Genomic DNA, 115,343 nt, shown 5'->3' on the forward strand with positions numbered 1-115,343 from the left:
CGGATTTGATGTCCCAAAAACTGAAGTTGGCTTTGATTATGGAAAACTGAACAGCCTGGCAAACGACAATAAATTTGCACTTGTTCAAAATTTCGATTTCCCAACCGTTTATGGAAAGCAAACAGCTGTACATCAAATCAATGCTCAAATTAGTGAGGTGCAGTTGACCGGTAGAACCTTGTCGCTTAAAACTGAAGTCAAATCGGTGTACTTCGACATTGTTTTACTAAGAGAAAAACGTAAACTTTTAGTGTGGGCCGATAGTGTTTACAGTGCCTTTCTGGATAAATCATCACAACGGTTTAAATCAGGGGATATTGATGTCCTGGAACTCCGAACGGCCGAAAACCAGAAACAGCAGATTGCCAATCAGCTCGAAATGCTGGCCATTGATTATGGGCAGCGCCTGAAAGAGTTCAGGTTTTTATTAAACAGTAACCAGGATTTGGAACCCGCAGCCTCCGATTTAATCTATGCCTTCAATCGGGTTCAAGATCAGGAAACAGGTAATAACCCAACCTTAAAATTAAGTGCGGCGCAACTGGAACTGGCCAAAAGAAACAGATCGCTCGAAAGCAGCAAACTGCTTCCGTCTTTAAGTTTTGGATACAATAACTCGAGCATCATTGGCTGGCAAACCAACAGTTTCGGGACAGAACAATATTTCGATAAAAGCAAAAGATTTTCATCGGTAAGTGTTGGCCTGGGCATCCCTATATTTTTTGGTGCGCAGCAATCAAGAATTAAAGCCGCTAAAATTGCTATCCAGCAAAAAGAGCAGGAATTGGAGGTAACAAAAAAAGCAATTGATCACGAACTCGAAAACGCTGTTCAAAAGCATTTACAATTGGACAAAGTAATCAGGTCGTACCAAAAAATCAGCTTAAGCAATGCCGGTGATATTATCAGGACCGCATCCGATAAACTTAGCGCCGGAGAAATCGCTTATCTCGACTGGGTAATATTAATTAATCAATCTATACAGCTTAAGGCCGAATATTTCGATAAAGTGCAACAGCTAAACAATGCTGCATTTGAAATAGAAAGACTAACAGCAACAGGTAAATAACACAAAATGAAGAATATATTTAAAGTCGGAGTGCTTTGCATGGCTGTATTCACAGCATGTGGCAATCGCGAGAAAACTGAAACGGCGGTTTCTGCCGATACCGTGATCAAATTAGGTGATGACGAAGTAAAACTGACCGCCGCTCAGGTTAAAAATGCGGGAATTGAATCGGGCAGACTCGAAACAAAAGGCATGCACAATACCATTAATGTAAACGGAGTGGCCGATGTTCCGCCCGAAAATACCTATTCGGTTAGTGTACCCATGGGTGGATACATCAAAAAAATGATGCTGATTCCCGGTATGCTGGTGAAAAAAGGTGCTGTTCTCGCCACTGCTGAAGACCAGCAGTACATTCAGTTACAACAGGATTATCTTACCGCTAAAAACAAGCTCAAATTCGCTTCGGCCGATTACACCAGGCAAAAGGGTTTGAACCAAACCAAGGCGGCAAGCGATAAGATTTTTCAACAGACTGAAAGTGAATTTAATAACCAAAGGGTATTGATGAAATCGCTTGCAGAAAAGTTACGGCTCGTAGGCATAAACCCGATAACATTAACCGAAGATAATATCACCAGAAGCATTAAAATTGTGGCGCCCATTAGCGGTTATGTTACGAAGGTAAATACCAATGCCGGAAAATATGTGAATGCTACGGATGTCCTTTTTGAGTTGATCAGTCCGGGTGCATTGCATGCAAGCCTGACTGTTTTTGAGGCCGATGCGGCGAATTTAAAAATCGGTCAGGAGATTATTTGTAGCACGTCGGCCAATCCCGACAAAAAGTATATCGCTAAAATACATTTGATTACCCCAAGCATTGAAGGCGACAGAACCACAAGTGTACATTGCGACATTGAAAATGCTGATGCGAAGTTATTACCGGGTACATTTTTGAATGCCTCAATTTCTGTTTCCAATGCTGTTGTAGAAGCAGCACCAGAAGATGCGATTGTAAAATGGGAAAACAAATATTATGTTTTTGAGGATATGGGCAGTTATCGTTATAAGATGGTCCCAGTTGAAACCGGCGCCAGTTTGGATGGATTTACACAGATCAAAACCAAAAATAAACCGGCAAATATTGTAACCAAAAATGCCTATGCCATTTTAATGAAAATGAAAAACGGTGGAGAAGAAGGTTAATACACCATTTAAATATTGAAAATTTAATTTAGAAAATATGAGAGAAAAACGGTTTAACCTGGCCAGCCGATTAATACATTGGGCAATGGCAATAGCGATACTTTTTTTGCTGCTGACTATTTTTTTAAGAATGGGTTGGATGAACAAAGATCATTTCGGAGAAATATTATCCGAAAGCCTGGCAAAAAAAGGCCTACATATCTCTGCAGCCGATGCGGCTTCCATCGGCAAGGATCTTCGGAAACCCATGTGGAATTACCATGTGCTTACCGGATATGTTTTGATCGGACTCTATCTTATCCGAATGGCCATTACCTGGTATCAGGGTATTGCATTTACCAATCCATCTTCTAAACAGGCAAGCCTTAAAGAAAAATTCAAATCCTGGGTGTATATTGTTTTTTATGTCCTGCTTCTTGTATCATTAACTACAGGTTTCATGATTGTAAATGGACCTAAAAGTGTTAAAGAGCTGATAGAATTTATACACGTCAAATCACTTTATTATGTCGTGCTGTTTATCATCATTCATGTTGTTGGGGTATTTTTGGCTGATCGGGGAACAGACAAAGGCATTATATCAAAAATAATCAGTGGCGACAGAAAATAAATGAGCCGTATTTTTCTGCATAGCACTTAAAACGGAGAGGCTGTAGCGCTATGATACAATCTACAGCCTCTTTGGTTAAGCATGTGATCTAATTCCCCAGCCTAATGATCATTGAAAGAAATTCATCACCTGGGAAAATGATCCTGTTGCTACCACAGCAATAATTTTCGAACTGGATCATCTTATGTCAGATGATCCATTGCATTAAAGCAATCTGTATTGTTGTCACCCGGTCTAGCTATGGTGATTGATCCAGATTTGCATCTGAACGTGGGCCCAATAAAGAGAATCTTCCTGCCCCCATCCGTGCGACATAGCGTATTGATATCCTTCTGACCATGCCGCAAGTGCGTTGGTTGGTGGTAAGGGTTTTAGAAAACTTTTGGCATTGGCCGGAGAAGACATTGAGAATACGGCAAACAAAGCTACAATCCCCGATAAGATAAGTTTTTTCATGATTCGAGTAGATCTTAGATTAATTAAAAATTTATTAATGTAAAACTAGAGATTCATCATCTTAAAAAAACGGCTAATCCATATCCGTAAGTAATGAGCTGACAAATGGGTATTTTGACTTCATTTCCGTAAAACAGGATTGATCAATAAAAAGATAGGCTATTGTATAACACCACTATATTTATGATCCATCCTTTTATTTCATTACAACTGATATGCGCTGAAAACCAATAATTCATTTTTTCCCCCATAGAAGAACATGTGGACTACTGGAGATTTCGCGAATTGTGCCCCTTAATTCAACGTCATATCTAACTAAAGATTATCTTTCGCAATTACACTCCAATCGTCTCCGCCATGTCCTTTAGCGATCCAGTTGTCCATTTCCGAAACCACAGCTGGGATCACGTTGAGTTTCACGCCTGCTCCGTTTGCGGCCTCCATCATTAAACCAGCATCTTTACGCGCCATATCCAGTTCCCATGATGGTTTACTGAAATCACCTGTGAGTATTTTACTGAACCTTGCCGGCACACCCGCTCCAGGGTTCCACGACTCAAACAGTGTGGATATATCGGTAGCCGGAATATCCAATGCTTTAGCCAGTGCAAGCGCGTCTGACAAGCCTGCGTTAACCGAAATCAGAAAAAGATTTCCGACCAGTTTTATGGCGGCGGCTTTCCCTTCTTCCGGACCAAAATTGATCAACTTTCCTGTCATTTTTGATAATTCAGGTGTTAGTTTCTGGATTTCTTCCTGATTGCCTGAAACCAGCATATTCCCGGTACTTTCCAGTGCGTTTGGTGGCCCCATAAATACAGGAGCATGGAGATAGGTAATGCCTTTGGCTTTCCAGGAAGCAGTTCTTTCAATAGCTCCTTTGGCCGAAGTGGTGGTATGGTCGATAATTGTTATGCCTGGCTTAAATCCTGCGCTGGCAGCATCTAAAACTTCATTTACGGTATCATCATCTTTAAGGGTGAGGTGAATGATGTCGACATTTTTCACTGCATCGGTAATACTTTCAAAGGCTTTTGCGCCGTCACTTTCAAGTGCTTTCGCCTTTGATGCAGTTCTGTTCCACACCTGCACCTCCTCTCCTTTGCGGAGCATTGCTTTTACAAAATTCGAGCCCAACAGGCCCATTCCTAAAAATGCTTTCATAGATGTTTTTTTTTGATAAAGGTAGCATCCCTATCCAAAACCTCAATCATATCTATCTTTTTGTTACGCATGATTAGATCAGGATGTAAAAAACTTCACTAATTTGCAGATATATTCAGTAGTTTACAAGGCGATTCGCCTGAATTCAAGCACCAAGCCGTTTGATAAGTGCCTGTTGCAAAACGTGCGCGTTGCTAAGTGCTTCATCCTTTGCAGCAAATACCAGTGTAACTGTTTTAAAGGGCCTTATAAATTCAAGAAAACTTTCCAGACTGTCATCCTCTGAAAGCTCTGCCAGGTATTTTTGTTGAAATTCCCGGTATTTAAGAGGTTCATGGTTATACCATTTCCTTAGCGCTGCTGAAGGCGCAAGCTCCTTCAGCCAATGGTCCAGGTCTGCCTGGGCTTTAGTCAGGCCGCGGGGCCAAAGCCGGTCTATCAGAATCCTTGTGCCGTCACTGGCTGAAGGAGTATCGTATATCCGTTTGATTTTGATCTCCATATTACTAAATTACGACATATTTAGATATACCTGCGTTCCCGCCTGCACTGATATCAATACATTACCGATGTGGATGGATTGCTGATTAGTAACAGACAATAAATGTCAGGATCGAAAAAATTTAACTATAATTTTTTTTGGACTATCCCCAAACCATCTTTTTATATATATGAGCGGTAATAATCCCCAAAAATCAACGATGTATGAGCTTAAAAAATGAATATAGATTTGGCGAAAAGGCAATCCGTTTCGACGAACAGGTAAGGTATACTGGTCTCCCATTACCACCGGGCATCAGGGCAATAAACCCTTACCAGGAAATGCCCCAGACGATGGAAATTGTGAGAACCTTTTACAAAAAATTCTACGATGATCACCAGCAACGGCATCTTATTTTGGGCATCAATCCCAGCAGGCATGGCGCTGGCCTGACCGGAATCCCATTTACAGACCCTAAAAGGCTGATCAGTGCCTGCGGCATTCCCTATACCGGAAGAATGGCGCATGAACTTTCATCAGTCTTTATCTATGAGATGATAACCGCCTATGGTGGGGTAGAAAGATTTTACCGCGACTTCTATATCAACTCTCCCTGCCCGCTGGCTTTCACCTCCATTGATTCACAGGGACGGGAAAAGAATTACAATTACTACGACAGCAAAGCGTTACTGAAGGCTGTAGAAAACTACACTATTGAAAATATCAAAACCTATATATCAATGGGGGTAAATACCCAAACCTGTTTCTGCTTGGGAACAGGAAAAAATAAAGCCTATCTGGACAAGCTGAATGCGGAACATGGTTTCTTTGGAGAAATCGTTGCTCTGGAACACCCACGGTTCATTATGCAATATAAATCTGCAATTAAGTCGGCATATATTGAAAAATATATAAGCGCCCTGTTGAGCGCGAAAGCGGAATCACGGTAAAATCCAGGGCCTATCATCACAATGAGAAAAAAGAGAAACCCCAAGCCATTTATTTACTATGATAGCTTAAAACCGTGGGAGAGCGTTTGCATGCTGTTATACGCTATCGTAATAGCAGGAGTTATTCTAGTGCTTGTTTTTTCTAAATCTGAAACTAGACAGATTAACCGAAAGACTTAATCTATCAATCGGAGAAGACGTACTTGCAATATCCACTATTGTCTCAGTATCAAAAGGTCTGCGAAATGGCATGGATTTACCCACATTATAATTCACAATGCCAGTATGCACCTGCCTAAAAAGGGCCCTTTTTAAAAAGTCCTTTCCTAAAAAATGTTGGAAATTAGAATTTGAATTATCCATATTCTTGCATGCTGTAACCATATCATCAGCATTAAGAACCGTTATCAGCTCTTTCACCTCAGCAATGTCGCTAACCATTTTAATGGAGTCTCCATTCATGATCGCAAGCAAATTGAGGTAAACTAGGGACTTTTTATCACTTAATCTGGTCATCAGCTCTTTCAGTTTTTCAACGAAATATTTAACTGCCTCTTCATGCTCTTTTGCCGAGGTTTGATTTTTCAGCTTTATAGCATATTGAGGACCTTCTAGAAGGGCGAAACCTGGTGGGGAAAGGAGCTTTCCTTCTGCATCGAACGAGAATACAATGGAGGCTTTCGGTGTAGGGGAATTGCGGATTGAGAGAGCATTATCTAACGATTTTTCTATAAAAAAGGGGAGAATTTTTCAATTCTCCCCTAGAGTGGAGCCGAAGGGAGTCGAACCCTTGTCCAGTTGGAGATAAATTATACCTTCTACATTGGCCGACTCTATAAGATCTGGCTCACTGATGAGGACGGCTTACGGTTGACTTTAGAACTAAAAAAAAATGGAGGAAATAGTGCCGATCTAAAATTTGGTCATTGGTCGAGTGCAAAAGAATGTACTAAAAAGGAGCGTGATCCGGATCTTTCTATATTTGATAATCACAACATTCCCGATTTTTTGAAAAACCAATGGATTTCAAATACCAACGCCAATGATTGGTTTATATTAAAGAATCACAATATCTTACATCAATACGGAAAGAAATGGAAAATTTTATGGGGAGGCAGTTATCTCGCCAAGGAATATCGTTTTCTTCTAAAAAACAATAATACATACAGAATTGCCTATTTATACAAGGGCGAGAGCTCATTTACGGTTAGCGACAGGTACGGTAAAGCCACATACATCCCCTATGCTAAATTTCCCATAGTTTATAAATTCCTGGGAAATTGGATTGATGCGGTAAGTAACAAGTGGAAATATGGCTTTTTTGAAAGCTTTGCCATTTTTAACGAAAAGGTCTACCAATATGAGCTGATAAATAAGAAAGGTGGCTATATAAATATTTCACTGCATAACGGATCCGAAAATAAAAGCTTAAAATTTAAGCTTTTGAACGATAGCACAGCAGAATTTTCGGAAGGCGGAAACCTAGTAAACGCTTACCTTTTTAAATCAGCCCTTAAGCCTGATAAACAAACAGATACAACCTCATTCCGCGATACCCATTTTGCCGGACTGGATACTGCCGTGATATCAGGCTATTTGCGAAATTCACCATCAAATCAACCGTTTTCAGTTATGGTCAGTAATGTATTAACTGGGAAAGAGGAAAGATTTTACGCCGACCTTGATTCAAACGGTTTTTTCAGACTTAACCTGCCGCTGCTGAATACCAGCTTTGCTGTATTGGATTGGGGAAGGGCTGGATCTGGAAAATTTGATGCTATTGAACCTGGTGAACATATCTTTTACTTCGAAGATTTTCGCAAGAAACAGGTATTGGTTATGGGTAAAAACGCAACCTTTCATAATCAGATCATTAATTTCAATCTCATACGTCCACTCATTGTTACAGATCAGGTCTGGCGCTCATTGGATACCAGTAGCTACCAAAAATTCCTGGAAATATGTAAAAAGACAAATGAACAGGCGCTTGGGTACCTAGGTGCATATTTATTAACAAATCCAAATGCCAGCAAAAAATTCAAGTATTTTGTATCAGAATATTACCGGTTCGATCTAGGAAAAGAATTACTATCACGACGTTTTCGGGTTACCGGAGAGAGCGGATTTCCCAAACCATATTTCCGCTATATCTCTGATACTCTCTATAAAAACACGCCACCAGTTCCATCTATCTTGATCAGAGAATTTAATTTTTTCAAGAACGAATACTATAATTATATCAGAAGCAAGGAACCGCAAATTAGTGTTAGTTTTGATGAGGTTTTAGGGGAATTGCTCAGCAATAATCTTATTCCCGCAACAAGTGCCGAAAAGGATGCTATAATGGAACAAATCCAAGTAAAGGACATCCCAAGCGTGAGTAAAAACACAATAAGAGCTAAACCATTCCCATCTTTAAATCCGAAAACATTGAAATTGGCGAATGCATTTCGAGAACGGCACCAAGATAAAATCAGTATGGCGGTCAGTGAAAAACTATCGAGACTGTCGAATGAAAAATATAAAATATTTCTTCAGACTTTGCCAAATGAAGATTTTAGAAACCTTTTTTACGTACAGAAACTTTCTGATTACTATTCGGTGAATAATAGTGCTATGCCACAAAAAGAGTTCAACTACTCAATAAACCAAATTTAGAACGAATTTTACCGATCTGAAATTATCAAAAAACAAAATTTTTATGTCAACTTAACCAAGGTTGATATTGAATATTCAGAGAGCCTCAAAAGAACAGAACACCTGAAGTCAGCAAATAACGCCGACTCTATCTTCAAAGAACTTACCGGTATTTATAAGGGAAATATAATTTATATTGACTTCTGGGGTACTTGGTGCGCACCATGTCTAAAGGAAATGAAATATGTGAAATCAGTCAGGGATTCCCTTGTTGGAAAAAAAGTCATTTTCATGTATTTTGTCAATAACTCTTCGGAGGTTTCCTGGAAAAACATGATCAAGGAATTTGGCTTGACAAGTAATAATACAGTTCATTACCGGCTACCTGAACGTCAACAAGTCATATTAGAAGATAGGCTTTCGATTACCAGTTTTCCCACCTACATGATCATAGATAAGGAAGGCAATGTGAATACAATGAAAGCTCCCAGGCCTAGTGATGGCAAAGAAATGGTGGCATACATTAATAAATTGTTGGACAGATGATTTGATCTGTTTGACCATCTAAACATCCGATCCATTTTCTAAAAAGTACAGTTGAGAAAGGTTTTCAAGATTCTTTTATATTTTTATGCTAGGGTAAGTAAAACGTGAATAGATTTTTTACTTAATGATTAAAAAAAAGCCTCCCGTTTTGTTTTTTGGATTATAATTAAAATCGATCATCGTCCTTTTATCCTTGTTCTCTTTCCATGGATCAGTTAATTTGTAAAACAGAATAGGCTGCTCTAAGAAATAGCGTTCTGAATCATAATAGATAGAGCCGATGCTATGGTCACGTAAAAACTTAATAAGTGGCGCTTTTGGAAGAAAATGTCCAGAGTCTTCAATCAGATCCCTTCCCACTTTCACTTTGATAGCAGCAATATTAAGGTTGTTGCTCAGATAAATTTTCCCAATAGTAATGTTATTCAGTAAACCCGCTATAATAAGTACTGCTAAAATCATTTTACCAGTTGTATACCGTAAGTTGATCCTTGAAGCAAGATAAATAGAGAAAATGATATATATCCCCAAATAATATCTCATGGAGTTATTTGTTGTAAACAGAGAAAAAATGCACAGATATGAAATGATCATAACCGCTGGGATCGAAGCTTTCCCTCCGTTTTTGATATCCTGAAAAAGAAAGTAGGTTATCGCGCCCATAACAGTAATTCCGCAGACAATAAAAACAATTTTAATAAACCAAGGATGGGGATAAGAGTAGACATGCGTTAACAGTTTATAATTACTAAACACCTCCAATAATGCCAGTCCATGATAGTGAAGAAAATTCAACAAAAGGCCGAAAACTATCATTCCAAGAATATAGTTTTTAAATCCTGAAGTTATGTTGGCACGGATGGACGGAATTTTGCGCATAAATGATATCTGAACGAGGAGTAACAACGCTATGCCCAAAACAAAAAAATAGGTTGCACTGGACCAAAAACTGCCAACACCATATTTCATCAACAAGAATATCAAGGTTAAATTTACCAGATTAACCGAAAAAATGATGATCAGTTTTATAAAGATGAAATCTCTTTCCAAAAAGGTCCAAGCTAGCAGCCCAACAAAAGCTGATATGGGTATACATAAAAAAATAACGTGGTTATATGTCCCCAATATATTAACCAATAGAAACAGGAACGTCCATCCAGAATTATCCTTTTCTATATTTTCTATTATCTTTAATATACTTATAAGTGCCAGGGATAAAAAAAACAGCGTAAAAGTATTGACCTCCCATGCGATCCTAGGAGAAATTAATAAGAGCGACGACTGTAAAGCTATAACCAAAAACAAAATTACGGTATCCCTTTTCTCAATGCCCCATGCCAAGATAAGTAGCGCAAGAAAATTTAAGGCCGGACCAGCAATCCTCAAACCAAATAAGCCTGTTCCAAAAATTTTAAATGAAAGAGCTGAAGCAGAAGATTGGAGGATCCCCGTATAGCTGTTCATTCCAAGCAGATGAACTTTCCCGTGATGCAGATAGCTATTAGCTTCTATTCCCATCCAGGCCTCATCCCCATGGAGACCCGGAAGATCGACTATCCTAATATTCCAGCATAACAGGATGTAAATAAGAAAAATCAACAAAAAAATGCACCTAAAAAAACTTCTGGAAAAAAAAACAGTCCTCATCGGCTATCGGGATTTTTGATTTTTATAAAAAAGTACTTTATGATTTTAAACCAGTGAGAAAAGGACTTATATTGCAATTACATTCAACCATTACTACAAAAAAACAAAATATCTGAAATGACAGAGGGGAAATTAAAGCTATATATTGGTATATCCATCCTTTTTTTGGTTGTTTTAATAAACCTGGTCCATGCGTGGAATTATTACGATATCGAAACAATTGATCTTCCTGAGTTTTATATCTGGCAGAGCAAATAAAACCGGCTGCGACATTTTTCTGTTGCGGCAGACAGAACATTTGCACATCATTTTTTTTCGCGTTTTTCCTTCTCATCCGGCTGTTTAAGTTCATATAAGAACAATACATTATCATTCAGCTTTGGATCATAAAACATGTTTATTGTTTGGACAAAGCCACTTATATTTTTAAAAACCAATACATAATTCTGCTCTCTTAACATTTCAACCGTTTTAGGCCCGGTAATTTCATCTTTTGAAATTAAAAGCAGGTTTTTATAGCCTTTCTTATTTCTAAGAAACGCTGGCTGCCATATTGTAGCAATTTCAGAAATCTCAACCCTTGGGTGCTCATAAAATCTATCCTTGGGGAACGCCCAGTCTGAATAGGGATTAAGTCCCTCCACACAGTTTAAAATTATATTTTTATTTTTGTATTCCCGGTATATAAATTGGGTGACAGCAATCTTACCATTACCGGCACCCCGTGTTGCAATACTTATAATTCCCATGGCATTACTTACTATCAATATAATCATAACTATACGCCATACTATTTTTTTGAAGCATCCCGTATAATCCCCCAGTTGTTGGAAAGATAACATCAAGACGATGGGTACAAGATTGGCCAATGGGAACAAAAACCTAAGTTCTTTATGAGGGATGATTGCATGAACCACTAAAAATGGTATAATTACCCAAAGTATCGGTTCCCGGGATTTCCGAAAAATAAGTATCGTCAATGCCGCGAAAAGAAAGATACCTAAAGGACCTGGGGAGAAAATAATATAAAAAATGATCTCATACCATGGTGAGATTCCGTATTGAGAGGCAACATCCTGGATCAGGTTCACATGAAAATAATTGTAAAGTGTAAAACAGAATTCCCCATATAACCAGTAATCAATCATAAAGCCTACCGATAGAACAGCTAAAATCACCAGCGCTGTCCTCAAGAGCAAAACAACATCCCGTCCCCGCATAAAAAAAATCCATAAGAACAATCCAAAAACCAAGATTGCGGATTGATACCGGAAAAGAATGGATACACCAGATACTAACCCTAAAAGGTAAGGTAGTTTTGTTGTTTTTACCTGCATGTCCCTCTGGACAACAGCCAAACTAAGCAGGAAGAATAAGCCGGACCAGCTTTCAGATGAGAACCTTACATTGATATATGGCAGAAACCATAGAAGATAAGATGTCAGAACAAAAATATTCCTGTTTTTGGGCTCAACAGCATGTATATAAGCTTTGATAAAAATTCTTATAATCAAAACATATCCAACTGCAGTAAGTACACGTAGAAAAAAAGCGAAACCATAGGGGTCATTGCATCCGAACCATGAAGCCAGTTTCATTAATATCCAGCAGATCATGGGCTGAAGTCCGGGTCTTATCTTCGCGTTAAATTCCCATGCAAGATCAGAAACTGGGGTTCTACCCATTTTATGATTGGCAAATTCAATGATCTGAAAATGTTCATCAGCATTATTATAACCCGAACTGTTATAAGCTACAAACAAATATATTAACGATATTACTATAAGAAACCAAGCAGAGTTTTCAAGGTGGACCTTATTGGAGGAAAAAGGAGGAATGGCAGCCATACTAAAGCAACTGTGGATATTAAAGTGTCAATATATTTATGACCTGGAACAAGCCACTTGAAACTACAAAGGCGAGGATAATTCCACACGAACAAAAGAACAGCACCTTTGATTTCGATAATGAAAATAACATTGAGGTACCAATCAACAACGCAAAAGGCAGAACAGCCGGAAAAATGTACCGAAAGTCATTGGAGCACGAAAAAGGATAGTATATCCGGAACAGGATCATTGAGCCTATCATTGTCCCAATCGCCGTTATAATGGGAAGATAGTCACTCATTCGTTTAAAAGCAGAAACCAACCCCCCTATGGAATAGGTCAGGAGTACAAGAAATAAAAAACTGATTGTTTTCGCTAGTAATATCAGCGCATGGAAGCTATAGGGAAATTCACTAAAAAGACTTGTTTTGAAGAGAAAAAACCAAAAATTTTGCCTGCCCTTCGAATCATCAAGAGCATTGGTAAATGGAATCTCCAGGAATTCGACGGGATTGAAAGTTAGAAAATTTGAAAACGATGTCTCCACATGCATTTCGCTCCCAATGGAATTTGCATTATCTACAAGGATGCGCGCATTGGGGTCATGACCCAGTTTTTCAATTTTATGATGAAATGAAAAAAACAGCGTAATTGCCAAACATACTGTAAAGAGAGCTAACCTGAAAAGATAATGTTCTCTTTGTTTTTCAAATTTTAATCTTCCGAGTAAGCAGATACCGATTATCCCAAAAAGGATAAATCCATTGGATTTTGTCCAAACATCCAGGGCAGCAAATAAAAGCGCAAAAGTCAGGTATCTACCTGTAGGATTGAACCACCATTTAACCAAGAAATAGAACGACATGGAAAATAGCAGATCAAAAAGGATATCGTTCCCGATCCTTACCGAAAACATAGGGTTGGAACTCCATAAGAGAAAGACTCCGACAGTGGCCAGATAGCAAAACTTTATTTTTTTTCCCACTTGGGCATTATTCTTTACCAACTGTTGTCTGAAAATCAAATCAATAGTTTTTAATGAGAAAAAGCAGTATACCATAAAAATGCACATGGAGAAGCTCTGGATAATTTTCAGAAACTCTTCGTAATTGAAGCGGCCGTTAATATCGAGTGCATTATAAAAAAATGCAGCACTCCGATAATAAAGCGAAGGATGATAAAATACCCACCCACCTGACGCCAATGGTGCACGGCCTCTTTCGATAAGATACTGGATATACTGGATGTGGCCCTCAACGTCGTAGGAAAACTGGTCATAAAAAAGGCGATAAAGGTATTTCAAGCAGATTAGAAAGGTCATGATGAACAGGACCGCTGTCATTTTTCCAAACAGAAAATTTCTCTGCACGGAAATCGTAATCGGCACAGCGACAATTAAAACCACCTGAATGACCAGAATCCACCTTAACAGGCCCTGATCTTTAATATACCCTCCCAAGAATATGCTCGCCGACAACGCCAAAACCTGGACAAGAAAAATATAGATTGTCAGTCTTTCTTTCACATAAAATGTATGAAAACTACTTGAAAATAATTCCCATACATATCTGTATCTTATAAATAATAAGGAAAAAGCAGTGATGGACAACAAAAAGTACCCTTCATAAAAAGTTGTATCAATAACATTCAGCCCGTAAAGCCCTTGATTGTTCCTCACCTTCAAGGTGATCCTGTTTATACGAGTGGTCGTAAAGCTGCTAATATCGAGATAACCCCCATTCCGGTTATCACATGCATCATTATTGAAGAGTGGTGACGGCAAATTTTTGCCATTTATTAGAATTTCTTCGATGCAATCATCGGGAATAAGGTGCAGCGTGCCATTAAAAAGATGCGTTTTAAGGAATTTCAGTTCGTAAATATAAATCCCCGGTTCCCCCGCATGGAATGAACTGAACGGTACTTCACCGCTTTCACTTTTACCAAAGGGCCCTGTGATTTTGACCGTTGAAATTTCGGCTCTGTTAGCGTTAATGATTAAAAACGACAGAATGCTGAACAGCGCCAATAAAATATAGAAATATTTCTTTTTAATTAGCAGCATACTCACCTGAAATATTTTTTGTTACCGTTTCATGATATTCCTTTTCAGTATTGATGTTCCAGATGATTGATCTGTCCTGATTTTTGGAAAGTATATGGTCAACAGATACCATCGCAGTCAGCATTGAATGGTCCTGATTATTATATTTATGCATTCCATTCCTTCCGATCATAAACATGTTTTCGAATGAATTAGTGAAATCAATCAGAGTATCTATTTCCTGGTATGTGCCAAAGTATGCGGGATAGGCTTTTGGCACCCTTATGATTGTGCTATCCAGCACATCCTTATCGCATATAATATCGATCTTAACAAGCTCAGCAATCGCAAAACGGACAAATTCTTCATCATCCATATTCCATAATACGTCGCCTTCATTACAAAAATACTCTAGCCCGAGCCATATATTGTTACCGTTAGCAACCATATGCGGGCTCCAGTTGTTGAAAATCTGTAGTCTCCCTATCATGACGTCTTTTTCCTGAATATATATCCAATTATCGGAAATTTTCTCCTTTTTAACACCTCCATTTGTAGAATGGTTTATTTTAAGCTCCTTCACTAGAAGTCCAACAGTGATAAAATCCCGGTAGGGCAGGCCATTTGCGATCCTTTTAATGTTCTCCGGAACTACATTTCCCATTGATTTTATTAGTTCCTTAACGGGCATTGTTGAAAAAAGATAGTTTGCCCTGTATTTATTTATTTCCCGGCCTGGACCTGTCATTACCGAAACTTCCACAAGGTCTTTTTTTAGCCACTCTATTTTGACGACATCACTGTCTTTTATAATACTCCCCCCTTTTTGGGTTACTTTCTCGGCAACCTCTTCCCAGAGCTGTCCCGGTCCGAATTTGGGATATAGGAATTTATCGATCAGGCTGGTTTCAATTCCTTTCTGTGAAATTGAAGTTTTCCCCCTTATTATTAGCCTGATTGCATGAAATACAGCTTTTGAAATCGAAAGCCCTTTAATACGCTGTGCGCCCCATTCGGGCTCGATCTGCGTACAGGGAATCCCCCATACTTTCTCCGTATAGTCTTTAAAGAATGTTTCGTACAATTCCTTCCCAAACCTGTTGATAAAAAAATCCTCGAGATTTCTCTCATGCTTTATCGGTGAAAGCCGTATCCTTAGATAAGCAAAGCTAATCTTGATAATCCTAATTATACCAAGATTCTTGAAGGTATTAAAATTCAGGCTCACAGGATAATCAAAAAAACGGCGTAGGTAGAATATCCTTGATAATCTGTTTCGGACTAGCATGATTTTATCAGGATCCGATTTTTTATTAATTACAAGACCGTCTTCACTTTGGCCGTTTCCATCTTCTACGGGAAGAAAAGACTGCCACCAATCCATAACCCTCTTGGATTTTGAAAAAAAGCGGTGACCTCCTATATCAAGCCTATTTCCCTTGTAACTAACCGTACGGGATATCCCACCAATCTCCCATGATTTTTCCAGTATCAGCGGCGAAATATCTGTCCTCTCCAAAAGTTCATAAGCAGCGGTAAGGCCACCAGGTCCGGCTCCTATTATTATTGCGGTCTCATTGTATTCTTTCATTATTTCTACAAATAGTAATGGCTCAGGTAATACCCAAATAAATATTCTTTTCTCAAAATAGCTTGTTTAAATAAGCATAGGGTAATATTAAGCCTTTGCAGGAACATCGAAATAATCAGGATATTATTGTCATTGCACACCGCTGCTCTGCAAACGAGTCTATTGCCTTGATAGTCGGTTAGACAAGAGCAGACTGATAACTCTAGATTATCGATTATTTACGTTATCAGGAGCAATTATAACGGTGTTAACAAGTAAGTATTGACAGCGTAGCCCGTTAGTTGATGTTTTGCAAAAACAAAAAACTATCTGATATTAGAAGGACACAATTTGTGCCCTTCATAAATTAACTTACATATTTATGGTTTTCATCTAATTTTCTAAGCTTTTTTGCGGCCCTTAAAGTAATTACCCAGACAATCAGAAATGGAAGCAGCAGGATTAAAAATTCCATCCGTAGCAGTAAAAAGCCAATTAGAAAGAACAGGGGGAAATAAAACAGCATTTTACTGAAATACACCCGCTTGAGAAAAAATGGCAGTAATATTATACCCAGATGGGATAAAAGGACAATAGTCCACGAAATAATTTCCCTTATACTTACCGCATATGACCTTAATAACATCGGGAAATCTATAAACTCGTACTGAAACACGAAGCTCCAGTTATGGTTTATAGGTATCCCAACGAATAGGCTCAGGAAAATCATGGCAAAAAGCAATATTAAAATCTTTCTCATACAATATCAATTACATTTTCCTTTTCCCGAAATCCCATAAGCAGTTGTCTTAACAGCGCCTGCCCTACCTCTTAAATCTTGTCCAAAATCGCCGGGCGTATTCCTGAAGACCCCAGAATAGGAACTGTAAGTACTAAAGTTTGCTCCTCCAGCATTCATCCAGCTGATTGCCGCGTCGGTACAGTTATACTCTGATCCATAAAGGTTTGTCAGTTCATATCTTTTATTTGTAAAATCACTTTGAACCTTATCCAGGGCTGCCTGAAACTGGGTGGCCGTAACATTCATCGTGTATTTAACATCATATACGTGGCCGCTATTGTCTTTGATAGCTCCAGGAGAGCTTACACCATTTCCCTTTGGATAAAAACCCAGAGTTTGCCTAACATTGGTCCCGTCAACATTATTTTTCTCAAATGTTACAAAACTGTGGCCAACATCAAAGTTTTCACCGCTAACCTTTTGAAAGGTGATACCGGTTGGGACGCCATACGGATTATTCGTCACTACGCCACCAGTAGGTGCAACAACTCTGTACCAGTCGGTCTGGTTTGCATATGGTTGATCGGCATAAATCGTAAGGGTATACCCTTGAGCAGCTTTCCCATCAGTAAAACACATTATATAATCCTGGATATCTTCTATAGCCGCATTTCCATCCGCTAACAGCGTTGCGAAATCAAGCCCGCTGAATGGAGAACTAGCACCGCCACCATAATCCGGATTTCCTGCAGAGGTGCCGCTTCCCGACCCGCTTCCACTTCCGTTGCCGCTGCCGCCTCCTTGCCCACTGCCCTGCCCTGTAGATACCCCGGCAAGGCAGGTATGGCTGATATAAGTATATGTAACGTGAGTCAAGCAGCCGTCCACGGTTGTTTCTTCCATATATGCCTGAATTAGGCAGTCAGGCGCCAGATTGGGCGGCATGTTGATATATTCCCTGACTGCGGGGGCACATGACCCGGAACTTGCCGTTGCAGATCTTAATTGTGCGTTTGCCTTAGCTGATGTCATCGCTTTAGCCGAAAAGTTCTCTATCTTGACACGTGAAGCCTGCTTCTTACCGTTGAGAAAATGCACACTGGAGATAAACCTGTAATTTATATCATATCTGATAATACCACCATTAAAGCCCTCCAGCCTCTGGCCATCATAATTTTTCAATAATTGGTCAATATGGTCCGAAACATTATAGTTCCTTCCAATAAATTCTATGATATTCCCATCATCGACACTGGATGAAGATGAGTTAAAAACGAAGAACCTGCGGATGGTAAATTCTTTGTTTCCAACATATCTCTCAGGGGCAGGAACGATTAATAACTCCTTTCCGGAAGAAGACCTCAATGAATAAGCATCTGACCATTGCGGTCTTAACAGTCCAGAATTACCTGAGGCTATAAATAGGCGGTTTTCAAGATGCTGTAATCTCCAGATCTTAGCGGATTCTATCTGCTGGGATGGGACATTTTCCCGGTCATGTAAGTAATTATCAATATTTTTTCTGCATGCAAACAGAAACAGACAGGCACCAAAAAGTGCCGTAAGAATGATGAGAGCGTTTTTTTTCATAATTTGGTTAGACTGTTAAATCATTTATGAATCTAAGTTATCAAAAAAAACACAAACGCAAATTTTAGTTGTTATTAATTTCCAAGAAAAAAAAGGATTATATATAGAATAACCACCTAATAGTCAGCATCTATAACTTCTCAATGGTTTGAACTATCCCTAACTGCGTTGTCAAGCATGATCAATTCGATCAAAAATTAGACTACATCAAATCAGTACATCTTTCAGCTCTATTTTCCCATTAGCTGAAGTTCACGGTAATCGGCTCTATTTCTAATTGTTGATTTAAGTTTTTTCTTTAATGTGGAAACATTCCTCCAAACGGATAAATGACTGCCGGAATAGGTTGTCAGGTATCCGAGATATAATATCCATAAACAGACTAAAATCTTACGGGTTTTTACTCTCTTATAAAGGACAACCAACGAGCACGATACCAGATAACAAACGCCAATAGAAGCTATATAAACGTATCTGTCCGCAACAACGGCAAATCTAGCAAGCGAAAATAGGTTGCTTACCAAAGCGATATGGATAAAGAAAAATCCCAGACCGAAAATTATCCATTTCTTCTTAAATGAACGCCAAAAGCAATAAATCAAAATGGGAAATGCAATGGTTTGGAACCACACCCAGTTTGGCACATCATCTGTCACCTGAAACGGAAACGGATATAAGTAAGAAATATTTATAGGGAGAATACATTTGGTAAAGTATTCGCTTACCGTGTAAAAAAACAAAGGTACGCGCTGATATATCGTATAAAATACCTGGATGTCATCAACTTTCTGAGAATCAATGGTCGTCAACCCAAAGATAATAGACAATAAGAAAAAAGGGATTTTCTCCAGCCAAACTGAAGATGACAAGAATTTTCTTCCGTAAATATAATCAAGAAGTAGCATAGTAAGCGGAAATATCACGGCTTGTTCCTTTGCCCCAAATGATACCACAAAAAAGACCAACGTATGGTAAAAAAATTTTTGTTTGCCAGACAAGATATAGCACCTATAAGACCTCATTGCCAAAAGGTAGAACAGCGCATATAGTAATACCTTAGAGGCGGCGACCCATGCAACGGGCTCAAGGTTGACAGGCATGATGGCAAACATTACCGCAGTTAGTAATCCAACTAATACCCCACTCTTTTCTTCAAAATTTGTGGTATCCTGTGCGACATTCTTCACTAAAAAGAAAACTATAGCTGAATTTATGCAATGAAGCAGCACACTTACCAGATGATAATAACCGGCATTGAATTTAAATATGGAGTATAAAAAAGTATAATAGAACTGGTTGACCGGAGCGTATTGTCCATAGTAATAATCTGTCAGAATACTCCAGATGTTATCTAAGGTAAAACCATTCTCAGTGTAATGGTTTGTAACAAACCACTGGTCGTCCCACCCGATCAAAAACTCGAACCCAAAAGTCCTGTAAAACAACCCTAGAATAATTGAAACAATGATTATAACGCAGAAGACTTCTTTTTTCTCAAAAAAGATCTGTCTTAGTTTTGAACTATACAAAATTAATGACCCGCTGTGAAAGGATAAACTGTAAAGTTAGTAAGGAAGAGGTTTTTCGCATAGAGTTGAGATTCAGCATTTTTTTAGACAGGAAATATAATAATTTAATCCCCAACTAAACAAATATCCCAAATAAAGTATCGATTTTCACATACCAAAGGCTTCTGAAACCTCTGGAAAAATATAATATAACAACATGCCAAAAAACAGCTAATTATATAAATTGCAGAAGCTTTATGGACAACTTATTATAATAGCATCCCCAACCATCCGTTGCCTGCAAAAAAGATATTACCTTAAAAGTTAGCCTAACAGGGCTTTACATTGACATTTCTATATGAATCTTAACACATTTAAGTATCAAAAACCAGCACATGATTTTCCTGAAACATGAAATTTGGATTTTAGATTAACTATTCTTACCTTGCTTAGACTACATGTAAATTACATTTCTAACCAACTATGAATAAAAACGCCCTCTTCATTCTCACGGCACTTTTTGGTGCCTGTCTGTTTCTGTTTGCATGCAGAAAAAATATTGATAATTACTTACATGACCGGGAAAATGTCCCATCCCAGCAGATAGAATCCGCTAAGATCTGGAGATTACAGCATCTTGAAAACCGCCTATTTATAGCCTCAGGTAATTCTGGACTGTTAAAACCGCAATGGTCAGATGCTTATTCATTGAGGTCTTCTTCCGGAAAGGAGTTATTAATCGTTCCTGCCCCTGAGAGATATGTTGGAAACAAAGAATTTACCATCCGCAGGTTCTTCGTTTTTAACTCATCTTCATCCAGTGTCGATGATGGGAATATCATAGAATTTATCGGAAGGACCTATAATGTTTCGGACCATATTGACCAATTGTTGAAAAATTATGATGGACAGAGGCTGGAGGGCTTTAATGGTGGTATTATCAGATATGATATAAATTACAGGTTTATCTCCAGTGTGCATTTTCTCAACGGTAAGAAGCAGGCTTCACGTGTCAAGATAGAGAATTTTTCGGCTAAAGCGATGACATCAGCTAAGGCAAACGCACAATTAAGATCTGCAACGGCAAGTTCCGGATCATGCGCCCCCCCGGTCAAAGAATATTTCAACATGCCGCCCAATCTGGCGCCTGACTGCCTAATTCAGGCATATATGGAAGAAACATCTGTAGATGGGTGCGTGACACACGTGACATATACCTATATCAGCCATACCTGCCCTGCCGGGGTATCGACGGGGCAGGGCAGTGGACAGGGCAGCGGCAGCGGTAATGGAAGCGGATCGGGAAGCGGAACCGCTGAAGGGAATCCCGATTATGGGGGACCAGGAGGAATAAGTGAGTTATCAAAAATACTTGGAACAACCTGTTTAAACGGCACTCAACTGGCAAGCTTATCCACTACTGTTGACAGTTATTTGTCTGTGGAAATAAACAGCGAATGGGCCTGCCTGCACAAGAAACAATTTAACCTCTTGGTAACCAATAATGTAAAAATCGCATTCTGTACAGATGCAAACTCTTCCGTAATGCAAAAATATAACCCATCCAATAAAAGTATAATCTTTAAGGATGATTTAGCTATTACATTAACCAATACTTTTGAACATGAATTCTTTCATGCCTTTCAGGATCAGATGATCCCGGGCGGCACAACACAGTATGCACCACACGGACCGAACTCATCAAACATTACGTATCCTGATGGTTTTATAAATACTGAGTTTGAGACTGCGCTATTCCAAGATATAATTAGAGACAGAAGCAGTCAAGATGCTCTGCAAAACAGTAATGTGCCTACAGCCATTAAGCAGGAATACGTAGATTGGTTGAATACCATAACAGCTAACAATACTAAATATCCCAAAACGTTCAACGATCTGGATGGTAAATACTTTTACTTTATGGGAAAATTCCAACAGTATTCTGGATATGCCGGTATGGGAAACATCAAATTAGATATGAACCCGACTACGTTATTAAATTTATTCTCAACCACCAACTGTAAATAAGATGAAAAATATTATAACCACATTTTCAATAATCATCCTTTTATTCTCCGCTTGCGTAGCACAAGAACCAGTTGCAAAGATCTCAAGTAATAAAGTGAGTTTAGGGACAGAAACCTACAACATCTCGAAAAGCGCAGGGCGTTACACTGAAATTAAGAATTCAGCCAATAAATTTGGAAGTGTAAAACAATCTGCACCAAATCTGCCATCCGATTTTAAAGTAAGCTATAATATGACCTTCGACAAGAAGCTTGTTTACAAAATATGCGCAGATGCGATTTCTTCGGGTAAACTAAAAGAAATGCCACAGGGGATGAATGACAGGTTAACAATTTACATGAAGGTCGATGGAAAAGGTATCCCCCTCGAAATGGATTTTGTTGTTCAAAACACTTCCCTTATTTCAGCAAAAGAGCTGCAACAGATTGAAAAAAACATAAAAAAACAAGTCAGGATAACATTCTTGAACGGTATTGACCGTTATTTTAAAGGGGCAAATTATTTCGACATAAACATTCCAGTCCCATATAGTGATATGTTAAAAGCCCAATAAATACGGCCGGTAAATACTCTTGAAAAAAGAGGCAACTATAAACATTTTTTTTAGCCAAACATTGTGAGCCTATGCAAAGGGGGACTGTCTACTTAAATATGAGCCGATAAATTTTGATGGACAGAAAACATATATATAAATATCCGGTTCAAAAATAAAAATCCCGCACCACGCTATATTCATACGGGTAAAATTAAATTAATATTTACAAGCGATTGTATTGGAAATTTTAGTAAAATGCTTATAATTGCGAGGTAAGGGGTGAGAGCCTTACATCCGGCGAAAGCCAGAGAGCATTAATTTAGATAAGGGGGGTAATCATGAACTTGATTGTCCCCTTTTTGCAACCGATCAATATCTGACCTTGCCCGGATCATACCAGCTCTGGAGGGCTTCTTCTTTAGCCCAGGTGCTACCTTTAGGAACAGATTCAATCTTTTTTCCTTTAAATAATCTTGGAATGGTATAGGGCAAGTCCGGAATTTTCATAGAACTCAAAGTTCTATTTCGTGGTGGAATTTTATCGGAGATTGGATTTTTTAAACCATCAAATAACTTATCTGTAGTTATTTGATGGTTTTTTGTGGAGAATGCAATATTATTTGACCTCTCTTTTTTCTGGGGCTGAGTTTTGGCTGAGTAGACGCCATTTAACTCGTTAAAACACTGACTATCAGTAGTATTACGGGTACCCGTGGAGAATATCGGATTCGAACCGATCACCTCTTCACTGCCAGCGAAGCGCTCTAGCCAAATGAGCTAATCCCCCAGATTTTGAATGTTCAATAATCAACTTTAGAATAAGCAGACCAATTATTGAAACAAGCTTTCCGGCTTGTGCAGCAAAAATAGCAAATACTTTCTCGAATGCAAATGATAATTGATCTTTTTAATAAAAATTGCTCTTTAATCTTTAAATTTAAAAGCAAACATCGCCATTAAACAGATAACGGTAAAAGCCGATTGCATGGGATAACTGATGAACAGGAACAGTACAAAAGTGGCAACAAGCAACAGTACAAAAAACATAAAAGCCTTAAACACAGTATCCATATAACACATGGCCATAATGGCTAAAATATAGAACGGAATAATAACGGCAGTGATAAACATCGCCGAAATTAAATTCCTAATATTAACCGAATATTAAATATCCTTTAGCTTTAATTATTTAAAGTGCTAAGCTAAATAATTCTTTTTTGTTCAATAAATCCTGATAGACATCTACAAACTGAGCCACATGGTATCCATCCATTAATGCATGGTTTACATGGATAGAAACCGGCATTATTTTTCTTCCGTCCTCGGTCCTTACCTTTCCAAAGGATATTTTCGGGCAGCTATCCTGATAAGAATAATTACGGGCATGGGATAAGGAAGTGAAATTTAACCAGGGCAGTGCCGAATAATGGATTACGTTTTGTCCGGAGGAAGAAGGGATTAAACCGGTAGTGGCCTGTACCTTTTCGATCTCTTTGTTGGCTTCCGTTCTAAAATCTTCGAAATCTTCGTAGAAATCCATGTAACCAAATCCAAATGTACCGTTTGGCCGATTAATGGTGGCCGCAGCGTTTACGGTATCGTATTTCCAAACTTCTCCATTGATAATCCGGTAACCAAAGGGCTCAATCTGGTTTGCGGCAAGCAGTGATTTGTGAAGATAAAGCAGAAAGAACGAAACATTATGTTCTTTTGTCTCTTCATAGGTAGCAGTACAGTCTACATCTACGGTTACGCCAAAAAAAGGTTCTTCAAAAGCGCTAAAAAATTTAAAATGATCTTTTCTGATCCAGGTGTTGATATCTATTTTTTCTTTCATTCAATTAATTTTGGTAAAACTTCGGAGAGGCTTTCCATCTGATAAAAATTGGGGTGTTCGATGGTATGATCAATGCTCTCATGCACCCAGGTGGTATGATAAGGGATATGGACGGCATGTCCGCCAATATTCAGCACTGGTAATACATCCGATTTTAAGGAATTGCCCAGCATTAAAAATTCTTCAGGCTTACAATCCAGGTGTTTAATCAGTTTCTGATAATCCTTTTCCTGTTTATCACTCATGATTTCGATATGGTGAAAATAATGGTCGAGACCCGATTTGGTCAGCTTACGCTGCTGATCGAGCAGATCGCCTTTGGTGGCCACCACCAATCTGTATTTTCCGTGAAGGGCTTTTAATACTGCTTCCACCCCATCAAGCAGTTCGACCGGTTTATTGAGCATTTCTTGCCCTAACTCAATTGCCTTACTCACCATCAGGGGGTCTATTTTCCCCGAAGTGATCCGTACTGCAGTTTCGATCATGCTCAGCATAAATCCTTTAATCCCATAACCATAAAGCGGTAAATTGGCAATCTCAGTTTGATAAAGTTCGGCCAGGATGCTGTGACGGGGCATAAAATCTTCTAAAAGACCGGCAAACTGCTCCTCTGTTTCGCGGAAATAAGGTTCATTTACCCAAAGGGTGTCATCGGCATCAAAAGCAATTACGGTAATTTGATTTTTCATGGTTATGCTTACTTTAGTGCCACAAAAGTAACCTAACAGGCAGTGTTAAAAAAGGACATTTGTCTCGACTACATCAATATGCTACGGACCAACCTTACCTTCCTATCTTTTATTGAACGTTTTTGTTCAGAAAATGCAACAGAAAAAATCACGCTTAAAAGCTTCAAAGCCGGGTATAGATTTATCGAACAGGGCGAAAAAATCAACAATATTTACATCATTAAAGACGGGATAAGCAAATGTTTTATTTCTGAGGAGAACGGTAAAGATTTTATTATCGAGTTTTTGGGCAAGGGCGAAGTGGTTGGGGAAATCGAGGCAATTAAAAAGATCAACTGTTTATGTAACGTTGCCGCAATAAGCGAGGTTACCGCTTATGTGATCCCTGATCATCTTTTTCTTTCTTTAATCAGCAAGAATAGTGAATTTACGACAATATTACTCCAGGAATTATCTACAAGAATTATACAAACGAGTACACGTGCGTCTTTTCAACAGTTGTATACGCTGGAATATGCACTTTTAAAATTACTCAAACTACAGGCCGATGAGCACATTTCAATCTCAAAAGAAGATATGGCGGCCTACCTGGGTATTTCTGTAAGAAGCTTTAACAGAAGTTTAAAGCAAGTTGTAGATAAGGGAGGTTTTGACACGCCCGAATTTAAAAACATCTTACAGCTGGCAAACATGAAAAAGCTACTGGAAAAATTAAGGCAGTGATGTAGTGCAGTATATAAGCAAGCTTTTAAAGATAAAATCATAAACAGCATATTATCCGGCAAATATCGGGTTGATTTAAAAAGAAAAAAGAAGGTTGCACTTACTGTTAAACACAAGGACAATGATTTGCTTTTTGATCCACACAGCAAATTCGGATCAATTGTAAACAATCCAAAATGAATAGAATATATTCGATAATTAATTGCTCTATAAATGGATACATTTGAAGAAACCGGCGGTGTACGGATAGGTGGCTTTAAAGCAACCTGGCCTTTTGCTACTTTAAAAGTAAGCGAATTTAAACTCGAACTCAACGCATCGATAAAAGGTAATTTTGTTTTTAAACGCTCGGATATCATTTCCATGATACCACACACTTCCATATTAGGTAGTTCAATCCAGATTGTCCACCGGGTTGAGAAATACAATAAAGAAATCCTTTTTACCTTTCTAGGAAATGCAGAAGAGCGGATGAAAGAAATTGAACAGACCGGTTTCCTTAATCATATCGCCCCTAGCCCAAGTTATATTGACTTAGAGATCGATCAGCTTCAGCAACAAAGCGGTTTTCCCATTAAAATTCCGGTTGCCGTTGGCATCGTTGTCATCTGGAATTTACTGTTCCTATCCGACTTTTTCAATGTATTTCACACCAGAAAGGGAACCGAAATATTCGGGATTGGCGTGGGGATGGCACTGGCCTTAGTATTTATAATATGCATATTATTGCTCACATCAGATGCAGTGAGGCAGCTGGTATTAAAGAATGGCAATAATATCGGCAATATAAGACCCTTTTTATATTTTTTAGCCTTTATTACGCTCGTGATGTTTTGTGCGGGTTTTTTACCCCAATATCTGGCTAACCATTAAACATTTAGGTAGCAAGACGTGTTAGATTAAACAAATAACACAAATATGTCCGATATCTTAATTATCAATGGAAGTGCCAGATTGAATGGAAATACCCAAAAGTATATCGCCCAACTTACTCAGGAAATAGCTTTTGATCAGATCAATTTACTCGAGCATTATTTCCTTCCTTATAACTACGAAAACCAATACCCTGCCGAAGATCGTTTTGAAACCTTTGCCAAAGAAATCCTTTACCACAAACACCTTATTTTTGCAACACCCGTATACTGGTATGCCATGAGCGGAAGAATGAAAAACCTTTTCGACCGCTTAACAGATTGGGTAACCTTAAATAAGGAGGTTGGCCGAAACCTGAAAGGCAAAACCTTACATTTAATTGCGGTTGGTACCGATGCCGATTTGCCTGACGGGTTTACCACGCCCTTTTTTATGACGGCAAATTATATGGAGATGGATTACAAAGGTCATGTGTATTTCAATTCGGACGCAAAAATTACTGATGAAGAACTTGCCGAAATCAGAGATTCTTTTTTTAGTTTTATATCCGCATAAACACTATATAGCACAGGTTGCAATTTTATATCCCTAATTCTATTTAAAGTAAAAGCATGAATGTAGCAGAAGTTTTTAAGAACAATGAAAAATGGATCGCCGATAAACTGGCCATCAATCCTGATTATTTCACTGAATTATCTAAAGGGCAGAACCCGGAATTTTTATACATCGGCTGTTCTGATAGCCGTGTTACAGCCGAAGATTTAATGGGCATACAGCCTGGTCAGGCTTTTGTACACCGCAATGTGGCCAATCTGGTAAACAATGTAGATTTAAACGTAATGACGGTTTTAAATTATGCCGTACGCCATTTAAAGGTAAACCATATTGTGGTTTGCGGCCATTACAACTGTGGGGGCGTTAAAGCAGCCATGCAACCAGCGGATCTAGGTATCTTAAATCCCTGGTTAAGAAATATACGGGATGTATACCGCATCCATAAAGATGAGCTAAACGCCATCGAAGATGAAGGTCTTCGTTATAACAGATTGGTAGAGCTGAACGTTCAGGAGCAGTGTGTAAACCTGTTAAAAACCGCAGCCGTTCAGGAAGCCGTTACCTCACGCGGACTAACCGTACATGGCTGGGTATTCGATATCCATACCGGTCGCTTAATTGACCTTAAGATCGATTTCGAAAAGATTTTGAAGGATATTAAGGAGATTTATAATCTTTATTAAACGTTTGGGATTTGGCGGGGAGCGTTTGGAGTCCTAAGCGCATAAAAAGCCAGTATAGTTTTTACAAGCTGGGCGTTTGGAGTTTTGAGTACATACGACTCACCACTCCAAACTCCCAACTCATAACTAACCTAACGCCCCATCCAACCGCCATCAACGGTTAAGATGGTTCCGTGAACATAGTCGCTGGCCGCTGAGGCCAAAAACAATGTCGGTCCTTTAAAATCTTCTGGTGTTCCCCATCTTCCGGCTGGAATACGGGATAATATAGATGTGCTTCTATCCTGATCTTCGCGTAAGGCAGAAGTATTATCTGTTGCAATATAACCTGGTGCAATGGCATTTACATTTACGCCTTTTGATGCCCATTCGTTTGCAAAAGCTTTGGTCAAAGATGCAATTGCGCCCTTACTCGCTGCATAACCCGGAACGGTAATGCCACCCTGGAACGACAATAAGGATGCAGTGAAAATCACTTTTCCACTACCCCTGGCAATCATTTCACGGCCAATTTCGCGGGTTAAAATAAATGGTGCAGTTTGGTTTACCGCAATTACTTCATCCCAATATTCATCCGGATGCTCGGCAATGGGTTTACGTAAAATGGTTCCGGCATTATTCACCAAAATATCGATAACCGGATGATCGGCTTTTACCTGGGCGGCAAATGCCAGGGTATTTTCGCGTTTACCGAAATCGCACTGGTAGGCATAAAATTTTCTGCCTAGTGCTACAATTTCTTTTTCTACAGCGCTACCTTCCAGCTCCAGGCTGGCAGAAACACCGATAACATCGGCACCTGCTTCAGCAAGCACTAAAGCCATGGCTTTTCCAATGCCTCTTTTGCAACCGGTAACTAACGCAGTTTTACCTGCTAAATTAAATATGTTCGACATGTTTTTTTTAAAGTTCTATTCTACAGATCTCTCCATTTCGCTATGCTCCAGTCGAGATGACAATAATTATTTTAGTTCAGTAATGGCACAGTGATCCATATCACCATAATCCAGATTTTCGCCAGCCATGCCCCAAATAAAGGTATAGTTACTTGTACCGGCTCCTGAGTGGATAGACCAGTTCGGTGAGATTACGGCCTGATCGTTTTGCATCCAAATGTGGCGGGTTTCTTGTGGTTGCCCCATAAAGTGACAAACACTCTGTCCTTTAGGCACTTCAAAATAAAAATAAGCTTCCATCCTTCTGTCGTGCGTATGCGCTGGCATCGTATTCCAAACACTGCCTGATTTTAACTCGGTCATACCCATCTGCAACTGGCAGGTAGGCAACACACTGTTCACCAATAATTTATTAATGATCCTGTGGTTAGCCGTTTCCGGAGTGCCCAATTCAACAATTTCTGCTTCAGCTTTGCTTACCTTTTTGTTTGGATAAGTATGGTGCGCAGGGGCAGAATTGATGTACAATTTAGCTGCTTCACCTGGGGTGGCCGACTCAAAAAACACTTCTTTTGCACCTCTACCGATGTACAAAGCTTCTTTATAATCCAATTCATACTTTTCGCCGTCGGCAGTTACGAATGCTTTTCCGCCAACATTGATAATACCCAGTTCCCTGCGTTCTAAAAAGTAGGTCGCTTTTAAATCATCTGGATTTGGAAGTGCTATTTTCTGGTCAACAGGCATTGCACCACCTACAATATACCGGTCAAAATGAGATAAGGTTAAATTTACCTGGTTGGCCTCAAATACATTTTCGATCAGGAAATTATCCCGCAAAGCAGCGGTATCCATTTCTTTAACTTCTTTAGGGCTTTGAGCGTAACGGCTTTCGAATTTATTCATTGGTTAAAAATTGAGTTTTGACGTAAGATCTGAACTCCTATCGGATCCTATTGGCAAATATATTTATACGAGACTGATTATTTGTATTAATACTCAACTTTATAATCCTTTTTTACGCTTTCTCCGCTCCAGGCTTTCAAACTGGTCCATGGTGCCGGGGCATCTGTCCAAAATTTATTATCGGCAGGCAGACCTAAAGTTAAAAAGCCCAAAGTAGCCATATATAAACTTCCGGTAGAAGTATAGGTATCTGCTACTTCTGGTTGGTGGCCGTTAAAGCCCAGCACCAACCAGCCTTTAACATCAAAATTCTGATTACCATCATATAATTTATGCATCACCGCGGTTAGGCCACCACGAACCTGTGCTGGTTTCACGTATTCAGGCAGTTTTTCCATCAGGGCTGTTTGCGCCAATGCCTGAAAAGCAGCTGTACGGTAAGTAATCGAACGACCGTAAGCGGGATAGGTTCCTTCAGGTGAGATAATCCTTTCCAAATACTCTGAATAACGCACCATTCTTTTCAGTGCAAGATCATAATCCGCCTGCTGTGCTCTTTTTTTATCAACCAGCACTTTTAAAAGGTCAACCAGCATGGGATGGATTACGTAAGAATTGTAATAATCCATACTAAATTTTTCGCCGTCACTGTACCAGCTATCGCCCACATACCACTCTTTCATTTTATTGATCGAGAACTGAACACGGGCAGGATCGTACTGCTCACCAATGCTCAACAAAAACCCTTCTGTTAAACCCGAAAACAACAACCAGTTATTATAGGCACCACTTCTAGTGCGCAGGGATTTAAATTCTTCTATAAATCTTTTTTTAGTGATTTCATCGAGGGGCTCCCACAGGGCTTTTGGTGCGCGGAGAAAAGCATGGGCCACATAAGCAGCATCAACAATAGGCTGGCTTTCGGAACGGTAGCTGATATAATCCGGACTTTCAGGGTTGACCGAATTGGCCAAAGCCTTTAAAAGTTCGGTGCGCATGGTTTTTCTGAGCTTGCCCTCAGCAGTATCGTCATCAGGTAAGGCCAGCCAGGGGGCCACGCCGGCAATGGTACGGCCCAAAGCTTCCAGATAAGTAACTTTGGCTACGTTTAAACCATAACCAGGTGCTTTCTCCAAAGGCATGTTCTTTTTTAAAGTTTCGTTGGCCAGGTTGTGGATCACCGGATAGGCAATACGGTTTAAGGTTTTTACCCAGAAAGCACGGTCTTCGGCACCGGTTGTCGGTTTCTTTTGTGCGTTTGCCAATTGCGAAAATACCAGAAGGACAGAAAAAAATATTTTATATTTCATTTTCGTTAAATATGTGAGTTAGTAGCTAACTCAGGTTATTTTAAATTATTTGGAGAGCGGCTTTTGTGCAATTATTCAGGTTTCTTCCCGCTTTCCATTACTCCTCCGATAAAAATCGGGCTCGTGTCCACTCCATCCGATAGCTATCGGGTCTAGGTGGCATGGCATACATCACTATTAAAAATTGGTGTTTAACCAACAATTTTTTTTAACAAGCCCATTTCAATAAACCCGGTAGAAGCGTGCATCCCGATTTTTCCATCGGGATAAAGCGAATAACGGGACTGCTGTTCCCGAAGCACTGCTGCCCCCCTCATTTCCAAATAAAAAACTAAGATTTATTGTAAGTTTTGGCTACTTCTATAAAGCAATTAACCTCACATTTAATAGCTTCTATAAATACCATTTTTTATACCTGGCCAATGCTTCTAAATAATAATAATCGGCATAAATTAAAGGTACATCAATTTCACTGTTTAGCGGGTAAGCACCTGTGCTGTGCATCAGCAAAAAGCCTCCGTTTTCACCTAACTTTGCGTGATATTCGCTACTGGACAGGGAATAGATCATGGTTTCGGCCGCTGATTTAAATTCGGTTTTTTCACTTCCCGAAGTGTACTGTCCAAGTTCCAGCAATGCAGAAGCCATTAGCGCACCCGCAGAAGCATCACGTTTGGCAAAAGGAATTCCCTGTGCGTCGAAATCCCAGAAAGGAATCTTATCTGCAGGAAGGTTTGGATGATTCAGGATAAAATGCGCTATACCTTTTGCTTGTTTCAAATAGACCGGATCTTTGGTAAAACGGTACATCATGGTGTAACCATATAAAGCCCAGCCCTGCCCACGCGACCATGCCGAACAGTTTGCTGCACCCTGCCAGGTTGCTTTTCTGATTACCGCTCCGGTTTCAGGGTTATAATCGACCACATGAAAAGAACTGAAATCAGGACGGAAATGGTTTTTTAAAGCGGTATTGGCATGGATAACCGAAATTTCTTTATACTTTTTATCGCCACCATTGTCACTTACCCAGTTCATCATTTCGAGGTTCATCATGTTATCGATAATTACAGGGCATTCCCATAATTTACTCTTGTTCCACGATTGGATCGATTTTACCACCGGCCGGTAACGGGTGGCCAGCGATTCGGCCGAACGCTGAATCACCGCTTTATATTCAGGCTTGCCTGTTAACCGGTAGGCGTTTCCAAAACTGCAGTACATCATAAAACCTAAATCGTGGTTTCCGGTGTACGTTTGGTTTGGTTCAATTACTTTTAAAGCTTTTTCGGCTTCCTGTTTAATCTCTGCGTTTTTGGTCTGTTCGTATATATACCATAAACTGCCGGAATAAAAGCCGCTGCACCACCATTTGATATCGTAATTTACAGGTTTTCCTTTTTCGAAAGTCTGAGGAGTTTTCCCTTCGGGGATATTTTTACCCAATACTTTATATTGATCAACGGCGAATTTAAATTCATCGTTAATCAGCTGCGCCATCGGTTTCCTTTCAGTTTGGGCAAATGTACCCGGGCCCGCAAGCAATAGTAACGCGGCAACAAAATTGATTTTTTTCATAATTTAAATAGTGTATATTATTCTTTAATTTTAAAATCTGCCGTAGCGCCCGCAAGGGCACCGGTTGGCAAATTACAATCTATATTTTTCGGTTTCGGTAATCCCGGCAACTTTAGCGACACCTTGATCGTATCGGTTCCCTGTGCCGGATCGGCAATATACAACACAGGGCTTTTGCCATTTAGATCTTTGATGTAAACTGTGCAGGGATGATCAACACTGAGCGTTATCCCATCAGCCGATAAAGTACCTGCCTTATAAAAAACAACCTGTAGCATATTCAGACCATGATGTTTGACCGCCTGCAGCTCATCCGTATTTTTTAAGATCTGCACCATCCCCCGGTTATACTTTTTTAGGCCTGCAACATCAATTCCCGGCAAAACGACATACTGATAACTGGCATTTTTGGGGTTTTGACCATGATTTAACCAAATTTTAAATACATCGTGCTTTACCTCGGTTTTACTTTGAAAATGGTTGATCCTGTACCAGCTCCCGCTTTGGGCCTTGTTGCTGATGTTTAAATCCCCACCTTGGGGAAAAATATACCCAATACTGTCGTGGATCGCCCACCTCTCGCTTTTACCATTTTTATGTGCACCATCTGAAGAAAACACATCACCGCGCGACCAAACCTGATTGATTGTGGTGGTGATATTTTCTTTTGCGCTGCTATTGATCCCGGCACCCAAACAAACCACTTCACGATCAAAAAAGAACCATGCTTTTTTTGCCTGCACGCTATCGTAATCTAAATCGTAACACGATACACCATAAACGCCATCACTAACCCCACCCACAAAGCTGGTGGTGCCGGGGATGCCCCATTCTTTTAAAACGGTTGCACCATTGTCATCCGGATAATCCCTGCTGGTGGTTCCCGGGATTTTATCCCATTCCCAAACCGGCATCAGGTTGGCATATTCCGATCCGCTGCGCTGGATATTGGTAGCTCCATCGGGGAGAAATTTCCCCAATATATTTTCGTTGTTGCCACGCTCGGTCCGTAAGGTTCTGGTTGATGCCGTTTGCACGCTAAAAGTATAAGCTGGCCGAAGGTGCAGGGTATAACCGCTCTTCCAAAACTGGTTGTGCGCAGGTGTGATTTTATAACCGGGAGATTCTGCCCCCGAGGTACGCTTAACCGAAGCCTCCCAATAGGCTGCATTTTCAGGATCGAAAAGTTTAATCTTCTTTACCATTCCGCCCATGCCGCTGCTTAAGGAGTCTTTACGGCTGATCCCCCGTCCACGTACATTAAAATCATAGAACGAGCCCCTTACGGTTTTAAGAAAGGTGCTCTTTAAATAACTGACCAAAATCGCCAACTGGTCCTTTGGTAAAGCATAGGCAGTTTCTCTTAAATAAAATGCAGCGTTAACCGAATTACCGGCAAATACCCTCCCGTAACTGGCAATGGCCTGTTGTTTGCCGTGCTGGTAATAACTTCCATCGGCCTGAACACCTTCTTTTCCATCCGCAATGGCAATGGGTTCGAACAGGTATTTCGCGGCAGAATCAAGCGTTGCTTTATTTTCGGTTAAACAGGCCCGGTACAGATAATGTAATGCCTCATCAGAAGTGTTGGCCCCATCTCCGGTTTTTAACCTTCTGATCATTCTATTGATCAGTGCCTTTTCCAGTTCTTGGGGAAGCGGCGTTTTTGCACTACGCATCAACAGGAGTGTTTCCCCAATAGCCTGCGGATAAAAAATATCATTATACCACCAGTTTTTGTTCTTCGGGTTTTTATCCAGCCAGTTCTGTAAAGATTTAACAATTGATGCCTGTAACTCCCGATCATTGTAAAGCTTATTCGATGGACGGATATAAGCCATCGCCATATCCTTGATCCGCTTTAAAGGATCGTACTGGGCGTCGCTATAATTGATATCGGCCCAACTTCCATCTGCGTTTAAAGACACCATATTTTTGTTGATCCTTTTTACCAGTACCCCATCATTTACCCCCGCCTGCAGGTCAAGGTTAATCCGCCCCATAATTACGGCATAAGGTTCTTCCTGCGCGTTGGCCGAAACTGCAGTAAAACACAAAACGTACAGGGAGAGCAGTATTTTAAATCTCTTATAATTTATTTTGACGATCATTTTTCAAGTCAACTATTGCTTATTGGATCACTTTGATAATAAATTCTTTTAGGGTTGATTTACTTTCGTTGGGATTAACATTGTACGCAACAAAGGTTGCTTTGTATTTGCCCACGGCGAGGTATTTATAGGCATAGGCTGTAGTGGCCGATGCCGTAATATTTTTAACCGTAGCAGTAGAAATATCTGGTGAAACCCGGCCCACATACAAGGCTTTACTTACGATCCAGCTGGTATTGGTAGGCGCTGTTGCTGCTCCGCCAACAATGGTTAAGGATGTTGTAGTAGGCACCCACCTTGCATTGGCAGGTGTCCAAACATTGCCATAGCGGGTCCAATAGGCATTATCATTTACCAATGAACCTAAGTTAAAGCTATAATCACCCAATACATTGTTTACCGTATAATTTGTAATCGTCCAGGTTCGCTGAGTAGCGCCGGTTACGCCCGAATATTTGAAGGCAATAAAAAGCGAATCGTTTACACCGCTTACCAGATCAGCTAAATTCACATTACCTGTATTTACGGCAGTGGCACTGGTAGCCAAAGGGGTACGGTCGGTAATGTTTGTCCAGGCGGCGTTTACTACCGTTGCCGAATCTCTCGACGACAATTTATTGGTAGCCAAAACCTGTAAGGTATTGCTTTGCGTACCAAATTGAGCAGTAATGGTAAAAGATAAGGTAGGTATGCCCTGCGCCATTGTCCTATCACGGAATTCGTATTTATTGCCTATGGTACCAGCCCAAAAAGCAATGTTATCGGCATAACCATCAAGCGCAAACCTGCAGGTATCGCCCAATTTAAAAACAAGCGTATCACCAATGGTAGAACGTGCGTTGGTAAGGTTAATACCCGCAGTTGGCGCATCGGTAGTAAGGTCTTTTTTACAGGCCGTAAAAAATAAAGCCGCAAGCAAACATATGTTGAATAGATATTTCATCTTTATTTCCATTTTTGTGGTTAGTTAATATCCCGGGTTTTGAATTAAAGCCTTATTTAAGTTCAACTCGTAGGTTGGTTTTGGAAGCAGCACATGCCTTTGGGTAATTCCGGTAATCCCGCTATAACCAACCGCGTTTCCGGTTGTTGCCGACACCCCATTGGCGACCGCATAATTGGCGAAGCTTTGCATATCGCCCACAAAATTTCCCCAACGGATAAGGTCGGCTTTGCGATATGCCTCGAAGCATAATTCGCGCATACGCTCATCTCTGATCGTCAATTGAAAATCCGCTTTATTTAACCCTGGTGTTAACAGATATTCATTTCCATTAGTGATGGTCGCGGTAGCTGTTGCAGTAACACCTGTTGCTGGTGCGGCAATGCTAACGGTTGGCGCACTGCTAAAATAAGGTCCTGCAGCGGTTAAGTTACCTCTGTTGGTTAATTTAATACCCGTAACCACACCTGCGGTAGAAACCACCGCAACTCCAGTGGCACCCGAGCCACCACCACCGCTAATCGTTACCACCGGAGGATTGGCAGCACTATACCCCGAACCTCCTGTTACCACAGTGATATTTTTTACAATATTGCCGTACATGGTTCCATAAGCTCTTTTCCTCACCTGGTTAATGGCATCATAAGCCGCGGCTGTGGGGCCGTTCACCTGGTTTTCGGCCTCCGCTTTCATCAATAATACATCCGAATAGCGGATTACCGGCCAATTGATATTATAGGTCCCCAGATTCCTTGAAGCCTCCGGACTATATTCACGACGGAATTTCCCACACATCATCTGCCATGGATTGGGCTTTTCTGTTTTACTCCTCACAGCGGTTGTTGTATTTACGGTCCAGATGAAATCAGCACAGTTCCAGTCTCTCCTTGTATCCAGCGATGCTTTGTTTACCAGGGTACTGGTGGGCTCAACCTCATAACTGTCAAATAATTTTTTCGTCGTCTGAACCCATCCAACCGCTGCATAAGAGGCTGGATCGAAAACTCCGTTTACGGTAAGGATGGCAGATTGGATCCCCACAAAGTTTCCAATGTCGTTCCCGGTTTTATTCGTTACTCCTGCTGCAGCACCCGCTGATCCCCATTCTAAAATATCTTCTTTTACATCATATTTATCCTGACACAGATTGATAAAAACCTGCTTGTAATCCGGATTTAGAGCATGAAGCCCTGAATTGATTACTTTATCGGCATATATGATCACATCGGCATATTTTGTGGCGTCATTTGTAGGGTATCCTGCCCAATACAGGTACACACGCGCCAACATGGCCTGTACCGCAGTAATGGTTACCTGATCGTTATAACCTAAACTGGCTGCAGTTCTACCTTGCAGCAAAGTTTCGGCCTCTTTTAAATCGGCAACAATCTGTGCATAAACAGCCGCCTGAGATGAGGCCGGAATATTGGTCTCCGCAATACCCGGACTATGGAGGATGAGCGGAACCTCACCAAAATTAGTGGTGAGAATGAAGTAATTGTAGGCCCTTAAAAACAAAGCCTGACCTTTAATATAACCACGCTGTTTTTCATCCATCGTTGGTTTATTGATATTATCGATCAGTACATTGGCGTTGTTGATACCCAGATATGGCCAGCGCCAAACATCGGCTACGTAAGCATGCCCTGCATCGTACGAATAATAAAGGCCACGAGCCTCCCCGTTTACCGGGCGGTTGGGCAACATTTCGTCGGTTGCACTTACAAAATTAAAGTTCAATACCTGGCCGTACATCCGCTCGTACATCATATTGCTGTATATGCCATTAAGCGCTACCTGCAATTGATCTGCCGTTTCGTAATAGTTTGAGGGGCTGTAGAAATCTGTTGGTTCGGTGTCTAAGAATTTTTTGCATGATGATGATAACCCCATCACAAATAAAAAAGCCAGAATATATTTATTTTTCATTGTCTTATCTTTTAATGGTGATTAAAATGTCGCGTTTAAACCAAAGGTTATCGTGAACGATTGCGGATAGGTTCCATAATCGAATCCCGGGGTAAGGTTGCTCGGTCTTGATGAGGCCTCAGGATCCAGGCCCGAATAACCGGTAAGAGTTAACAGGTTTTGTGCCGATGCATTTAAACGCAGTTTTGACATGCCAATACTTTTAACGATTTTATTAGAGAAATTATAACCCAGCTGAACGGTTTTTAATCGCAGGTACGATCCGTCTTCTACTACCCGGGAAGAGTAATTCGCCGCAGCCATTCCCCCCGCCCTAAATAAATCGTTATTTTGATTAGCTGGCGTCCAACGGTTTTGGAAGGAGGCGTATTGGTTCAGGTTCGGGTTGGTTACGATACCGCCCTCAAAAACATAGCGGTTCGCATTGATGATATTATTGCCGTACGACCATTGTAAGAAAACTCCTAAATCCCAGTTTTTATAGCTGAAGTTATTGCTAAAACCACCCGTGTGAATCGGCAAACCCCTGCCGATTATGGTATAATCGTTATTGTTTACCACTAAATCGCCGTTTAAATCTTTGTATTTGATATCACCTGGCTGAATAGATGCCCGGGTTGAGCCATTGGTGGTAATATTTGGTTTTAACAAAAACGTTCCATTTGGCATTTTATCAAAATCGCCATATTGATAAACCCCATCGAAAATCAGTCCATACATCTCCCCAACCGAACGGCCTTTTACAGAGATATATGGAGATAAACTGGTATAGGTGGTATTAAAAAATGTTCCAGAACCGGCAAGCAATGAATTCTGCCCTTCGGTTAATTCTAAAATTTTGTTTTTGTTAAAACTGATGTTGAAATTACTCGTCCAGCGGAAATTTTTGGTCTGGATATTCGTACTGTTCAAGGTAATCTCTAAACCTCGGTTTTCTAAACTTCCGATGTTTTTAAAACCCGTCCCACTCTGCACCCCGCTTGCATAAGGCAACTGGGCATTCAGCAATAAATCGTTAGTTACCCTTTTATACACATCGGCCGTTAAACCCAAACGGTTTTTAAAGAAACTCAGGTCCAAACCGATATTGGTCTGTGTATTGGTTTCCCACTGCAGATCGTAATTTCCGGATGCGGTAATTACCGAACCAATGGCTACCGGTTTACCGTTAAACGAATACCAATATTGCGTATTGCCCAAGTTTAGCTGTGGCAGGTAGGCAAAATCGCCCACACGGTTGTTTCCCGATTCGCCATAACCGATACGCAGTTTACCATCAGATAACCAGGTAGCATCTTTTAGGAAAGATTCCTGGCTGAAACGCCATCCTGCCGATGCCGAAGGAAAATAGCCCCAACGTTTGCCCGGCGCAAATTTCGACGATCCATCGGCCCTGAAACTGGCGGTCAATAAATATTTGCCTTTAAAATCATAATTCAACCTGCCCAGAAACGATTGCAGCGTCCAAACCGAACTGCGCGAATTTACCACCGTATTGGCCGCAGGCACTAAATCCAGGGCATCGATACCTAAACTTTCGTTGGTAATCTGCGAGGCATAAATCGACCGGTAGGAGTTTTTACTCCGCTGTGCGGAGTAACCTGCCAAAACGGTAAGGTTGTGGTTTTTGTTAAAAGTATTTTTATAGGTTAGCGTATTATCATTTAACCAGTTAAAAGCCGGACTGGTAGCATAGGTTCCGTTTGGTCCTGATGAGTTCCATTTACTGCCCGATTGTGTTAAAGCATTATTAAAAATATTGGTTTCGGTATTGGCATTGGTAAAGCCCGCAGCTACCCTCAGTTTTAATTTGGGTGTAAAAGCATATTCCGCATAACCATTGGCCACCATCGTTGTAGCTTTGTACATGGTTTTCTGGTTTTCCAAACTGATTAAGGGGTTTACCCGGTAATCCTGATTATTCGCGAGCTCATTTGTAGGGTCGTAAAAAGAATAGAGCAGATCGGTATTCTGATCCCTGCCCGAAATCGCCGCGGCCGGGCGGTATCCCCAAACCGAATACAACAGCACCGAAGAAGCATAAAAATTGGTTGCGGATATTGGCGTTCCGAAAGTTTCGCTGTAGGCATAATTTACGTTTATACCCGCTTTTAATTTATCCGTAACCGTTTGGTCGAGTACAAAACGGCCCTGATAACGTTTAAAACCACTGTATTTTACAATCCCTTTCTGGTTATTGTAGTTGCCGGAAATCGAATAGGTGGTTTTATCGTTCCCACCCCTTAAGGCAATATCGTGGTTCTGGTTCTGTCCGTTCTGGAAAATATAATCCTGCATGTCCAGGCTCGATACATTCTGGTAATCGTTTATGGTCACGCCGTTTTTTAAATAAACCGAATCAGCAAAAACAGGATTCAGCTCCTTCACGTATTTCACAAACTCAAAGGCATTCATCACCGGAATTTTATCGGGCGATTTTTGCGTACCGTAATAGGCATTGTAGCTCAGTTGCGGTTTACCCGCCTTACCTCTCTTAGTGGTAATCAATACCACACCGTTCGATCCACGTGCACCATAAATCGCGGTGGCTGAAGCATCTTTTAATACATCTATACTTTCGATATCTGAAGGATTAATGGAGTTGGCATTGGCATCTTCGGATGGGAATCCATCGATTACATACAATGGTGAATTATCCTGAGAGATGGATCCCGCTCCACGGATCACAATATTTGCCGTTGCGCCAGGTTGTCCGTCATTGGTTGATACCTGAACCCCCGCCACACGTCCGGCAAGCGCCTGATCGAACGATTTAACAGGAGCCTGTTCCAGATCTTTCATGTTTACCGAACCAACGGCACCCGTAAGATCAGCCCTTTTGGTGGTGCCATAACCCACTACTACCACATCGCTTAATCCGGTAATAGAAGATTTTAACACCACGTTAACTGTATTACGTGCGCCAACCGTTAGGCTTTGCGTAGCATAACCCACATAGTTGAACACCAGCTGGTCGGTTGCTGATGCCTGGATTTTAAACCTTCCATCCGCATCTGTCTGCGTAGTGGTTTTACTCCCCTTTACAGTGACCGATACACCGGGCACGGTCTGTTTACTTTCGTCGGTAACTACACCGGTAATGGTTTTACTCTGGGCAAAAACATGCAAAGTGGTCAATAGGAAGCAAGTGAGTAATAATAAAAGCTTAGGAAAAAGATATACACGCGGCGGCGTGCCTGTTCTCCCTGGGATGTAGAGTTTACTCATAATTGTTGGTTAAATTGGTTATTAGGTTTGTTCGTGCTGAGGCTTCACTTTTTATAAAGCATTGCCTGCAGAACAAACTTATAGCTTAGCACTTTTTACAGGGGTATAATTTTCTAAATATTTAGGGGTAATTTTCTAAATATTTGGCAAAAATGCTTTTAAACCATAATTTAGATTGCCAGTAACCCATATAACCAATTATCCCATGCCTACAGCCTTCTTGAAATCTTTGCTCAGTGCAATCCTGATTTTAGGAGCTGTAAGGCCAGGCCTATGCCAGCAGCCCATCCTCTTCGATCACCTCGGAATAGAAAAAGGCCTTTCGCAAACTTCCGTACTGGCCATCTGCCAGGATAAAAAAGGATATATGTGGTTCGGTACCCGTAACGGCCTAAACCGCTACGATGGATACAATGTTAAAGTTTATCAATCTTCCAATACCGACCCTCTTTCTATATCGAACAATTACGTGGTGAGTCTTTTATCCGATTCACACCAAAATTTATGGGTAGGCACCAATACGGGTTTAAACAGGTATAATGAAACAACCGACAATTTCGAACGCATTACCGCCCGGCCAAAAGGCCTCAGCAACAATATGGTCAACTGCATTACCGAAGATCAAAAAGGGAATGTCTGGATTGGCACCTTAAATGGCTTGAACCTTCTTGTTAATGGAGATACCTCGAAAATAAAGATTTTCTTTAGTGACAAACTTAAGGATGGAATATACCATAACATCAGAACCGTAAAGCAGGACCGCGAAGGAAATATCTGGGTAGGAACGTCCAATGGCCTATTAAAAATGACCCCGAAAAACGGAGTTTACCAGACAATTGTTTTTAAAAATCAGGGGAAACCGGGCGATATCAGCGAAAATTATATTACCGGGATAATTCAAGATGCACAAAATAAACTCTGGATAAGTACACAGGATAATGGCCTGAACCTTTTTAACCCTACCACAAAAACCTTTAAGAATTTTAAACACTCCGATGGTCAAAAAAATTCGCTTGTAAACAACACCATCCGCACCATGGTATTGGATGATGCAGGCAAATTGTGGATAGGTACATTGGATGGGATCAGTGTAATGGATACCCGGAGTTTCAATTGCGTAAACTTACAGTACGATCCCGACAACAAAAAAAGCCTGAGCCAGAATTCGGTTCACCGGCTGTATAAAGACCAGAACGGCTCCATTTGGGCGGGCACTTATTTTGGTGGCGTAAACATCAACTATCCATACACTACCGCCTTTGGCATTTACAGCACCAACAAAAATACCTCCAGCATTAACAACAACGTGGTAAGTGCTTTTGCCGAAGATGAAAATAAAAACCTCTGGATCGGAACCGAAGGTGGCGGATTAAATTATTTCAACAGATCGGCAAATACCTTTACCGCTTTTAAAAACGACGGCGGGAGCAACTCGATCAAATCGAACCTGATCAAAAAAATTATACTCGATCAGAAGGGAAAACTCTGGATCGGTACACATTCGGGCGGTCTTAACGTTTACGATAGCAAAAACCGTACGTTTAAGAGTTTCAATTTCAGCGCACATCAGGAAGATGTACCCGACGAAATTACCGCCGTAGCCGAAGATCGCTATGCCACGCTGTACGTAGCCACTCAGCGCAATGGCATTAAAATTTCCAATCCTGACAAAACAAAGTTCTACAACTTTAAGCTGCCCGCCATTTTTTTGGGTGCTGCAATAGTGAAAGCTTTAATGGTCACCGACCGCGTTTACTTTGGAACCACGAACGGGTTTTGCATTTATAATATAGAAAAAAAAGAGTTTTATACCTTGTGCGATGCCCAGACCAAAAAACCTGCCGATTATTATGTAAACGGCATTACAGAAACAAAGAATAAAGAAATTTATATCTGCACCAATAACAGAGGGCTCATCCGCTACGATCAAAAAACAAATAAAGTTATTTACTACACCGTAAAAAATGGTTTACCGAACGACAATGTGCTCGGTGTTCTGGAAGATGACAATGGCAACCTTTGGGTCAGTACCGCCAATGGCCTGTCGATGTTTAACCGGAAAAACAAAACCTTTAAAAACTATACCATTGCCGACGGCCTTCCGGGAAACGAATTTAATGCCAATGCTTTTTTTAAAAGCACCGATGGTGAAATGTTTTTTGGCGGTTATAACGGTTTTATTAGCTTTTACCCCAACCGCATACAAACCAATAACAAAGCCGCCACACTTGTCATTACCGGCTTAAAAGTAGATAACAAGCCAGTAAAAATTAATGCAGATGATGGTTTGCTCGATAAGAATATTGGTTTAAAGGATAAACTCGTTTTTGCGAGCGATCAGAATACATTCAGTTTAAGTTTTGCCCTCTTAAATTTTATCAAGCCAGAGAAAAACCGTTACACATATAAACTAGATGGTTTCGAAAAAAACTGGAACGAGGTAAATGTCCCAACCGCTGCTTATACCAGTCTCCCTCCGGGCAACTACACCTTTATGGTTAAAGGCGTTAATAATGATGGCGTTCAGAGCGCCAACATCCGGAAGATCAGCATTACGGTAAATCCGCCATTTTACAGAACCTGGTGGGCCTACCTCTTTTATTTCTGTCTTTTTGCAGGCATATCTTTTGTGTTTGTCCGCTATTTATTAATTAAAGCCGTATTGAAGAAAGAGAAAGAGATTAATGAGCATAAACTCGAATTTTTCACCAATATTTCTCACGAAATCCGTACGCCATTAACGCTCATTGTTGGCCCATTGGATAAGTTGATCGAAAACGCAAAAGACGATCCTGCCCGCAACAGAGATTTACAACCGATTAAAAACAATGCCGACCGTTTAATGAACCTCGTTACCGAACTGCTTGATTTTAGAAAAGCCGAAAGCGGGAAAATGGCGCTGCACGTTAGCCCTGGCGATATCGTAAAATTCTGCAGGGAAATATTTCTGGCTTTCCAGAACATGGCCATTGCAAAAAACATTGATTACGTTTTCGAAACCAGACAGCCAACAATCGAATTGTATTTCGATAAAGTTCAAATGGAAAAGGTATTGTTCAACCTGCTTTCCAATGCTTTTAAGTTTACGCCCGCGAATGGGAAAATCACCTTAAAAATCCTGCAGGAAAATCAGTTGGTTTATATCCAGATCTGCGACAACGGCAAAGGCATCCCATTGGAAAGCCAGGCCAATCTGTTTACCAATTTTTATCAGGGCAATACCGCTACCACCATTGGCACGGGTTTAGGCTTATCCTTCTCTAAAAGCATTGTAGAACTGCACCGTGGCGAGATCACTTTTAAAAGCACACCAAAAAACGATCAGGCTTTTGGTGCAACCTGTTTTACCGTAAGTTTAAAAACAGGAAAAGCACATTTTAATCCATCCGAATTTATAGCCGATTATGTGTATTATGACGATGCTTTAAACTATAACCTCCATACCGCTCCATTGTCTTCAGAGCCTGTTACAGCAGTAAACATTGCAACGGATACCGCTAATGCCGGTAAAAAACATAACATTTTACTGGTAGAGGATAACGAAGATGTAAGAACTTTTATCAAACAGTCTTTACATCAATCCTACAACATATTTGAACAGGAAAATGGTGCTACCGGACTTGAGTGTGCCCTTGATCTGATTCCTGATCTCATTATCAGTGATGTAATGATGCCTGTGATGGATGGCCTCGAATTGTGCAGGAAACTTAAAACCGACGAAAGAACAAGCCATATCCCAGTGGTTTTATTAACGGCGAGGTCGGCTTATGTGCACCAGATCAACGGTTTCGAAAATGGTGCCGATGCTTACATTATGAAACCATTTAACCTAAAAATACTGGAGCTGAACATCCAGAACCTCCTCAATGCACGCGAAACCATTAAACAAAAGTTTGCGCAGGTAATTACGCTCGAGCCTAAAAACATGGTGATCAATACCACAGAGCAAAACTTTTTAAATAAAATTATACAGGTAATCGAAGACCGCATCGCCGATCCTGATTTTGACGTACCTACCCTGGCATCAGAAATTGGCATGAGCCAGCCGGTACTCTATAAAAAAATAAGGGCATTAACCGATCTTTCGGTAAACGACTTTATCAAATCATTACGTATCAAACGGGCAGCGCAATTGCTTAAACAGGGCACCGGAAACATAACTGAAATTGCCTATTCGGTAGGCTTTAGCGACCGGAAATATTTTAGTTCAGAGTTTAAAAAACATTTCGGCAAAACACCGAGTGAGTTTATTGCTAACGATTAACCCACCCGCATTTCAGTAACCTGCTGATCAAAATGATTGTTCATCACCCCCTGATAAACCTGTTCTGCAACGTGGTACAATAAATCTACTTTTCAAACAGTCGTACCACATCGGGTTCACTAATTTTATAATCGTTTTCGTAGCGAACGGCCAGATAGGCTTCATCAAGCAGATGTAAAAGACAAAGCTCTTCTTCATCATTACTAAACAGTTCAGCAAGCGGTTTTACATAGCCTTTAACATACAATTGATGCGCATTAATGCGATGCGTTTTTTTATCCTTCCCCATTACCAGTACTTTGATGGCCCGAAACATCAGATCGAAAACCTGGTGCAGCATAAAAGTGCAGTATTCGAAATTTTGCTGTTTATAATAGAACTTTGCCCCCGTCAAAAATTTATTGGCCTTATTAACTTCGTGCCGATAGTTGGCCCTAACACGCCCGGCAATGGATTTGGGTATCCCACTGTCCAGATAACTTGCAGGTTTACTATACAAGCAATTCCGAAAATTGGTGGCATAGTAAAAAAACAGACTTCCCTCCTGCAGGGCCTGCTCCACCTCATGCACATGGAAAAGCCGGTAAGCAAATTCGGTTTGCCCGTTAAATACAATGTTTAGTACGGGTGTGAGTTCGTTTAAAATACGCACCTGTTTAAACTCAACCATAATCAACATTTCCTTTAGCGCCTTACCTCCAAAAAAAAGTCGGTTTGTAGATAAATATACTGCACAGGCACCACAGCCGTAATGTCTTTTAATAAACGCATCACTTCTTCATCTGTTACCGCATCATGGCTCAGGTTTAAAAATTTATTCCGCATAATAACTCCTTTCCATTTCATCATCATTTATCGAAGGGTTATTGATCATCACAAAAAAAGCTTCCATCATCATCATCAAGGCCTCATATTGCTCAAATAAAAATTCCTTGTCCATCAGCTTAATGCTGCTCTTATTGCTGAAAGCAGCATATAACCACTCTAGCAGACCCAGGCGTAACTGTTTAATTTTTTCAGGAACAAAGAAATGCTCTGCAAAGCGGTAAGGGTTTTCTACATGTTCGGCAGGTAAGGTATTTACTTCATGTAAAGCATGTGGCGGCTCTATATCCTCAACAAAAGGATCGCTGACCAAATCTTCGGGCAGGGTGTGCTGATATTTGAGTTGTTTTTCTGCGATTAAATATCCCGCGTTGAGCAGTTTTGTAAACTGGTTATACAGGAAAAAATAATCGGCAACATCATTTATGCGATTCCCTTCCGAAAGTGCGGTTTTATACCAGTTTTTCAGATAGGCTTTATGTCCCGCAAGGTTATCCAAACTAAAGAAAAATTCAATAACCTTAAACGGATTTTCAAATAATTCCTGATCGAAAGCCAATGGCGATGTACTTTCGAACATGGCCATATGGCAATAGCGATCGCTACTTTTAAAACTGTTTTTAGTGATCAGACGTTCGTGGATCAGCCAGCAGGCCTCCAGCATTTTCATGGTATTTTCGTAAAACGCGGCAACATACTGGTCCCAATCCAGATCGAGCTTATGTTCTAATCCGGCCATTAACCATTCCCTGTAAACAATTTTATAGCTATCCGGTTCAAAGAAGATAAACATATCCGAAAAGGTAAACTTTGGATTTTTAATTTCGCTTTTGCTTAACAATTTCGGGCAATAATCAAGCACAATGCGACTTCAAAACTCCTTACTGCGAATTCAAAAACTTCTTACTACCTCTATCCGCCTATCGACACCTTTCCCCTGAAAGGGAAAGGACTAAGAGAGAAGACTTACTGCAATGTGCATCATGCGATCTGCTATCAATATAGTCCTCGTTTGTAACGAGGATTCGTGAGATTCGCATTTGTAATGCGATCATATATTTTTTTGAGGCAACTTTAAAACATTCCAAACTCAATACTCCAAACTCAAACTAAAAAGCGGGCTGATCATTGATCAGCCCGCTTTGCTTATATTTTTTTTCTAGTTTAGTATCCCGGATTCTGATACATCTTTACCGGATCTAATTTCACCTCATCAAAAGGAATAGGATAATACCTGTCTTTAATGGTTACGTTAGCCAGTTTAGCAATGCCATATGATGATTGTGGTTTAGCCTTTAAATAAGTAACCAGTTCCGCAGCGGTAAAATTCCTGATCAAATCGAACCATCTTTGATGCTCAAAAGCGAATTCCGACCTGCGCTCGTGCAAAATAGCCAGCTTTAAAGTGGGGAATTTAGATGCATAAGTAGCATCTGTTTTGGCTACAGCGTATAATGGCATTCCAGCCCTTGCCCTCACCATATCCAGATATTGGATAGCCACGGCATCGTTGCCCTGCAACATGTTTACCTCAGCAAGCATTAAAATTACATCGGCATAGCGCATCAATATCCAGTCGTTACCTCCATAACCGTTCTTGGTGGCTAATTCACTCGCATCGCGGAATTTGGTGATAAACCAATCTTTTACTGTCTGCTCATTGGCAAACTTAACAGAGAAATCTTTCCTTAAATCATTTGCTTCATACTCATTGATCAGATCTAACTTTACATTACCTCCAATACCGGTAGATACCTTTAATGAATTAATCAATTCGCCTTTTGCCTGGTTGTTTGCCGCAATGCTCGAACTGTAATTTACATCACCTTGCTTATAAGAAATCTGGAAAATCAGCTCTTTGCAGGTCATTTTCTTGGCTACATCAAAAACATCAACATAAGGGATTTCGGATAAATTCCCAAAAGTTTTCATGTTGTAAGCCGCTAATAGGTAAGTGTTCGCATTCGTGAGATTTTCGGCTTTATTAGCTGGTAAAGTTGCCGCCATAGTTAAATAAACCTTACCCAAATAAGCATTAATTGCAGCTTTAGAAGTCCTTCCGATGTTGGCCGAGGTCTGAAAATTCGGCAACGTACTGTTTAAACCGTCCTTTAAATCGGCAACAATCTGGTTGTACACATCAGCCTCGGGTACGCGGAAAGTTGCCGCGGTAACCTCCTCAGTATTATTTAATTGTTTGGTAACCAAAGGTACAGGACCCCATTTTCTTACCAGTTCGAAATACATAATGGCCCTTATAAATTTGGCTTCGGCAATGTAGTTAACCTTATTCGCAGGTGTTGTAAAAGGTACCTTATCAATATTCGATAAAATGACGTTGCTTCGGGTAATGGCATTGAAAAGCGCCAGCCAGTGTGCTTTTAAATAAGAGTTACTTGGCAATAAAAAGAAATCGTTAAACTGGAAAGGTTCACCCGCATTACTTTGGTTATCATTTCTTCCGGCATCGTCAGAGCGTTCATCTGTAAACAGACCGCTATTTTCGCCAAGCGTATTGCTACTTCTTAACGATTGGTAAGCACCATTTACGGCCAGCAACACATCGTTTTCAGTTTTAAAGTAGTCTTCAACGGTAACCGCGTTTGGATTATTCTGATCTAAAAAATCCTTTTTACATGCACCAAGGGTTAAAATTGCGCCCAGGGCTAAAATTGTATAAATATTGTTCTTCATTTTCTTAATTCTAAAAAGTAAGTTTAATACCTAAGTTATATGCTCTTGCCAAAGGATAGTTACCATAATCTACACCTGGAGTTAAATTAGACCCTCCGCTATAATCAACCTCTGGGTTATAACCCTTATAATCGGTAATGGTAAAAGCATTATCAACACTCGCATAAACGCGGATATTACTCACCTTAAGGGTATTGGCGAGTTGTTTAGGAAAACTGTAACCTAAAGTAATATTGGTACACCTGAAATAAGATCCATCCTGAATATAGAAAGATGATAAACGGGTACTGTTACTTTGCGTACCTGCACGCGAGGCACGGTAGTTTAAACCACTGCCCGGATTGGCTTCATTTCTGTAACGGTCGGCAACTTCAACATATTGGTTTCCGGAACCTTCGAAATTATACAGGTAGTAATCCTGTCCATCCAGTACCTGGTTCCCATACGATCCGTTGAACGATGCCCTTAAATCGAAGGTTTTGTAAGAAGTATTTAAAGCAAAACCATAGGTAAACTTAGGGTATGGTGTACCGATCACGGTTTTGTCGGCATCGTTAACTATACCATTCCCGTCAGTATCCTGAAAGTATAAGTCACCAATTTTTGCCGGGTTGGTAGCAGATGCCGATGGGGCAACTTTGCCTAAATTATCGGCAGTAATCCGACCTAAAGCTTTAAATCCGTAGAACATCCCTACTGGCTGTCCTTCTTGTGTAATGTGAGTTAAATACGAACGTTCTGCACCATTGGTTAAGATGGTACTTGCACCACCCATATTTAATACTTTATTGCGGTTAACAGCAATGTTTCCGCTAAGGCCAAGGGTAAAATCCTGGTTTTGGATAATTCGCCCATCCAACTGTAGATCGAAACCTTTATTGCGGATTTTACTGTCAGCAAGGTTGGTCAAGATTGATGACGTACCCGATACTGCTGAAATTGGTTGGTTAAACAACAAATTGTACGAATAACTCAGATAATAATTGGCGATAATACTTAGGCGGTTTTTGAACAGGTTGATATCGGTACCAAAATTATATTGAGAAGTAGATTCCCATCCCAGTTTTGGATCCTGGATGGCATTTGGCCAGATCGCCGTCGAAATCGCATTTCCAAAAACCACACCGCCAGGTGCACTCATTTCCTGCGCAGTTCTGTAATTCGGAATGTTGTTGTTACCACTCAATCCCCAGCTTGCCCTTAACTTAACGGTTGATTGTTCGCCAAGAAAACTGTTGTAGAAATCTTCTTCCGAAAGATTCCATCCTGCGGCTACCGAAGGGAAATTACCATATTTGTTTAACGGACCAAACCTTGATGATCCATCACGGCGGAAGGAACCGGTTAAAAAGTATTTTCCAGCATAATTATAACTGAAGCGCCCGAAATAGGAAAGTAAGGTATTGGTGGCTTTAGCCGTTTTATTTGCTCCATCGGTAATCAAAGTCAGAAAGCCTGCATCAGCACCTTTGTCAGTAATTTCACCAATTTTATCATTCTGGAAACCGCTGGCTGAAATTCTGATTAAATCACTTGTAGTTTTTTGTGCAGAATATCCCCCAAGCACATCAATTTTATGCTTCCCAAAAGTTTTATTGTAGTTTAAGGTAAACTCACCAAGCTGATCAACCTGGCTAAGGGTTTGCGCTATGGCATTCGCCGCCGTTATCGAAGCAGTAGAATAAGGTGGATTATTACCATTACTTAAGCTGGTTGGCAGATAAAAATCATATTTTTCATTATACGTTTGTGTACCCAGATTGGCTTTAAAATCCAATCCATCCAATATGCTATAAGTGGCATTGGCATTATAGGTACTTCTTGCACCCTTTCTGGTAATTTTCACTTGTTCGACTGTAGCCAAAGGATTCTCAGGATTTTGAATACCGTACTGAGAAGCTAAAGCCCCCATTCCAAACTGAATCGGATTTCCGTTAACGTCTCTCGCTGGCAGGTAAGGGAGATAAATCAATGCCGACATCATCGGGCTCAAATCGTAACGACCTTCACGCACTTCGCGGTTATCGTTCTGTGTATACGAAATATTTGCGCCCACACGTAAGCGTTCGCTCACCTTGCCATCAATATTACCCCTAAAGTTGGTTACCTTTTGGTTGGTGTTGGTTACAATACCATCGTTGTTCTGGTAACCGCCGCTTAAAAAGTATTTTACATCTTTGGTACCCCCCGAAAAGGAAAGGTTATGACGCTGAAAAGCTGCATTGCGATAAAGCTCATCCTGCCAATCGGTATTATAGGCAGCAGGGATAGCCTGTTGCGTACTGAAATTATAAAGATCGGCCGGGATACTCACACTACTTCCGTTACCCACATTGGCAATACGGGTAGCATTGTTATCGCCAAACATCGTGTCGTTCCAGGTTTTGCCCGCGTTTACCCATAAATCTTTATAGGCATTGTTACGTCCGTCTATTAACAGCTGGATAAACTGGTTGGCATCCAATAGTTTTACTTTTTTAGCCAACTGAGAAACACCACCCTGAACATCATATTCAAACTTTCCTTTTCCATCAGTACCTCTCTTGGTGGTAATTAACACTACCCCACCCGAGGCTCTTGACCCATAAATGGCAGCAGAAGCCGCATCCTTTAAAATGTCGATGGTTTCGATATCCTCCGGATTGATGGATACGTTGTTTCCTGCAGGATAACCATCAATTACATATAAAGGATCAGAACTGGCGTTAATCGAACCGATACCCCGCACCCTGATTTTGGTACCCGAATATGGCGCGCCACTGGTTTGCGATACCTGTACACCCGCAACCTTACCCACCAATGCCTGACCAACCGTAGGAGAAGTTAAATTCATTTCGCTGGCCTTAACACTGCTGATGGCACCCGTTACGTCCGATTTCCGGATCTTCTGATAACCGATGGCCACAACCTCATTTAGGGTATTGCTGCTTTCTTTTAAAGTAACATTAATATTCTGACGGCCGTTAACCACAACTTCCTGGTTATCGTAACCGATATAAGAGAATACTAAAACTGCCCCCTCCTCAACCGAAATGGAGTATTTACCATTCGGATCAGTTATGGTTGTTTTTTTTGTTTTCTTTTCGAAAACACTCACGCCAGGTAAAGGCTGGTTATTTTGATCGGTAACTGTTCCGCTTACCGTGGCAAATGCTTTATTGTGCAAACCCGAAGCAACTACTTCGTGGTTTATTGCAATTGCACTGGAGTTACAGATGGCCAGTAAGCCTAAAGGCAAAAGCAATTTCCTGCAAGCACTTTTTATACTTGCGGTTAAAAAAAATGATGTCATCTTTTTGTTCTTAGTAATGGTTTTGAAATATAATTGGGATTTTGTTTTAAGTAGAAGCGTAGATTTTCACATTTACATAGGCTTATCCGTTAAGGTTAATGAGTAATTTTTTGAGCGTTCTACAGCCGCAAAATTATAAGTGTACTTTTAACACGATGTATCCCCTGTGTTAACTCTTTACACCAATCGGTACAGGTACTTTAAATTAATATTAAGTGCATTCTAAACCATACTAAATCGGTTTACTAAACATTAAAGCATAACATCCCCTTAATGTTTCTTTAATGGCCTGTCTGTAATTTGCTTCCAAAACCTTGAGATGAAATCCCTCTATCCTTTCCTTTTGCTCTGCCTGTTCTGCCAGGGCTTATCTGCACAGGATGTACCGCAACAGTCTTATCAGCTAATCAAGACCAGAAACGAAGTGCAGTACAAAAATTATTACCTGCTTACGCTTTTCCAGCAATTGCCCGAGCTGCGCAAAATGCTGAACACAGATACGGCGTTAAGCCGTATGTATAGCTCCAAAGCAGTACAGGTAAATGAGGCCGTTAAAACATGTAGAACAGATATTGCCTGTTACGCCAAAGCTTTGAAATTCAGCAATGAGGAAATAGCCCGTATTGGAAACCGTTTGGCCCTGCTTTACACAGAAAATAATCCTTTGGGGAATTTGGTAACAAAGCATCTCATCCCTTCAGGTTGTTATGCCATGTTTACCAAAGAACAGCCCAAAACCCTTTTAATTAAAGCATGGGAACAGGATGCCCATGCCATAAATTATGCCATTGGTGTTTACGTGGAAGGAAATAAGCCCAATTATCCCAAAATAGATTCGATCAGTTTTAGCCTTGAAGATGCAGCGTTTGCAGAACTTACCTCGGCCAGTGCGTTGTTAGCTTTGCAAAGCAATGATAAGCTCTTCTTTGAACCTGCCCTGTTATTTGCACTGGAAGCTTTGGAACTGAACGAACGCAATGATGCCGCCGATTACGAGCCGATGGCCAAAGGTGTAAACCTTGCTGTATTTAACCAGATCAAAAAAACAGACTGGAAGAAATATCCATACAGTGTGATTTTGGTTCCCGGTGCTGGTCCGGAGGAAAAAGAGGTTGCGCTCAGTGCAGGTGGAATGATCCGCTGCCGCTTAGCAGCCATCCAGTATAAAAAAGGCGTAGCACCGTTTATCGTGGTATCGGGCGGTCGCGTTCACCCTTATAAAACCAAGTTCAGCGAAGCCTATGAAATGAAGAAGTTTTTAATGGAAACCCTTCAAATCCCCGAAAGTGCCATTATTATGGAACCGCATGCCCGCCATACAACCACCAACCTGCGCAATTGTGCCCGGCTGATGTTCAGATACGGGATGCCGGTTGACAAACCTGGTTTAGCCTGTACCGTAAAATCGCAGAGCTATAACATCACCGATCTGCTGCCCGAGCGCTGCGAAAAAGAACTCGGTTATTATCCTTATAAAAACGGAAAACGTTTAAGCGATACCGAATCAGAATTCTACTTAAATACCACATCCTTGCAAATTGATTTTGATGAACCTTTAGATCCCTAAATGATGAAAACATTAAACCCTATTTTAGTGCTGATCGTAATGTTTTTTGTAGCCAGATATCATAAAACAGATGGAAAGATTACCAAAACGATTACGGTTGATTCATTAGGCGCCTGCCAGGGCATTTCCTATCAAAATGGACGGTATTTTCTTTACGGCGACAGAGAAGTGGGGGTAATGCGCGAATATCAGCTCCAGAAAGACACTTTGGTTTACCAGCGTAAGGAATACAAGTTTACCATTAAAGGCGAAAACATCATCAAACATCCAACAGGCGTTGCTTACCATAAGGGCTTACCAACTTTTGTGGGTAATTCGGTAAAGCAAAATGCAGAGGGCACTGTCTGGAAAGCGGTGATTAACTGCATCAACTGGCAAGGTTTTTTAAAGACGAAAACATTAGACGGAAATTTGGTTAAAACCATTGAAGATGATGCCTGTATCCAGGGTACACGGCCCGAATATGTAAGTTACAAAGGCAAATGGTTCGTCGCTACTGCTGATTATGGCAATAAAGCCAATGAGGTGCGTTTGTACAATCCAGGAGCTTTATCAAAAGCCAGTAAAACAAGTGAAAAGGGAATTGTCTTTAAAAAATTTACCTGCTCGCCATGGGTACAGAACTTACATTATATTGCTGATAAAAATATTCTGGTTTTAATCCAAAACCAGATTGAAGGCCGCAAATGGAGATTAACCTTCCTTGATCTGGCTAAATCCCTTGCCAGCGGGAAAGAATCAGTCATTAAAGTTATAGACACCGATAAGCTTGACGAACTCGAAGGTTTTACCTTTACAGACAAGGCCGATAAGGGCATCGCCGTAAGCTCTTCGCGCAAAAACAATGTGAGTTTTATGGAGTTTGAGGTTGGCGGTTAGCGATAAGCGTTTAGTGCAAAGGAACAATCCAGCAATAATAATTAGTAAATCGCTAGGCGTCTCGCGTGAAGCGGTAGGCTCAACAATAAATAACATATCATCCTATCGGTTAGTGGCCCACCGACCGAAAAAGAAATTATGTGTATCCTGAAATTAGGAAACGAATGGCTTGTGGTTCTTGGCGGTATGCAGTCCCGCCATTCGCTATAGCTCCGATAGAAAACCTGTGAACAAGCAAGCATACCAAAATATACTATAAACCGGTGCTCAAATCGGAGGCTGTCGCTGCTGTCGGGTTTATAAACTAGGGTTTGTGCGCCCTGCAAGCACAAAAATGAAAAACTGCCTTGGGCAATTAGCTTCGTCTGCAGCTATTATTAGAACAAATTTTTTAGGTATATATTTTTAACGCGTTTTGCTAACTCACGTTAATAAACCACTAACCTTACCGAAGGACGCCGTCAATCCCAAGTGGCTGAAGAATCAAAAAACAGGTATACAGTTACTGCAAATTGCACTACCGAACCTGAAACGCAGTGGTTTTGTGTTCTTTGGCACTCAATTCAAGGTTTAATATAAATTGAACACAAAACGAAATGCCGCTGTTTTTTTGATGAGCTTGGCGCAGTGAAAAGCCACATTGCTGGATTGACAAAGCGTTTTGGGTACTTTGGCGCCCAAAATGCGCCAGCATTCTTGAGCACCACAAAAAACAACATAAACTGCGAAAAACTACCATGCCTCCGCGGCATAGAGCGGAAAAAGCAATATTACCCATTTATGCTAACGGTAATAATCTCTACAATCAATAAAATCATACAACTATACAGCTTCCTTCTTTACTTTCCTTTTACACATCTTCGCCGTATCTTTATGTAATCAAAAAAGGAAAGATATATGAATACTGAAAAAGCCATTCTTGCAGGCGGCTGCTTTTGGGGGGTAGAAGAACTGCTCCGTCATTACCCTGGTGTTACCTCTACCGTGGTAGGTTATACCGGTGGTGATGTTCCCAATGCCACTTACCGGAACCATGGCACACATGCCGAAGCCATTGAAGTTACCTTTGATCCAACTGTTTTAAGCTACCGTAAATTATTAGAATATTTCTTCCAGATCCACGATCCGAGCACACGCAACAGACAAGGAAACGATGTAGGAACTTCTTACCGCTCCGCCATTTTCTTCAATAGCGAAGAACAGGAAAAAACTGCGAAAGCATTAATAACCGAATTGGATGCTTCGGGCAAATGGCCAGGCAAAATTGTAACGGAGGTTGTTCCGGAAACTGATTTCTGGAACGCTGAAGAAGAACACCAGGATTATTTACAGAAAAACCCTTATGGTTATACCTGTCACTTCGAAAGACCAGACTGGAAATTGTAGGCAATAAATCGTCATTATACAAATGGCCTGTGAGGACACAGGCCATGGACCAAATAGCAAGAGGCAATTTTCTAAATGAAAATTGCCTCTTGCTTATAGGGAAATTATGACCGACTACTAATCATCATCATCCTTTTTCTTTTTCTCCAATATCACAAATGCACTCCGCTTTGGTGCCGGCATTACCGATTGCTCGCCCTTAACCGACTTCCATACCACTTCATTTAAATCCAAATCGGGTGCCGAATCTTCTTTGGCAAAATTGAACATTTCAGAGCGTTTACTGCTTTCGTTAACCGCTACATTCCTGGTATCCAGATCAATCAGCGGTTGTGACACGGTATAAGGTGTAAAGTCAGGTATAGCGGTAAAACATTCGTAAAGCGGCATTGCGGCAGCATCATACTGGCTCATTGGTGGCAGGCCCAAAATAAGCTCCATGGTCCGTAGAAAGCCCGAAGTAGAGTACATTGTATGTACAGGTGTATTTCTTTTAACATAAGGACCAACCACATAAGCCGGCGAACGGTGCGCATCCACATGATCGGGTCCATTCTGGGCATCATCTTCCAATATAAAAACCACCGACTCTTTCCAGATCTTACTGTGCGACAGATGTTCCAGAATGCGGCCTACTGCCAAATCGTTATCGGCAACTGCGGCCTGTGGAGAGTATTTTCCTTTCTTTTGCCCGCTGGTATGATCATTCGAAATCCTCAAGGTATTAAACTGTGGTACCACACCGGCCACCAACAGCGAATCGAAATCGTGCTGCCAGGCATCTACCCGCACCTGATCTTTAATATCCATATCAAAGCCCGGCGAAGCGGCACACATATGGCCTTGCAGCGATTTAATATTCGCCTTGCCATAATCGCCAAACTCACCATAACTGCGGTAGCTCACCCCTGCCCTTTGGCAGTAATCCCAGATAAAACCGCCTTTTGGATAGGTAACAGGCCTGCCTCCTTCAAAGGTTGTGCTCCCGCCCCGTGCACCATAGCTTGTTGGCCAGGTTTTTTCTACCACATCGGTGGCGTAAGCCGCCATGCTCCAGTTGTGCCCATCGGCACTCACCTCAGCATCAACATAAAAGTTATCGAGCAACACATAATTATCGGCAAAAGCATGTTGGTTAGGCGTAATCTTTTTACCAAACAGGGTCAAAGTAGAATCGCCGTTTCCTTTTGGCATATCGCCAAGTACCTGATCGTAGGTCCGGTTTTCTTTGATGATATAAAAAACATGTTTAATCGGTGATTTTTCGCCTTGTTTGCGTGGAATAGGATTGCCATTCTCGCCATCGGCAGTAACCGTACGCTTATCGGTAAAAGGTGTATTGGCATACACCTGTTTGGTATATATTTTTAACTGCTCAGGCTTTGGGGAATCAATAAATGATAAGGTACCTTTAAACAAACCGGCAATATACTGTAACCTGCTGTTGGCCGTACTGCCCATGTGGTAACCACTATTATCTACTTTAGAAATGGGTTGTGGACCCTGGGGGTTGGCCATAGAAGTGTTGCCCTTACCATTGGTCACCAAAATTTTAGCGCCCAGCACCTTAACACTTGTTGGGTACCAGCCTACCGGAATAAAACCCTGACTCTGGCTAACCCCAGGCCTGCTTACATCAAAAACAGCCAGACAATTGTTATCTGCATTGGCAATGTATAACGTTTTCTCATTGCTGCTCAAAGCCAAACCGTTGGTCGTCGAACCCGTTAACTGCGTAGCATAAAGTGTGGTGGCAATGGTTTCGATTACTTTATTGTTCAAAGTATTAATTACCGAAACCGTATTATCGTTGGCATTGGCTACAAAGAGGATATTCCCTTTTTTATTGAGTAAAAGCTCGTTCGGGTGATCACCTACCGGAATCAGTTTTGAGATGCTTTCGGCAGCCAGATCGATCACCGCAATAGATTTACCTCCCCAGAGCGATACAAAGAGTTTGCTTTCATCTGTTGACAGAACACAGCTATAAGCGATTGCCGGAAGCTGGATTTTTTTCAGGATCTGCTTTTCAACAGGGTTGATAATGTATAAACTGCTGTCCTCCTTAGTTACAGTATAAAGTTTAGTATTGTTTTTATTGACCACAATACCTGCCGGACTGATTTTTCCCTTTGGCCAGATCGGACCCAGTTTAATCGTATCGCTTTTAACCAGTTTGTCGTTCTGGATATTAAAATCCAAAATCCAGTTATCATTACCCCCTGAAGCATAAAGGTGTTTTTCATCTTTACTAAAAGCAATACCGTACCATGATTTGCTCAGCACTTTCTCATCGATAATCTTTTCTGTTTTAGCATCAATCAATTGCAAAGACTGCGTGCTCTGACCGTTGTTGGTAATCGCAAGGTATTTACCCGAACTGCTTAGTTGCATATTTAAAGGCAGATCGCCCAATTGCAGGGAATGTCCCGCCGGACTCAGTTTCCATCCATTTGGCAATAAAATCTGCTGGGTGCTTTCATTTTTGCCCGGCCATTGTGCAAATCCCTTCTGGATAAAAAGAAAACACAACAGGATTAATATATATGATTTTTTCATGTTCTAAATTGAAGATAAAGATTAACGGTGAAGATTAAAGTTAACCAGGGCCCTGATGGTATAACCGTTACCCGAGGCTACCGAACCGATTTCGCGAATGGCCTCTGATGGGATCACCTGACTGCGCGTGGCATAAAAAACAGGTCCGCCAGAAATGGAGAACGAAAGTTTCGAATGGTTTGGCTCCAGATTAATGGATGGACCGATCATTACCTTTGCTCCGCCTTCAGCTTCATCTTTTTCCCACAGGCCTTCTAAATCCTGCCCCAATGCTTCAAAGCCTAAGTAAAAAACGTTAGAAATACGGTGCTGATAACCAAAACTGGTAATAAAATCAAGCTTGTCCCTTGTTTTATCAAAAGCTTTTTCGAAACGTAGATTGCCCGCCATTCTCCAGTTTGTCCGGTCAAACGCAGCCGTAATACGGCTGATCGCCGAACCCGTGTTCGACCAGTCCCTGCTTAATCCCAAGCCAGCGCCCAACCGAAAACCTGCAATGCCTTTACCACCCACTAAATCCCTGATAACTTCGGCCTGTTCGGCAGAGGTAACCCCACCTGAATTGGCAAAGCCGATCGCAGCTGTTGCGTATAACGTAAACCGACTGCCCAGATATCCTTTAACACCAAACTGCTGTCCTAAACCGTCATACCCGAACTGACCATTGGTTCTTTCGCCATAACTACCGGAATAATGGATATTCCAGCGCGGGTTTTCCGCCGTTAGCGTGTTCAAAGAAAACAAAAAGGGTTGCGCAGCGTCTGTCCCCATCTTAACATCTAATTGACCTTCCGTTATCTTTTGGGCAGAACAATTCAGTGCAATACCTGCAAAAGTGATTGCTAATAGTATCTTTTTCATCTTAGTTTAATATATCAGTTAAAATTTCGTTTCATTCAACAGCGGCGACCCGCTTGCATTCACCTGGAAGGTCTTGATCTTATCATTTTCATCCACTTCTACTATCCGGTAACCTTTATAGGCCGTACCCCAGTTCCCGCCAATGTGGGCATCAAAAAAATGTGGCAGTTTATCGGTATAAAAAACAGCATCCAGACTATGGTCGTGTCCATGGAATACCGCCTTTACATTCGTATAACTGTGCAATAATTTAATCGTATCCGGACATTCTACAAATGGGCTTTCGGGCGCCCAGAAATGAGGCGGGATATGCAGTACCACGAAAACCGTTTTCAGGTCTTTAAACTTATCAAGCTCCTGTTTTAAAAAATCGTTGTTTGGGCACAGGTAAGTCCCTTTGGTATCGGAGGTATTGGCCAATACAAAACCCACCCCGTTTTTTTCAAAAGAGAAATTGTCTTCATAACCGAAAACCGATTTCCAGATCTTCGCATCTGCATGGTCGTGGTTACCCGGAATGGCATAAAAAGGAACTTTAAGTTTATCGTAATAGTCTTTTTTAACCTCTGGCAATAAATCAGGGCGGTCGTGTACCAGATCACCATTGATGATCACAAAATTGAGCGGATTTTTATCATGTGATTCGTTTAGCCACTTTACAATATTTTCGTGGTTTTGCTTGTATTCCGTTCCCGGCTGACCATAGTGCCCATCGGATGCGATAGCGAAACGCAGTTTAGGTGTTTTGCCCGATATGGCAGGTGAGGGGTGCTCTTCGGCAAATGAAGAAAGAACCGGTGACATACTGGCCACTACAGCGGCAGCCAAACTATTTTTCAGGAAAAATCGTCTGTTAGACATAAGGATAAAATATGTTTTGTATCAAAGCCCAATATTAGCTTGGTTAGGCTTCCTAAACATAAATTTAATGTTATGATTAGGTTAACAGAACGCTAATTGTGTATCAATTTTATAACAGAAAACTACTGTAGGCAAAGCTACTCCTGGCTTATTTCCTTTGGCTTTAAAACAATTCAACCTTAACCGTGATTATCTTATTATGAAACTACTCAAATCATTACTCGCGGGTTTTACTGGCGCCATGGCCCTAAATATATTGCATGAAAGTGTTAGGCGGCTAGATCCTGATGCGCCAAGGATTGATCTTTTGGGCGAACAGGCGCTATCGAAATCAATAGAAAGCTTAAATTTGGAAGCGCCCGAGGGCAACAACCTTTACCTCGCTACCCTTGCTGGCGATCTGGTAAGTAATGGACTGTATTATAGCGCCATTGGTTTTGGAGGCAGCAAAAATATCTACTTAAAGGGTGCCCTTGCCGGCCTCACCGCCGGCTTTGGCGCAATAAGTATTCCCGATAAAATAGGACTGGATGATGCTCCCGTTACTAAAACGGACAAAACAAAAATATTAACGGTAACCTGGTATCTCATAGGGGGGCTGGTAACCGCAGCCGTATTCAATCGTTTAAAGAAGACATCATGATATGAAAACATACCGGTCATTACTATGCCTTTTTACTATTGGCCTGGCCATAAGTTTAACCTCCTGCAAAACAGGCTCTGTAAATCTTTTTAAGGCAGCTAGTCCGCACGAGCAATATCAAAAGAAATTAACAAATACTGGATTAGATCAGACGGCGATGGGTTCGGCATGGTTAAATGCTGCTGCGTTAAGTCTTCAAAAAGCATTAACTATCCCTATTCCCTACAAGGAAACTGGTTATTTTGCCGCGGATAAAATTCCGGCGACCGCTTATAAATTCAATGCTATAAAGGGGCAAGAGTTAAATATAAAACTGAATAAAAAGCCTTCGGCAGGCGCAATGATTTACATCGATATTTGGTATAGCAATGATCAAAGTCCAAAATTGATTGCTTCGGCCGATACCTTAAATAGTCCTGTATCTTTCGACATTGATGAAACAGGCAGCTATTTGATCAGACTTCAACCAGAACTGTTACAGAATGTAGCGTACGACCTGGAAATCACCGCTGGTCCCTCTCTTGCTTTCCCTATAAAATCAAAAAATACCAACAGTATAAAAAGTTATTGGGGAGACGGGCGGGATAATGATGCCAGAAAACATGAAGGCGTTGATATTTTTGGGAGCTTCAGAATGCCTGTACTGGCCACCTCCTCAGGAACGATAACACGTGTAAATGAAAATAATCTGGGCGGAAAAGTAGTTTGGATGCGTCCAAAGGGTAAAGATTATACAGTATATTATGCCCATTTAGACGAGCAAATCGCAGTAGAAGGGCAGGAAGTTAACCTTGGCGATACCTTGGGCCTGATGGGAAATACCGGCAACGCGCGTACTACGCCTACACATCTACATTTCGGCATTTATACCAGCAGTGGAGCTGTAAATCCGCTACCTTTTATTGACCCGATAACTAAAATACCTGGCAACATTAACCTTTCCGCGACGAAACTAAATCAAACATTAAGGACCTCATCTGCCACTAAAATGCGCTCATCGCCACAAAGTGATGGGGATGTTTTAATCCAACTAAATGCAGGTACAATTGTGGAGGCTAATGCCGCGACCGGAAATTATTATAAAGCAGAGCTGCCGAACGGGCAAATTGGCTTTATTGCTGGCAACAGCCTGATCAGTGCATCTGAACCAATGAAAAAGATAAAAATAAATGTACTTCAGCAAAAAGTATACAACAAACCTGATAGTTTAGCGGCAATTAAAACAAACTTACAGCCAGGACAAATCGTAAACCTGTTGGGTACTTTTGGAAGGTATCAATTTATCGCCAATCCCGGCAAGGAAACCGGCTGGATTATTAAATAAGAGATTCGCAATAACTATTCCTCGGTCTGTATCCTCACAGAACAAAAAACTATAATCTTGCAAGAAAAATCTGCGGAGAAAAAAACAAAAGGTCTGTGGAGACACAGACCTCGAATAGGATTTATAGAATCACGATCGCCTGCTTGATGACCAGATAAGCTGCCAAAGCAAACAGAAATATCGCGATTGATTTATTGATGATCAAACTGCTGAGTGCAAACTTTTCCTGGATATAAGTCGCAAAATGCGCATACACATAAAGTGCCAGCGAAGACCCTACTCCAGACCCTAAACTAAAAATAACTAAGGACAGGTAATCGGTTTCGATCCATTGGTGTAAAATCACATAGTTGCCAAAAAACAACCAGAACGGAATCTGAACAGGATTTAAAACGCCTAAAATCAGTCCGTACAAAACGCTTCCACTGCGTTTATCTTCTTTTTTATTGCTCGTTTTAGGTGCTTTTTTCCGGTTTCTCCAGGTAATGGTTCCCATCACCAGGAACATCACAATCATAAAACAATCAACCAAAGTGCTTAAGCGCACTTCACTAACCGCTTCGTTCGGGTTGATATCACTCATGGCCCATCTCGCAAAGCGCATCATCCCGAAGGTGAAAAACACTTCTACACAAGAGAAGGAAAGGATAAAATACCAAACCTGCCGCATACCCTTATTAATGGCGAGCTGCGCAACCGTGAGGTTGATGTTGCCCGGAGGGATATAACCCATGGCATTGAGAATGATGCCGATGAAAAACGTTAGAAAAAGCATTGCCGAAATTATGGATTTAAATTTAAATGCGATGCTAAATATTTTCCGGTATACGAATTTTCCACCTTGGCCAGGTCTTCCGGTATACCTTCAAACACTAAATTCCCTCCGCCATCACCACCTTCAGGGCCGATATCGATTACCCAGTCGGCACATTTGATCATGTCCATGTTGTGTTCGATTACCAAAATGGTATTGCCCTGTTCAATTAAGGTATTCAGTGCTTTTAACAGTTTTTTAATATCGTGAAAGTGTAAACCAGTGGTCGGCTCATCAAAAATAAAGAGGGTTTTATTGGCGTTATTGCCCTTAATCAGGAACGAAGCCAATTTAATACGCTGCGCCTCGCCACCTGATAAAGTATTGGAAGATTGGCCTAAATGCACATAACCTAAACCAACATCAACCAAAGGATTTAATTTATTGAGGATCTTTTGCTCATCTTTAAAAAATTCTACCGCTTCCTCAATGGTCATATCCAGAATTTCGGATACGTTCTTTTCTTTATAGGTAACATCTAAAACCTGCTGTTTAAAACGTTTTCCGTTACAGGCTTCACAAGGCAGATAAATATCGGCCATAAACTGCATTTCGATCTTCACCTCGCCTTCACCCTGACAAACATCGCAACGGCCACCCTCTACGTTAAAAGAAAAAGCTGCTGGTTTTAATCCCGCGGCCTTTGCCGAGGCGAGGCCAGAAAACAGGGCACGGATATCGTCCCATGCCTTAACATAGGTAACCGGATTAGAACGGCTCGAGCGGCCAATTGGATTCTGGTCGACCATTTCTACGGCACTTACCAAATCGTAGTTGCCGAAAATGCCATCATAAGCACCCGTCTGCTCGCCAGCATAATTTCCGATTGCTTTTTGTAATGCCGGATACAAGATTTTTTTAACCAAACTGGTTTTACCCGATCCGGACACCCCGCTCACCGCAGTAAAAACACCCAATGGAAATTTCACATCAATATGCTGAAGATTATTTTCCCTGGCCCCTTTGATCAGGATATGGTCTTTCCATTTGCGGCGTTTGTCCGGAATGGCAATTTTTTCTATACCTGCCAGGTAACGGCCGGTTAAACTGTCCTTATCTTTTAAAATCTCTTCGTAATTGCCGCTAAAAACCAGGTTACCACCATGAGTACCGGCTTCAGGACCGATATCGATAATATAATCGGCCGCACGCATCATTTCTTCCTCGTGCTCTACTACGATAACGGTATTGCCCACATTACGGAGGGAAATCAATACTTCTATCAATTTGTTGGTATCGCGTGGGTGCAGACCGATACTCGGTTCGTCCAGCACATAAATAGAGCCCACCAAACTACTCCCCAGCGAAGTAGCGAGGTTAATCCTTTGTGATTCTCCACCCGATAAGGTATTCGATAAACGGTTCAGGGTAAGGTATCCTAAACCCACATTATTTAAATAAAGGAAACGGTTATCAATTTCGGCCAGTAAACGCTTGGCGATTTTGGTATCATTGGCATTTAACTTCAGCTCGTTAAAGAAAACCAAAGCTTTTGATAAAGGCATCAACACTACATCAATGATCGATTTTTCTGCAATCTTTACATAAGAAGCGTCTTTGCGCAAACGCGAACCTTTACAATCGGGGCAGGTGGTTTTTCCACGGTAGCGTGATAGCATTACCCGGTACTGGATTTTATAGGTCTGCTCCTCCAGCTCTTTAAAAAAAGCATCCAAACCTGCAAAATATTTATTGCCCGTCCAAAGTAACTGTTGTTCTTTTTCCGTTAAAGCACTGTACGAACGGTGGATCGGGAAGTCGAATTTCGGTGCAGCTTTAATAAAATTCTGCAGCCACACATTCATTTTTTCGCCACGCCAAGGGGCAATGGCATTATCATAAACACTTTTGCTCTTATCGGGAATAACCAGATCTTCATCAATACCAATAACGTTCCCATAACCTTCACAGCGTTTACAGGCACCATAAGGGTTGTTGAAGGAGAAAAAGTTTGGAGTAGGTTCTTCGAATTTGATGCCATCCAGTTCAAAACGATCGCTAAAATGTTTTGTCGTCCCCTGGGCTTCCACATAACAATCGCCCTTACCTTCGAAAAAAGCAGTCTGCGCCGAATCGGCCAGCCTACTCAAAGTTTCTTCCTCCTGGTTGGTTACAATACGGTCGATCAGGATCTGAACCGTTTTATCATCTGTTAATTCCGCATCTTTAAAATCAGCATCATCTAAAATAGTTTCTATCTTTTCTATTTTATCGTTAATCAACACCCTTAAAAATCCCTTTTGCAGTAAAATAGCCAGTTCTTCTTTAATTGTGCGGTTGTTGTGCGGGTACAGCGGACAAAAAATGGTTACCGTTGTATCTTCAGGCATGGCATTTACATAATCAACTACCGTGCTTACCGAATCCTTTTTCACTTCTTTGCCCGAAACAGGCGAAATGGTTTTACCGATGCGTGAGAAAAGTAATTTTAAGTAATCGTAAATTTCGGTCGATGTACCCACGGTAGACCGTGGATTGGAAGTAATTACCTTTTGTTCGATGGCAATTGCCGGAGCAATGCCTTTAATATAATCAACATCGGGTTTATTCATCCTGCCCATAAACTGACGGGCGTATGATGATAAACTTTCTACATATCGGCGTTGCCCTTCAGCATATAAAGTATCAAATGCAAGCGACGATTTGCCCGAACCAGACATACCCGTTACCACCACAAGCTTATTCTTTGGAATGGCAACATCGATATTTTTTAGGTTGTGCACCCGGGCACCTTTTATGATAATATTTTTATGCGGATCTTTTTCGGCCTCTTTTTTGCTCATGTATAGTAACGAATATAATGTATAACCCCAGAATGTGGTTAGGGTTTTAAGAACATACAAAAATAGGGTACTGAGGCGGTTAATTTATTTTTTAACATTTTATTTTTTGCTTTTTGATAAAAAAATAACTTTCTTTGGATATTAACAACCTCAAAACCAAACTAACACATTCAAAAAACATAGGAGAGCAGCTATAGAAATTAAACATCTACAAATTAATTTTTAGCAAATAGTACGGGATTTAGTGTAGGTAAACCTATGAATTTACAATCATATAATGATCAGGACCTGGTAAAGGTATATATTACCGGGAACGAGAATGGATTGCAGGAACTTTTAAGAAGACATAAAAGTAAAATTTATACCTCTATCTACTTATTGGTTAAGGACCAATATCTGGCTGAGGATATTTTTCAGGATGCTTTTATAAAAGTAATCAATACCCTGCGGTCGGGAAGATATAACGAAGAAGGTAAGTTTTTACCTTGGGTAATGCGCATTGCCCATAATTTGGTTATCGATTATTTCAGGAAAGAAAAAAGAACACCCATCATCACCAGTTCGGATGGAATGGATGTATTCAATATGCTACACTTTTATGATGAGAGCGCCGAGGATAAAATGCTTCGAGATCAGACCCATAAAGATTTAAAGGCAATGATCCATTTATTGCCTGACGAACAGAAAGAAGTGCTCCTGATGCGTCATTACGCTGATTTAAGCTTCAAGGAGATCGCTGATTTAACTGATGTAAGCATCAATACAGCACTGGGCCGTATGCGTTACGCCCTAAGTAATCTGCGTAAAATGCTTAAAACAAAGGAGATGACCTACAAAGGGTAGTAAAAATGTTACATAAATTTTTTTAGGGGTTGAAATAAAGCATCTGAACTATCGTTAAGTTTATAAAACTTATCACATTTAGTTGCTTATGACAAAAACCTCTACATCAAAAACAAATGTAAATTTACCTACACCTAACATGTTTCAGCCTAGAACTGATATTGAATCTGACGCAGAAATCGACTTATTTTATGATCAAATAAAAGGTAAGTTGGATAGACTGGCTAAAAATCCCCAAGATGAAACCATCAACAAGATTTTAGCTTACAGCCGCGCAAAGTAGTAGATTTTACACGAGCCAAAAAAGCTTGTTCCACAGGGTGGGGCAAGCTTTTTTTTATGGAAAATGGAATAGGTGAGATGGATGATGTAAGCCATTGGGTTGATAGCTAATAATCTTAACCACTCAGTCCATCAACCATTTAACCATTCACTATTGACTCATCTAATCCATCAGCCCCACCACAATTTAACAACAGATTCCCCATCATCCATCTTCCATTCTACATCATCCATCTGCTATAAATGGCCTAATTTTTACAATCCCCTAAAACAAAAAGCCTTACCTTTGCATAGTGTAAATTTAACACTAAGTACGCTATGAACAAGAACTTACTTCCACTCACTTTAGGCGGTTTAGGCATCGGAATAACAGAATTTGTAATGATGGGGCTATTGCCCGATATCTCAAAAGATTTAGCTGTAACCATCCCACAGGCCGGTCATTTAATTTCGGCTTATGCTTTGGGAGTAGTAATCGGCGCGCCTTTGCTGATTATGATTGCAGGTAAGTATCCACCAAAAATGATCCTGATTGCTTTGATGGTCATGTTCACGGTGTTTAATGCTTTCTCTGCATTTGCCCCTACTTTCAATACCTTATTTATTGCCCGGTTACTTTCTGGTTTACCTCACGGCGCCTTTTTCGGTGTAGGCTCGGTGGTGGCCAGCCGAATAGCGGAAAAAGGGAAAGCCGCACAGGCGGTATCGCTCATGTTTATGGGCTTAACCATTGCCAATATTGTTGGTGTTCCATTGGGGACGTTTATTGGCCACAACTTCTCCTGGCGGATTTCGTTCGCAGTAGTGGTATTTGTTGGTCTGGTTACCTTATTAAGCTTAAAATTATGGCTACCAGCTTTAGAAGCGACTAAAAACCGTGACTTAAAAGCAGAATTAAGTTTCTTTAAAAAGAGGGAAGCCTGGATTATCATCTTTATGATTTCTATCGGAACAGGGGGTTTATTTACCTGGTACAGCTACATCGCTCCGCTGATGACAGATGTTGCTGGTTTTTCGCCAAATGCAGTTACCTATATATTAATGTTGGCGGGCATCGGTATGCTTTGTGGCAATTATATTGGTGGGATACTTGCTGATAAATTTTCGCCGGCAAAAGCATCTGCAGCTTTATTATTAACCATGGTGATTACTCTGCTCATTGTACACTTTGTGTCGGCTAGTCAGCCATTGGCTTTAATTATGACTTTTGTTACCGGCGCAGTGTCTTTTGCCCTGGCAGCACCAATCCAGATGTTGATGATCCAGAGTGCCAAAGGTTCCGAAATGTTGGCGGCATCTGCCAGTCAGGCGAGTTTTAATATAGGCAATGCTTTGGGTGCTTTCTTTGGCGGACTTCCGCTCGTTTATGGTTTCGATTATACTTCGCCGGCTTATGTTGGCGCGGCAATGGCTTTGGTTGGTGCTTTCTTTGCGTTCTGGCTGATTAAGCGCAATAGCTCAAAACCAGCCATTGAAGCACAAGGAAAAGAGAAATACGTAGTCATGCATTAAATTAACTTTTGAAGTTCCAGTTCATCAATGGCATTTTTCTTTTTTGATTAACATTCCAAAGTCCAAACTGCAAACCCTTTAAATTTTTGCTTTTGTTAAATAACCCAACCTGAATGCCCCGGGATTTTATAGCATGGTTACCAAGCACAGACACTTGAATACCCTTAAAATCAATAGCATCATTACTGAGGCCCAATTGCATTCCATTCCCTTTATGCACATCATTAAACATAGAAAGTTGCAGGCCATTGTGTTTTTCTGCGATGAGCCCGATAATAGAAATAGAAATCCCATTTGTAGCATATAGATATTGTCCTATACCACCTATCGTGAGTCCATTAACGATACAGTCATCGCAAACGGTCCCTGAACCCGAAAGATTCAGCCCGTTGATCTTTTCTGTAAACTTTACTTCCCTTACCTTGACGAGGCTATCGCCCGAATCAATCGGACTACGTGGAGCAAGCGGTAACAATAACCCAATACCCACTAGCTCCAGCCGCAAACCATTGGTCAACACATTATTATGCTTTTCAGATAATCCGGTAAAAACCCCAAAGGAAACTCCGGTTATTTTTGCGTTTGCCTGATGGAACGTCGCTGCAGGAAAATGACTTTTCTTATCCTGGCCATAGCCTCTTGTATTTAATAAAAGAAGGGCTAGCATGATGGTTATAATTTGGTTTTTCATGATGTTGCGAATTAGTTTATAACCAAAGATCAACAGTTTAAAAAATTCAAATTATCTTTTAAAATTACCTCGTATATTGATACATCTTTATAAGTGACATATTTATAATAAATCTCTTTAAAGATTAATTACTAACAATATAGTAACCTAAAAATCTTTACTAGCGATATAAATATCATAACTTCAACTTATAAATTATTCTTTATGGCAAATCAGCAGGAGTTATTTTTCGAATCAATCAAATCAGCATTGCCCGAATATCAGAATCTGGCGCAGAGCATCGCTGAAGTTCTGGAAGTCAGCACCAATGAAGCTTACAAAAAAATAAGAGGTAACAGCATCCTTAGTCTTCAACAGATTATCAAACTCTCTGATAGTTTCAGGGTGCCTTTTATCTATAAGCCCGATCAGCTGCCTACCGTAACCTTTGATTACCTAAGCGTGGATCAGGAAATACCCAACATGTTACTGTATCTTCAGGATCTGCTCAAAAACCTGAAACAGATCCAAAACAGCAAATACAAACACATCACCATTACCACTGATGATATTCCACTGTTCCATTTTTTTAAATATCCCGAGCTCACCTGCTTCAAGTTATTTTTCTGGTCAGACAGTGTGATGAATACTGATGTAAAGTTCGACCCTAGCGCTTTTGCGGCAGAGATTATTGAGATCTCCAAAGAACTAAACCAGATTTACCTGGAGATCCCCTGTACTGAAATATGGTCGAAAGATACCGTTCATGGCACCATCGAACAGATCAGGTATGCTTTCGAAGCAGGTTATATCGCCAAAGAACTTGCGGAACTGATTATCGAACAAGTGCGGTACTGCCTCACCGATATGAATATGTATGCCATCAGCAGTAAAAAAACTATCGACCCGAACCACACCTTCAACTGGTACAACTGCGATGTATTGGGCAGTATTGCCTATTTAGTCGATTTTAAAGACCGCATGGCCTGCTATAACCGGTTTAATACTTTTAACTATTTAAGGACTGAAGACCAGACCTATTGCCAACAGACCAAACAATGGATGCAGGGATTGATCATGAAATCGGTTTCCTTTAGCGGTCAGGGTGAAAAGCATCGCAATAAGTACCTTTATAATGCTTTTGCAGAATGTGATAAACTATTGAGGGAAATGAGTTAGCCCTTAATCTGAAGTCGAGTGTAGTGTGTTAATCCATCCCAGCAATTTACCAATCAAATCATTATTTGGCAATCCAGAAACATCCTCCATTTTACCACAGCCATTGTACATCTTCCATGTTACATCTTCCATTTTTCCCTATCTTTGCACATGCTTAAAAAAGAACGCTACAAACTTTTTGTAGAACATTTTTCGGCCAAGCAGCCTGATGCGGAAACCGAGTTACATTACCATAATCCTTACCAGCTTTTAGTAGCCGTAATCCTTTCTGCACAATGCACAGATAAGAGGGTTAATATGGTTACCCCTGCCCTTTTTCAGCGTTTCCCGAATGCAAAAGCACTGGCCGAAGCTACCCCAGACATTGTTTTCGATTACATCAGAAGTATCAGTTATCCCAATAACAAGGCGAAACACCTGGTGGGTATGGCGAATATTCTCGTTAACGAATTTAATGACGTAGTTCCATCAGGAATAGACGATTTACAAAAAATGCCAGGTGTTGGCCGCAAAACCGCAAACGTAATTGCATCGGTCATTTACAATGCACCGGCCATGGCGGTTGATACCCATGTTTTCCGCGTGGCCAACCGTTTGGGTTTAACCAATGGCAAAACCCCTCTGGCTGTAGAAAAAGACTTGGTTAAACACCTGCCCGAACACGATATCCATATTGCCCACCACTGGCTTATCCTGCATGGCCGTTATGTTTGTGTGGCACGGAGTCCGAAATGTGATGTCTGCGAAATTACCTATATGTGCCGGTATTTTGAACGGCTAACCGCACAGAATGAAAGAAATAAGTTAAGGGCGTAGAAAAAATATTTTCATTTTACTATTGACATTAGCTAAAAAACTTTTACCTTAGCTAAATATATTAGCATTATAAATATCAACATTTGATCATATTAGCCGGGAATCGATTATATTTACGCAATCAATGAAAAAAGAAATGAGCACTGCAAATCCAGATAAATTAAAAGCCCTACAACTTACTTTAGATAAACTAGAGAAATCATACGGTAAAGGTACCATTATGAAACTTGGCGATACTGCCATTGAGCCAATAGATTTTATTTCTACAGGATCAATCAGTTTAGATATTGCATTAGGCATCGGGGGTATCCCAAAAGGCCGTGTAATTGAGATTTATGGTCCGGAATCCTCTGGTAAAACGACTTTAGCTACACACATTATTGCCGAGGCACAGAAAAAAGGCGGCATTGCAGCATTTATCGATGCAGAGCACGCTTTTGATCAGTTTTATGCAAAGAAATTAGGTGTAGATACGGATAACCTGTTGATCTCTCAGCCAGACAACGGCGAGCAGGCCTTAGAAATTGCCGATAACCTGATCCGCTCGGGCGCAATTGATGTAATTGTAATTGACTCTGTTGCCGCATTGGTTCCTAAAAGTGAGATCGAAGGCGAAATGGGCGACAGTAAAATGGGCTTACATGCCCGCTTAATGAGCCAGGCCTTACGTAAGTTAACCGGAACAATTTCTAAAACCGGATGTTGCTGTATTTTCATTAACCAGTTGCGTGATAAGATTGGCGTAATGTTCGGTAACCCTGAAACCACTACAGGTGGTAATGCCCTGAAATTTTATGCATCGGTACGTTTAGATATCCGCCGTATATCACAGATCAAAGATTCAGATGAAGTTTCTGGTAACCGTGTTAAAGTAAAAATCGTTAAGAATAAAGTAGCTCCGCCTTTCCGTATTGCAGAATTTGATGTGATGTTTGGTGAAGGTATTTCTAAAAATGGAGAAATTGTCGACTTAGGTGTTGACTTTGGCATCATCAAAAAAGCAGGATCATGGTACTCTTACGGAGACACCAAACTTGGTCAGGGTAGAGATGCCGTAAAACAATTGTTGAGCGATAACCCTGAACTGGCAGAAGAATTAGAAGTTAAAATTAAAGCCGAAGTAACCGGTGATAAATTAGCTGAGAAATAAGATATCTGTAAAGATCTATCTATAAAAAAAGAGCGTTCCGATGTAAAATCAGAACGCTCTTTTTTTGTTCAGGGCCTATTATTAATAACTAACCGAATATTAATAACTAACCGAAATGCCAAAGTTTACTGAAGTACCCCTTCCCTTTGAATAAAAACCTGGCTGCATAAACCACTGTGCCCTGGCAGGAAAATAATCCTGGTTAAAAATATTGTCGATCCCCAAGCTTAGCCTAGTATTCTTTTTCACCTGATAAATTCCGGCAAAACTAAATAAATGATAAGCCTTTACTGCACCTTCATTTCCGTTATATACACCGTTTACGTTTTTCTCAAACCGATTACGCGAATTGATACCGGTATAATTTAATGTTAAATCTAAAACCTTTAATGGACTGTAAGTTACAGAAGCCGTAACCTTTGGCGCAGAAATGCGACGGCCATTCAGGTAAAGATCTCCCTCATCGCTAAACTTTCCGTTCTTGTCGATATCACGCTTACCTTCGGTATAGCTATAACTTGCTGATAAACCCAGTTCATCCAATAAACGGTAATCGGCGGCCAGTTCAAAACCATAAATCTGTTCAGGACTTCTAGCCGTATTAAACAAACCTGTAGCAGGATCATAAACCACCTCAATACCCAATTTGGACGTACTAATGTAGCCCGAAGCAGAAAATGTCAATCCAGCAACCCTGCTTTCGAAACCAGCCTCATAATTATTAACTTTTACCGCATCGGTATTGATCTTATCAATGCTGTTCACTTTTGCATCACGTAAGGCCAAACCGATATCCATTACCGAAAAGCCCTGAGAGAAACTGACAAAAGGACTGAAAACATTAAAGCGGTTATACCTTAAACCCGCATTAAAAAGATAGGTACTATACTTCAGATTACCTCCGGTTACGTCAAAAGAAGGCGTAACAGTAGTATTGTTTGCACCAGTTGTTCTTAAAGTACGGTAATCGTCAACAGCAATATCTACGTTTTCGTAGCGCAAACCGGTTTTAAACACCAGGTTGTTTAAAATATTAAAATCTGCCTGGGCAAAGGGTGCTACATTGGTCATATACATTGTGGGTACCCATACCCTGCCGTCTACCAGTGGCTGTGCGGTTTTGTCTTTCATAAAATCGGCACCATAAGCAATCCTGGCTTTCAAGAAATCAAGGTTCAATACCGGTGTTTCCAAAAACAAGCGCGCGCCCTTTTTATCGTTTTTGGCGAGCGACTGCCCATCGCCACCATCAAAACGGCCTAAGGAAACATAAAAAACATCTTTACGGGTTTCGTAGTAGGCATCTACATTCAAACTTGAATGAAGGAAGGTGCTATCAATCTTATAGGAAAGATTTAAATTGTGGTTGTACTCAACTCCGGTAGGGATACCAAGCGGTTTGCCTAAAATACCTGTTGCTTTTTGTCCTGTTGCCAGATTACCGTTCACCAAAGTAAAGTCACTGTTCTGCAAACTGCTATAGGTATTGTACGTCAACTGGATGCGCTGATTTTTTGCAGGCACATAACCAAATTTGGCAAAAGCATTATAACTATCAGTCTCACCCAAACTGTAGTTCGGGCCTACAACATCGCCTTTTGCATCTTTATATTCACCGGTCTGCTCGTACATCCCGCTTACTACGTAATCGAAGTTCCCAAGTTTGCCATAAAACATCTGGTTAATCCGGCCACCTTCCGAATTTTTAACCTTCACCAGAGAACCGTTTAAATTGATCTGGGTTTTCCCGGCAAACCTTGCGGCAGTATCCGGAACCATGGTGATATAATTGACCAAACCACCGGCAGCACCGTTTCCATAAATTGCAGTTGCGCCCTTTACCACTTCTATGCGTTCCAATACTGAAGGGTCGATAGACCTTAAATCTACCTCTGCATTTCGGAGTGGCGAAGATTGTGAAACACCGTCGATCATCACCAACATGGGGCGCCCCCTTAAATTCTGACCAACATTATTACCTGTTTGGGCCGTTGGTGCAAAACCAGGCACCTGATTGGCGAGTATTGCACTCAAATCAGGGTTAATGGCAATTTCCTTTTCAAGCTTTTTCTTATTTACAATGCTAACTGAAGAGGTAACATTTCTAATGTCTTCTGGTTTTCTGGAAGTAGAAATCACAACATCATCGAGCGTATTGCTTAACGCTTCTAAGCCCACATTTATCGTCGTATCATTTTTAACCGATAAAACATTTTGAGAAAATGCTTTGTAACCTACAGCATTAACATTTAATGTGAATGAAACGCCGCTTTTGATGTACAGGGAATAATAACCTCTGCTATCTGTTTGGACCTTTTGTCCCAACAGAGAAACCGTTACATAAGGAATTTCACTTTTTTTGTCTTTAATATGCCCTTCAATCTTAACATTCTGTGCATGCACGCGAAGAAGACTAAATGATAAAACGGCAATGACTAGTATAATTTTTTTCATCTATCTTTAATTTGCCGCAAAGATAGAAATTCGCGCTTAAATAGATTAGATCTAAATAAGAATTACACTAAATATTCCAATTAATTCTGACTGAACACCGCGTTGAAATCTTTGGTTACATATACGATTACCAAAAGTGCCGCAATAACCAGTGCACCCAGAATGATTACCCCCCAGCTTCCTTTTAATTTATCCTTATCGTTTCTGATCAGCCAATATAAAACCCCGATCAGCGGTACCGCACAAACAATCCAAAATATTAACGATGCTCCAGTCATAAGTTTTTTTTTAATTTAAAAGTCTTTTTCCGAGGCCGGGTGTCCGAAATCGGAAGTTTAATTAGCCTTGCGTTTGGGGCTGGGCGTTTAGCTGCGATGAACTCATGATCAATGAACTAATCAACCAACCTAAAATTCCATCCGTGCCAATGGCGAAACATCCTGCCCAACAAAGTCCTGTTTCAAATATTTCTGATAACCTGCAATGGCAATCATGCCCGCATTATCGGTACAATACTGAAATGCAGGGATATAAATCTTCCAGCCCAACTCATCAGCAGCTTGCTGCAGCCCATTCCTTAAACCAGAGTTCGCCGAAACACCTCCGGCAATAGCTACCTCAGTAATGTGATACTGCTTTGCTGCTTTTTTTAGCTTATTCAGTAAAATCTGCACAATACTGTGCTGAACCGACGCGCAAATATCATCTAAATTTTCGGCAATAAAGTTAGGGTTCTCTTTTTCCTGTTTCCTGATAAAATACAGGATAGATGTCTTAAAACCACTAAAGCTAAAATTCAGATCGGCAATCTGTGGCTCAGCAAATTTAAAGGCCAAAGGATTTCCAAGCTTTGCATGTTTATCAATCAATGGTCCGCCCGGATAAGGCAATGCCAGGAGTTTAGCAGTTTTATCAAAAGCTTCACCAGCGGCATCGTCTAATGTTTCGCCTACAATTTCCATGTCGAAGTAATCCTTCACCAAAACAATCTGTGTATGCCCGCCCGAAACGGTAAGACATAAGAATGGAAAATTAGGCTTGGGATCATCAATAAAGTGCGCTAAGATGTGCGCGTGCATATGATTGACAGAAATTAAAGGTATATTTAAAGCCAATGCAAAAGATTTTGCAAAAGAAACACCAACCAGTAATGATCCTAAAAGACCAGGGCCTCGCGTAAAAGCGACCGCATTAATGTCCTGTTTTGTAACTTTAGCATCAATTAAAGCCTGTTGTACGGCAGGTACAATATTTTGTTGGTGTACCCTTGAAGCCAGTTCAGGAATAACACCACCATAATTTTGATGAATTGTTTGGTTTGCAATAACATTGGCAGTAATTTTGCCGTTGTTACAAATAGCAACTGATGTATCATCGCAAGAGGACTCGATAGCAAGTATAACAGACAAATTATTAATATTTAAGCTGCAAAATTATTAAAAAACTATTTAAAATACTCCTTTGGGTAATCGCATCAATAATTTTGCTGCTCGCGCTTGTCATTTTTTCTCTGCAATTTAAGCCTGTTCAAACTTATTTTGCTCAGAAAGCTGCTGCATACTTATCAAAAGAGCTTAAAACCACCATATCAATTAAGAGTCTGTACATCAAACCGTTTAAATCGATCGTTCTCGAAGATTTATTGGTTTTGGACCTGCAAAAAGACACTTTACTGAGTACACCACAATTTATGGTCGATATCAATCAATTGTCTATTGATAAAAAGATCATCAATATTAATACCGTTCAAATTAATAATGGTCATTTTTTCCTAAAGGATTTCAAAGATAAGTCTTCTAACCTCGATTTCATCATCAACTACTTCGATTCTGGTAAACCTACGGTAAAGAAAAAGAAAAGTAAGCCCTTCGATGTGACTTTGGGGCGCCTGATCCTGAACAAGTTTGCCTTCAGGTATAAAAATTATGCAGCAAAAGATACCACGCAGGGCAAAAGTGTAAACTTTGATAATGTTGACGTTAAACAGCTGAGCGGAATTTTTGAAGGCTTGGATATGAAAAACCATTTGGTTAAAACCAATATCAAAAACCTGACTTTTAAAGAGCGTAGCGGATTTTACCTAAAGAACCTAACGGCACTGACCACGATCGATAGCAATGCCATAGAGTTGCAAAATCTGCTCTTAGAAACTAACCAGAGCCGTTTAACCGATTATTACCAGATGCGGTTTAAAAGTTACAGAGACTTTAACCACTACGTAGATAACGTTCGGATGAAAGCCAATTTTAAAGATAGCCACATCACCTCCAGAGATGTCGCCTTCTTTGCGCCTGAACTGGAAACCATGAAACTCGACCTGGATGTAGACGGACAGATAACCGGTTTAGTGAACAACCTTAAAGCCAAAAAACTTTCAATCAGAACAGGAAAAGCCACACACATTAAAGGCGATTTTATCATAAAAGGGCTGCCGAAATGGAAGGAAACCTTTATGGACCTGAACATCGAGATGGCAGGAACAAACAAAACCGATCTGGATGAAGTGCTTGGCGGCATTACCAACAGCAAAAAGAAAATTGTTCCCTCAATCGTGAATAAATTCGGCAACATTAACTTTAACGGAAGTTTTACGGGTTTCCAGAACGATTTTATCGCCTATGGCGAATTTAAGACCAAACTTGGCCGCATCGTATCGGATGTGAACATGAAGATCGATAAAAGGGATATCCCTTCTTACACCGGGAACGTAAAAAGCTACGACTTTAACATCGGCGACCTGATCGGCGAAAAAAGCCTTGGCCGCATCAGTTCTTCCTTATATGTAAAAGGACGCGGAACGGAACTCAAAGATTTAACCGAAAAAATAAACGGCGATGTAACTTACATCGACTTTAACAACTATAGGTACCATAATGTAAAGATTGACGGAACTTTTGATAAAAAATATTTCGACGGCAAACTGAGCATTAACGACAAGAACGTTAAACTGGTATTCGATGGCGGTGTAAACTTAAATCCTAAACTACCGGTGTTTAACTTTAACGCCACCATTTCGAAGGCAAAATTAAAAGCCCTGAAGCTGTTAAGTGATTCGTTAATGGTGGATGCGAAGTTTACCACCAACTTTTCGGGCACCAACCTGAACAACATCTCGGGTAAATTATTGATAGCAGAAATCAGGTTGCAAAATCCAAAAGGTGTGTACAGTGTAGATTCGGTACAGTTGATGGCCAATGGTACTGGTACCAACCGCGTGCTCGATATCCGCTCCGATATTTTAGATGCCAGCATTAAAGGCGAGTACGATTTAAACTCTATCGTTTCCTATTACAAAGCCATCGCCAAAACGTATATCCCTTCGCTAAAGGCTGATATTATCAAATATAAAAACCAGATTTTTCAGTTTAACCTGATGGTTAAAAAGTTCGAGCCACTGGCCCAGATTTTTGCACCGGGCTTAGAGCTGGAAGAAGGGGCTACCCTTACCGGCGATTTCGACTCGCGGAACAATACCGCTACCCTGAACGGTTTTGTGCGAAAGCTAAAATACAATGGCATTGTGGTGAACAATATCATCCTCGATGAAAACACGACCACGCAGCAGTTGCAGCTCATTGTCACTTCCGATCGGGTACAGATCAACGACAGTTTATTTATTAAGGATGTGAACATTTCAAACATCCTGCGGAATGACAGTTTGGCCTTCAACGTAAAAATGTCGAACTCCGACGAGGCCAACCAGCTCGATTTAAACGGTTTGGTGGAGTTTACCAAAAACCAGGATACTACTGCAAGGTTGAGCGTATTGCCTTCGATCTTAAAAATCAACAGTGAAGAATGGCGCATACAGGAAAAAGTGCGTATTGTACTGAACAATGGCAAAACGGAAATCAGCAACTTCGACCTCACCAACGGAAAACAGCAATTGATTATCGATGGATTAATTTCGGAAGATCCTAAAGACCTGATCAGCGTTGGCTTTAAAGATTTCAGTTTAAAAACGCTTAACCCGTTTACCAAAGGCTTTGGTGTGAAGTTGGGTGGAAACCTGAATGGCACCACGGATGTATATGGTATATTAAAAGCCCCAAGGGTGACTGACGATTTAAAAATCGATTCGTTAAACTTTAACGATATCTACATCGGCACGTTAACCGATACTTCATCATACACTAACGAAAGCAAAAAAATCAACATATTTACCCGGGTGGTGGCAGACGGTTCGGAAACCTTTAAACTGACAGGAAATCTGGATTTAAAAGAACAACAAATCGATCTGGGTGTAAAAATGGACGACAGTAAACTCACCATTTTAGAACCATTTGTAAAACAGCTGGTATCGAACCTGAAAGGGAACATCTCTGCTGATTTAACCGTAAAGGGAAAACTGGATAAACCCGAAATCAACGGAAGCGTATCTTTTGATAAAGGCCAGCTGATGGTGAATTACCTTAAAACCACCTATGTGATTACCGATAAGGTAGAAATAGACAATAGTGTAGTCAAATTAAATAACTTCACCTTAAGTGACCTGGAAGGCCATGAGGCTACCGTAAAAGAAGGTACCGTTGATCTGAACGACATCAATTACCCTACCTTAAACGTGAAACTGGAAGCCAATAATTTAATGGCCCTGAATACGACCGCAAAAGACAATTCGGTGTATTATGGCAGGGCTTATGGCACAGGAGTATTTAGCTTTACCGGGCCTACCAACAAAATGAAGATCGATATTAAGGCGAAAACTGAAAAAGGCACGGTCTTCAATCTTCCTTTAAACAGCTCGGAAACCGTTTCAGATAAAGATTTCATTAACTTCGTGACCAGGGATTCGGCGGTGCTGGTAAAAAAGAAAACCAACTTTGACGGGTTAACCCTTACCTTCAAACTCAGCATCGATCAGAATACCACCGCCAATATTTATACCACACTGGGCAATCTAAGTGGCAAGGGTAATGCCGATCTGAACCTGAACATCAATAGTTTTGGCGATTTCGAGATGTCGGGAGATTATATTATCGAAACGGGAAGTTTTGATTTTACGGCCCAGGAGGTGATCAACAAAAAGTTCGAAATCAGGCAAGGAGGAACCATCCGCTGGACGGGGAACCCTACCGCTGCACAGATTAACTTAAAAGCGGTATATGCTTTAAGAGCGAGTTTAAACGACCTGTATAAGGCGGCCAACCGCGATGCGAGCAGCAATGCCAACCAAAGGGTAAATACCGAGGTAGAGATGGGATTAACAGGATTGCTGTTAAAACCGGACATTAAACTGGATATCAATTTCCCTGCACAACCCTCGATCAAGGAAGAGCTGCAGACTTATTTCAGCGATCAGAACAACCTGAACTTACAGGCCTTCAGTTTAATTATCAGAAGAAGTTTTGCGCCGGGTAACGGTGGTCAATCGATCGGAAACCAATTGAGTTCTACCGCAACGAGTACGGCTACCGAGCTGGTATTTAACCAGTTTAACAATGTACTTTCTTCGTTAAACTTAAACTTTGTCGATCTGAATGTTCGCTCGTTAAGCGAAGCCAATGCGTCTTTCAAATTCTTTAACGACCGTTTAATTGTGAATGCGGGTATTGTAGACCGTAATAGTATAAATGATTTTACCATTATCAGTTTCAACAACAATAATGTGGGTAGTGAGGTGGAAGCACTTTATCTGATTAAAAAAGATGGTAGCTTAACAGTTAAAGCAGCCAATAAACCACCTACACAACAAAGTATTTTCTTAAACAGCGGGATCAGCCCAACAGCGAATGTAACTTCGTTCGGTTTGGTGTACACGCAGCAATTTGATACGTTTAAAGAATTTATTCAGAAAATTTCTGGCGCATACCGCCGCAACCTGAAACGCAAACAAAGCGAAGCCCCTGTTAAAACCAACAAATCGATTAACAGGGATGCGATTATTAATCAGACAAAGGGGAACCAGAAGAAGTAAGTGGGATTAGGCGGTTAGCGTTGAGGAGGGTAGCGACTGACGATTAATCAACTGCAGACTGAGAACTAAAGACTCAGGACTATCTTAATGCGGAGAACTTTGTAACCTGTAATCATGCGGAAAGGTAGAAACCTGGCCCTAAGTCGACCTCGGATTTGATTCCATTATCCATTTCACCTATTATGTTCTATAGATCCTGAAACAAGTTCAGGAGGACGCAAATATGGAGTTCACGGTAAGAAACATACATAAAACAAAAAAAACCAACATTCAAACGCACGTTCAACTGTTGGTCTTTAATTATTTATTAGGCTCAATTCCAGAAACTCCAAACGCCAAACGTCCGGCTCCAAACTCAACCCCTATCCTTTCATGATCGAATGACCCATTTTATCCCTTTTGGTGGTTAAATAACGTTCGTTATGTACGTTACTGGCAATTTCGATCGGAATGTTTTCTACTACTTCTAAACCATAGCCGATCAAACCGGCTCTTTTGGTTGGGTTGTTGCTCATCAGGCGCATTTTGGTCACACCTTCTGATCTCAGGATCTGTGCCCCTACGCCATAATCGCGCTCATCGCCTTTAAAGCCTAATTTAATATTGGCTTCTACGGTATCAAAACCTGCATCCTGCAAGTTGTACGAACGTAATTTGTTGATCAGTCCGATACCCCTGCCCTCCTGGTTCATGTATACCACAATGCCTTTACCCTCCTTCTCGATCATCTCCAAAGCCTTGTGCAGTTGAGGTCCGCAATCGCAGCGGCATGAGCCAAAAATATCTCCGGTTACACAAGAACTGTGTACACGTGCCAAAATAGGTTCATCTGCTGTCCAGGTGCCTTTAGAAATGGCCAGGTGTGTGGCATTGTTATCCAGCTGGGTATAAGCGGTCATTTTAAAATCGCCCCAGGCTGTAGGTAAATCGATGGTCACCTCTTGTTTAATCAGGCTATCCATGGTTAAACGGTAAGCGATCAGATCTTCTATAGAGATAATTTTTAACTGGTGCTGTTCGGCAATTTTGAATAAATCCGGAAGTCGGGCCATTTCGCCGTCTTCCTTTAAAATCTCCACCAGTAAACCAGCAGGTTTCATTCCGGCCAAACGAGCTAAATCTACCGCAGCTTCGGTGTGACCTGCACGGCGGATTACCCCACCATCCTTGGCAATTAATGGAAAAATGTGTCCCGGCCGGCCCAGCTCTTCAGGGTTGGTTTTAGGATCTACTAAAGCCAGCATCGTTTTAGAACGGTCGCTTGCCGATATCCCCGTGGTACAACCATGACCAACAAGATCTACTGAAACGGTAAAATTGGTTTCATAAGCAGCAGTATTCTTACCCACCATCAGGTTTAGGTTAAGCTCCTTACAACGTTCTTCTGTTAAGGGAGCACAGATTAAACCACGGCCGTAAGTAGCCATAAAATTGATGATCTCGGGCGTGGCATTTTCGGCAGCCGTTAAAAAATCACCTTCGTTCTCTCTATTCTCGTCATCTACAACAATAATCACTTTACCAGCTTTTATATCTGCGATGGCCTCTTCTATTGTGTTTAATTTTGTTTGCATTTTATTTAGCATTATGGGGCTGTTCGTGCTCAAGGCGCATTAAAATCAATTTATTCAGCAACGATAAACCTGTACAAATGTACAACCTTATTAAGCATTATTTGGATTAAAATATCATTTGTAAGTAAAGGAAACGAGGGCTATTTCTCCTTCTTTTTAAACACTTTAAGGATAAGCTGTTTGTAATAGTTGACGTCAAAAAGGGCCGAATCAACCGTAGCTTTATATGTTAAAAAGGCAGCCAGTGGCGACAGTACAATTACGGCAATCCACATCCCGAATATGGGGTTCAGGTTTCCTTCGCGGGCAGATTTTTCGGCTACGGTAGTAATAATGTGGTAGACCAGGAAGAAACAGATGGCCACTACAACTGGTAAACCCATTCCCCCTTTTCTGATGATGGCACCCAAAGGTGCGCCGATAAAAAACAGGAGGATACAAGAAGCCGCCAGGGTAAACTTACGCTGGTATTCTACTCTGGTAAAAATAATTTCACCGGTTAAATCGGTTTGGCGTGGCCCCCAGTTGGGTACATGCTGCATAATATTGGCCACCACATTGGTTGCATTATCCAAAGCAAGTTTCCGCGATCCGTTCGGTATGCTCTTCAACATCACATCATCGATCGTTTTCGGTACGGCTTTTATCTTGGTATAACCCTTAGTGGTATTAAACTGTTTAAAATTACTGGTGAGGTTGGCAATCGTCCTCATTTTTAGGGTATCTAACTGCTTGCTGAGCGAATCGTGCTTTTTGGTGATGCCTTTGAGGTTTAACATCGGTGTACTGTTGCCAAAAGCATTGGGGTCGGTGCTGCTCTGGTTAAAAGAAGAAAGATCAAAACGCGGTTCTGTTGCCCTAAAGCGGTTGCGCGTAAACACCTGACGCGGGTTATACATGCCATTTTTTGAAGCCTGTTCCTCGTACTGTACCCCATTTTTGAGGTTAAGAACCAAAAATTTACCATCGGTAGTTTTACCCATCTTGCCTTCCTTGGCCAGGATGATTTTCGGGATCCCGTTATTCTCCCGATGGTCGTAAATCATAATATTGTGCAGGGTACCGTCTTCTTCCTTAGAATCGACACGGATGGCATAACCCGGTATGGCATTGTTAAAAACGCCCGGTTTAATCAAAAAAGACAGTTTTTTGTTCCTGATATCGTATAAAAGGGAGCCAAATTTTAAATTGGCTTTGGGCAGCATGTAATTGGAAAAAAAGAAGGAACCGATGGTGAGGATCAGGATCACCACAAACAGCGGCCGCATGGCCCTTTGTAAAGAAATCCCTGCCGATTTAATGGCCACAAGCTCATAGTTTTCGCCGAGCGAGCCAAAAGTCATGATGGAAGAAAGCAACACTGAGAGTGGCAGCGCCATAGATACATTGGCAGCCGAAGCATAATACATCAGTTCCAGAATGGTGTACCATTCGAAACCTTTCCCTATTAAATCATCAATCCATTTAAACAGAAAGAACATCAATAGGATAAACATCATTACAAAAAAAGTTGCAATGAATGGCCTCACAAATGCCTTTATTAACAGAAGATGTATTTTTTTCACCTGACAAAGGTAAACAATGCGTGGATAATTTTATGCACCCAAAACACTAATCAGATAATCGATCTGGTTATCCCATATTAATTTTTTCTCTGCAAGAAGCTCATCAGTAGTAAAATCGGTGATCGAGAGGGCTACATCATTGGTCAGTTCGTCCTGCACGATTTCCATCTCAAAATAACATTGAGGCTCATCATCCAGCCATTTAAACTTGACCAGTTTATTTTCTTTAATAGAAACCAGTTTTGCCTTTAATTGCTCATCATCCCAGGTAAAAGTATATACCTGATCGCGGAAATTTACATCATCGGCAAACCATTGTGATAAACCGTTAGGTTCACTTATAAAACTATACAATATTCTTGGTGACGATCTAACTTCGTACTCGAGTGTAAATTTTTTCTTTTCTGCCATGTTAGTACACTACCAGAATAATTTCCGGACTATTATTATTATTATTTTTCTAAAGAAAGGTAATTTATTCTACATCTGCAACACTAATCATTAACACCCGCTTTTTTTGTATCATCGCTAATACAATTGCTTCGTTAGTTCATTGATCTATAGCTCATTGGTTCGCCCGGCATTGGTTCATTGGTTCACTTGTCAGTCGTTCATTGGTCAATAGTTATAGCCAATAGCTAAAGTGGTTAATCAACTGCGGGTTCGGGACTGATGAGTTGACGCCAAACGCAAATCCAGTAATCCACTCCAAACTCCAGGCTCTAAATTCCAAACTTATTATTCTAACTCCGAAATTCCCTATACCAAGTTAACCCCTGGTTAACCCTTTGCTTACCTATTCTCTACCTTTTCTTTACCTATTCTCTACCTATTGCTTACCTATCCTTTACCAATTGCTTACCTAAAGGGTAAAGAACAGGTGAATATTCGGTACAGCAGAAGTAAGCCTGGAGACAAGCTGGTAACCAGAATAGCTCATCATCCTTCAGGCAATTTAACACATTAATCATACACCGCTATCTAATTATATTTGGTTTTATTAATGGATTGGGTTACCTTCGTCATTTAATCATTATTCCGGAGAAAGTATAATTATAACATTTAAACCATCTATCGAATGATGATCAAACCAGTTCTTTTTAAAAACAGCACCATTGTTTTTCTATTCTTTACCTGCCTGTTTTTAGCACAATCATGTAGCAAGGATAGCGATGCACCCAATTTACCTGAAAAGACTGATGGCGGAACCAAAAAAGAAGTAGATACCTACACTTTCTTACGAAAAGAAATTATAGCATTCAAGGCCTACAGAGGCTCAGAGCATGGAGGTATTGAAATTTCAAATACGGATAAACCCGAATCCTTCTGGAATCCTACAAAATTATCCGACTACTTTTATCATACATTAACGATGTCGAAAGACAGTATTTTGGAAAGGCCTTTTGAATATGAAATTAATGATTTCAGATATGAGTTAAGGAAAGATAGCGTTTACCGATGGAACCGCTATGCCGACTTCTGGGAATTTTATGGAATAAAAAGAAACGATACGTTGGAACACTATGTATGCTTCTACAGTTTCCAAAAGCATACTCCGCCATCTCTGGCAGGAGAAAACGGGCACAACTCTGGCGAAGTAAAATACACCCGCTATTTTAACAACAATCCATATCTCTTTAAAGGCCCTGAGGAGATGAAAAGCAAGAATGACGAGGTTGCCTGGTATAATATCAAATACATATTCGTTAAAAAGAAATAACATTTCTAAATCAGGGACTATTAAATGCCGGCTTTACCGTAGCGCGCATTGCTTAAGAAAATATAGGAGATAAAGGATTTTTGGTTATAGCCCAAACAAATAATTTACTGATATCAAAGCCCTTAATGAATATTTTACTTTTAATTTCATTGAAAAGAAATTAAGTCTTATATTTGCAGCTCCAAAAAATAACCATGTAAATATTTGTACTATATCACAAATATTTTGACCCGGCGGGGTAGCTCAGATGGTTAGAGCGCAGGATTCATAACCCTGAGGTCGGCAGTTCGATCCTGCTCCCCGCTACCATAGTGGGCAAATCAAATTTTTGTTTGGTTTGCCCCTTTTTTTTGCCCTCAAAAATGGCCTTTAAAGTACCTAGAACGCGTACAGCCTCATTCGTTCGAACAGTTCGATGTTGTGTGCCATCAAAAGTGAGTTTTTGGGGATAGATCGAACTGATTAATCTTCTTTTTCCCTCAGAGTCTGCCTCTATATATGTTTCATGAAGGTTTTTCAGCAATCCAGTCGCTTTTCCGATTAATTCACCAATATTCTCTTTTCCCCTGGATAAATCTATGAGTCTATTTTCAAGAATAAGGATATTTCTTTCACAGTCTGATTTTATTTTCCTGTACTCAAAATCAAGAATCACATCGTTGAGCATTTTGTCCCTTGCCTTAGAAATTCTGTTATTAAACTCCTCCAGCTGTTTTTTTACATTTGATAATTCATTATTATCTTCACTTGAGAAAGCTTGATAAACCTGTTTCAAAATCATAGCATAGGCCTCATGCAACAGTGGATCTATAGTATATTTTTTTAGCTCCTCCACGAAAAGCTTATTGACTTTTTCCGCGTTATATCTCACCCCACATTTCGAAAAGCAATGGTAATAGTGATAGTGCTTGCTGTAACCTTTTGAAGCACTGCCTGAGAGCATGTAGCCGCACTTTGGACATATCAAAAAGCCACGCAAGGGAAGCGCATCAAGAGAAGATATAGTTGTCTTTTTTGGTTTGCTTCTTCCGCTCAAAACATCCATGGCTTTATAAAAGATTCTTTCCGAAACTATCGCCTTGTGTTGTCCCATAACCGTATGAGCTTCCTCATCCTTATACTTTGCAATAGGTATCCTACCGCAGTAAATGGGATTTCTAATTATCTGCCAAAAATTTTTTCTACCCGTCTTCAGCCCTTTATCAAATGCTGCCTTCCATATCTGATCAATAAACCACTTACCCGTAGATAATTCTTCATATACCCACTTCATTATTGAAGCCTGGGGCTCAACAGGACAAATATACTTACGCCCGTCTTCGGTTATTTTGTTAGCATAACCGATGGGAGCAGGCCCCATCCATCGCCCTTCTTTCCTTGCCCTCCTCATTCCGTGAAAAGTATTGAGTGCTCGTCTATCATTCTCAACCTCGGGAGCTGCAAGATAGAAAGCCAGCATCATTTTGTTTTCAGGAATGGAGATATCAAGAGGTTGCTCAATGGCCTGCGGCTCTATACCGAGATCACCCAGAATTTTTATCATCTGGTAGGCGTCTCCCGCATTTCTACTGAATCTGTCCCATTTGGTGAAAAGTACTAAATCCGTTTGTCCTCTCTTCTTTTTTAAATCAGCCAATAATTTTTGCCATGCGGGTCGCACAAAGCTTTTGGCAGAATGATCTTCAAATACAACTTTTCTGACCTTTATATCTCTTGCAACACAATATTTTTGTAGAACCTCTTCCTGATTGCGTTGGGAATACCCCTTATCAGCCTGTTCGTCGGTGCTTACTCTTATATATAAATCTGCTGTAATCATCTCTTTAACATTTGCTCTATTTCCAATATAGCTAAAATATATAGTAAATCCAAGGCTTCTTTTGCTTGATTTACAGACAGTTTAACACCTTTTTTCTTAACGATTTCAATCAATTTTTCTGGAGGAATTCGCTCTAACAAAATCTTTCTCATAAGCATTGGTCAAGCTTAAAAGTAAAAACAGAATTTAGCATTATCTCAGCACTACGCTGGTTATACCTAACGTATTATTAATTTCGTAACGTTATATATTTTATGATCTAAATACTGAATGTGGAATTACTAAAAAGGGCAACATTTTTAGAGTATATAAGAAAATTGTCTTTTGTGGGAACCACAAGCCACAGAAGTGTGGGGACCAATTACTTCAAGTGATTTGAATGAATAAATCAATTATAGTGAATGATATTTAACTTTTTAGATTGATTTTAATTTCGCCTTGAAGATCTTCAAGGCACTATGTATATGTGATGAAACATTGTTTTCTGAGGTATTTAACTTATTTGCGATTTCTTTATGCGAAAGGTGCTCCTTTCTGCTTAGTTCAAAAATTCGCCTCATCTTTTTAGGAAGTGTGTGTATTTGTTTTTCTATATACCTTATTAGGTCTTGTTCCCTTATCAGGTGATCCGTACTTTCATAATTAGAAATCTGATAAGTCTTTAGAAATTCAATGTATTTATTTTCGATTTTTCGATGTGCAAAATAATCGAATAGCCTGCTTCTTAAATAGATATAGAGGTATGAAGAAAGCTTTCCATCTTCAAATATTCCTTCTCTCTTATTCCAAAGGTTTAGGAATAACTCCTGCACAAAATCCTTTGCAAGATCCTCATCCTCCAGTCTCTTAAAAGCAAATAGGAACATCAATTCAAAATATCGATTGTAAATTTCAGTGTATGCACTCTCATCTCCTTTTTTTAGAAAGAAAATCAGCTCGTTATCCGACATTTTACTATATCCGAACATCCTCGTAGTGATTAAACGAGGCTCATAGGAAGTGTTTACCTAAAAAAGGCGCGGTACCCACTTACCGTCTTAGAGGTCGTAGGAGACCAGAACACGAATAAGCAGGCCCACGCCTATAGCGTGAGCACTGTCACTTATCCTCCCGTGTTCTTGTGAAATTTCCTACGTTTCTAAGACGAGACTCGAAGTGCGAATGCTTCCTATATTTTTTTGAAACAGCCGCAATATTAATAATTCAACAAACAAATCAATATTTCAACTTAAATATTGATACATTATATATACAAATATACACATAATGTATCCAATTTAAAATATTTTGAGCTTAAATTATTGCATAATGTAAATTTAGAAAGATAAAAAACTCTTTTGAAAGTGAACGATAAAAATACCCTTACAGACTTTGGTTTGTTTTTAGCACAACGATCAGTGAATAAATCACAGGTTAGCTTAAAAACTGGCATAAGCAAGACAAGGATGACTCGTTTAACAACAAAAAATAATTCATTCTTAAGAGCCGGCGAACTATATTTAGTCGCTATGGCTATCGATGTTGACCCATGTGATATGCTGAAGTTCCTATACAAAGACCTAAAGCTCAAAACATAAGCTTTAAAATTGTTTTAAGACTTACCGCAATCTTTCGAAGCATTATTAATGCTGTTAGATTCTATTAGTATTCCCTCGGAAAATGATTTAAAGCTTAACACCAAAAATGATATTGGTTGACTTTAACATCTCAGCTTTAAATTATATAATTCCGCTTTTAATTTTGTCATTAGTATTTCCGAGTTCCGAGGAAATACCCGACCTCAAGGGCGCAAGATTTTTTTGTGTATACAAAAATACATCTTGCAAAACACCCGAGTGGTTAAAGGATTTCTTTAAGTGACATGATGTTGGTCAGTAATAATGCGACTAAGCATGGGTCACATGCGGTTTACATTAAAAACGGTGGATTTTTGATAGGACGGAAGATTTTAGGTTATAAATATTTCGTCTTAAAAAACCAAAGAAAACACTAAATAGATATCAAAACAATAATTACCTAGATAATAGTGAAATGCTTCCAAAATAAAACAATGACATATTTTGTTTTAAATTCTTTTTGATCAGTCCAGTATAAATTATCCAACCTATGAATGCAATAAAATATAATGGACAGCAAATAATAGCATAATTATTTTGGCTTAAATGTTTTGATAACCTGACAATCCAAGTATTAAATAAAAAGTGACATTTCGGTTTAATCCAACCGCATCAACACACACATTTGTGACTAGTTTTAGAGCTATTTTAAATTAAGTTCTTGCCCCCCTGCGAGAATAACGGGATATTATGATTAAATTTGGTAAAGAGAGATATGATAGACATAGAAACGATAAATAAGATTAAGAAATTAACCATCACCTCATTAATGCAGGATGATGATTTAATGGAAGCGCTGGTATTGAAGGGTGGAAATGCCATTAGTCTGGGTTATGGGCTAGAGGACCGCGCTTCTTATGACCTTGATTTTTCTATGGAGGAAGATTTTGGGGATATTGAGGAAATAAAGTACCGGTTAGAAAAAACCATGGTAGAGGGATTCGCAAGCAATGACCTGGTCGTATTTGATCTTCAGATCGTTGAAAAGCCGAAAACTCAGGATCCTGACCTTCAAAAATTTTGGGGTGGATACATGCTTGTTTTTAAAATAATCAGTAAGGAAAAATACGACCAGTACAACGGTGATATAGAGTTGATACGTCGAAATGCTATGGCTTTGAATCCCGACAATTCCACAAAATTCAAGGTGGATATCAGTAAATTTGAATATGTTGGATCCCACAAAAAAATGGTCGACATAGATGGTATTTATTTTTACATATATGCACCAGAGCTAATTGTGTTTGAAAAATTGAGGGCGCTGGCACAAAAACTACCTGAATATTACAGTGACGTACTTAAGCAAACTAAGCTTAGAAGCGAAGATGACAGAGCGAGGGCACGTGACTTCTTTGATATTTATGAGATCATGGAAAACTTTGATATAGACTTGACTTCAGCCGAGTCTATAGAAACGCTCAAATTCGTCTTTGAGGCAAAAAAAGTCCCTACGACCTACCTGAGAAAGATAAGATCTATGGAGGAGATACATAGACAGGGATACCAGGCAGTCGTAGATACAATAAGCAACAAGTCAAAAGATAAAGGATTTGATTTCTATTTCGAGTATTTTCTGGAGAACTTAGAGCATTTGTTGGATTGATCAGATTAATCCTTTGGGATAATAAATACGCCACTTTTCGGAATAATCCATATCACGCATGTCGTAGGTGAGGTAAAAATCCACAAATTTGTCACGACCCACAAAAATGTCTACCTGAGAGCTCTTATAACCTGCGGCTTCCAGATAAAAGCCAATGGCCTGATGATAGGGATAAATAAAATTCATTTTGTTGAGGTATCCCGAAAGTCTATTAACTGATATTTTATGCAATTCGTTTACATTTCGAAAGGCCTTCAGTACCTCGGAGACTCCACCTGAATAGGCTGGCCTGACAACCACATCAATTAAAGTTCGCTCCAAATCCGTTATTCTTACGTGCTCAAAATTGGGCGCTTCCGATACACCTAAGTTTTTAGTGTATTTACCACGCAATAGAGTCAGCGTAAAATCTCCGAAAACGGAGGTAGTCTCCGATTGACGTTGTGGCTTTCTAAATGCAGCATCAACGTTATCCTGTTCCAGTATATTCCTTATAGATTTTGTTGGACTGTTAGACTGCTCTACGGTAAGGTAGATGCTCTTGGGAATTTGCTCTGTTAATCCCCAAAAATACATCGCGGAATAATGGGATAAATAGCCTTTTGGAAAAATACCACAAGCAATCTCATAAACTGATGCCACATCAAAATAAAAGAGTCTACCAGTGGGAACCTCAGGAAATGCAATTTCAGCTTCCTTAACAAAAGTTTGTTTTGCCAATTGATCCATGAAGAGGTTCAGGTCCATATAAAGCGGAAGGCGCCAGCGATCCTTGTGCTCCTCAAAAATTTCCGAGATTTCCTTTTTCCCGAATACATTTTTGCCCGTGCTGGTAAAAGTTTTAATGATTTCTGGGAGGACGGAGATGAATCTTGGTTTATTGGCCATGATAAAAAGATCAAGACAGAAAGTATATATACTTTCTGTTTACGAAGTTAAAGATTATTTCGGACAAATGCAAATCGTCCATGCTTATTTCGATGGAGTTCATGCAAGTTCAATGAATAAAAATGCATTATATGCATAAAATACTAAAGTATATATACTTTAGTATAAAGTTATAATATTATTTCGACAAATCCAAGAGTTTAGCACTTTATAGTCAATTTTTAACATAAAAGGGACAATAAAGCAAATGAATAGAGGAAAAACGTTTTGTGGAGTGACAGATATAAGCTGCTTAATAAAAAAAGTAGACCTACTTTTTTTTATTAAGCACGAAGAATCAAAGTTAGTGGAATTTCTTTGGATTTTAATAGCAAAGGTTAATACTTTTATCCACATAAAAACACATTATATGCATAAAGACTAAAGTATATATACTTTAGTCTAAGTTACATTAAATAGCTGATATTCTTAATCTTTTTGGGAGAAAATTTCTAATTATGACTTTAGATAAATATTGACGGAAAACTTTTTAAGCGAAGGCGGCAAAACTTTGGTTAATTTAGTTTTCAATCTAAATTATGCGAATTAAAGTAGTTACCGGAAAATGCCACGAAGTGGGGATTCGCTAAAAGTGGTTCTTACTCACTTTTGGTGGTCAGTATTTTGTTTAATTGCACAACAGACCTCTTCTAATAACACCTGAATCCTCTAATTGGCGTTCATGACAATTAGTAATATGTTCTTCTTGGGTTAAAAAGGAATTGTCATCTAATCATTGTATGACAAATAACTATGTTAGGTGCATTACAGCCGATATTTTTTATTAAATTCATTTAAATATTCAGCGACTAAAACCACCAAAAGTGGGAAGAACCACTTTTGCCGAAATACCCATCCAGACTGATATTTATACTTTTAACTCCTGCTTCTCGCAAAACTGGTAGCATTTCGGTAATTCTTGTTCCGTTTGTAGTAATTACAAGTTCTACCGGAAGTTTTCCCAGCTCAGAAATAATTGAAGCGGCATCCTTTCTTACCAAAGGTTCCCCTCCGGTCAAACGTATTTTTTTACCCCCTGTTCTACAAATATCTTGGCCAGCTGCATAATTTCATCTGTCTGCATCAATCTTGAAGCTGGCGTGAAATCATATTCTTCTTCCGGCATGCAGTAAAACAGCGAAAATTACAATTATCTGTTAAGAATATTCGAAGATAATCATGTATACGCCCAAAGGAATCTGATAACATATGGTTTCTTTAGTAAGAATTTATTTTGAGATGCTGTCTTTTGCTGCCAGCTTGATCGCATCCCTAATTCGAAGATAAGTTCCGCAACGACAAATATTCCCTGCCATGGCATCATTAATATCCTCATCTGAAGGGTTCTTATTTTCTTTCAGCAGAACAGCGGCCGACATGATCTGCCCAGCCTGGCAGTAGCCGCATTGGGATACGTCCAGTTCCAACCAGGCCTTTTGCAAAGGATGGTTATTCTTTTCGGACAAGCCTTCGATTGTTACCACTTTTTTGCCCTGAGCACGGATGGCCTTTGTTACACAGGAACGAACAGCCTGTCCGTCTAAATGAACCACACAGGCGCCGCATTGTGCAACACCACATCCAAATTTTGTTCCTACAAGACCAACGTGATCTCTTAGTATCCACAAGAGTGGTGTTTCGGGATCAGCATCAAGTTTATATTCCTTCTTATTAATATTTAAAGTAATCATATTATGTATAATTATCCAATTTGAATTAGACACTTGTAGGTTCGGGTTGCGGCATAGCAAAAGGCTGCTGGTAATGGCGTTTTCCTGTTGCCTTATACAGCGCATTTGCTACGGCCCCAAAAACCGGGGGAAAAGGTGGCTCACCTAAACCTGTTGGGTCGATATCATTTTTGACAAATGAAACATTAACCATTTTCGGCGCTTCATGCATTCTTATAATACGGTATGTATGGAAGTTATTCTCTTGAACCACACCATTTTTGTGGGTAAGCCCGCCATACAAGCTATTTCCTATTCCGTCTACAACAGCGCCCTGCACCATATTGGTTGCAGCATCAGGGTTGATTACAATTCCAGCGTCAACCGCACTGAAAACACGTTCCACGTAAGGTTCACCATCCTTTAAAAACATATCTACAACATGCGCAGCATAAGAGTTATGACAAAAATAAGCGGCAACACCCCGGCTAAACTTTTTATTGGAAGGATCTGACCAGCCGGATTTCTCCTTTACCAAGCTCAGCACACCGGCGTAACGGGCAGGATCATATTCATTATTTTTCCCAACCGGGTTGTCTTTTGCCCTTTTTAAAAGTTCCAGCCGAAAATCAATAGGGTCTTTCTCCATGGCTTCAGCCAGTTCATCCAGAAAAGATTGTTCAGCGGCAGCTGCAAAATTAGATCGGGGCGCTCTGAAAGCACCTATCGTAATATTTGAAGGAATTTGCCATCCCTCTGCCAGATAATGATCAATTGCTCCGGCAGGAAACCGGTTAGCGTGTACAGCATTTTCGGGAATACCGCCTCCCTTGACATGAAAGGCCAATAGCTTCTTATTGTCATCGAGCGCTGCCCTGTAGGTAGCGGTATACATCGGGCGGTAAATACCATAGGTTGTATCATCTTCACGCGAGTAGATCAATTTGACCGGCGCCTTGATCTTCTTTGAAATCAGAGCGGCTTCAATGAGATAATGTCCGTAAGCCCTTCGCCCGAAGCCACCTCCCATTCTGGTCATTTGTATTTCTATCTTATCGGCTGGAAGGTTGAGCACTTTCATCAGCGTAGGCTCTGTCCAGCCTGGCGCCTGAAGCGGCCCCACGAGTAATGCCTTTTCATCGGTAACATGGGCGAAAAAATTCATGGGTTCCATACAGTTGTGTGCAAGAAAAGGTGCTGTATATGTACGCTCAATAATCGTTTTCGCATTTTTGAAACCGGTTTCAGGGTCGCCATCCCGGCGCAACAACTGGGCTGGCCGTGCCCCATACTCCAGCATTTTTTTATATTGACTTTCGGTACTTTCCAACTCACCCGGAACAATAACTGTACGGTTTTCTCCCCGGCCCGCCATTGTATCTTTTACATCGCCGGCTGGCATCCATTCAACAATTAGCTTCTTCCTTGCATTCATCACCTCCCAAGTCGTTTTACCAACAACTACAAGGAGTTCATTAAAAGTTCTCGTATCAAAACCACCCTGGGCAAAACCATCCTCATAAAGTTTCAAACTAAAAACATCTTTCACCCCGGGCATTTTCAGGCATTGGGAAGCATCAAAAGATTTCAGCTTCATACCAAAACCAGGTGGATGCTGAATCATGGCGATCAGCATACCCTCATGTTTGTAATCAAGCCCAAAAAGTGGTTTTCCACTTATTATCTTTTTCCCTTCCACATTTTTTTGCGACTTTCTAACGATACTAAAATCCTTCACGTCCTTTAACTTCACGCCTTTTGGTACAGGAACCGCCGCTGCTTTGGAAGCAAATTCACCATACTTGCCTTTCTTACCACTTTTTTCATGATAAATCATGCCCATTTTGCTCGTTAGCTCTTCAATCGGCACTGCCCAAGCTTGCGCCGCTGCCTGCATCAACATATTTCTTGCCGTTGCACCTGCTTCTCGTAACGGTTTCCAGTACATCCGCATGGAATTGCTTCCTCCTGTGAATTGCGGTCCGAGTTTAACATTGTCGTGAGGGCCCATTTCCACCGTCACATTTTGCCAGTCGACATCAAGCTCCTCAGCAACGATCATTGGCAGCGAAGTCATTACATTCTGTCCGAATTCCGGGTTTGGACAGATAAGCGTAATGGAGTTATCCGCAGCGATTTTAATATAGCCGTTAATCTCTGTCCAATGCGCTGCGGGCAATCCATTGTCATTATGGGGCAAAGCCAGTTTGGCAAGTCCGCTAAAATGGATCATTAACCCGCCTGTTGCAATCAATGATGTTTTCAGAAAGGTACGCCTGCTATTGTCGGTTTTATTTATTTCCATCTGTTAAGATTTAATAATTTGTAATCTGATTATTTTTCCGGAGGCGCAAAAGCACCAGTGGTTAGCCATGTAATCCAGGCTTTTTTGAAATCTGCATGCGAAAGTGGCGGCAATGTACGTCCCTCGCCAGGATTCCATCCGGCAAGGACAAGGCCATCGTCGGCATGGGCAATAAGTTTTTTCACGTCCTTGTTTCCGTTCTTTTTGGGATCCATAAGTTGCCTGGCCAGCTGATTCTCAGTTCTACCCTGAAAAACCATTCTCATGTTTGCAGGAGGTAAATGCCATTCAGGATTTCCCGGAGGTGTATGCAAACCTGGCGTATTGGTGGGCTGGTGGCAGTTCGAACATTTCATCGCGTAAACACCTTTACCATCTACACCTCTTTTTGGTAACATGGCATGTATGTGGCTGTCATCACCCTGCAAAGGGACATCACCTGATGGATGACAATTCATGCATCGCGGACTCATCAATACTGCATAAACCTGTTTGAAAGCAGTCACCGATGCAATGCTGTCCTTAACCACAATAGGCTTAACCACGTTTGGCCGGCTATCAACTGTTAGGGAATCTGCTCCAAAGGCCATTAAAACCACAATTGAAGATAATATCGTGACCACGAGTAATGATCTTACAGCGCCACGATGTTTGCTGTCTTTATTTGGTCTGGCAATCATATGTATGTTTTGTTATTATTCTAATATACTGATATTATTGGTTACTTATCACTCATTAACCTGAAAATTAAACCTTTACACGATAACGATTTATATTGATTTATCTAATGGAGTTTACCTGAGCTGATTACTTTTTCAATCAATTCTGTTCTTAATTTAACTGGATCCATTTTTCCACTTGCAGATCCGTCGCCCTGAATTTCCAGTACCTCTCCTGTTTTTCGTACATATAGCGGCCATGTGGGTAAACCTTGTCCGTTAGGATCTCCGGTTTTTGCAAAGTTGCTCCAATAGCTATTCATCATTTTCGCCACCTGCTGATCTTTAAGATCGATTGGCGCTCCATTCCTACTCGTCAGGTTATCAAAAACATAGGAGATTTCCGACGCATGCGCAGCCCCGAAACGCATACGCCCTCTTGCACCGGGCGAGATATAGGAAAACAAATACACATAGGCAGGCGTGCCTTTTTTCGAAAATGCGCTGGCAGTAAACCGGGCTGGCTCTGCCCATACCTTATCCGTGATGACCATCGTCCGCACCTTGGTAAAATCAGTACTGCCATCCGGATCATAAACCGATTTAGCCTGTTCCTGCATACTACCAAACAGATTAAATAACTCCTCTTTTGAATTCGCGCTAATAAACCCTGCTTCAACCTCGGCACTATTGGAGCCTATGATGAGTGAAACTTTTGGTGTTTTGCCTGCTTTATAAGCGGTCTCTGCTGTTTCAGTAACCAAACTACCGTCCAGGACTGGTCCTGAATAAGTCGGTGCTCCTCCCGGGCCGTTGCTTTCCTGCCCCCCGTCGACTATGTCCTCCACACTAAGCGAACGAAGTTTGGCCAGCGCTGCTGCGTCTGTGCCTTCAATGCCGTGCTTTTTCGCAAAATTCACACCTATTGTTTCTGCAGAGATTGGATAATAGGGATCGACATTTTCTTTGCTGATTGGTCGCCCTGTCAACACCCCATCGCGTCCACCGCCTGATTCAACGATTGCCTTTTGGAACAGTCCCCTTGCACTGGGAATCGTCAGAAGGGATTGTACCGATACTCCGCCCGCTGATTCCCCAAAAATAGTAACGTTCTTTGGATCTCCGCCAAAGGCAGAAATATTAGCCTGAATCCATTTCAGCGCTGCTATTTGATCCATATAGGCATAACTGCCTTTAAATTCATCTTTTCTTTCGTCGGTCAATGCAGGAAAAGCAAAAAAACCCAGCCTGCCCAAACGGTAGTTAATAGTAATGAGCATTACGCCCTGTTTTGCAAAGTTGACTCCTGAATAGCCGGCCTGAGCACCACTTCCAAAAACAAAGCCACCTCCGTATATCCAGACCATTACAGGCAGTTTTGCATCCTTACCAGCATTAGCCGGACGCCAGATATTTAAAAATAGACAATCTTCAGAGGAGCTGTCCGAAATTTTGTTTCCATTACGGGGAAAGCCCATTTGGGCCGGGTCTGCGCCAAATTTGGTTGCATCCCTTATCCCCTTCCATGCAGGAAGCGGCTGAGGCGGACGCCAGCGGTTTTCTCCAACAGGCGCAGCAGCGTACGGAATTCCTTTAAATGTGGAAACATCTCCTTCATTAACGCCTTGCAGACTCCCATAAGCGGTTGATACCACTGGTCCGGGCTGCTGGGCATAACAAGAAAAGTTAATAGAAATGGCCAATGAGAGAATAAGGAGTTTCATATATTCTGGTTTGTAGAGTTTGGAATTATTTTTTAATCGGAGCTTCCACATCAGAAAAGTTGAGCACCATCTGAGGCAATCGGAGGCCTTTCACGGAAATGCCTGCTAAGTCACTATTGAAAGCTTTAAGCTCATCGGCAGAAAATTTAACATCAGCAGCTCTAGTATTTTCGAGCATATGCGCCATTTGTGTCGTACCTGGAATAGGTACGATCCAGGGCTTTTTTGCAAGTAGCCAGGCAAGCGAAATTTGTCCGGGTGTTGCCTGCTTTTTATCGGCCCAGTCTTTTAACAGGTTTACCAGTTTCAAGTTGTTAGATAGGTTCTCATTTGCAAATCTGGATTCTGTTGCACGAATGTCTCCTGGGGCAAAGCGGGTGCCCTCATCAATCGCTCCTGTTAAAAACCCTACTCCCAGCGGGCTCCAACACACAAATCCAATCCCCAGTTCCTCACAAAGGGGGATTATTTTTTCTTCGGGTCCACGCCACAATAGCGAATATTCATTTTGAATGGCTGTTACCGGATGCACCGCATGCGCCCGCCTTACAGTCTGTATACCGGGTTCGGACAAGCCGTAGTGCAAGACCTTACCTTCTTTTATCAGATCCTGTATAGCCCCGACCACATCTTCAATTGGGAATGCAGGATCTACGCGATGTTGGTAAAGTAGATCAATCCGGTCTGTCTGCAGACGTTTGAGCATTCCTTCGACCACTTCCTTAATATGGGCTGGCTGACTGTTAAGACCAGGCAATCTTTGCCCCGTTTTTTGATCGATGTTCCAGCCATACTTGGTCTCGATCACAATTTTGTTTCTGAAAGAGGAGATGGCCTCACCCAATATCCTTTCACATTCGAAAGGTCCATATGCTTCCGCCGTATCAAATAAAGTTACGCCTGTATCATAGGCTTTTCTGATAACATTGAGCATCTCAGGTCTCGACGGAACTGTCGTCTGATAAGTCCGGTGCATATTTTGAACGCCAAGCCCGATAGCAGAAACCTCCAGTTTACCCAGCATCCTTTTTCCTGGTTTTGCCACTATGGGCGTAATTTCAGGATTAGCTTTACCTGCAGTTGCAATGCCTGGCATCATGGAGAGTCCCGCGAGCGCAAGTCCTCCTTTTAACAAGCTTCTTCTATCTAAGTTCTGTGAGAATTTGTTGTTATCCTGATCTTGCATAAATTTAAAAGGTTCTGTGCTAAAATTAATTTGTTTTGGCAGCCAGTTTTATTGCCCTTGACAGTTTCGAAAACGTCAACGATCCCATTTTCCATGTGCCATTTTCCTTTACATACACTTCTGTTACCATAAATGGGTTGATAACTTCATTGCTACCAAGAACGGCAACCAGATCGATATCATTCAATAAAATAGCGGTATTGCCGATAATATTTACCGATGCGGAATATACTTCAGCTTTCTTGTAGTGAATGCCTCCTGATTTAATCACATTCAGTTCTCTTTCGGTTCCCCAGCTGCCGCCCATATGCACGAACATAGCCCTGGAATCAAATAGTTTAGCTAAAGAGTCTACATTCTTATCTGCCATCCAGACCCATTTTTTTCTGGAAAGATCCAGTACCTCCTGTTCTGATTTGGTCGGCGCAGCTGCTGTAGTGGATTGTGCATTAGCGATATTGAACATTGTAATTACTATTAAAATGCTAAAAAATACTTTTTTCATATTTACGTTATTATTGATTTATCTATTCTCTATCTATCTTATATAATCTTCCCTGATCTGTTATAGCGTACAATGCCCCATCAGTTCCCTGAGTGATATCACGAAAACGTTGGCTTTCCCCTGCAAGCAATCTCTCTTCACCGGTAACCCGGTTGTTTTCAATAACAATCCTGACAATATGCATACCACTGAGTGCGCCTATGAAAAGGTTGTTTCGCCATTCCGGAACCCGCTCCCCACTATAAAATGTCATTCCGCTCGGTGAAACCACTGGATCCCAATAATACACCGGTTGTGTCATACCATCTCGCTGCTGAATTCCGGTGAGCACCGGCTGCCCGTTATATTCCAGACCATAGGTGATTGTCGGCCAGCCATAGTTGGCACCTGCCTGAATCCTATTTAATTCATCTCCTCCACGCGGACCATGCTCGCTTTGCCAAAGTTCACCTGTTACAGGATGAATCGCCAGCCCTTGGGGATTTCGGTGACCGATAGAATATAATTCAGGTAGCGCACCTGGCTGGCCTGTAAAGGGATTTCCGGCGACAGGTTGTCCTTCCCGGCTGATTCTGATCACCTTACCGATAGATGCGCTTGTAGACTGAGCCTGGGCCCTGGTCACGTTATCTGCGCGCTCGCCTGTACTCGCAAATAAATTACCGGATGGATCAAAGACCACTCGTCCTCCATAATGATTTACCCCATTATAGGCCGGTGTAGAACGGTAGATTATCGTAACTGCCTCTAAGGATCGTTCATCATTGGAAAGCCTGCCCTTTGCGATCGAGGTTCGGTTTCCGCCTGCACCTGGCTCAGAAAAAGACCAATAAACCATTCTATTGCCCGAAAATTCCGGATCAAGACATATACCCAATAACCCGCCCTGTCCATTTGCATTAACCGCAGGCACCCCTGCTATTGGTTCGCCAAGCGTTCCGCTGCTACTTACTATTCTCATTCTTCCCGCCTTTTCATTGATCAGGAACCTGCCGTCTGGCAATGCTGCTATTCCCCATGGCGCAACGAGCGCTGAGGTGACCACGGTTGTACGAATCCGTGTGGTAGTATTTACAGCAGAAATTCTGGTCTGTCCTGCAAAGGCCGGGCTATAACTTGAATTTGGAGGATTCCGCTCCACCGACGAGCCAGAAGTTGGAACGGTAGGTGCCGGCTCCGCAGCCTCGGGTTCACTTTTTTTCGAACAGGAAAGCAGTGAAAACGTGACAGTGCAAATCACCAGTATGATCCGTAAATAGTTTAGTATAGGTAGGTTCATACTCAAATAAACAGTTTTAATTTAGATATCAAGTCTTATAATAGACGGTTCAGGAAATTTCATAGATGGTTCAAGGATTTCCATAGATGGCAATTGTTTTATTGGAGCGATAGATGATTTATTTCAATTCATCTATGTATTTCGCCTGACTGTCTAGTAGAAAAAAAACTTCGGAATAAAAATCGCTCCTTTGCAAATTGATGGTTGAGATTTAATGTATATTGAAACATTAAAGCAAGTAATTATAATTTTAAGTCATTCATGACGCGTTATCACAAAATATTCCGGGCGGTTTTTAGCATCGACTTCGTTGCGGTTATCGCATTGTTTATCGGATTTTTTCTTCCGCTTACAAAATCAGTGGAAATGCCCGCAGTGTTTTGGATAAAGCAGGGTATTGAATATGGTATTTATACCGTATTATATTTTGGAAACCTGTACCTGCTTTTCCCAAAACTGGCAAATAAACGGTTCGGCTTCCTTTATTTCATTATCGTTTGCCTGATAGTATACATCATTCCAATATTTCTTCGTTGGATCAGGAAGGTAGTTGAACTTTATGCGGAAATGGAGAAAGCCTATACCGCGGCAGGACAAAAGTTTTGGGCCAGTGACCATTGGGATACCACGATAGTCATTACGGTTTCTGTAGTTTTCATTACCTTAAGTTATATTGCAGCTGTTGCAAAAAAAATGCATCGAAACCAGCTTGCCTATGAAACCTCGGAACGGGAAAGAATCAGCGCAGAGCTTTCCTTTTTAAAAGCACAGATCAATCCCCACTTCTTTTTCAATACACTGCACACGATATATGCTTTAATGGATACCGATCAGCCCGCCGCCAAAAGTTCAATTTACAATCTATCGCACATGATGCGGTATGTCCTTTATGATACCAGAGGTGAACGAACTTCGTTACTTAAGGAAATCGATTTCATTGAGGATTACATTGCGCTTATGAAAGTCCGGATATCTCCTGAGGTGCAAATAATCGTTGATAAGCAACCTAATTTGCCAGATATGGAGATTGTGCCGATGCTTTTGCTGCCCTTCGTCGAAAATGCCTTCAAACACGGCATCAGTGCTATCCAACCCAGCTATATATTCATTGGTATATCCGTGGTGGATAATAATTTGAAGTTCGAAGTTCGGAATTCGCTCTTTGAAACCCTTGGCAAGCAGCTCGATGAAGATCCTGGAATCGGCATAGCCAATACCAAACGAAGGCTGGATCTGCTGTATCCGGAAAAGTACAGTCTGGAAATCGACCGGGATGAAAATGCAAAAGAACACAGCATCACTTTAAAAATCAGTAAATGAAGATAAATTGTATTGCGGTCGATGATGAGCCAGCTGCACTGACCCTCGTTAGTTCCTACATAACCAGAACGCCGTTTTTGCAGTTAGCAGCAAAATTCAACAATGCGCTAGATGCTTTAAAGCATATTCACGCTGACCCTACCCTGCACGTGGTTTTTCTGGATATCCGCATGGCAGACCTGAATGGCGTTGAGCTGGCAAGGATCATCGAGCAATCGGACAAGAAAAAAAATTTGAGGGTAGTATTTACAACCGCTTACGACCAGTATGCCCTGGAGGGTTTTAGGGTAGATGCATTAGATTATCTTGTCAAACCATTTAGTTTTGTTGATTTCTCCAAAGCGGCCACCAAAGCATATGATTATTTTATAATGAAAGAAAATAGCCTGGTTCAACCCGAGCGTATTACTTCCCAGCCGGAAGAAGTCAAGCAATATGTCTACGTAAAAGTAGAGCATCAGCTGGTCAAAGTTGAAATAGAAGATATTCTATATATTGAAAGTCTTAAGGATTATGTAAAAATTCATCTCAAGCATTCAGACAAAGCATTGCTTACACTAACCAGCCTTAAAAAACTACAGGAAAAATTGCCGGTAAATCAATTTATCCGACTTCACCGGTCGTTTATCGTTTCAACCTCTGCGATCAAATCTGCCACTAAAACTTCGGTACTTGTTGGCGATACAACCATTTATGTTAGTGAACAGTTCAAGGAATCTTTCAATACATTTCTAAACAAATGGGTACTATAACACAATTAGTTTAAGTTACGGAATTCATTTGGGGTACTGCCAACACGTTTTTTGAATAGCCTGATGAAATGCTGTGGGTATTTAAAACCAAGCTCATAAGCAATTTCGCTAACCGATTTATCGGTTTCAAATATTTTGTCTTTTGCAACGTCAATAATTTTTTCCTGGATAAAATCCTGTGCGGTTTTCCCGGTCTCCTTCTTAATGAGATCGCCAAAATAGTTTGCTGAGAAATGCAGCTCCTCGGCGCAGTAAGCAACTGAAGGCAGACCAATGGAATAGGGTTTTTCCGACAGGAAATAGCCGCTGAGCAGCGTCTCAAAATTTTCAAGAACGCCTTTATTGACTGTATCCCGGGTAATGAATTGCCGGTCATAAAAACGCTCACAATAATTCAGCAAAAGTTCTATAGTGGAAGCAATCAGTTTCTTGCTATGTTTATCAATCGCATTGCGAAGTTCGGCATCGACCTTTGCAAAAAGATCCAATACCAGCTGCCGCTCTTTTGAGGAAAGATGCAAAGCCTCGCTGGTATGATAGCTGAAGAAATGATAATCGGCCAATGCCTTTCCCAGCGAGGTACCCCGGATCAGATCCGGATGAAATACCAGGCCGTGGCCTTTAGGCTGATAAATATCTATTTTATTTTCTACATCAACTGTTTGCCCGGGAGCAATGAAAACCAGTGTGCCCTCCTGATAATCGTAGTAATGCCGTCCATACTTGAGGTCGCCGCACTTCACATCCTTTAAGAAGATACAGTAGACATCAAAATCCATCTTACTTCCCGAACGCTCCTCGGCCTTCGAAAAGTCAATCACACTCACCAGCGGATGATGCGTTTCGTGGTTGTTGAAATCATTGTACTCACTGATTGACTTGAAGTTATATTCCTTTTCCATCCTGTTATCTCTTTACTAATACAAACTTAACAATTTCAGTAGTGTTATAATTAGATTAGAAATGCTATCAGTAAAATTGGTAGTAAAAGCAGGAATCTGTATACCTGCTGAACCCTCAACAGGTTGGATATTTGTAATCTATATTTAAGACTAGAATAATTTATCTATGGAAACAGTAAAATTAAACAACGGCATCGAGATGCCTATATTGGGATTTGGGGTATTTCAGGTAACTGATCTTGCGGAGTGCGAAAGAAGCGTAATCGATGCTATAGATAGCGGGTATCGCCTGCTTGATACCGCTGAATCGTACATGAATGAAGAAGCTGTTGGAAAAGCAATAAAGGCGAGTGGAGTCAGTAGAGAAGAACTTTTTGTGACCACGAAATTATGGATAAATTCGAATGGCTATCAAGGTGCCAAGGCTGCATTTGAGAAATCCCTTAAAAAACTACAACTCGATTATCTTGACCTCTATCTTATTCATCAACCATTTGGTGATGTTTATGGAGAATGGCGTGCCATGGAGGAACTATATAAGGAAGGAAAAGTTAGAGCCATTGGCGTGAGTAACTTCCAGCCCGACCGTCTAATCGACCTCATCATTCACAACGAGATTGTGCCTGCAGTAAACCAGGTAGAAACGCATCCTTTCCATCAGCAGATAGATGCACATCAGTTTATGAGCGAAAATAAGGTACAGATTGAATCTTGGGGACCTTTTGCGGAAGGTAAAAACGATATGTTTAAAAATGAGGTACTTGGTGACATTGGGAAGAAATACAATAAATCGACTGCCCAGGTCGTTTTGCGCTGGCTAAACCAACGTGGCATCGTGGCCATTCCGAAATCTGTGCGTAAAGAGCGTATGCAAGAGAACATTAACATTTTCGACTTTCAATTAAGCGCAGAAGAAATGGAAACCATCAAAACGCTCGACTCTGGTACCAGCAGCTTTTTCGATCACCGGGATCCTGCCATGGTAAAATGGTTGGGCGAGCGAAAATTAAATCATTAATAAAGTTTAACAGGATGGAAAAAAGAATATTAGGCAAAAACAGGCTGGAAGTATCAGCTCTGGGCCTTGGATGTATGGGCCTGAGTTTCGGTTACGGACCTGCCGCAGAAAAAAGTAAAGCGATCGAACTGATAAGATCAGCATATGAACAGGGAATAACATTTTTTGATACCGCGGAAGTATACGGACCATATACGAATGAGGCACTTTTAGGCGAGGCGATTCAACCCTTTAGAAATGAAGTGGTAGTCGCGACTAAATTTGGCTTTAAAAATGCCAGGACCACTGAAGGCCTGGATAGCCGCCCGGAAACAATAAGAGCGGTGGCTGAAGCATCGCTTAAAAGACTGCGCACAGATCGAATCGACCTTTTCTATCAGCACCGTGTTGATCCAAATGTTCCAATGGAAGATGTGGCCGGTACTGTAAAAGATCTGATCGCTGAGGGAAAAGTAAAACATTTTGGACTTTCCGAGGCAGGAGTGCATGCGATACGCAAAGCCCATGAAGTTCAGTCAGTAACTGCATTACAAAGCGAATATTCGTTATGGTGGAGAGAGCCCGAACAGGAAATTCTCCCCTTGCTTGAAGAACTCGAAATTGGCTTTGTTCCATTTAGCCCACTTGGAAAAGGATTTCTCACGGGTAAGATTGATGAAAGAACCAGTTTTGACAAATCAGATTTTCGCAATACCGTTCCGAGGTTTTCTGAAGAAAACCGAAAAGCAAACCAGGTATTGGTTGATCTGCTAGGCACAATTGCCACAAAACAAAATGCAACCAATGCGCAGATCGCCCTGGCCTGGCTCCTGGCGCAAAAACCATCGATAGCCCCGATTCCGGGAACCACAAAACTGAACCGCCTTCAAGAAAATATTGGAGCGGCAAGTGTGGGGCTATCTTCTAACGATCTTCAGGAAATCGAGACTGCACTATCCAACATCCAAATTCAGGGACATCGCTATACAGCGCAGGCACAGCAAATGATTAATAAATGATAAAAACAACTAATAAATCAGAATATGAAAAAGTTATTTTTTTTAACGTGTCTTCTGGGTGGCCTAATGTCGCAAGTTACATTTGCCCAGAATAGTCCGATATTTCCAAAAGGAGAAAAATCTCCAAATGTGCATCATACGGGCAACGTATGGCTCACAGAGCTTAATGCGCCCGACAGTGTATTCTCTTATGGAACTTCTGTTGCAATATCTGACCCCGATGCACGCCTGAACTGGCACATTCACCCGGGTGGTCAAATCCTTATCATAACCGACGGCGAAGGATATTACCAGGAAAAAGGCAAAGAAAAAAGAACAGTTAAAAAGGGTGAGGTGATCAAATGTATGCCAGGCGTTGAACACTGGCATGGTGCCACACCAAAAACAGGCGTGACCTATATAGCCACCTCGCCTTCTGCAAAAGGAAAAACCATCTGGTTAAATAAGGTTTCAGACGACGAGTATTATGGTAAGAAGTAATTCAATATTTCTGCTATTTGTTGTTCCCTTTATTTTCTCAGCATGTAAGTCAGATAGGCAAAATGAGATGTCACGATCTCTAGTGATCAGAGAGCAGGGAAGCTTTTCTATCGGGGGCACAAAAAAGACTGTACCCGGGGAGTTTAATGTCAGTGATGCCCTCGATTCTGCGGGGCAAACCTTTCATGGCGATCATGCCTACGCATTCTACCAGATCCCCGAGCAACCAAGGAAATATCCAATGGTATTTCTCCATGGCGCCGGTCAGTCAAAAAAAACATGGGAGACCACTCCAGACGGACGTGAAGGATTTCAGAATCTATTTCTTCGCAAAGGTTATAGCGTTTATCTCCTGGACCAGCCACGCCGCGGCGAAGCTGGTAAGAGTATGGTCCAAGCCACCGTTTCTCCACTCGCTGACGAACAGTTCTGGTTCACCCAGTTTAGGATCGGCAACTATCCACAATATTTCAATGGTGTACAATTTCCAAAAGATCCTGCTTCACTGGAACAGTTTTATCGGCAGATGACCCCAAATACCGGCCCGTTTGACGGCAAGGTTATTGCCAATGCTGTTTCGAGCTTGTTTGATAAAATCGGCGAAGGTATATTGGTTACCCATTCCCAGGGTGGCGGTCCGGGCTGGATGACCGCAATTCAAAATAAAAATATTCAGGCCATAGTTGCCTACGAGCCATACAGTGGTTTCGTTTTTCCAAAAAATGAATTGCCAAAACCGATCAAGTCCTCAGGATTGTTCGGAGAACTAGTGGGCGCCGAAATACCACTGGATGATTTTAAAAAACTGACAATGCTGCCAATCATTATTTATTATGGTGATAACATTGCTAAAAATCCATCCAAGGTATGGAATAGTGACCATTGGCGCTCAGGCCTGGAGATGGCCAGGATATGGGCTGCAACGATAAATAAATATGGTGGAGATGCTAAAGTTGTGCATCTCCCTGAGATCGGGATAAAGGGCAATACCCATTTTGCCTTCTCTGACCTAAACAATATTGAGATTGCAGATCTTTTATCTACCTGGCTAAAAGAGAAAGGTCTTGATAAGTAAAATTGGTAGCAATCTAAGTAATTCATATACTCTCAAAGCATTGCAATTGGGGATCTTTGTTATCAAAGAAATCGCTTATGAAAATAATAATTCATCCCGGCATAATGATCGCTATAGTGATTTGCATGCTTTCTAGCTGTACAAAAGCCCAGGCCCCTTCTTCCGCAGCGGAGAAAAAGTTAGATGGAAAAAACATTCTGATCGTTTATCTATCCCGAACCAATAACACTAAAGCTATCGCAGAACTTATCCAAAAGGAAGTTGGCGGAAAATTGGTTTCATTGGAGCTAGAAAAGCCCTACCCGGAAAATTATCAGGCAATTGTAGATCAGGTGGCAAAGGAAAACGCTGATGGTTATCTGCCACCTCTCAAAACCAAAATAGATAGCATAGAAAAGTTTGATGTAATATTTCTGGGATTTCCAACCTGGGGCATGCAGCTCCCTCCTCCTATGAAAAGTTTTTTAAGGCAACATGATCTTAAAGGAAAAACCCTTATTCCCTTCAACACCAATGCCGGCTATGGCATAGGAAGTACTTTTCAGAAGTTAAAAGAACTGGCGCCGTCAAGCACTATCCTAGAAGGCTTTTCCATTCAGGGCGGAAAAGAAAGGGACGGTATATATTTTGTGATGCAAGGCGAAAAAGAAAAAAAGGCGAAAGAAGAAATCATCAAATGGTTGGAAAAAGTCAAGGTTAAAAATTAAGAACGGCAATGAAAATATTTAACATTAAACCTCTGGCACTACTTCTTGGTAGTGTATTGTTTTTGATTTCAAAAATGTCTGCACAGGAAAATATAATGGTAAGTTCACTGGATTCAAAGCAACGGAGCCTTATCGCAATTGCAGCGCAGACCGCAAATGGCGACCTGGTGGGTTTGAAAGAAAACCTGGCCCTGGGTTTAACCTCCGGCCTTACCATCAATGAAATCAAGGAAGCCATTGTACACTGTTATGCATATTGCGGGTTTCCACGTAGTATCAGGGCATTACAAACCTTTATGTCTGTATTAGACGAGCGGAAAGCTAAAGGACTTAACGACCCATTAGGTTTTCAAGCATCTCCGGTAAGCACCAATGTTAACAAGTATGAGCGGGGAAAGATAGTACTGAAAAAGCTTACAGGCATAAAAGAGACCGGTCCCAAAAAAGGTTATGCAGCGTTCTCACCTATTATAGAAGTGTTTCTGAAGGAACATTTGTTTGCAGATATTTTCGAAAGGGATGTACTAACATTCAAAGATCGTGAACTATTGACCGTATCAGTAATCGCCAGTATTGGTGAGGCTGAACCAATGTTGTCCTCACACTTGAATATTTGCATGAATGTGGGGCTCACGCCGGCTCAGTTAGAAGAATTTGTTAGGGTGATCAAACCAATTGTCGGCAAAAAGAAATCAAAGGCGGCGCAAAAAGTCCTCAACGTAGTTTTAGATAGTAAAAAAAAAGAATAATATGAAAGCTTTAAAAGAACTCGGTTTATTAATAACACTAAGCATTACAATAATGGTATCACCAGTGCTTGCACAATCATTAAAAAAAACAGAGAATACAAATCCTTATACATTGGTATATAAAGGAGCTATAACTAAAAATGAAACAGGAAAGGTCAATATTCATCCTGTAAGATATAAGATCAATGGGATTAATATCGCTGCCAATGTTTATACACCGGCTAATTATAAACCATCAGAAAAATATCCAGCTGTGGTAGTCGCTCATCCAAACGGCGGAATCAAAGAACAGACAGCAGGATTGTATGCACAGCATCTGGCAGAAGCAGGCTATGTTACCCTTGCCTTCGATGCCGCGTATCAGGGGGCAAGTGGTGGCGAGCCCCGTCATACTGATAAGCCTCAATACCGCACTGAAGATATACATGGAGCGGCAGATTATCTTACCCTGTATCCTGGCGTTGACGCAAACCGCTTAGGTGTTTTGGGCATCTGTGGAGGTGGTGGTTATACTATAAAAGCAGCTCAATCAGACAAACGTTTTAAAGCGGTTGCGACTTTGAGTATGTTCAATTCAGGAGAGGTAAGACGCAACGGCTTTCAAAACTCACAGGTAAATTCTATTCAGGAAAGGCTGAAACAGGCTTCGGATGCTCGCACCCTGGAAAAAGGAAGTGGCAGAATCCCTGAAAATGGACGGGTAAAGACAGGTGGAAAATCAATTTTTTCAGGGGTGGCAAGTTTAACCGATGAAGAAATCGCCAAGACGTCAACTGATCTATATCGTGAAGGATATGAGTATTATTACAGTAGTCATGCCCATCCAAATTCTACGTTTTTGTATACGACAAGCAGCCTAATGGATTTAATGACGTGGGATGCTACAGACCAGATTACTTTAATTGATCAACCACTGTTAATGATTGCAGGAAGTAAGGCAGATACTAAATACATGACAGATGAAGCATTTGCAAAAGTTACCAATGCGAAAAAGAAGGAACTATTCTTGATAGAAGGCGCTACGCACATACAAACTTATTGGAGGCCCGAGTACGTAAGTCAAGCTGTGAATAAACTAACGGATTTTTATAAAACCAATCTTTAATATGGCTATGAAATGTAATGGTAAATATTTAATGCTATTTATGGTTATTGCTATTTCTTCATGCATTAATCAAAAAAAAGAGTCAGAGCGTCAGCCCTTATTTCCAAAGGGAAATAAAAACACAAGTAAAAACTTTGTAGGCGAAGTATGGCTAAAGTCGCTTGTCGATGCAGATACTCTAAATGGTAATACGGTAGGAAACGTAACTTTTTCTCCTGGAGCAAGAACTAACTGGCATTCACATCCGGCAGGTCAAATAATTTTAGCTACCGAAGGCGTCGGCTATTACCAGGAAAAAGGTAAGAAGAAGATAATACTACATAAAGGGGATATTGTAAAATGCCCTCCAAATCTTCCTCACTGGCATGGAGCTAGCCCAGAATCTAAGTTTGTCCAGATTGCGATAAGCAGTCGCGATCACGGCCCAGCTGTTTGGCTCGAAAGCGTGACCGATAGCATGTACGTTTCAAATTAATGCTGAGCAATATTAGGTTTTTCATTAAATAATTGACATCATAGTTTAGAATTTTCGAGGGCTGATCTTTAAGATTCATTTCAATTATTGAAATACAATCTCACTTCAATGGACTCAAATAAAGTTTTAACTCAAATACATATTTGAGAATTGGCATAGAATAATTCTTCTAGCGTAATTCTTCTTAGACTGATTAATGCATGCTAATTTCAGTTCGAAAATTGTCCAGTAACCTACCTTTGAATTTTAAAATGATTTGCAACTTTCGCCAATTCCTGCAAATCAGGCAAGAAAAAATTCGAAATTTGCCCAGTAAGGGCTACTAATTAAAAGCTCATCGAAAGATGGGCTTTTACTATTTAAAGGCACTTTTACAGCATTTCATCCTCCCCCCTAACATCTTTTCTTTACTTTGAAAATCATCCCTGCTCTGCAAATGAGAAATTTTATTTCATTCTCTCGTGGGATTTTTAGAAAGAAAGATTAAATGTTTTATATGCACAATCGACAACATCGTGTATACAACCCCACAAATTTCTGCTAATGACAACTTAGCTTCACGTTCATACGTGTATTTCTACTATAACAAAAAACATTATAAATTTTATAATGGCAACAAATTGAATTTACCAATATTCCCAAATCATGCCAAAACGATTAAAGAAAGAGCCAAACTACTTCATAAGCTACAGCAGGAATACACGAAAGCCTTAAATAATAATTGGACTCCTACTGGACAAACCAATCTATTTGACCCCATCTTGCCAATTCAATAATATGCTGACTTTCAAAAAATTACGGCAAATCTAATTTCGGCGAGATGGGGTCAATTTATTCCGGTTTATCCAGGCTAAGGCTTCAATGAATAATTGTTGGGATCATATATCCCAAAAACTCAAAAGAGGTAATTAAGCTGATTGTAGGCTTCTGGGCAAGAATGTCCGGTTTGGTGCGGGATATGTGGCCGTTTTTGGGAGCATCTCATCTCTGCTTGAATACCTGGTGTGAAATTAAATGTTTATTTTTTTTTAAAGATTTAGACCCTTTCAGCCTCCATAGGACACTTTATTAAATTAGCCTTTAATAATCTGATTATTTGACAGTTAATATTATAACTTGGCACTATTCGTGAGGCTTTCTTAGTGGTGGAATTTTTGCCGCCGATAATCCTTAAATTACGAACAAAATGGAAAAATTAGCATTACTGGCCCGCCTGGAGGCCAAAGCTGGTAAAGAGCAACAAGTTGCAGATTTTATCAAAAGTGCCCTGCCTTTGGCCGAAGCTGAACCCGGAACTATCCGTTGGTATGCGCTGCAGATCTCGCCGTCTACCTTCGGTATATTCGATACCTTTGCGGATGAAGCTGGGCGGGATGCACATCTGGGTGGAGAAATTGCCAAGGCTTTGATGGCCCATGCGGATGAACTGCTGGCTACGCCGCCGGTAATCGAAAAGGTTGCCTTGCTGGCAGTTAAATAAGTGAAAAATAAAAAGGCTAGATCCCCTATGGATAACATCAGGGGATCTTGTCTTAGTTAAATTTATGTTTACATTTCTGCCCCTAGATGAAATCAAAAAAAACTAGCATCCCCTTTGCTTTGTTTAACAAGATATGCCTTCACATAAAAAATTACCCAGCATCGTTATCAGGGGTGCCAGGGAACATAACCTAAAGAATATCGATTTGGAAATACCAAGGGACCAGTTGGTAGTATTCACCGGGGTCTCTGGATCTGGAAAATCTTCGCTAGCCTTTGGTACCCTTTACGCAGAGGCACAGCGCAGATACCTGGAATCCGTATCTCCTTATGCGAGAAGGCTATTTAATCAGATGTCGATCCCTGAGGTAGACAGCATCACCGGACTTCCACCGGCGGTTGCGCTGCAGCAGCAGCGCGGAGGAGCCTCGACGCGCTCTACAGTGGGGAGCGTGACTACCCTTTCCAACTTGCTGCGAATGCTCTATTCCAGGGCCGGAGATTATCCAGGTGGACAGGGTATCATCTATGCAGAAGGCTTTTCGCCCAATACACCAGAAGGTGCTTGTGGGCACTGCCATGGACTGGGTAAAGTATATGAGGTGAGCGAAAGGAGCATGGTTCCCGACGAAACAAAAACTATCCGCGAGCGCGCGGTTGCCAGTTGGCCCACTGCGTGGCAGGGCCAGAACCTGCGGGATATCTTAACATCTATGGGTATTGATGTTGACATTCCCTGGAAACAGCTTTCTAAAAAGGACCGTGACTTTATCTTGTATACTGAAGAATCGCCTTCGGTTCCTGTCTACCCAGGGTATACCCTGCAAGAGGTGCAAAGGGCAATCAGGGCAAAAAAACAGTTCGATTATATGGGTACCTTTATTGGCGCACGGCGATATGTACTGCAGACTTTTGCGACCAGTCAGAGCCAGTTGATGAAAAAACGCGCGCTTTCGTTTATGATAGGAAGGGAATGCCCGGTCTGCGGGGGAAAGAGGCTGAAAAAACAGGCGCTGTCGGTAAAATTCGAGGGATTGGATATTGCCCAGATGAGCCGACAACCGCTCCAGGTGCTGCAAGATCTTTTCGGTCCTTATGCACGGCGATCAACTAGGGGGGATAATTCAAGTAGGCATCCTCTGGAAAAACAGCTGGTTACCCAGCGGATCGCAGCTGACCTGTATTCACGCATAGCGGTGATGCTGGAACTAGGGCTGGGTTATCTCAGTCTGGAACGGAGCACGCCGACGCTGTCTCCGGGAGAGCTGCAGCGGCTTAGGCTTGCTACCCAGGTACACTCTAATCTTTTCGGGGTTGTTTACGTATTGGACGAACCATCGGCAGGACTGCATCCTGCGGATACTCGGGCGCTCCTCAATATCCTTGACCGGCTAAAACAGGATGGCAACTCGATCTTTGTTGTCGAGCATGAGATTGAGGTCATCCGCTATGCCGACTGGATCGTGGACATTGGTCCCGGTGCGGGCGAAAATGGTGGCAGGGTGATCTATAACGGCCCGGCGGCAAAGATCAAGGACTGCAAAGCGTCCATCACAGCGGGTTATCTCTATCCTAAAACACCATCTGCTAAAGCCAATGCACAGGCGGAAAGGAAACCGGAACAGTGGCTGGAACTAGAAGGGGTACACAAGAATAACCTAAAGGATTTAGATGTTGCCATCCCGATTGGGATAATGACCAGCGTAACGGGCATTTCGGGATCGGGTAAGAGTAGTCTGATCTCCCAGGTTTTGGTTGAACTGGTGGGGGCTGCGCTGGGGCAAAAGCCAGAAGCTGCTGAAGCGGAAAGCGGAACGGACCTTTTGGAGCAGCAGACTGAGGACATGGTAAAGGGCGCGATTGCCGGAGGGCTCAAGGGGATCCGCCGTCTGGTGGTGGTAGACCAGAAACCCATCGGCCGAACGCCGAGGAGCAATCTGGCCACTTATACAGGTCTTTTCGATCCGGTAAGGAAGCTGTTCGCCAGCATGCCTGGGGCCAGGAAAAAGCGCTATGATGCAGGGCGGTTCTCTTTTAACGTGGCCAAGGGAAGGTGCGCCAACTGCCAGGGCGAAGGACAGGTAATGGTAGAGCTCCTGTTCCTGCCCAGCGTGTACACCCCCTGCCCTGTCTGCATGGGAACACGCTACAACGCGGATACCCTGAAGATCTTCTATAAGGATAAAAATATTGCCGATGTGCTGCAGCTCACCGTGGATGAGGCCGCCGATTTCTTTGATGAAGAACCTGGCATTTCAAGGGCGCTTGAAACGGTAAGGGAGGTCGGCCTTGGCTACCTTAGGCTTGGACAATCTGCCACAGAACTCTCTGGGGGCGAGGCGCAGCGGATTAAACTGGCTACTGAACTCCAGCGGGCGCAGAACGGAAGCACGCTTTATATCCTCGATGAACCAACGACGGGCCTTCACCCGAGCGACGTGGAGCGGCTGATGGCCCAACTTAATCGCCTGGTTGATGCTGGCAATACGGTTGTGCTGGTGGAGCACGATATGCACGTGGTGGCAGGAAGCGATCATATCATCGATATCGGCCCGGGCGCGGGATCCCAGGGAGGAAAGATTGTAGCCACCGGGAGCCCTGCCCAGGTAAGCAGAAATGCTACAAGCCGAACTGCCCCCTACCTGAGAGCCTATCTTTCGGGGAAAATTAGCGGATAGCAGCCTGGGCATGCAGTTTGATTGCAAAAACACCATCGTGAGAAAATTCGGGAGGAGTGATTGCTATCATTAAACGGGTGTTTCTTGAGAATACAAATAGTGGCTGGAATACTTGAGCAGCCCATCGATTGCAATTTCACAAACAAAAATTGCGCTGTAAACCTTGAAGTAATTTCTTTTTCCGATCACCTAGTCACAGAACTTATACCGGACAACTTTGGGTTGTAAAATTATTTTGACTAACTTGTCTTTATCCCTAAAAATTCCTGCCCGAACGAGGCAGAATTATCTTTTCGGTATTCTTCCATGAAAAGAATTATGTTATACGAACCGGATGTTTCCGTTTTTGAGGTGATTAGCCTAGTCTTTATGGAAACAAAATGCATCATTAAACCTTTCCCTTATTCGATATAGACCCAAGTAGCAAGATCACCAGTTTTAAGCCTGATTTGGTAATATTAGACTTATTCCAGGATTACTTGCGTCCATTAGCATTATCCAGACTTATCAGATCCCTTTTGCCAAGCACAGGTCTTATCGCCTCCAGCTGTAATCCTGACATAAGCCAAATTTTCAAAAAGTTGGGTTTTGACGACTATCTTTCGAAGCCTTTTGACATCGACCACCTTATAAATCTCGTTAACTCTTATTAGAAGCCATCTCTCAAATATTGAATTGGTCGAGCACATGTAAACTGCAAAAAATTTCACAGTTTAATCTCCGAAATCCAAGCGCGAAACAGATTCGAATTAATCTTGAAGTTTGTCCATTTTAGCTAGCTGGCAAAAATCTTCTATAAATTCATTCTTGGATCAAAGCTACTGATCAAAACTCATCGAAAGGTGGGCTTTTATTTTTAGTATTTTTGCTTTGTCTTTAAATGGCATGACAAGAATAGTTCATTGGTCAGAAACCCCTGATCAGTAAACCGGTTATGGCAGCCAACAATATGATATGAGGTTCTTTGATTTTCTTGCTGAAGATCAATAATAAGGCGGCAACAACAGCTATCAGTACAGTTGGTACATCAACAATTGCCCTGCTGGCAATAATGATCAC

General features: G+C 41.0%; 95 protein-coding genes and 2 tRNA genes (2 of these 97 cut by a window edge). 42 read left to right on the forward strand and 55 right to left on the reverse strand.

All coding sequences use genetic code 11. The features are described from left to right. The 3 genes in view from AC04Q1_RS05680 to AC04Q1_RS05690 are tightly spaced (at most 37 nt apart) and all read left to right on the forward strand, a layout consistent with a single transcriptional unit that may run on beyond the window. On the forward strand, positions 1 to 1,069 hold the 3' portion of the coding sequence (locus AC04Q1_RS05680; RefSeq protein ID WP_478362662.1) for a CusA/CzcA family heavy metal efflux RND transporter. The gene continues 3,293 nt to the left of window position 1, outside the view; the window shows 1,069 of its 4,362 coding nt (coding positions 3,294-4,362); the start codon falls outside the window, past its left edge; the stop codon is at positions 1,067 to 1,069. A gap of 6 nt (positions 1,070 to 1,075) precedes the next feature. Further along, entirely contained in the window at positions 1,076 to 2,218 is a 1,143-nt protein-coding gene (locus AC04Q1_RS05685; protein ID WP_478362664.1) for an efflux RND transporter periplasmic adaptor subunit, read from the forward strand. A 37-nt stretch (positions 2,219 to 2,255) separates the two neighbouring features. Continuing rightward, positions 2,256 to 2,828 (forward strand): cytochrome b/b6 domain-containing protein, encoded by a 573-nt coding sequence (locus tag AC04Q1_RS05690; protein ID WP_478362665.1) that lies wholly within the window; start codon positions 2,256 to 2,258, stop codon positions 2,826 to 2,828. A 234-nt stretch (positions 2,829 to 3,062) separates the two neighbouring features. Here the strand turns inward: AC04Q1_RS05690 and AC04Q1_RS05695 are convergent, their stop codons facing one another. The 3 genes from AC04Q1_RS05695 to AC04Q1_RS05705 all read right to left on the reverse strand — a co-directional run bounded on the left by AC04Q1_RS05695 (position 3,063) and on the right by AC04Q1_RS05705 (position 4,950). Next, the gene (locus tag AC04Q1_RS05695; RefSeq protein ID WP_478362667.1) at positions 3,063 to 3,284 is read right to left on the reverse strand and encodes a hypothetical protein; all 222 of its coding nucleotides are present in this window, start codon (positions 3,282 to 3,284) and stop codon (positions 3,063 to 3,065) included. Between the two features lie 315 nt (positions 3,285 to 3,599). After that, positions 3,600 to 4,448, reverse strand: a complete 849-nt coding sequence (locus AC04Q1_RS05700; protein ID WP_478362668.1) for an NAD(P)-dependent oxidoreductase — start codon at positions 4,446 to 4,448, stop codon at positions 3,600 to 3,602. A gap of 145 nt (positions 4,449 to 4,593) precedes the next feature. After that, on the reverse strand, positions 4,594 to 4,950 hold the full coding sequence (locus AC04Q1_RS05705) for a DUF488 domain-containing protein (RefSeq protein WP_478362670.1): 357 nt from the start codon (positions 4,948 to 4,950) through the stop codon (positions 4,594 to 4,596). 203 nt (positions 4,951 to 5,153) lie between these two features. On the opposite strand from AC04Q1_RS05705, the gene AC04Q1_RS05710 reads away from it, so the two are divergent. Next, positions 5,154 to 5,879, forward strand: a complete 726-nt coding sequence (locus AC04Q1_RS05710) for an SMUG2 DNA glycosylase family protein (protein WP_478362672.1) — start codon at positions 5,154 to 5,156, stop codon at positions 5,877 to 5,879. 126 nt (positions 5,880 to 6,005) lie between these two features. Here AC04Q1_RS05710 and AC04Q1_RS05715 read toward each other — a convergent pair whose 3' ends face one another. Next, positions 6,006 to 6,395, reverse strand: coding sequence for a hypothetical protein (locus AC04Q1_RS05715; protein ID WP_478362674.1), 390 nt, complete (start codon positions 6,393 to 6,395; stop codon positions 6,006 to 6,008). 354 nt (positions 6,396 to 6,749) lie between these two features. On the opposite strand from AC04Q1_RS05715, the gene AC04Q1_RS05720 reads away from it, so the two are divergent. After that, entirely contained in the window at positions 6,750 to 8,537 is a 1,788-nt protein-coding gene (locus AC04Q1_RS05720) for a hypothetical protein (RefSeq protein WP_478362675.1), read from the forward strand. 150 nt (positions 8,538 to 8,687) lie between these two features. Continuing rightward, a complete protein-coding gene (locus AC04Q1_RS05725; protein WP_478362838.1) occupies positions 8,688 to 9,062 on the forward strand; it encodes a TlpA family protein disulfide reductase in 375 nt (124 codons plus the stop codon). Positions 9,063 to 9,179: 117 nt separating this feature from the next. Here AC04Q1_RS05725 and AC04Q1_RS05730 read toward each other — a convergent pair whose 3' ends face one another. Further along, a complete protein-coding gene (locus AC04Q1_RS05730) occupies positions 9,180 to 9,605 on the reverse strand; it encodes a hypothetical protein (protein WP_478362676.1) in 426 nt (141 codons plus the stop codon). Positions 9,606 to 10,074: 469 nt separating this feature from the next. On the opposite strand from AC04Q1_RS05730, the gene AC04Q1_RS05735 reads away from it, so the two are divergent. After that, positions 10,075 to 10,518 (forward strand): hypothetical protein, encoded by a 444-nt coding sequence (locus AC04Q1_RS05735; protein ID WP_478362678.1) that lies wholly within the window; start codon positions 10,075 to 10,077, stop codon positions 10,516 to 10,518. Positions 10,519 to 11,014: 496 nt separating this feature from the next. Here the strand turns inward: AC04Q1_RS05735 and AC04Q1_RS05740 are convergent, their stop codons facing one another. The 6 genes from AC04Q1_RS05740 to AC04Q1_RS05765 form a co-directional block, all read right to left on the reverse strand. Beyond that, positions 11,015 to 12,556, reverse strand: coding sequence for a glycosyltransferase family protein (locus AC04Q1_RS05740; RefSeq protein ID WP_478362680.1), 1,542 nt, complete (start codon positions 12,554 to 12,556; stop codon positions 11,015 to 11,017). 19 nt (positions 12,557 to 12,575) lie between these two features. Continuing rightward, positions 12,576 to 14,603, reverse strand: a complete 2,028-nt coding sequence (locus tag AC04Q1_RS05745; protein WP_478362682.1) for a hypothetical protein — start codon at positions 14,601 to 14,603, stop codon at positions 12,576 to 12,578. After that, a complete protein-coding gene (locus AC04Q1_RS05750; protein ID WP_478362684.1) occupies positions 14,590 to 16,173 on the reverse strand; it encodes an NAD(P)/FAD-dependent oxidoreductase in 1,584 nt (527 codons plus the stop codon). Before AC04Q1_RS05750 ends, AC04Q1_RS05745 begins: the two co-directional genes overlap by 14 nt. 346 nt (positions 16,174 to 16,519) lie before the next feature. After that, a complete protein-coding gene (locus AC04Q1_RS05755) occupies positions 16,520 to 16,912 on the reverse strand; it encodes a hypothetical protein (RefSeq protein ID WP_478362686.1) in 393 nt (130 codons plus the stop codon). A gap of 6 nt (positions 16,913 to 16,918) precedes the next feature. After that, positions 16,919 to 18,484 carry a hypothetical protein gene (locus AC04Q1_RS05760; protein ID WP_478362688.1) on the reverse strand — a complete coding sequence of 522 codons (1,566 nt, stop codon included), beginning with the start codon at positions 18,482 to 18,484 and terminating at the stop codon, positions 16,919 to 16,921. A 230-nt stretch (positions 18,485 to 18,714) separates the two neighbouring features. After that, a complete protein-coding gene (locus AC04Q1_RS05765; protein ID WP_478362690.1) occupies positions 18,715 to 19,671 on the reverse strand; it encodes a hypothetical protein in 957 nt (318 codons plus the stop codon). A gap of 804 nt (positions 19,672 to 20,475) precedes the next feature. On the opposite strand from AC04Q1_RS05765, the gene AC04Q1_RS05770 reads away from it, so the two are divergent. Next, positions 20,476 to 22,020, forward strand: coding sequence for a hypothetical protein (locus tag AC04Q1_RS05770; protein WP_478362692.1), 1,545 nt, complete (start codon positions 20,476 to 20,478; stop codon positions 22,018 to 22,020). Between the two features lies 1 nt (position 22,021). After that, complete coding sequence (locus AC04Q1_RS05775; RefSeq protein WP_478362694.1) at positions 22,022 to 22,573, forward strand: hypothetical protein; 552 nt, start codon at positions 22,022 to 22,024, stop codon at positions 22,571 to 22,573. A gap of 351 nt (positions 22,574 to 22,924) precedes the next feature. Here the strand turns inward: AC04Q1_RS05775 and AC04Q1_RS05780 are convergent, their stop codons facing one another. From AC04Q1_RS05780 to AC04Q1_RS05800, 5 genes are all read right to left on the reverse strand, one after another. After that, on the reverse strand, positions 22,925 to 23,062 hold the full coding sequence (locus AC04Q1_RS05780) for a hypothetical protein (protein ID WP_478362696.1): 138 nt from the start codon (positions 23,060 to 23,062) through the stop codon (positions 22,925 to 22,927). Between the two features lie 206 nt (positions 23,063 to 23,268). Continuing rightward, a tRNA-Ala gene (locus tag AC04Q1_RS05785) sits at positions 23,269 to 23,342 on the reverse strand. A gap of 137 nt (positions 23,343 to 23,479) precedes the next feature. After that, a complete protein-coding gene (locus AC04Q1_RS05790; RefSeq protein WP_478362698.1) occupies positions 23,480 to 23,686 on the reverse strand; it encodes a hypothetical protein in 207 nt (68 codons plus the stop codon). Between the two features lie 58 nt (positions 23,687 to 23,744). Further along, on the reverse strand, positions 23,745 to 24,392 hold the full coding sequence (locus AC04Q1_RS05795) for a CatA-like O-acetyltransferase (protein ID WP_478362700.1): 648 nt from the start codon (positions 24,390 to 24,392) through the stop codon (positions 23,745 to 23,747). Next, positions 24,389 to 25,084: an HAD family hydrolase gene (locus AC04Q1_RS05800; RefSeq protein WP_478362702.1), complete on the reverse strand. Its 696-nt coding sequence runs from the start codon at positions 25,082 to 25,084 to the stop codon at positions 24,389 to 24,391. The genes AC04Q1_RS05795 and AC04Q1_RS05800 overlap by 4 nt, the downstream gene beginning before the upstream one ends. Before the next feature lie 78 nt (positions 25,085 to 25,162). Between AC04Q1_RS05800 and AC04Q1_RS05805 the strand changes: the two genes are divergently transcribed. The 4 genes from AC04Q1_RS05805 to AC04Q1_RS05820 all read left to right on the forward strand — a co-directional run bounded on the left by AC04Q1_RS05805 (position 25,163) and on the right by AC04Q1_RS05820 (position 27,918). Continuing rightward, a complete protein-coding gene (locus AC04Q1_RS05805; RefSeq protein WP_478362703.1) occupies positions 25,163 to 25,807 on the forward strand; it encodes a Crp/Fnr family transcriptional regulator in 645 nt (214 codons plus the stop codon). A gap of 213 nt (positions 25,808 to 26,020) precedes the next feature. Next, positions 26,021 to 26,680, forward strand: coding sequence for a hypothetical protein (locus AC04Q1_RS05810; protein WP_478362705.1), 660 nt, complete (start codon positions 26,021 to 26,023; stop codon positions 26,678 to 26,680). A gap of 45 nt (positions 26,681 to 26,725) precedes the next feature. Beyond that, complete coding sequence (locus AC04Q1_RS05815) at positions 26,726 to 27,235, forward strand: flavodoxin family protein (protein ID WP_478362707.1); 510 nt, start codon at positions 26,726 to 26,728, stop codon at positions 27,233 to 27,235. A 56-nt stretch (positions 27,236 to 27,291) separates the two neighbouring features. After that, positions 27,292 to 27,918 carry a carbonic anhydrase gene (locus AC04Q1_RS05820; protein ID WP_478362709.1) on the forward strand — a complete coding sequence of 209 codons (627 nt, stop codon included), beginning with the start codon at positions 27,292 to 27,294 and terminating at the stop codon, positions 27,916 to 27,918. A gap of 131 nt (positions 27,919 to 28,049) precedes the next feature. Here the strand turns inward: AC04Q1_RS05820 and AC04Q1_RS05825 are convergent, their stop codons facing one another. The 8 genes from AC04Q1_RS05825 to AC04Q1_RS05860 form a co-directional block, all read right to left on the reverse strand. Next, positions 28,050 to 28,814 (reverse strand): SDR family NAD(P)-dependent oxidoreductase, encoded by a 765-nt coding sequence (locus AC04Q1_RS05825; RefSeq protein WP_478362711.1) that lies wholly within the window; start codon positions 28,812 to 28,814, stop codon positions 28,050 to 28,052. Positions 28,815 to 28,880: 66 nt separating this feature from the next. After that, on the reverse strand, positions 28,881 to 29,720 hold the full coding sequence (kduI, locus tag AC04Q1_RS05830; RefSeq protein ID WP_478362713.1) for a 5-dehydro-4-deoxy-D-glucuronate isomerase: 840 nt from the start codon (positions 29,718 to 29,720) through the stop codon (positions 28,881 to 28,883). 86 nt (positions 29,721 to 29,806) lie between these two features. Further along, entirely contained in the window at positions 29,807 to 31,030 is a 1,224-nt protein-coding gene (locus tag AC04Q1_RS05835) for a DUF2264 domain-containing protein (RefSeq protein ID WP_478362715.1), read from the reverse strand. A gap of 393 nt (positions 31,031 to 31,423) precedes the next feature. Then, on the reverse strand, positions 31,424 to 32,608 hold the full coding sequence (locus AC04Q1_RS05840; RefSeq protein WP_478362717.1) for a glycoside hydrolase family 88 protein: 1,185 nt from the start codon (positions 32,606 to 32,608) through the stop codon (positions 31,424 to 31,426). Positions 32,609 to 32,625: 17 nt separating this feature from the next. Further along, positions 32,626 to 34,719, reverse strand: coding sequence for a polysaccharide lyase 8 family protein (locus AC04Q1_RS05845; RefSeq protein WP_478362719.1), 2,094 nt, complete (start codon positions 34,717 to 34,719; stop codon positions 32,626 to 32,628). Between the two features lie 19 nt (positions 34,720 to 34,738). After that, positions 34,739 to 35,662 (reverse strand): DUF5017 domain-containing protein, encoded by a 924-nt coding sequence (locus AC04Q1_RS05850; protein ID WP_478362722.1) that lies wholly within the window; start codon positions 35,660 to 35,662, stop codon positions 34,739 to 34,741. 24 nt (positions 35,663 to 35,686) lie between these two features. Beyond that, positions 35,687 to 37,591, reverse strand: a complete 1,905-nt coding sequence (locus tag AC04Q1_RS05855) for a RagB/SusD family nutrient uptake outer membrane protein (RefSeq protein ID WP_478362724.1) — start codon at positions 37,589 to 37,591, stop codon at positions 35,687 to 35,689. A gap of 21 nt (positions 37,592 to 37,612) precedes the next feature. Further along, positions 37,613 to 40,819: a SusC/RagA family TonB-linked outer membrane protein gene (locus tag AC04Q1_RS05860; RefSeq protein WP_478362726.1), complete on the reverse strand. Its 3,207-nt coding sequence runs from the start codon at positions 40,817 to 40,819 to the stop codon at positions 37,613 to 37,615. A 205-nt stretch (positions 40,820 to 41,024) separates the two neighbouring features. On the opposite strand from AC04Q1_RS05860, the gene AC04Q1_RS05865 reads away from it, so the two are divergent. Next, positions 41,025 to 45,083, forward strand: a complete 4,059-nt coding sequence (locus tag AC04Q1_RS05865; protein ID WP_478362728.1) for a hybrid sensor histidine kinase/response regulator transcription factor — start codon at positions 41,025 to 41,027, stop codon at positions 45,081 to 45,083. Between the two features lie 85 nt (positions 45,084 to 45,168). On the opposite strand, the gene AC04Q1_RS05870 is transcribed toward AC04Q1_RS05865, so the two are convergent. The 5 genes from AC04Q1_RS05870 to AC04Q1_RS05890 form a co-directional block, all read right to left on the reverse strand. Then, positions 45,169 to 45,753 carry a HEPN domain-containing protein gene (locus AC04Q1_RS05870; protein WP_478362730.1) on the reverse strand — a complete coding sequence of 195 codons (585 nt, stop codon included), beginning with the start codon at positions 45,751 to 45,753 and terminating at the stop codon, positions 45,169 to 45,171. A gap of 14 nt (positions 45,754 to 45,767) precedes the next feature. After that, on the reverse strand, positions 45,768 to 45,908 hold the full coding sequence (locus AC04Q1_RS05875) for a hypothetical protein (protein WP_478362732.1): 141 nt from the start codon (positions 45,906 to 45,908) through the stop codon (positions 45,768 to 45,770). Continuing rightward, positions 45,898 to 46,701, reverse strand: a complete 804-nt coding sequence (locus AC04Q1_RS05880) for a hypothetical protein (RefSeq protein ID WP_478362734.1) — start codon at positions 46,699 to 46,701, stop codon at positions 45,898 to 45,900. Before AC04Q1_RS05880 ends, AC04Q1_RS05875 begins: the two co-directional genes overlap by 11 nt. A gap of 371 nt (positions 46,702 to 47,072) precedes the next feature. Continuing rightward, positions 47,073 to 48,602, reverse strand: coding sequence for a RagB/SusD family nutrient uptake outer membrane protein (locus tag AC04Q1_RS05885; RefSeq protein ID WP_478362737.1), 1,530 nt, complete (start codon positions 48,600 to 48,602; stop codon positions 47,073 to 47,075). A gap of 10 nt (positions 48,603 to 48,612) precedes the next feature. Next, the gene (locus AC04Q1_RS05890) at positions 48,613 to 51,894 is read right to left on the reverse strand and encodes a SusC/RagA family TonB-linked outer membrane protein (RefSeq protein WP_478362739.1); all 3,282 of its coding nucleotides are present in this window, start codon (positions 51,892 to 51,894) and stop codon (positions 48,613 to 48,615) included. 319 nt (positions 51,895 to 52,213) lie between these two features. Between AC04Q1_RS05890 and AC04Q1_RS05895 the strand changes: the two genes are divergently transcribed. The 3 genes from AC04Q1_RS05895 (at position 52,214) to msrA (ending at position 55,726) form a co-directional block, all read left to right on the forward strand. Then, positions 52,214 to 53,461 (forward strand): YdcF family protein, encoded by a 1,248-nt coding sequence (locus AC04Q1_RS05895; RefSeq protein WP_478362741.1) that lies wholly within the window; start codon positions 52,214 to 52,216, stop codon positions 53,459 to 53,461. Then, on the forward strand, positions 53,462 to 54,340 hold the full coding sequence (locus AC04Q1_RS05900) for a hypothetical protein (protein ID WP_478362743.1): 879 nt from the start codon (positions 53,462 to 53,464) through the stop codon (positions 54,338 to 54,340). Between the two features lie 897 nt (positions 54,341 to 55,237). Next, positions 55,238 to 55,726, forward strand: a complete 489-nt coding sequence (msrA, locus tag AC04Q1_RS05905) for a peptide-methionine (S)-S-oxide reductase MsrA (protein WP_478362745.1) — start codon at positions 55,238 to 55,240, stop codon at positions 55,724 to 55,726. 117 nt (positions 55,727 to 55,843) lie between these two features. On the opposite strand, the gene AC04Q1_RS05910 is transcribed toward msrA, so the two are convergent. The 3 genes from AC04Q1_RS05910 to AC04Q1_RS05920 are packed head-to-tail and all read right to left on the reverse strand — an operon-like array spanning position 55,844 to position 60,007. After that, entirely contained in the window at positions 55,844 to 58,285 is a 2,442-nt protein-coding gene (locus AC04Q1_RS05910) for a bifunctional YncE family protein/alkaline phosphatase family protein (RefSeq protein WP_478362747.1), read from the reverse strand. A gap of 21 nt (positions 58,286 to 58,306) precedes the next feature. Then, positions 58,307 to 59,146, reverse strand: a complete 840-nt coding sequence (locus AC04Q1_RS05915; RefSeq protein ID WP_478362749.1) for a hypothetical protein — start codon at positions 59,144 to 59,146, stop codon at positions 58,307 to 58,309. Positions 59,147 to 59,164: 18 nt separating this feature from the next. Next, positions 59,165 to 60,007: a metallophosphoesterase family protein gene (locus tag AC04Q1_RS05920; protein WP_478362751.1), complete on the reverse strand. Its 843-nt coding sequence runs from the start codon at positions 60,005 to 60,007 to the stop codon at positions 59,165 to 59,167. Between the two features lie 199 nt (positions 60,008 to 60,206). On the opposite strand from AC04Q1_RS05920, the gene AC04Q1_RS05925 reads away from it, so the two are divergent. Both AC04Q1_RS05925 and AC04Q1_RS05930 read left to right on the forward strand, forming a co-directional pair. Next, on the forward strand, positions 60,207 to 60,650 hold the full coding sequence (locus AC04Q1_RS05925) for a hypothetical protein (RefSeq protein ID WP_478362753.1): 444 nt from the start codon (positions 60,207 to 60,209) through the stop codon (positions 60,648 to 60,650). A gap of 1 nt (position 60,651) precedes the next feature. Further along, positions 60,652 to 61,974 carry a peptidoglycan DD-metalloendopeptidase family protein gene (locus tag AC04Q1_RS05930; protein ID WP_478362755.1) on the forward strand — a complete coding sequence of 441 codons (1,323 nt, stop codon included), beginning with the start codon at positions 60,652 to 60,654 and terminating at the stop codon, positions 61,972 to 61,974. Between the two features lie 121 nt (positions 61,975 to 62,095). Here the strand turns inward: AC04Q1_RS05930 and AC04Q1_RS05935 are convergent, their stop codons facing one another. Together AC04Q1_RS05935 and uvrA (AC04Q1_RS05940) are read right to left on the reverse strand one after the other, a co-directional pair. Continuing rightward, positions 62,096 to 62,749, reverse strand: a complete 654-nt coding sequence (locus tag AC04Q1_RS05935) for a LysE family transporter (RefSeq protein WP_316847835.1) — start codon at positions 62,747 to 62,749, stop codon at positions 62,096 to 62,098. Positions 62,750 to 62,757: 8 nt separating this feature from the next. Continuing rightward, the gene (gene uvrA / locus AC04Q1_RS05940; protein WP_478362757.1) at positions 62,758 to 65,571 is read right to left on the reverse strand and encodes an excinuclease ABC subunit UvrA; all 2,814 of its coding nucleotides are present in this window, start codon (positions 65,569 to 65,571) and stop codon (positions 62,758 to 62,760) included. Between the two features lie 258 nt (positions 65,572 to 65,829). Here uvrA (AC04Q1_RS05940) and AC04Q1_RS05945 point away from each other — a divergent pair, with 258 nt between their 5' ends. The 3 genes from AC04Q1_RS05945 to AC04Q1_RS05955 all read left to right on the forward strand — a co-directional run bounded on the left by AC04Q1_RS05945 (position 65,830) and on the right by AC04Q1_RS05955 (position 68,208). Continuing rightward, the gene (locus tag AC04Q1_RS05945; RefSeq protein WP_184465176.1) at positions 65,830 to 66,414 is read left to right on the forward strand and encodes an RNA polymerase sigma factor; all 585 of its coding nucleotides are present in this window, start codon (positions 65,830 to 65,832) and stop codon (positions 66,412 to 66,414) included. Between the two features lie 88 nt (positions 66,415 to 66,502). After that, complete coding sequence (locus tag AC04Q1_RS05950) at positions 66,503 to 66,697, forward strand: hypothetical protein (protein WP_108199343.1); 195 nt, start codon at positions 66,503 to 66,505, stop codon at positions 66,695 to 66,697. 317 nt (positions 66,698 to 67,014) lie between these two features. Continuing rightward, entirely contained in the window at positions 67,015 to 68,208 is a 1,194-nt protein-coding gene (locus AC04Q1_RS05955; protein WP_478362759.1) for an MFS transporter, read from the forward strand. 1 nt (position 68,209) lies between these two features. Here the strand turns inward: AC04Q1_RS05955 and AC04Q1_RS05960 are convergent, their stop codons facing one another. Beyond that, complete coding sequence (locus AC04Q1_RS05960; RefSeq protein WP_478362761.1) at positions 68,210 to 68,899, reverse strand: LA_2272 family surface repeat-containing protein; 690 nt, start codon at positions 68,897 to 68,899, stop codon at positions 68,210 to 68,212. Between the two features lie 204 nt (positions 68,900 to 69,103). Here AC04Q1_RS05960 and AC04Q1_RS05965 point away from each other — a divergent pair, with 204 nt between their 5' ends. The 3 genes from AC04Q1_RS05965 (at position 69,104) to recA (ending at position 72,023) form a co-directional block, all read left to right on the forward strand. After that, the gene (locus AC04Q1_RS05965) at positions 69,104 to 70,057 is read left to right on the forward strand and encodes a hypothetical protein (RefSeq protein WP_478362763.1); all 954 of its coding nucleotides are present in this window, start codon (positions 69,104 to 69,106) and stop codon (positions 70,055 to 70,057) included. Positions 70,058 to 70,207: 150 nt separating this feature from the next. After that, complete coding sequence (nth, locus tag AC04Q1_RS05970; protein ID WP_478362765.1) at positions 70,208 to 70,873, forward strand: endonuclease III; 666 nt, start codon at positions 70,208 to 70,210, stop codon at positions 70,871 to 70,873. Positions 70,874 to 71,009: 136 nt separating this feature from the next. Continuing rightward, on the forward strand, positions 71,010 to 72,023 hold the full coding sequence (gene recA / locus AC04Q1_RS05975) for a recombinase RecA (RefSeq protein ID WP_055912009.1): 1,014 nt from the start codon (positions 71,010 to 71,012) through the stop codon (positions 72,021 to 72,023). Between the two features lie 99 nt (positions 72,024 to 72,122). On the opposite strand, the gene AC04Q1_RS05980 is transcribed toward recA, so the two are convergent. From AC04Q1_RS05980 to tsaD, 3 genes are all read right to left on the reverse strand, one after another. Further along, on the reverse strand, positions 72,123 to 74,477 hold the full coding sequence (locus AC04Q1_RS05980) for a TonB-dependent receptor (RefSeq protein WP_478362768.1): 2,355 nt from the start codon (positions 74,475 to 74,477) through the stop codon (positions 72,123 to 72,125). Between the two features lie 80 nt (positions 74,478 to 74,557). Beyond that, a complete protein-coding gene (locus AC04Q1_RS05985; protein WP_478362770.1) occupies positions 74,558 to 74,755 on the reverse strand; it encodes a hypothetical protein in 198 nt (65 codons plus the stop codon). A 129-nt stretch (positions 74,756 to 74,884) separates the two neighbouring features. Further along, the gene (gene tsaD / locus AC04Q1_RS05990) at positions 74,885 to 75,886 is read right to left on the reverse strand and encodes a tRNA (adenosine(37)-N6)-threonylcarbamoyltransferase complex transferase subunit TsaD (protein WP_478362771.1); all 1,002 of its coding nucleotides are present in this window, start codon (positions 75,884 to 75,886) and stop codon (positions 74,885 to 74,887) included. A 74-nt stretch (positions 75,887 to 75,960) separates the two neighbouring features. Here tsaD and AC04Q1_RS05995 point away from each other — a divergent pair, with 74 nt between their 5' ends. Then, positions 75,961 to 80,394 carry a translocation/assembly module TamB domain-containing protein gene (locus AC04Q1_RS05995; protein ID WP_478362773.1) on the forward strand — a complete coding sequence of 1,478 codons (4,434 nt, stop codon included), beginning with the start codon at positions 75,961 to 75,963 and terminating at the stop codon, positions 80,392 to 80,394. 362 nt (positions 80,395 to 80,756) lie between these two features. Here the strand turns inward: AC04Q1_RS05995 and AC04Q1_RS06000 are convergent, their stop codons facing one another. The 3 genes from AC04Q1_RS06000 to AC04Q1_RS06010 all read right to left on the reverse strand — a co-directional run bounded on the left by AC04Q1_RS06000 (position 80,757) and on the right by AC04Q1_RS06010 (position 83,944). Then, the gene (locus tag AC04Q1_RS06000) at positions 80,757 to 81,968 is read right to left on the reverse strand and encodes a bifunctional 3,4-dihydroxy-2-butanone-4-phosphate synthase/GTP cyclohydrolase II (protein WP_478362775.1); all 1,212 of its coding nucleotides are present in this window, start codon (positions 81,966 to 81,968) and stop codon (positions 80,757 to 80,759) included. A gap of 140 nt (positions 81,969 to 82,108) precedes the next feature. Continuing rightward, positions 82,109 to 83,533 carry an LptF/LptG family permease gene (locus AC04Q1_RS06005; RefSeq protein WP_478362777.1) on the reverse strand — a complete coding sequence of 475 codons (1,425 nt, stop codon included), beginning with the start codon at positions 83,531 to 83,533 and terminating at the stop codon, positions 82,109 to 82,111. Positions 83,534 to 83,563: 30 nt separating this feature from the next. Next, positions 83,564 to 83,944 carry an START-like domain-containing protein gene (locus tag AC04Q1_RS06010; RefSeq protein WP_055911440.1) on the reverse strand — a complete coding sequence of 127 codons (381 nt, stop codon included), beginning with the start codon at positions 83,942 to 83,944 and terminating at the stop codon, positions 83,564 to 83,566. A 667-nt stretch (positions 83,945 to 84,611) separates the two neighbouring features. On the opposite strand from AC04Q1_RS06010, the gene AC04Q1_RS06015 reads away from it, so the two are divergent. Together AC04Q1_RS06015 and AC04Q1_RS06020 are read left to right on the forward strand one after the other, a co-directional pair. After that, positions 84,612 to 85,253, forward strand: a complete 642-nt coding sequence (locus AC04Q1_RS06015; RefSeq protein ID WP_478362779.1) for a hypothetical protein — start codon at positions 84,612 to 84,614, stop codon at positions 85,251 to 85,253. A 232-nt stretch (positions 85,254 to 85,485) separates the two neighbouring features. Continuing rightward, positions 85,486 to 85,562 (forward strand) — tRNA-Met (locus AC04Q1_RS06020). Here the strand turns inward: AC04Q1_RS06020 and AC04Q1_RS06025 are convergent. The 3 genes from AC04Q1_RS06025 to AC04Q1_RS06035 all read right to left on the reverse strand — a co-directional run bounded on the left by AC04Q1_RS06025 (position 85,519) and on the right by AC04Q1_RS06035 (position 88,040). Beyond that, positions 85,519 to 87,072, reverse strand: a complete 1,554-nt coding sequence (locus AC04Q1_RS06025) for a recombinase family protein (RefSeq protein ID WP_478362840.1) — start codon at positions 87,070 to 87,072, stop codon at positions 85,519 to 85,521. The genes AC04Q1_RS06020 and AC04Q1_RS06025 overlap by 44 nt on opposite strands. Then, positions 87,069 to 87,224, reverse strand: coding sequence for a hypothetical protein (locus tag AC04Q1_RS06030; RefSeq protein ID WP_478362781.1), 156 nt, complete (start codon positions 87,222 to 87,224; stop codon positions 87,069 to 87,071). Before AC04Q1_RS06030 ends, AC04Q1_RS06025 begins: the two co-directional genes overlap by 4 nt. A gap of 264 nt (positions 87,225 to 87,488) precedes the next feature. Next, entirely contained in the window at positions 87,489 to 88,040 is a 552-nt protein-coding gene (locus AC04Q1_RS06035; RefSeq protein WP_478362782.1) for an RNA polymerase sigma factor, read from the reverse strand. 375 nt (positions 88,041 to 88,415) lie between these two features. Here AC04Q1_RS06035 and AC04Q1_RS06040 point away from each other — a divergent pair, with 375 nt between their 5' ends. Next, positions 88,416 to 88,649: a helix-turn-helix domain-containing protein gene (locus AC04Q1_RS06040; RefSeq protein ID WP_478362841.1), complete on the forward strand. Its 234-nt coding sequence runs from the start codon at positions 88,416 to 88,418 to the stop codon at positions 88,647 to 88,649. A gap of 754 nt (positions 88,650 to 89,403) precedes the next feature. Continuing rightward, positions 89,404 to 90,291 (forward strand): nucleotidyl transferase AbiEii/AbiGii toxin family protein, encoded by an 888-nt coding sequence (locus tag AC04Q1_RS06045; protein ID WP_478362783.1) that lies wholly within the window; start codon positions 89,404 to 89,406, stop codon positions 90,289 to 90,291. Here the strand turns inward: AC04Q1_RS06045 and AC04Q1_RS06050 are convergent, their stop codons facing one another. From AC04Q1_RS06050 to AC04Q1_RS06090, 9 genes are all read right to left on the reverse strand, one after another. Then, entirely contained in the window at positions 90,292 to 91,179 is an 888-nt protein-coding gene (locus AC04Q1_RS06050; RefSeq protein WP_478362785.1) for a type IV toxin-antitoxin system AbiEi family antitoxin domain-containing protein, read from the reverse strand. Between the two features lie 848 nt (positions 91,180 to 92,027). After that, a complete protein-coding gene (locus AC04Q1_RS06055; RefSeq protein ID WP_478362787.1) occupies positions 92,028 to 92,237 on the reverse strand; it encodes a radical SAM protein in 210 nt (69 codons plus the stop codon). Positions 92,238 to 92,447: 210 nt separating this feature from the next. Further along, positions 92,448 to 92,909 (reverse strand): (2Fe-2S)-binding protein, encoded by a 462-nt coding sequence (locus tag AC04Q1_RS06060; protein ID WP_478362789.1) that lies wholly within the window; start codon positions 92,907 to 92,909, stop codon positions 92,448 to 92,450. 25 nt (positions 92,910 to 92,934) lie between these two features. Further along, on the reverse strand, positions 92,935 to 95,193 hold the full coding sequence (locus AC04Q1_RS06065) for a xanthine dehydrogenase family protein molybdopterin-binding subunit (protein ID WP_478362790.1): 2,259 nt from the start codon (positions 95,191 to 95,193) through the stop codon (positions 92,935 to 92,937). Between the two features lie 29 nt (positions 95,194 to 95,222). Further along, on the reverse strand, positions 95,223 to 95,873 hold the full coding sequence (locus tag AC04Q1_RS06070) for a hypothetical protein (RefSeq protein WP_478362792.1): 651 nt from the start codon (positions 95,871 to 95,873) through the stop codon (positions 95,223 to 95,225). 104 nt (positions 95,874 to 95,977) lie between these two features. Beyond that, on the reverse strand, positions 95,978 to 97,576 hold the full coding sequence (locus AC04Q1_RS06075; protein WP_478362794.1) for a carboxylesterase/lipase family protein: 1,599 nt from the start codon (positions 97,574 to 97,576) through the stop codon (positions 95,978 to 95,980). Positions 97,577 to 97,601: 25 nt separating this feature from the next. Continuing rightward, complete coding sequence (locus AC04Q1_RS06080; protein WP_478362796.1) at positions 97,602 to 98,762, reverse strand: aldo/keto reductase; 1,161 nt, start codon at positions 98,760 to 98,762, stop codon at positions 97,602 to 97,604. Between the two features lie 25 nt (positions 98,763 to 98,787). Continuing rightward, positions 98,788 to 99,267 (reverse strand): nuclear transport factor 2 family protein, encoded by a 480-nt coding sequence (locus AC04Q1_RS06085; protein WP_478362797.1) that lies wholly within the window; start codon positions 99,265 to 99,267, stop codon positions 98,788 to 98,790. A 22-nt stretch (positions 99,268 to 99,289) separates the two neighbouring features. Next, entirely contained in the window at positions 99,290 to 100,546 is a 1,257-nt protein-coding gene (locus tag AC04Q1_RS06090) for a PQQ-dependent sugar dehydrogenase (RefSeq protein ID WP_478362799.1), read from the reverse strand. 261 nt (positions 100,547 to 100,807) lie between these two features. Here AC04Q1_RS06090 and AC04Q1_RS06095 point away from each other — a divergent pair, with 261 nt between their 5' ends. Together AC04Q1_RS06095 and AC04Q1_RS06100 are read left to right on the forward strand one after the other, a co-directional pair. Then, on the forward strand, positions 100,808 to 101,866 hold the full coding sequence (locus AC04Q1_RS06095; RefSeq protein ID WP_478362801.1) for a sensor histidine kinase: 1,059 nt from the start codon (positions 100,808 to 100,810) through the stop codon (positions 101,864 to 101,866). Further along, the gene (locus AC04Q1_RS06100; RefSeq protein WP_478362803.1) at positions 101,863 to 102,618 is read left to right on the forward strand and encodes a LytR/AlgR family response regulator transcription factor; all 756 of its coding nucleotides are present in this window, start codon (positions 101,863 to 101,865) and stop codon (positions 102,616 to 102,618) included. Before AC04Q1_RS06095 ends, AC04Q1_RS06100 begins: the two co-directional genes overlap by 4 nt. 5 nt (positions 102,619 to 102,623) lie before the next feature. Here AC04Q1_RS06100 and AC04Q1_RS06105 read toward each other — a convergent pair whose 3' ends face one another. Next, positions 102,624 to 103,520: a helix-turn-helix domain-containing protein gene (locus AC04Q1_RS06105; protein WP_478362805.1), complete on the reverse strand. Its 897-nt coding sequence runs from the start codon at positions 103,518 to 103,520 to the stop codon at positions 102,624 to 102,626. Positions 103,521 to 103,686: 166 nt separating this feature from the next. Between AC04Q1_RS06105 and AC04Q1_RS06110 the strand changes: the two genes are divergently transcribed. The 10 genes from AC04Q1_RS06110 (at position 103,687) to uvrA (AC04Q1_RS06155) (ending at position 114,284) form a co-directional block, all read left to right on the forward strand. Beyond that, positions 103,687 to 104,538 carry an aldo/keto reductase gene (locus AC04Q1_RS06110; protein ID WP_478362807.1) on the forward strand — a complete coding sequence of 284 codons (852 nt, stop codon included), beginning with the start codon at positions 103,687 to 103,689 and terminating at the stop codon, positions 104,536 to 104,538. A 14-nt stretch (positions 104,539 to 104,552) separates the two neighbouring features. Continuing rightward, positions 104,553 to 105,536 (forward strand): aldo/keto reductase, encoded by a 984-nt coding sequence (locus AC04Q1_RS06115; protein WP_478362809.1) that lies wholly within the window; start codon positions 104,553 to 104,555, stop codon positions 105,534 to 105,536. Between the two features lie 24 nt (positions 105,537 to 105,560). After that, positions 105,561 to 106,016 carry a cupin domain-containing protein gene (locus AC04Q1_RS06120; protein WP_478362811.1) on the forward strand — a complete coding sequence of 152 codons (456 nt, stop codon included), beginning with the start codon at positions 105,561 to 105,563 and terminating at the stop codon, positions 106,014 to 106,016. Positions 106,017 to 106,083: 67 nt separating this feature from the next. Next, positions 106,084 to 107,091 (forward strand): alpha/beta hydrolase, encoded by a 1,008-nt coding sequence (locus AC04Q1_RS06125; RefSeq protein ID WP_478362813.1) that lies wholly within the window; start codon positions 106,084 to 106,086, stop codon positions 107,089 to 107,091. A gap of 77 nt (positions 107,092 to 107,168) precedes the next feature. After that, positions 107,169 to 107,798, forward strand: a complete 630-nt coding sequence (locus AC04Q1_RS06130; protein ID WP_478362814.1) for a flavodoxin — start codon at positions 107,169 to 107,171, stop codon at positions 107,796 to 107,798. Between the two features lie 8 nt (positions 107,799 to 107,806). Next, a complete protein-coding gene (locus tag AC04Q1_RS06135) occupies positions 107,807 to 108,547 on the forward strand; it encodes a carboxymuconolactone decarboxylase family protein (RefSeq protein WP_478362816.1) in 741 nt (246 codons plus the stop codon). Between the two features lies 1 nt (position 108,548). Then, positions 108,549 to 109,652: an alpha/beta hydrolase gene (locus AC04Q1_RS06140; protein ID WP_478362818.1), complete on the forward strand. Its 1,104-nt coding sequence runs from the start codon at positions 108,549 to 108,551 to the stop codon at positions 109,650 to 109,652. Position 109,653: 1 nt separating this feature from the next. Beyond that, entirely contained in the window at positions 109,654 to 110,127 is a 474-nt protein-coding gene (locus AC04Q1_RS06145; RefSeq protein WP_478362820.1) for a cupin domain-containing protein, read from the forward strand. A gap of 1,186 nt (positions 110,128 to 111,313) precedes the next feature. Beyond that, entirely contained in the window at positions 111,314 to 111,607 is a 294-nt protein-coding gene (locus tag AC04Q1_RS06150; protein WP_088300351.1) for a putative quinol monooxygenase, read from the forward strand. A gap of 352 nt (positions 111,608 to 111,959) precedes the next feature. Then, positions 111,960 to 114,284, forward strand: a complete 2,325-nt coding sequence (gene uvrA / locus AC04Q1_RS06155; RefSeq protein WP_478362823.1) for an excinuclease ABC subunit UvrA — start codon at positions 111,960 to 111,962, stop codon at positions 114,282 to 114,284. Between the two features lie 906 nt (positions 114,285 to 115,190). Here the strand turns inward: uvrA (AC04Q1_RS06155) and AC04Q1_RS06160 are convergent. Further along, positions 115,191 to 115,343: the final stretch of a chromate transporter gene (locus AC04Q1_RS06160; protein ID WP_478362825.1), read on the reverse strand. Its footprint extends 1,017 nt past the window's final position; the window shows 153 of its 1,170 coding nt (coding positions 1,018-1,170); its start codon lies beyond the right edge, outside the window; its stop codon occupies positions 115,191 to 115,193.

This window comes from Pedobacter humicola (genome assembly GCF_056490705.1).

Bases quoted from the DNA above. Each gene is read 5' to 3' on its own strand.
- AC04Q1_RS05685 (WP_478362664.1), top strand. From the start codon at position 1,076: ATGAAGAATATATTTAAAGTCGGAGTGCTTTGCATGGCTGTATTCACA.
- AC04Q1_RS05690 (WP_478362665.1), top strand. From the start codon at position 2,256: ATGAGAGAAAAACGGTTTAACCTGGCCAGCCGATTAATACATTGGGCA.
- AC04Q1_RS05695 (WP_478362667.1), bottom strand. From the start codon at position 3,284: ATGAAAAAACTTATCTTATCGGGGATTGTAGCTTTGTTTGCCGTATTC.
- AC04Q1_RS05700 (WP_478362668.1), bottom strand. From the start codon at position 4,448: ATGAAAGCATTTTTAGGAATGGGCCTGTTGGGCTCGAATTTTGTAAAA.
- AC04Q1_RS05705 (WP_478362670.1), bottom strand. From the start codon at position 4,950: ATGGAGATCAAAATCAAACGGATATACGATACTCCTTCAGCCAGTGAC.
- AC04Q1_RS05710 (WP_478362672.1), top strand. From the start codon at position 5,154: ATGAGCTTAAAAAATGAATATAGATTTGGCGAAAAGGCAATCCGTTTC.
- AC04Q1_RS05715 (WP_478362674.1), bottom strand. From the start codon at position 6,395: ATGACCAGATTAAGTGATAAAAAGTCCCTAGTTTACCTCAATTTGCTT.
- AC04Q1_RS05730 (WP_478362676.1), bottom strand. From the start codon at position 9,605: ATGAGATATTATTTGGGGATATATATCATTTTCTCTATTTATCTTGCT.
- AC04Q1_RS05735 (WP_478362678.1), top strand. From the start codon at position 10,075: ATGATGATCAGTTTTATAAAGATGAAATCTCTTTCCAAAAAGGTCCAA.
- AC04Q1_RS05740 (WP_478362680.1), bottom strand. From the start codon at position 12,556: ATGGCTGCCATTCCTCCTTTTTCCTCCAATAAGGTCCACCTTGAAAAC.
- AC04Q1_RS05745 (WP_478362682.1), bottom strand. From the start codon at position 14,603: ATGCTGCTAATTAAAAAGAAATATTTCTATATTTTATTGGCGCTGTTC.
- AC04Q1_RS05750 (WP_478362684.1), bottom strand. From the start codon at position 16,173: ATGAAAGAATACAATGAGACCGCAATAATAATAGGAGCCGGACCTGGT.
- AC04Q1_RS05755 (WP_478362686.1), bottom strand. From the start codon at position 16,912: ATGAGAAAGATTTTAATATTGCTTTTTGCCATGATTTTCCTGAGCCTA.
- AC04Q1_RS05760 (WP_478362688.1), bottom strand. From the start codon at position 18,484: ATGAAAAAAAACGCTCTCATCATTCTTACGGCACTTTTTGGTGCCTGT.
- AC04Q1_RS05770 (WP_478362692.1), top strand. From the start codon at position 20,476: ATGAATAAAAACGCCCTCTTCATTCTCACGGCACTTTTTGGTGCCTGT.
- AC04Q1_RS05775 (WP_478362694.1), top strand. From the start codon at position 22,022: ATGAAAAATATTATAACCACATTTTCAATAATCATCCTTTTATTCTCC.
- AC04Q1_RS05780 (WP_478362696.1), bottom strand. From the start codon at position 23,062: ATGAAAATTCCGGACTTGCCCTATACCATTCCAAGATTATTTAAAGGA.
- AC04Q1_RS05790 (WP_478362698.1), bottom strand. From the start codon at position 23,686: ATGTTTATCACTGCCGTTATTATTCCGTTCTATATTTTAGCCATTATG.
- AC04Q1_RS05795 (WP_478362700.1), bottom strand. From the start codon at position 24,392: ATGAAAGAAAAAATAGATATCAACACCTGGATCAGAAAAGATCATTTT.
- AC04Q1_RS05800 (WP_478362702.1), bottom strand. From the start codon at position 25,084: ATGAAAAATCAAATTACCGTAATTGCTTTTGATGCCGATGACACCCTT.
- AC04Q1_RS05805 (WP_478362703.1), top strand. From the start codon at position 25,163: ATGCTACGGACCAACCTTACCTTCCTATCTTTTATTGAACGTTTTTGT.
- AC04Q1_RS05810 (WP_478362705.1), top strand. From the start codon at position 26,021: ATGGATACATTTGAAGAAACCGGCGGTGTACGGATAGGTGGCTTTAAA.
- AC04Q1_RS05815 (WP_478362707.1), top strand. From the start codon at position 26,726: ATGTCCGATATCTTAATTATCAATGGAAGTGCCAGATTGAATGGAAAT.
- AC04Q1_RS05820 (WP_478362709.1), top strand. From the start codon at position 27,292: ATGAATGTAGCAGAAGTTTTTAAGAACAATGAAAAATGGATCGCCGAT.
- AC04Q1_RS05825 (WP_478362711.1), bottom strand. From the start codon at position 28,814: ATGTCGAACATATTTAATTTAGCAGGTAAAACTGCGTTAGTTACCGGT.
- kduI (WP_478362713.1), bottom strand. From the start codon at position 29,720: ATGAATAAATTCGAAAGCCGTTACGCTCAAAGCCCTAAAGAAGTTAAA.
- AC04Q1_RS05835 (WP_478362715.1), bottom strand. From the start codon at position 31,030: ATGAAATATAAAATATTTTTTTCTGTCCTTCTGGTATTTTCGCAATTG.
- AC04Q1_RS05840 (WP_478362717.1), bottom strand. From the start codon at position 32,608: ATGAAAAAAATCAATTTTGTTGCCGCGTTACTATTGCTTGCGGGCCCG.
- AC04Q1_RS05845 (WP_478362719.1), bottom strand. From the start codon at position 34,719: ATGATCGTCAAAATAAATTATAAGAGATTTAAAATACTGCTCTCCCTG.
- AC04Q1_RS05850 (WP_478362722.1), bottom strand. From the start codon at position 35,662: ATGAAATATCTATTCAACATATGTTTGCTTGCGGCTTTATTTTTTACG.
- AC04Q1_RS05855 (WP_478362724.1), bottom strand. From the start codon at position 37,591: ATGAAAAATAAATATATTCTGGCTTTTTTATTTGTGATGGGGTTATCA.
- AC04Q1_RS05860 (WP_478362726.1), bottom strand. From the start codon at position 40,819: ATGAGTAAACTCTACATCCCAGGGAGAACAGGCACGCCGCCGCGTGTA.
- AC04Q1_RS05865 (WP_478362728.1), top strand. From the start codon at position 41,025: ATGCCTACAGCCTTCTTGAAATCTTTGCTCAGTGCAATCCTGATTTTA.
- AC04Q1_RS05870 (WP_478362730.1), bottom strand. From the start codon at position 45,753: ATGGTTGAGTTTAAACAGGTGCGTATTTTAAACGAACTCACACCCGTA.
- AC04Q1_RS05875 (WP_478362732.1), bottom strand. From the start codon at position 45,908: ATGCGGAATAAATTTTTAAACCTGAGCCATGATGCGGTAACAGATGAA.
- AC04Q1_RS05880 (WP_478362734.1), bottom strand. From the start codon at position 46,701: ATGTTTATCTTCTTTGAACCGGATAGCTATAAAATTGTTTACAGGGAA.
- AC04Q1_RS05885 (WP_478362737.1), bottom strand. From the start codon at position 48,602: ATGAAGAACAATATTTATACAATTTTAGCCCTGGGCGCAATTTTAACC.
- AC04Q1_RS05890 (WP_478362739.1), bottom strand. From the start codon at position 51,894: ATGACATCATTTTTTTTAACCGCAAGTATAAAAAGTGCTTGCAGGAAA.
- AC04Q1_RS05895 (WP_478362741.1), top strand. From the start codon at position 52,214: ATGAAATCCCTCTATCCTTTCCTTTTGCTCTGCCTGTTCTGCCAGGGC.
- AC04Q1_RS05900 (WP_478362743.1), top strand. From the start codon at position 53,462: ATGATGAAAACATTAAACCCTATTTTAGTGCTGATCGTAATGTTTTTT.
- msrA (WP_478362745.1), top strand. From the start codon at position 55,238: ATGAATACTGAAAAAGCCATTCTTGCAGGCGGCTGCTTTTGGGGGGTA.
- AC04Q1_RS05910 (WP_478362747.1), bottom strand. From the start codon at position 58,285: ATGAAAAAATCATATATATTAATCCTGTTGTGTTTTCTTTTTATCCAG.
- AC04Q1_RS05915 (WP_478362749.1), bottom strand. From the start codon at position 59,146: ATGAAAAAGATACTATTAGCAATCACTTTTGCAGGTATTGCACTGAAT.
- AC04Q1_RS05920 (WP_478362751.1), bottom strand. From the start codon at position 60,007: ATGTCTAACAGACGATTTTTCCTGAAAAATAGTTTGGCTGCCGCTGTA.
- AC04Q1_RS05925 (WP_478362753.1), top strand. From the start codon at position 60,207: ATGAAACTACTCAAATCATTACTCGCGGGTTTTACTGGCGCCATGGCC.
- AC04Q1_RS05930 (WP_478362755.1), top strand. From the start codon at position 60,652: ATGAAAACATACCGGTCATTACTATGCCTTTTTACTATTGGCCTGGCC.
- AC04Q1_RS05935 (WP_316847835.1), bottom strand. From the start codon at position 62,749: ATGCTTTTTCTAACGTTTTTCATCGGCATCATTCTCAATGCCATGGGT.
- uvrA (WP_478362757.1), bottom strand. From the start codon at position 65,571: ATGAGCAAAAAAGAGGCCGAAAAAGATCCGCATAAAAATATTATCATA.
- AC04Q1_RS05945 (WP_184465176.1), top strand. From the start codon at position 65,830: ATGAATTTACAATCATATAATGATCAGGACCTGGTAAAGGTATATATT.
- AC04Q1_RS05950 (WP_108199343.1), top strand. From the start codon at position 66,503: ATGACAAAAACCTCTACATCAAAAACAAATGTAAATTTACCTACACCT.
- AC04Q1_RS05955 (WP_478362759.1), top strand. From the start codon at position 67,015: ATGAACAAGAACTTACTTCCACTCACTTTAGGCGGTTTAGGCATCGGA.
- AC04Q1_RS05960 (WP_478362761.1), bottom strand. From the start codon at position 68,899: ATGAAAAACCAAATTATAACCATCATGCTAGCCCTTCTTTTATTAAAT.
- AC04Q1_RS05965 (WP_478362763.1), top strand. From the start codon at position 69,104: ATGGCAAATCAGCAGGAGTTATTTTTCGAATCAATCAAATCAGCATTG.
- nth (WP_478362765.1), top strand. From the start codon at position 70,208: ATGCTTAAAAAAGAACGCTACAAACTTTTTGTAGAACATTTTTCGGCC.
- recA (WP_055912009.1), top strand. From the start codon at position 71,010: ATGAGCACTGCAAATCCAGATAAATTAAAAGCCCTACAACTTACTTTA.
- AC04Q1_RS05980 (WP_478362768.1), bottom strand. From the start codon at position 74,477: ATGAAAAAAATTATACTAGTCATTGCCGTTTTATCATTTAGTCTTCTT.
- AC04Q1_RS05985 (WP_478362770.1), bottom strand. From the start codon at position 74,755: ATGACTGGAGCATCGTTAATATTTTGGATTGTTTGTGCGGTACCGCTG.
- AC04Q1_RS06000 (WP_478362775.1), bottom strand. From the start codon at position 81,968: ATGCAAACAAAATTAAACACAATAGAAGAGGCCATCGCAGATATAAAA.
- AC04Q1_RS06010 (WP_055911440.1), bottom strand. From the start codon at position 83,944: ATGGCAGAAAAGAAAAAATTTACACTCGAGTACGAAGTTAGATCGTCA.
- AC04Q1_RS06015 (WP_478362779.1), top strand. From the start codon at position 84,612: ATGATGATCAAACCAGTTCTTTTTAAAAACAGCACCATTGTTTTTCTA.
- AC04Q1_RS06025 (WP_478362840.1), bottom strand. From the start codon at position 87,072: ATGATTACAGCAGATTTATATATAAGAGTAAGCACCGACGAACAGGCT.
- AC04Q1_RS06030 (WP_478362781.1), bottom strand. From the start codon at position 87,224: ATGAGAAAGATTTTGTTAGAGCGAATTCCTCCAGAAAAATTGATTGAA.
- AC04Q1_RS06035 (WP_478362782.1), bottom strand. From the start codon at position 88,040: ATGTTCGGATATAGTAAAATGTCGGATAACGAGCTGATTTTCTTTCTA.
- AC04Q1_RS06045 (WP_478362783.1), top strand. From the start codon at position 89,404: ATGATAGACATAGAAACGATAAATAAGATTAAGAAATTAACCATCACC.
- AC04Q1_RS06050 (WP_478362785.1), bottom strand. From the start codon at position 91,179: ATGGCCAATAAACCAAGATTCATCTCCGTCCTCCCAGAAATCATTAAA.
- AC04Q1_RS06060 (WP_478362789.1), bottom strand. From the start codon at position 92,909: ATGATTACTTTAAATATTAATAAGAAGGAATATAAACTTGATGCTGAT.
- AC04Q1_RS06065 (WP_478362790.1), bottom strand. From the start codon at position 95,193: ATGGAAATAAATAAAACCGACAATAGCAGGCGTACCTTTCTGAAAACA.
- AC04Q1_RS06070 (WP_478362792.1), bottom strand. From the start codon at position 95,873: ATGATTGCCAGACCAAATAAAGACAGCAAACATCGTGGCGCTGTAAGA.
- AC04Q1_RS06075 (WP_478362794.1), bottom strand. From the start codon at position 97,576: ATGAAACTCCTTATTCTCTCATTGGCCATTTCTATTAACTTTTCTTGT.
- AC04Q1_RS06080 (WP_478362796.1), bottom strand. From the start codon at position 98,762: ATGCAAGATCAGGATAACAACAAATTCTCACAGAACTTAGATAGAAGA.
- AC04Q1_RS06085 (WP_478362797.1), bottom strand. From the start codon at position 99,267: ATGAAAAAAGTATTTTTTAGCATTTTAATAGTAATTACAATGTTCAAT.
- AC04Q1_RS06090 (WP_478362799.1), bottom strand. From the start codon at position 100,546: ATGAACCTACCTATACTAAACTATTTACGGATCATACTGGTGATTTGC.
- AC04Q1_RS06095 (WP_478362801.1), top strand. From the start codon at position 100,808: ATGACGCGTTATCACAAAATATTCCGGGCGGTTTTTAGCATCGACTTC.
- AC04Q1_RS06100 (WP_478362803.1), top strand. From the start codon at position 101,863: ATGAAGATAAATTGTATTGCGGTCGATGATGAGCCAGCTGCACTGACC.
- AC04Q1_RS06105 (WP_478362805.1), bottom strand. From the start codon at position 103,520: ATGGAAAAGGAATATAACTTCAAGTCAATCAGTGAGTACAATGATTTC.
- AC04Q1_RS06110 (WP_478362807.1), top strand. From the start codon at position 103,687: ATGGAAACAGTAAAATTAAACAACGGCATCGAGATGCCTATATTGGGA.
- AC04Q1_RS06115 (WP_478362809.1), top strand. From the start codon at position 104,553: ATGGAAAAAAGAATATTAGGCAAAAACAGGCTGGAAGTATCAGCTCTG.
- AC04Q1_RS06120 (WP_478362811.1), top strand. From the start codon at position 105,561: ATGAAAAAGTTATTTTTTTTAACGTGTCTTCTGGGTGGCCTAATGTCG.
- AC04Q1_RS06125 (WP_478362813.1), top strand. From the start codon at position 106,084: ATGTCACGATCTCTAGTGATCAGAGAGCAGGGAAGCTTTTCTATCGGG.
- AC04Q1_RS06130 (WP_478362814.1), top strand. From the start codon at position 107,169: ATGAAAATAATAATTCATCCCGGCATAATGATCGCTATAGTGATTTGC.
- AC04Q1_RS06135 (WP_478362816.1), top strand. From the start codon at position 107,807: ATGAAAATATTTAACATTAAACCTCTGGCACTACTTCTTGGTAGTGTA.
- AC04Q1_RS06140 (WP_478362818.1), top strand. From the start codon at position 108,549: ATGAAAGCTTTAAAAGAACTCGGTTTATTAATAACACTAAGCATTACA.
- AC04Q1_RS06145 (WP_478362820.1), top strand. From the start codon at position 109,654: ATGGCTATGAAATGTAATGGTAAATATTTAATGCTATTTATGGTTATT.
- AC04Q1_RS06150 (WP_088300351.1), top strand. From the start codon at position 111,314: ATGGAAAAATTAGCATTACTGGCCCGCCTGGAGGCCAAAGCTGGTAAA.
- uvrA (WP_478362823.1), top strand. From the start codon at position 111,960: ATGTCGATCCCTGAGGTAGACAGCATCACCGGACTTCCACCGGCGGTT.